The 106,848-nt window shown below is 68.4% G+C and carries 104 protein-coding genes and 1 tRNA gene; 83 read left to right on the top strand and 22 right to left on the bottom strand.

All coding sequences use genetic code 11. The annotated features are described in order from the left end of the window. Both CIB93_RS13715 and CIB93_RS13720 read left to right on the top strand, forming a co-directional pair. The coding region (locus tag CIB93_RS13715) for a hypothetical protein (RefSeq protein ID WP_257002172.1) at positions 1-413 on the top strand (413 nt) is incomplete at its 5' end. A gap of 113 nt (positions 414-526) precedes the next feature. Then, the gene (locus CIB93_RS13720) at positions 527-1,042 is read left to right on the top strand and encodes an MscL family protein (protein ID WP_096627083.1); all 516 of its coding nucleotides are present in this window, start codon (positions 527-529) and stop codon (positions 1,040-1,042) included. A 16-nt stretch (positions 1,043-1,058) separates the two neighbouring features. Here CIB93_RS13720 and CIB93_RS13725 read toward each other — a convergent pair whose 3' ends face one another. Further along, positions 1,059-1,283 carry a hypothetical protein gene (locus CIB93_RS13725; RefSeq protein ID WP_096627084.1) on the bottom strand — a complete coding sequence of 75 codons (225 nt, stop codon included), beginning with the start codon at positions 1,281-1,283 and terminating at the stop codon, positions 1,059-1,061. Positions 1,284-1,575: 292 nt separating this feature from the next. On the opposite strand from CIB93_RS13725, the gene CIB93_RS13730 reads away from it, so the two are divergent. Further along, the gene (locus CIB93_RS13730) at positions 1,576-2,754 is read left to right on the top strand and encodes a P1 family peptidase (RefSeq protein ID WP_257002173.1); all 1,179 of its coding nucleotides are present in this window, start codon (positions 1,576-1,578) and stop codon (positions 2,752-2,754) included. 192 nt (positions 2,755-2,946) lie between these two features. Further along, complete coding sequence (locus tag CIB93_RS13735) at positions 2,947-3,693, top strand: DUF6227 family protein (RefSeq protein WP_096627085.1); 747 nt, start codon at positions 2,947-2,949, stop codon at positions 3,691-3,693. Between the two features lie 182 nt (positions 3,694-3,875). On the opposite strand, the gene CIB93_RS13740 is transcribed toward CIB93_RS13735, so the two are convergent. Then, positions 3,876-5,426 (bottom strand): MFS transporter, encoded by a 1,551-nt coding sequence (locus CIB93_RS13740; RefSeq protein ID WP_373558744.1) that lies wholly within the window; start codon positions 5,424-5,426, stop codon positions 3,876-3,878. Positions 5,427-5,487: 61 nt separating this feature from the next. Here CIB93_RS13740 and CIB93_RS13745 point away from each other — a divergent pair, with 61 nt between their 5' ends. Next, entirely contained in the window at positions 5,488-6,588 is a 1,101-nt protein-coding gene (locus tag CIB93_RS13745) for a YafY family protein (protein WP_257002174.1), read from the top strand. Between the two features lie 132 nt (positions 6,589-6,720). On the opposite strand, the gene CIB93_RS13750 is transcribed toward CIB93_RS13745, so the two are convergent. Further along, on the bottom strand, positions 6,721-7,722 hold the full coding sequence (locus tag CIB93_RS13750; protein WP_096627088.1) for an RNA polymerase sigma factor RpoD/SigA: 1,002 nt from the start codon (positions 7,720-7,722) through the stop codon (positions 6,721-6,723). A gap of 360 nt (positions 7,723-8,082) precedes the next feature. On the opposite strand from CIB93_RS13750, the gene CIB93_RS39610 reads away from it, so the two are divergent. Both CIB93_RS39610 and CIB93_RS13760 read left to right on the top strand, forming a co-directional pair. Next, complete coding sequence (locus CIB93_RS39610) at positions 8,083-8,241, top strand: hypothetical protein (protein WP_373558745.1); 159 nt, start codon at positions 8,083-8,085, stop codon at positions 8,239-8,241. 189 nt (positions 8,242-8,430) lie between these two features. Further along, complete coding sequence (locus CIB93_RS13760) at positions 8,431-9,474, top strand: questin oxidase family protein (protein WP_096627089.1); 1,044 nt, start codon at positions 8,431-8,433, stop codon at positions 9,472-9,474. 96 nt (positions 9,475-9,570) lie between these two features. On the opposite strand, the gene CIB93_RS13765 is transcribed toward CIB93_RS13760, so the two are convergent. Then, positions 9,571-10,353: a dioxygenase gene (locus CIB93_RS13765; protein ID WP_096627090.1), complete on the bottom strand. Its 783-nt coding sequence runs from the start codon at positions 10,351-10,353 to the stop codon at positions 9,571-9,573. A gap of 229 nt (positions 10,354-10,582) precedes the next feature. Here CIB93_RS13765 and CIB93_RS13770 point away from each other — a divergent pair, with 229 nt between their 5' ends. Then, on the top strand, positions 10,583-11,095 hold the full coding sequence (locus CIB93_RS13770) for a MarR family winged helix-turn-helix transcriptional regulator (RefSeq protein ID WP_179500093.1): 513 nt from the start codon (positions 10,583-10,585) through the stop codon (positions 11,093-11,095). A 47-nt stretch (positions 11,096-11,142) separates the two neighbouring features. Here the strand turns inward: CIB93_RS13770 and CIB93_RS13775 are convergent, their stop codons facing one another. Together CIB93_RS13775 and CIB93_RS13780 are read right to left on the bottom strand one after the other, a co-directional pair. Next, complete coding sequence (locus CIB93_RS13775; protein ID WP_096627091.1) at positions 11,143-12,711, bottom strand: MFS transporter; 1,569 nt, start codon at positions 12,709-12,711, stop codon at positions 11,143-11,145. A gap of 213 nt (positions 12,712-12,924) precedes the next feature. Continuing rightward, positions 12,925-13,623, bottom strand: a complete 699-nt coding sequence (locus CIB93_RS13780) for a TetR/AcrR family transcriptional regulator (RefSeq protein WP_257002175.1) — start codon at positions 13,621-13,623, stop codon at positions 12,925-12,927. A 291-nt stretch (positions 13,624-13,914) separates the two neighbouring features. Between CIB93_RS13780 and CIB93_RS13785 the strand changes: the two genes are divergently transcribed. Then, entirely contained in the window at positions 13,915-15,192 is a 1,278-nt protein-coding gene (locus CIB93_RS13785; protein WP_096627092.1) for a M6 family metalloprotease domain-containing protein, read from the top strand. Here CIB93_RS13785 and CIB93_RS13790 read toward each other — a convergent pair. Further along, positions 15,179-17,116, bottom strand: coding sequence for a class I adenylate-forming enzyme family protein (locus CIB93_RS13790; protein WP_096627093.1), 1,938 nt, complete (start codon positions 17,114-17,116; stop codon positions 15,179-15,181). The two genes, CIB93_RS13785 and CIB93_RS13790, sit on opposite strands and share 14 nt — an antisense overlap. A gap of 568 nt (positions 17,117-17,684) precedes the next feature. On the opposite strand from CIB93_RS13790, the gene CIB93_RS13795 reads away from it, so the two are divergent. Then, a complete protein-coding gene (locus CIB93_RS13795; protein WP_096627094.1) occupies positions 17,685-19,133 on the top strand; it encodes a sodium:alanine symporter family protein in 1,449 nt (482 codons plus the stop codon). A 535-nt stretch (positions 19,134-19,668) separates the two neighbouring features. On the opposite strand, the gene CIB93_RS13800 is transcribed toward CIB93_RS13795, so the two are convergent. Further along, positions 19,669-21,342 carry a tyrosine-type recombinase/integrase gene (locus tag CIB93_RS13800; RefSeq protein ID WP_096627095.1) on the bottom strand — a complete coding sequence of 558 codons (1,674 nt, stop codon included), beginning with the start codon at positions 21,340-21,342 and terminating at the stop codon, positions 19,669-19,671. A gap of 163 nt (positions 21,343-21,505) precedes the next feature. Between CIB93_RS13800 and CIB93_RS13805 the strand changes: the two genes are divergently transcribed. The 3 genes from CIB93_RS13805 (at position 21,506) to CIB93_RS13815 (ending at position 24,000) form a co-directional block, all read left to right on the top strand. Further along, on the top strand, positions 21,506-21,700 hold the full coding sequence (locus tag CIB93_RS13805; RefSeq protein ID WP_096627096.1) for a DNA-binding protein: 195 nt from the start codon (positions 21,506-21,508) through the stop codon (positions 21,698-21,700). Positions 21,701-22,020: 320 nt separating this feature from the next. Beyond that, a complete protein-coding gene (locus tag CIB93_RS13810) occupies positions 22,021-22,962 on the top strand; it encodes a recombinase zinc beta ribbon domain-containing protein (protein WP_096627097.1) in 942 nt (313 codons plus the stop codon). 156 nt (positions 22,963-23,118) lie between these two features. Then, a complete protein-coding gene (locus tag CIB93_RS13815; protein WP_179500094.1) occupies positions 23,119-24,000 on the top strand; it encodes an MBL fold metallo-hydrolase in 882 nt (293 codons plus the stop codon). Here CIB93_RS13815 and CIB93_RS13820 read toward each other — a convergent pair. After that, positions 23,982-24,779, bottom strand: coding sequence for a helix-turn-helix domain-containing protein (locus tag CIB93_RS13820; RefSeq protein ID WP_096627099.1), 798 nt, complete (start codon positions 24,777-24,779; stop codon positions 23,982-23,984). The genes CIB93_RS13815 and CIB93_RS13820 overlap by 19 nt on opposite strands. A 331-nt stretch (positions 24,780-25,110) precedes the next feature. Here CIB93_RS13820 and fabG point away from each other — a divergent pair, with 331 nt between their 5' ends. From fabG to CIB93_RS13850, 6 genes are all read left to right on the top strand, one after another. Next, complete coding sequence (gene fabG / locus CIB93_RS13825; RefSeq protein WP_096627100.1) at positions 25,111-25,815, top strand: 3-oxoacyl-ACP reductase FabG; 705 nt, start codon at positions 25,111-25,113, stop codon at positions 25,813-25,815. A 90-nt stretch (positions 25,816-25,905) separates the two neighbouring features. Further along, the gene (locus CIB93_RS13830) at positions 25,906-26,226 is read left to right on the top strand and encodes a hypothetical protein (protein ID WP_096627101.1); all 321 of its coding nucleotides are present in this window, start codon (positions 25,906-25,908) and stop codon (positions 26,224-26,226) included. A gap of 295 nt (positions 26,227-26,521) precedes the next feature. Continuing rightward, positions 26,522-26,836, top strand: a complete 315-nt coding sequence (locus CIB93_RS13835; RefSeq protein ID WP_143660034.1) for a hypothetical protein — start codon at positions 26,522-26,524, stop codon at positions 26,834-26,836. A 440-nt stretch (positions 26,837-27,276) separates the two neighbouring features. Beyond that, positions 27,277-28,215 (top strand): ParB/RepB/Spo0J family partition protein, encoded by a 939-nt coding sequence (locus CIB93_RS13840; RefSeq protein ID WP_096627103.1) that lies wholly within the window; start codon positions 27,277-27,279, stop codon positions 28,213-28,215. Positions 28,216-28,293: 78 nt separating this feature from the next. Continuing rightward, a complete protein-coding gene (locus CIB93_RS13845) occupies positions 28,294-28,518 on the top strand; it encodes a hypothetical protein (RefSeq protein WP_257002176.1) in 225 nt (74 codons plus the stop codon). A 107-nt stretch (positions 28,519-28,625) separates the two neighbouring features. Beyond that, the gene (locus CIB93_RS13850; protein ID WP_096627104.1) at positions 28,626-29,507 is read left to right on the top strand and encodes an alpha/beta fold hydrolase; all 882 of its coding nucleotides are present in this window, start codon (positions 28,626-28,628) and stop codon (positions 29,505-29,507) included. 138 nt (positions 29,508-29,645) lie between these two features. On the opposite strand, the gene CIB93_RS13855 is transcribed toward CIB93_RS13850, so the two are convergent. The 4 genes from CIB93_RS13855 to CIB93_RS37890 form a co-directional block, all read right to left on the bottom strand. Then, positions 29,646-30,752, bottom strand: a complete 1,107-nt coding sequence (locus CIB93_RS13855) for a hypothetical protein (RefSeq protein WP_306454813.1) — start codon at positions 30,750-30,752, stop codon at positions 29,646-29,648. Continuing rightward, entirely contained in the window at positions 30,749-31,666 is a 918-nt protein-coding gene (locus CIB93_RS13860) for a lactate dehydrogenase (protein WP_096627105.1), read from the bottom strand. The genes CIB93_RS13855 and CIB93_RS13860 overlap by 4 nt, the downstream gene beginning before the upstream one ends. After that, positions 31,663-32,814 (bottom strand): phosphotransferase, encoded by a 1,152-nt coding sequence (locus tag CIB93_RS13865; RefSeq protein ID WP_096627106.1) that lies wholly within the window; start codon positions 32,812-32,814, stop codon positions 31,663-31,665. The genes CIB93_RS13860 and CIB93_RS13865 overlap by 4 nt, the downstream gene beginning before the upstream one ends. 142 nt (positions 32,815-32,956) lie before the next feature. Continuing rightward, entirely contained in the window at positions 32,957-33,100 is a 144-nt protein-coding gene (locus CIB93_RS37890; RefSeq protein ID WP_179500095.1) for a hypothetical protein, read from the bottom strand. A 436-nt stretch (positions 33,101-33,536) separates the two neighbouring features. On the opposite strand from CIB93_RS37890, the gene CIB93_RS13870 reads away from it, so the two are divergent. From CIB93_RS13870 to CIB93_RS13930, 14 genes are all read left to right on the top strand, one after another. Then, positions 33,537-34,802 carry a helix-turn-helix transcriptional regulator gene (locus CIB93_RS13870; protein ID WP_257002177.1) on the top strand — a complete coding sequence of 422 codons (1,266 nt, stop codon included), beginning with the start codon at positions 33,537-33,539 and terminating at the stop codon, positions 34,800-34,802. A 415-nt stretch (positions 34,803-35,217) separates the two neighbouring features. After that, entirely contained in the window at positions 35,218-35,688 is a 471-nt protein-coding gene (locus CIB93_RS13875) for a hypothetical protein (protein ID WP_096627107.1), read from the top strand. Positions 35,689-35,882: 194 nt separating this feature from the next. Next, positions 35,883-36,137 (top strand): hypothetical protein, encoded by a 255-nt coding sequence (locus tag CIB93_RS37460; protein ID WP_143660035.1) that lies wholly within the window; start codon positions 35,883-35,885, stop codon positions 36,135-36,137. Next, positions 36,134-36,454 (top strand): VRR-NUC domain-containing protein, encoded by a 321-nt coding sequence (locus CIB93_RS13885; RefSeq protein WP_096627109.1) that lies wholly within the window; start codon positions 36,134-36,136, stop codon positions 36,452-36,454. Before CIB93_RS37460 ends, CIB93_RS13885 begins: the two co-directional genes overlap by 4 nt. A 139-nt stretch (positions 36,455-36,593) precedes the next feature. Then, on the top strand, positions 36,594-36,800 hold the full coding sequence (locus CIB93_RS13890) for a hypothetical protein (RefSeq protein ID WP_096627110.1): 207 nt from the start codon (positions 36,594-36,596) through the stop codon (positions 36,798-36,800). Continuing rightward, positions 36,797-37,096 carry a hypothetical protein gene (locus CIB93_RS13895; protein ID WP_096627111.1) on the top strand — a complete coding sequence of 100 codons (300 nt, stop codon included), beginning with the start codon at positions 36,797-36,799 and terminating at the stop codon, positions 37,094-37,096. Before CIB93_RS13890 ends, CIB93_RS13895 begins: the two co-directional genes overlap by 4 nt. A 51-nt stretch (positions 37,097-37,147) precedes the next feature. After that, entirely contained in the window at positions 37,148-37,984 is an 837-nt protein-coding gene (locus CIB93_RS13900) for a hypothetical protein (RefSeq protein WP_143660036.1), read from the top strand. A gap of 30 nt (positions 37,985-38,014) precedes the next feature. Next, the gene (locus CIB93_RS13905) at positions 38,015-38,683 is read left to right on the top strand and encodes a ParB/RepB/Spo0J family partition protein (RefSeq protein WP_096627113.1); all 669 of its coding nucleotides are present in this window, start codon (positions 38,015-38,017) and stop codon (positions 38,681-38,683) included. Continuing rightward, positions 38,680-40,158 (top strand): ParB N-terminal domain-containing protein, encoded by a 1,479-nt coding sequence (locus CIB93_RS13910; protein ID WP_179500096.1) that lies wholly within the window; start codon positions 38,680-38,682, stop codon positions 40,156-40,158. Before CIB93_RS13905 ends, CIB93_RS13910 begins: the two co-directional genes overlap by 4 nt. 28 nt (positions 40,159-40,186) lie before the next feature. Continuing rightward, positions 40,187-40,645 (top strand): hypothetical protein, encoded by a 459-nt coding sequence (locus CIB93_RS13915; RefSeq protein WP_096627115.1) that lies wholly within the window; start codon positions 40,187-40,189, stop codon positions 40,643-40,645. Positions 40,646-40,790: 145 nt separating this feature from the next. Then, positions 40,791-41,342, top strand: a complete 552-nt coding sequence (locus CIB93_RS13920) for a hypothetical protein (RefSeq protein WP_143660037.1) — start codon at positions 40,791-40,793, stop codon at positions 41,340-41,342. Continuing rightward, a complete protein-coding gene (locus CIB93_RS13925; RefSeq protein WP_096627117.1) occupies positions 41,329-42,864 on the top strand; it encodes a terminase large subunit domain-containing protein in 1,536 nt (511 codons plus the stop codon). Before CIB93_RS13920 ends, CIB93_RS13925 begins: the two co-directional genes overlap by 14 nt. A 93-nt stretch (positions 42,865-42,957) precedes the next feature. Next, positions 42,958-43,104 (top strand): hypothetical protein, encoded by a 147-nt coding sequence (locus CIB93_RS37895; protein WP_179500097.1) that lies wholly within the window; start codon positions 42,958-42,960, stop codon positions 43,102-43,104. A 176-nt stretch (positions 43,105-43,280) separates the two neighbouring features. Then, positions 43,281-44,933, top strand: coding sequence for a hypothetical protein (locus CIB93_RS13930; protein ID WP_143660038.1), 1,653 nt, complete (start codon positions 43,281-43,283; stop codon positions 44,931-44,933). 3 nt (positions 44,934-44,936) lie between these two features. Here the strand turns inward: CIB93_RS13930 and CIB93_RS13935 are convergent, their stop codons facing one another. Next, on the bottom strand, positions 44,937-45,455 hold the full coding sequence (locus CIB93_RS13935; protein WP_143660039.1) for a hypothetical protein: 519 nt from the start codon (positions 45,453-45,455) through the stop codon (positions 44,937-44,939). A 100-nt stretch (positions 45,456-45,555) separates the two neighbouring features. Between CIB93_RS13935 and CIB93_RS13940 the strand changes: the two genes are divergently transcribed. The 3 genes from CIB93_RS13940 to CIB93_RS13950 all read left to right on the top strand — a co-directional run bounded on the left by CIB93_RS13940 (position 45,556) and on the right by CIB93_RS13950 (position 47,811). Continuing rightward, the gene (locus tag CIB93_RS13940; protein ID WP_096627120.1) at positions 45,556-46,227 is read left to right on the top strand and encodes a hypothetical protein; all 672 of its coding nucleotides are present in this window, start codon (positions 45,556-45,558) and stop codon (positions 46,225-46,227) included. Positions 46,228-46,336: 109 nt separating this feature from the next. Then, positions 46,337-46,765 carry a head decoration protein gene (locus CIB93_RS13945; protein ID WP_257002178.1) on the top strand — a complete coding sequence of 143 codons (429 nt, stop codon included), beginning with the start codon at positions 46,337-46,339 and terminating at the stop codon, positions 46,763-46,765. Beyond that, positions 46,762-47,811: a major capsid protein gene (locus CIB93_RS13950; protein ID WP_096627121.1), complete on the top strand. Its 1,050-nt coding sequence runs from the start codon at positions 46,762-46,764 to the stop codon at positions 47,809-47,811. The genes CIB93_RS13945 and CIB93_RS13950 overlap by 4 nt, the downstream gene beginning before the upstream one ends. A gap of 235 nt (positions 47,812-48,046) precedes the next feature. Here the strand turns inward: CIB93_RS13950 and CIB93_RS13955 are convergent, their stop codons facing one another. Then, on the bottom strand, positions 48,047-48,292 hold the full coding sequence (locus tag CIB93_RS13955; protein WP_096627122.1) for a hypothetical protein: 246 nt from the start codon (positions 48,290-48,292) through the stop codon (positions 48,047-48,049). Between the two features lie 126 nt (positions 48,293-48,418). On the opposite strand from CIB93_RS13955, the gene CIB93_RS13960 reads away from it, so the two are divergent. From CIB93_RS13960 to CIB93_RS13985, 6 genes are all read left to right on the top strand, one after another. Beyond that, positions 48,419-48,739: a hypothetical protein gene (locus CIB93_RS13960; RefSeq protein ID WP_096627123.1), complete on the top strand. Its 321-nt coding sequence runs from the start codon at positions 48,419-48,421 to the stop codon at positions 48,737-48,739. A 138-nt stretch (positions 48,740-48,877) separates the two neighbouring features. Beyond that, entirely contained in the window at positions 48,878-49,246 is a 369-nt protein-coding gene (locus CIB93_RS13965) for a hypothetical protein (RefSeq protein WP_096627124.1), read from the top strand. After that, complete coding sequence (locus CIB93_RS13970; RefSeq protein WP_096627125.1) at positions 49,239-49,655, top strand: DUF6093 family protein; 417 nt, start codon at positions 49,239-49,241, stop codon at positions 49,653-49,655. The genes CIB93_RS13965 and CIB93_RS13970 overlap by 8 nt, the downstream gene beginning before the upstream one ends. Before the next feature lie 29 nt (positions 49,656-49,684). Beyond that, a complete protein-coding gene (locus CIB93_RS13975; RefSeq protein WP_179500098.1) occupies positions 49,685-50,053 on the top strand; it encodes an HK97 gp10 family phage protein in 369 nt (122 codons plus the stop codon). Then, positions 50,050-50,283 (top strand): hypothetical protein, encoded by a 234-nt coding sequence (locus tag CIB93_RS13980; RefSeq protein WP_096627127.1) that lies wholly within the window; start codon positions 50,050-50,052, stop codon positions 50,281-50,283. Before CIB93_RS13975 ends, CIB93_RS13980 begins: the two co-directional genes overlap by 4 nt. Beyond that, positions 50,280-50,759 (top strand): hypothetical protein, encoded by a 480-nt coding sequence (locus CIB93_RS13985; RefSeq protein ID WP_096627128.1) that lies wholly within the window; start codon positions 50,280-50,282, stop codon positions 50,757-50,759. The genes CIB93_RS13980 and CIB93_RS13985 overlap by 4 nt, the downstream gene beginning before the upstream one ends. 1,066 nt (positions 50,760-51,825) lie before the next feature. On the opposite strand, the gene CIB93_RS13990 is transcribed toward CIB93_RS13985, so the two are convergent. Then, a complete protein-coding gene (locus CIB93_RS13990) occupies positions 51,826-58,116 on the bottom strand; it encodes a DNRLRE domain-containing protein (RefSeq protein WP_096627129.1) in 6,291 nt (2,096 codons plus the stop codon). A gap of 575 nt (positions 58,117-58,691) precedes the next feature. On the opposite strand from CIB93_RS13990, the gene CIB93_RS13995 reads away from it, so the two are divergent. The 11 genes from CIB93_RS13995 (at position 58,692) to CIB93_RS14045 (ending at position 72,571) form a co-directional block, all read left to right on the top strand. Next, positions 58,692-59,189: a hypothetical protein gene (locus tag CIB93_RS13995; RefSeq protein WP_143660040.1), complete on the top strand. Its 498-nt coding sequence runs from the start codon at positions 58,692-58,694 to the stop codon at positions 59,187-59,189. Between the two features lie 108 nt (positions 59,190-59,297). Then, entirely contained in the window at positions 59,298-59,879 is a 582-nt protein-coding gene (locus tag CIB93_RS14000; RefSeq protein WP_096627131.1) for a hypothetical protein, read from the top strand. 143 nt (positions 59,880-60,022) lie between these two features. Then, on the top strand, positions 60,023-60,229 hold the full coding sequence (locus tag CIB93_RS38840) for a hypothetical protein (protein WP_257002179.1): 207 nt from the start codon (positions 60,023-60,025) through the stop codon (positions 60,227-60,229). Between the two features lie 32 nt (positions 60,230-60,261). Further along, complete coding sequence (locus CIB93_RS14010) at positions 60,262-65,205, top strand: phage tail tape measure protein (protein WP_096627133.1); 4,944 nt, start codon at positions 60,262-60,264, stop codon at positions 65,203-65,205. After that, positions 65,205-66,098 carry a hypothetical protein gene (locus tag CIB93_RS14015; RefSeq protein WP_143660041.1) on the top strand — a complete coding sequence of 298 codons (894 nt, stop codon included), beginning with the start codon at positions 65,205-65,207 and terminating at the stop codon, positions 66,096-66,098. The genes CIB93_RS14010 and CIB93_RS14015 overlap by 1 nt, the downstream gene beginning before the upstream one ends. An 18-nt stretch (positions 66,099-66,116) precedes the next feature. Beyond that, entirely contained in the window at positions 66,117-67,046 is a 930-nt protein-coding gene (locus CIB93_RS14020; RefSeq protein WP_096627135.1) for a hypothetical protein, read from the top strand. Continuing rightward, positions 67,046-68,134, top strand: coding sequence for a hypothetical protein (locus tag CIB93_RS14025; protein WP_096627136.1), 1,089 nt, complete (start codon positions 67,046-67,048; stop codon positions 68,132-68,134). Before CIB93_RS14020 ends, CIB93_RS14025 begins: the two co-directional genes overlap by 1 nt. Positions 68,135-68,145: 11 nt before the next feature. Beyond that, a complete protein-coding gene (locus CIB93_RS14030) occupies positions 68,146-71,076 on the top strand; it encodes a hypothetical protein (protein WP_096627137.1) in 2,931 nt (976 codons plus the stop codon). A 65-nt stretch (positions 71,077-71,141) separates the two neighbouring features. Further along, positions 71,142-71,504: a hypothetical protein gene (locus CIB93_RS14035; protein ID WP_096627138.1), complete on the top strand. Its 363-nt coding sequence runs from the start codon at positions 71,142-71,144 to the stop codon at positions 71,502-71,504. A gap of 57 nt (positions 71,505-71,561) precedes the next feature. Continuing rightward, positions 71,562-72,305 carry an N-acetylmuramoyl-L-alanine amidase gene (locus tag CIB93_RS14040; protein WP_096627139.1) on the top strand — a complete coding sequence of 248 codons (744 nt, stop codon included), beginning with the start codon at positions 71,562-71,564 and terminating at the stop codon, positions 72,303-72,305. A gap of 8 nt (positions 72,306-72,313) precedes the next feature. Further along, positions 72,314-72,571, top strand: coding sequence for a hypothetical protein (locus tag CIB93_RS14045; protein WP_096627183.1), 258 nt, complete (start codon positions 72,314-72,316; stop codon positions 72,569-72,571). Between the two features lie 62 nt (positions 72,572-72,633). On the opposite strand, the gene CIB93_RS14050 is transcribed toward CIB93_RS14045, so the two are convergent. Then, complete coding sequence (locus CIB93_RS14050; RefSeq protein WP_096627140.1) at positions 72,634-73,482, bottom strand: DUF1932 domain-containing protein; 849 nt, start codon at positions 73,480-73,482, stop codon at positions 72,634-72,636. After that, positions 73,479-74,837: a hypothetical protein gene (locus CIB93_RS14055; protein WP_096627141.1), complete on the bottom strand. Its 1,359-nt coding sequence runs from the start codon at positions 74,835-74,837 to the stop codon at positions 73,479-73,481. Before CIB93_RS14055 ends, CIB93_RS14050 begins: the two co-directional genes overlap by 4 nt. A gap of 259 nt (positions 74,838-75,096) precedes the next feature. Here CIB93_RS14055 and CIB93_RS37900 point away from each other — a divergent pair, with 259 nt between their 5' ends. The 4 genes from CIB93_RS37900 to CIB93_RS14075 all read left to right on the top strand — a co-directional run bounded on the left by CIB93_RS37900 (position 75,097) and on the right by CIB93_RS14075 (position 77,908). Continuing rightward, positions 75,097-75,582 (top strand): ATP-binding protein, encoded by a 486-nt coding sequence (locus tag CIB93_RS37900; protein WP_179500099.1) that lies wholly within the window; start codon positions 75,097-75,099, stop codon positions 75,580-75,582. After that, positions 75,579-76,010 carry a DUF6415 family natural product biosynthesis protein gene (locus tag CIB93_RS38845; RefSeq protein ID WP_096627143.1) on the top strand — a complete coding sequence of 144 codons (432 nt, stop codon included), beginning with the start codon at positions 75,579-75,581 and terminating at the stop codon, positions 76,008-76,010. The genes CIB93_RS37900 and CIB93_RS38845 overlap by 4 nt, the downstream gene beginning before the upstream one ends. A gap of 207 nt (positions 76,011-76,217) precedes the next feature. Next, positions 76,218-76,796: a bifunctional 2-polyprenyl-6-hydroxyphenol methylase/3-demethylubiquinol 3-O-methyltransferase UbiG gene (locus CIB93_RS14070; RefSeq protein ID WP_179500100.1), complete on the top strand. Its 579-nt coding sequence runs from the start codon at positions 76,218-76,220 to the stop codon at positions 76,794-76,796. Between the two features lie 212 nt (positions 76,797-77,008). Continuing rightward, complete coding sequence (locus CIB93_RS14075; RefSeq protein ID WP_257002180.1) at positions 77,009-77,908, top strand: TauD/TfdA family dioxygenase; 900 nt, start codon at positions 77,009-77,011, stop codon at positions 77,906-77,908. A gap of 128 nt (positions 77,909-78,036) precedes the next feature. Here CIB93_RS14075 and CIB93_RS14080 read toward each other — a convergent pair whose 3' ends face one another. Beyond that, positions 78,037-78,810, bottom strand: coding sequence for a glycosyltransferase family A protein (locus CIB93_RS14080; RefSeq protein ID WP_096627146.1), 774 nt, complete (start codon positions 78,808-78,810; stop codon positions 78,037-78,039). Positions 78,811-78,876: 66 nt separating this feature from the next. Here CIB93_RS14080 and CIB93_RS14085 point away from each other — a divergent pair, with 66 nt between their 5' ends. The 25 genes from CIB93_RS14085 (at position 78,877) to CIB93_RS14210 (ending at position 101,934) form a co-directional block, all read left to right on the top strand. After that, positions 78,877-80,133, top strand: a complete 1,257-nt coding sequence (locus CIB93_RS14085; protein WP_096627147.1) for a nucleotide sugar dehydrogenase — start codon at positions 78,877-78,879, stop codon at positions 80,131-80,133. Between the two features lie 53 nt (positions 80,134-80,186). Continuing rightward, on the top strand, positions 80,187-81,575 hold the full coding sequence (locus CIB93_RS14090; RefSeq protein ID WP_096627148.1) for a hypothetical protein: 1,389 nt from the start codon (positions 80,187-80,189) through the stop codon (positions 81,573-81,575). Then, positions 81,572-84,055 (top strand): methyltransferase, FxLD system, encoded by a 2,484-nt coding sequence (gene fxlM, locus CIB93_RS38850; RefSeq protein ID WP_257002181.1) that lies wholly within the window; start codon positions 81,572-81,574, stop codon positions 84,053-84,055. Before CIB93_RS14090 ends, fxlM begins: the two co-directional genes overlap by 4 nt. Position 84,056: 1 nt before the next feature. Continuing rightward, positions 84,057-85,157: a hypothetical protein gene (locus CIB93_RS14100; protein ID WP_096627149.1), complete on the top strand. Its 1,101-nt coding sequence runs from the start codon at positions 84,057-84,059 to the stop codon at positions 85,155-85,157. A gap of 237 nt (positions 85,158-85,394) precedes the next feature. Beyond that, the gene (locus CIB93_RS14105) at positions 85,395-85,964 is read left to right on the top strand and encodes a hypothetical protein (RefSeq protein ID WP_096627150.1); all 570 of its coding nucleotides are present in this window, start codon (positions 85,395-85,397) and stop codon (positions 85,962-85,964) included. Positions 85,965-86,101: 137 nt separating this feature from the next. Then, positions 86,102-86,443: a hypothetical protein gene (locus CIB93_RS14110; RefSeq protein ID WP_096627151.1), complete on the top strand. Its 342-nt coding sequence runs from the start codon at positions 86,102-86,104 to the stop codon at positions 86,441-86,443. A gap of 47 nt (positions 86,444-86,490) precedes the next feature. Continuing rightward, positions 86,491-87,591, top strand: a complete 1,101-nt coding sequence (locus CIB93_RS14115) for an AAA family ATPase (protein WP_179500101.1) — start codon at positions 86,491-86,493, stop codon at positions 87,589-87,591. A 75-nt stretch (positions 87,592-87,666) separates the two neighbouring features. Continuing rightward, a complete protein-coding gene (locus tag CIB93_RS14120) occupies positions 87,667-88,812 on the top strand; it encodes a hypothetical protein (RefSeq protein ID WP_096627153.1) in 1,146 nt (381 codons plus the stop codon). Between the two features lie 1,044 nt (positions 88,813-89,856). Further along, entirely contained in the window at positions 89,857-90,222 is a 366-nt protein-coding gene (locus CIB93_RS14130) for a hypothetical protein (RefSeq protein ID WP_096627155.1), read from the top strand. Positions 90,223-90,256: 34 nt separating this feature from the next. Continuing rightward, on the top strand, positions 90,257-91,186 hold the full coding sequence (locus CIB93_RS14135; RefSeq protein WP_143660043.1) for a hypothetical protein: 930 nt from the start codon (positions 90,257-90,259) through the stop codon (positions 91,184-91,186). Positions 91,187-91,220: 34 nt separating this feature from the next. Next, positions 91,221-91,676 carry a hypothetical protein gene (locus tag CIB93_RS14140; RefSeq protein ID WP_096627157.1) on the top strand — a complete coding sequence of 152 codons (456 nt, stop codon included), beginning with the start codon at positions 91,221-91,223 and terminating at the stop codon, positions 91,674-91,676. Next, entirely contained in the window at positions 91,673-91,822 is a 150-nt protein-coding gene (locus CIB93_RS37910; protein ID WP_179500102.1) for a hypothetical protein, read from the top strand. Before CIB93_RS14140 ends, CIB93_RS37910 begins: the two co-directional genes overlap by 4 nt. 112 nt (positions 91,823-91,934) lie before the next feature. Next, positions 91,935-92,270, top strand: a complete 336-nt coding sequence (locus tag CIB93_RS14145; protein WP_096627158.1) for a hypothetical protein — start codon at positions 91,935-91,937, stop codon at positions 92,268-92,270. 80 nt (positions 92,271-92,350) lie between these two features. Further along, entirely contained in the window at positions 92,351-92,659 is a 309-nt protein-coding gene (locus CIB93_RS14150; protein ID WP_096627159.1) for a hypothetical protein, read from the top strand. Positions 92,660-92,734: 75 nt separating this feature from the next. Then, a complete protein-coding gene (locus tag CIB93_RS14155; RefSeq protein WP_096627160.1) occupies positions 92,735-93,073 on the top strand; it encodes a hypothetical protein in 339 nt (112 codons plus the stop codon). Positions 93,074-93,114: 41 nt separating this feature from the next. Beyond that, positions 93,115-93,291 (top strand): hypothetical protein, encoded by a 177-nt coding sequence (locus CIB93_RS37915; RefSeq protein WP_179500103.1) that lies wholly within the window; start codon positions 93,115-93,117, stop codon positions 93,289-93,291. Beyond that, positions 93,288-94,697 carry a DUF3560 domain-containing protein gene (locus CIB93_RS14165; RefSeq protein WP_096627162.1) on the top strand — a complete coding sequence of 470 codons (1,410 nt, stop codon included), beginning with the start codon at positions 93,288-93,290 and terminating at the stop codon, positions 94,695-94,697. The genes CIB93_RS37915 and CIB93_RS14165 overlap by 4 nt, the downstream gene beginning before the upstream one ends. Positions 94,698-94,805: 108 nt before the next feature. Then, positions 94,806-95,300: a hypothetical protein gene (locus CIB93_RS14170; protein WP_096627163.1), complete on the top strand. Its 495-nt coding sequence runs from the start codon at positions 94,806-94,808 to the stop codon at positions 95,298-95,300. A 22-nt stretch (positions 95,301-95,322) separates the two neighbouring features. Further along, positions 95,323-95,859 (top strand): hypothetical protein, encoded by a 537-nt coding sequence (locus CIB93_RS14175; RefSeq protein ID WP_096627164.1) that lies wholly within the window; start codon positions 95,323-95,325, stop codon positions 95,857-95,859. Positions 95,860-95,995: 136 nt separating this feature from the next. After that, on the top strand, positions 95,996-97,063 hold the full coding sequence (locus tag CIB93_RS14180; protein ID WP_096627165.1) for an N-6 DNA methylase: 1,068 nt from the start codon (positions 95,996-95,998) through the stop codon (positions 97,061-97,063). Between the two features lie 424 nt (positions 97,064-97,487). Next, positions 97,488-98,126, top strand: a complete 639-nt coding sequence (locus CIB93_RS14190; protein WP_096627167.1) for a hypothetical protein — start codon at positions 97,488-97,490, stop codon at positions 98,124-98,126. A gap of 65 nt (positions 98,127-98,191) precedes the next feature. After that, on the top strand, positions 98,192-99,787 hold the full coding sequence (locus CIB93_RS14195; protein ID WP_096627168.1) for a ParB N-terminal domain-containing protein: 1,596 nt from the start codon (positions 98,192-98,194) through the stop codon (positions 99,785-99,787). 66 nt (positions 99,788-99,853) lie between these two features. Beyond that, entirely contained in the window at positions 99,854-100,375 is a 522-nt protein-coding gene (locus tag CIB93_RS14200; protein WP_096627169.1) for a hypothetical protein, read from the top strand. An 81-nt stretch (positions 100,376-100,456) separates the two neighbouring features. Continuing rightward, complete coding sequence (locus CIB93_RS14205) at positions 100,457-101,449, top strand: YgjP-like metallopeptidase domain-containing protein (protein WP_179500104.1); 993 nt, start codon at positions 100,457-100,459, stop codon at positions 101,447-101,449. Between the two features lie 412 nt (positions 101,450-101,861). Beyond that, positions 101,862-101,934 (top strand) — tRNA-Arg (locus CIB93_RS14210). Between the two features lie 332 nt (positions 101,935-102,266). Here the strand turns inward: CIB93_RS14210 and CIB93_RS14215 are convergent. After that, positions 102,267-103,685 (bottom strand): ATP-binding protein, encoded by a 1,419-nt coding sequence (locus tag CIB93_RS14215; RefSeq protein WP_096627171.1) that lies wholly within the window; start codon positions 103,683-103,685, stop codon positions 102,267-102,269. A 550-nt stretch (positions 103,686-104,235) separates the two neighbouring features. Beyond that, on the bottom strand, positions 104,236-105,123 hold the full coding sequence (locus CIB93_RS14220; RefSeq protein ID WP_096627172.1) for an aminoglycoside phosphotransferase family protein: 888 nt from the start codon (positions 105,121-105,123) through the stop codon (positions 104,236-104,238). 127 nt (positions 105,124-105,250) lie between these two features. Between CIB93_RS14220 and CIB93_RS14225 the strand changes: the two genes are divergently transcribed. Beyond that, entirely contained in the window at positions 105,251-106,090 is an 840-nt protein-coding gene (locus CIB93_RS14225; RefSeq protein ID WP_096627173.1) for an ATP-grasp domain-containing protein, read from the top strand. Between the two features lie 60 nt (positions 106,091-106,150). Here the strand turns inward: CIB93_RS14225 and CIB93_RS14230 are convergent. Further along, on the bottom strand, positions 106,151-106,848 hold a 698-nt coding region (locus CIB93_RS14230; protein WP_096627174.1), incomplete at its 5' end, for an adhesin.

Here is a 106,848-nt window from a genome sequence, read left to right on the forward strand (position 1 = left end):
AGCGACGGGCGGCGGCCGCGGGGCTCGCCCTGGCGGGTGCCGCGCTGGCCACCAGCGGCCTGGGCGGCGGGGCCGACGGGAAGGCAGCGGCGTCGGATGCCCCGGCGGGCGCCGGGCGGCCGTCGGTGCGGCTGGTCTCCGCGCCGGTGCGGATCGCGGACGCGGAGACGGTGCACCTGCTGCGGCCGGGAGACCGGGTCGATGTGATCGCGGTCGGTGACACGGGCGACGACGCACACGTTGTGGCACGAGGTGCGCGCGTGGCGAAGGTGCCGGACGACAGTGCGCGCGGGCCGGCGGCGGGGGCCCCAGGGGCCTTGGTGGTGCTGTCCGTGGAGCGGTCGACGGCCACGGCGCTGCTGGGCGCGGGCGCGTCGGGCCGACTGGCCGTGGCGGTTTCCGATGCGAACTGACACGCCATCAAGTCACCCGTGCGAATTAGCGGATTGGACAGTGCCTCCTTCTGCCGCCTTAGGTGACGGAGCAGTTTGCTCCCGTCACCGCACATGCGAAAGAAGGCTCACCTGTGAGCGAGAAGAAGGTCAGTCTGCTGGAGGGCTTCAAGGCCTTCCTGACACGCGGCAATGTGGTCGACCTCGCGGTGGCTGTCGTCATCGGTGCGGCGTTCACCAACATCGTGAACGCGTTCGTCAAGGGCATCATCAATCCGCTCGTCGGTGCGTTCGGCACGCAGGACCTGGACAGCTACAGCTCCTGCCTCCAGGGCCCCTGCACCACGAACCCGCAGACCGGGGAGATGGAGGGGATCAGAATGCTGTGGGGCTCGGTGCTCAGCGCCACCCTCAGCTTCCTGATCACCGCCGCCGTCGTGTACTTCCTGGTGGTGCTGCCGATGGCCAAGTATCTGGCCAGGCGGGCGGCGATGCAGGCCGCCAAGGACGGGGTGCAGGAGACGCTGGAGGTCAGCGAGCTGGAGGTGCTGAAGGAGATCCGCGACGCCCTGCTCGCACAGCGCACCGGCGGTGCGCCGGACGGCTCCGGTGGGGCGGGGCCCGGCGGCCTCCCGGGCGGGGACCGGTAGCCCGCCGCGCACCGGCTCAGATGTGGTGGGGTGGCTTCTCGTCCAGAAAGCGGGCGAGGTCGGCGGCGCTGCCACCGGCGAGAGGCCGCTCACCCCACCCCTGGTCCGTATCGTCCGCGGACTGCCGGTCCAGCGGATCGTCGAAGACCAGAACCGGCTTGGGCTTCGGTTCCTCAGGCAGCTGCCCCGATGGCTGCTGCTGCTTCGCATCGCGCGGGCGGGGGGCGGGGGCGGCGCTCATGCTTCCAGGGTACGGCGGCTCACGGGGAGACGTGAGCCGCCGGGGGGGCCGGGAGGCGGCCGTCAGCGGTCCTTCGGATCGAGCAGGCCCCCGCCCGAGAGCCCAAGGTCCCGCCTGAACCGGACCGTGCGCCTCGCAGCACCGCTGAGCTGTGGTTTCGTGCGGAACCTTGGACCCTTGCGCGGTTGTGAACGCCTTCACGAAATCTGGGACGCGCGGGACCGTACGCATCACGCCCCGCCCGCCGGTACGTTCGACGCACACCCCCCGCGCCGACGTGAGGAGCCGCCCGATGCCCCGCGAGGACCAGACCCCTGAGAACCGGGCTTCCGAAAACCGGGCCCCCGGCAACCCGCCGCTGCTCGACGCGTTGACGGACGTGGCCGGTATCCGCGTCGGGCATGCCGAGGTCGCCGGTGCGGGCGCGTTGAGCGGTACGACCGTCGTCCTGGCGCCCGAAGGGGGCGCGGTGGCCGCCGTGGACGTGCGGGGCGGCGGGCCGGGGACGCGGGAGACGGACGCACTGGACCCGCGCAATCTGGTGCAGCGGGTCGACGCGGTCGTCCTCACGGGCGGCAGTGCGTACGGGCTCGACGCCGCGTCCGGCGTGATGGCCTGGCTGGAGGAGCGGGGCCGGGGTGTCCAGGTCGGCGCGGACCCCGCCCAGGTGGTGCCGGTCGTTCCGGCCGCCGCCCTCTTCGACCTCGGCCGGGGCGGTGACTGGCGGACCCGGCCCGACGCGTCGACCGGGCGCGCGGCGGTGGAGGCGGCGGCCGCGACGGGCCCCGGGGAGCCGGTCGCCGAGGGCGGTGTGGGGGCGGGTACGGGGGCGGTGGCCGGGCAGCTCAAGGGCGGGATCGGCACGGCGAGCGTACGTCTGGCGTCGGGCGTGACGGTGGCGGCCCTGGTCGCGGTGAACGCGGCGGGTTCGGTGGTCGACCCCCGGACCGGGGTGCTGTTCGGGGAGTACGGGGCCGGGTCGGAGTCGCCCGCGCATCCCCGGCCGGCGGAGCCGCCCGCGTACCCCCCGGCCGAGGTCCACGCGGAGGCGCTGCGGCGGCTGGCGCGGGAGCGGGAGGCGACGGAGGCGGCCGGGGGCGGGGCGCCGCCGTTCAACACGACGATCGCGGTGGTCGCCACGGACGCGGATCTGGTCAGGGCTCAGGCCCAGAAGCTGGCGGGCACCGCCCACGACGGGCTGGCCCGAGCGGTGCGCCCGGTCCATATGCTGACCGACGGGGACACGGTGTTCACGCTCGCCACGGGGCGGGTGCCGGTGCCCTCGCAGGACCCGGTCGCGGTCAACGAGATCCTGGCGGCGGGCGCGGATGTGCTGGCCCGCGCCATCGTGAAGGCGGTGCGAGCGGCCCGTACGGTCACGGGGCCGGGCGGGACGTTCCTCTCGTACACGGAGCTGTACGGCGACCAGCACGCCCCTGCCGGATGCGAGGGGGGCGTGCGGCGCGGGTGAGGGGCGCGCGGGGCGGCCGACTTGGCGCCTGTACAAGGGAGTTCATCCCAACCGCCCGAAATACGCCGGGAACACCGGGGGAACTTTCTGCGTGCGCCCTACGTTTTCACGAACCCCGGTCACGATGTCAGACTCAGGGACTACGTTGAGCACGCATCAAGTAACACGCGGCGACGGCCTGGAGACAGCACCTTGAGCGATCCGTACGAGACAACCGAGCAACACCTCGACCGACTCCTGCGACGCGCCCTCAACTCTTTCGACCTTCCCGACAGCACGGTCGACCGCCTCGGTTCGGCGCTGGCGCACAGCAGTTCGCTGCATTCGTCGCACCACAGCTCCGTACTGCACCGCGAGACCTACCGCCACACGTATCTCCTCGCCGACGGCTCCGCCCTGACCCTCTGGGAGCTGGTGCACAGCGGCGGCCGGGACGTCCGGGCCCCGCGTCGGCACGAGTTGTACGACGTGGAGGGCGACGCCCGCATCGCCGCGTCCCGCCTCGCCGGGAGCTGCTCCGACACCCCGGTCTTCGGCGAGGAGGGCGGTCAGGGGGAGATGGAGATGCTGTCGGTTTTGATGTCCGCCCCGCCGGCCCCGCTCCCCCGGACGTATGCCCCCGACAATTCCGCGGACCACGCCCGCCGGGTGCTGCGCCGCGCGGAGAACGCCGACCGGCCGGGCGAGCGGAAGGCCTCGCTGCTCCGGGCCGCGTTCGCCCACCACATCACCCAGATCTTCGGGCGGCAGTGCCGGGTCGACGGCCAGGAGGCCGGATTCACGCTGTACGAGCACGCGTTCCTGCTGCTCGACGGCAGTGAGACGAGCCTGTGGGAGGTCGAGCACACGGCGACGCCCGACGGCCGCCATATGTGCGAGGTGTACGAGGACGAGGACGCCGCCCGTTCGGCGATGGAGAGCCGCACGCAGATCTGCTGATCTCAACGACGACTCGTCGGACCCGGTCAGCAGATCCAGCCCTGGCTACGGCCCTGCCCCAGCTACGGACCCGGCTACCGTCCCGGCCCCGGCCCCGGCGAGTCGTCGCCGGGACCGGGGCAGCCGTCCGCGCGGGGCGGTTCGCCTCGGCCTTCACCGGGCAGTCAGCGTCCGCCCCGCCGTCAGTTCGCGTCCGCCTCCGCATGGGCGCGCGGTCGGGCGGGCAGCGCGAACATCACCAGGAAGATCACCGCGAGTACTCCGGCGACCCACCGCAGCGACTGCTGGAAGGCGTCGACGAAGGCCGGGCCGATCGCCTCTGGGGCCAGGCGGTCTCCGATCGCGCCGAAGAACACGACGGACACGAGGCCGAGGCCGAGTGCCGTCCCCATCTGCTGCACGGTGTTGATCAGCCCGGATGCCGAACCGGCGTGTTCCTTGGGCACTTCGGAGAGGATCGCGTCGGTCAGCGGCGCCACGATCAGGCCCATCCCGATGCCCATGACGACCAGCGGCACCGCCATCTGCCAGGGGGTGATGGCCATGCCGTAGTGCTCGGCCTCCCAGAGGTAGATCAGCAGCCCGGCGATCATGAGGAGCGCGCCGGCCTGGAGGACCTTGCGGCCGAAGCGGGGTACGAGCTTCTGTACGGAGATCCCGGCGGCCACCGAGACGGCGATGGAGAACGGGATGCCCGTCGTGCCCGCGCGCAGCACGCTCCAGCCGAGGCCCATCTGCATGTAGAGGGTCCAGACCAGGAAGAAGATGCCGAGGCCGATGCCGAAGGTGAGCTGCACGGCGATCCCCGCGGCGAAGCTCTTGACCCGGAACAGGGACAGCTCGACCAGCGGCGAGCCGTCGGTCAGCGCCTTCTGCCGCTGGTGCACGACGAGGGCCCCGAAGACGAACAGGCTGCCCACCATCGACACATGGCCCCACACCGGCCAGTCCAGCTCGTGGCCCCGGGTGAGCGGGTAGATGAGCATCAGCATGGCCAGCGTGACCAGGACGACGCCCACCAGGTCCAGGCGGACCGCCTTGGGGGCCTTGGACTCGGTGATGAACTTCGCGCCGAGGACCAGTCCGGCGATGCCGACGGGCAGGTTGATCAGGAAGATCGGCCGCCAGCCGAGCCCGAAGAGGTCCCACTCGGTGAGCAGTGCGCCCAGCAGCGGCCCGGAGACCGCCCCGAGCCCGACGACCGCGCCGAAGAGGCCGAACACCTTGCCGCGTTCGTGCGCCGGGAAGGTGGCGTGCACGATCGACAGCACCTGCGGCACCATCAGCGCGGCCGTGCCGCCCTGAAGGATGCGGGCGGCGACGAGTATCTCCGGACTGCCCGCGAAACCGCACAGGGCCGAGGCCACGGTGAATCCGCCGATGCCGATGAGGAAGAGCCGCTTGCGCCCGTAGATGTCGCCGAGCCGGCCGCCCGTGATCAGCCCGGCCGCGAACGCGAGGGCGTATCCGGCGGTGATCCACTGGATCGCGGAGACGGAGGCCCCGGTGTCGCGCGTGATGCTGGGGATCGCGATGTTGACGATCGTGACGTCGACCAGGTCCATGAAGGCCGCGGTCATCACGATGGCGAGCGCGAACCAGCGCCGCCGGTCGACGGGGGCGGGCGCGGGTGCGACCGCTGTTCGCACCGGTGCGGGGGGTGCGGGCGGTGCGGGGGCGGTGGATGCCGCGAGGGGCGACGCCGCGGACGGCGGGGGTGCGGAAGAAGGCATGGGGAGAACATAAGTGCCCATTAGGTCAGGTCATGACCTGATGATCCGGCACCCTGGGGTCATGTCCGATACCCCGGCACGCCTGCTGAAGTTGCTGTCGCTCCTCCAGACCCCGCGCGAGTGGCCGGGCGGGGAGCTGGCCGACCGCCTCGACGTCAGTCCGCGCACGATCCGCCGCGATATCGACCGGCTGCGGGACCTGGGCTACCCGGTCGAGGCCTCGCGCGGTTCGGTGGGCGGCTATCGCCTGGTCGCGGGCGCCGCCATGCCGCCTCTGCTGCTGGACGACGAGGAGGCGGTGGCCATCGCGGTGGGACTGCGGGCCGGGGCGGGGCACGCCATCGAGGGCGTCGACGAGGCCTCCGTACGGGCACTGGCGAAGCTGGAGCAGGTGCTGCCCTCGCGGCTGCGGCACCGGGTCTCCGCGCTCCAGACCGCCACGGTGCCGCTGACCAGGGGCGACGGTTCCACCATCGACCCGCGGACCCTGACGACGCTGGCCTCGGCGGCGACCGGGCGGGAGCGGCTGAGGTTCGCGTACCGCAGCGGGGACGGCACCCGGACGAAGCGGCAGGTCGAGCCGTACCGGCTGGTGAGCACCGGGCAGCGCTGGTATCTGGTGGCGTACGACCTGGGCAGGGAGGACTGGCGGACGTTCCGGGTGGACCGGGTCGGCGAGCCGTTCGCGACGGGTGCCAGGTTCGCCCCGCGGCCGCTGCCGGTGGAGGGCGGCCCGGACGGTGGCGGCAGTGGCGGCGGTGGCCGGGCGGACGGCGGCCATGGCAAGGAGCCGAACGGCGAGGGGGACGCGGCGAGGTTCCTGGCCCGGTCGATGCGGCGGATGCAGCCGGAGCTGCGCCTGGACGTGCGGTTCGGCGCTCCGGCGGAGTTCGTGGCGGCGCGGCTGCCCGCGACGCTCGGTACGCCGGAGCCGGACGGGGAGGGCGGATGCCGGCTGCGGGCCTCGTGCACCGATTCGCTGGAGTGGGTGGCGCTGCGGCTGGCGCTGGTGGACTGCGAGTTCTCCGTGGCGGGGCCGCCGCAGCTGGTGGCGTATCTGGAGAACCTGGGCACCCGGCTGACCCGCGCCGCCAGGCACCCGCCCGCACACCCGATGCGGAGCGACGCCCCAGAACGGGGAGACGCCCCGGAACAGGGATGAGCCCCGGCGCCGGGGGGGGGGTGGGCGCCGGGGCTCAGCTCAGGGACCGGGGAAAACCGGTCGGGTGACCGGAAAGACCCGGTCGGTCGGCCGGTGCGAACCGGCTTGATGGGGAGATTACGGGTTATTGGCTCACGCCGCAGCGTCAAAGCCCGTGTCGTGAGCCATTCGCTTCAATTCGAGGAGTGCGTGCTTCTCGATCTGGCGGATCCGCTCCCGTGTGAGGCCATGCTGCTTGCCCACTTCGGTCAGGGTCCGCTCACGGCCGTCCTCGATGCCGTACCTCATCTTGATGATCGAGGCCGTCCTGTTGTCGAGCTTGCCGATCAGGTCCTCCAGCTCCTCGCTGCGGAGCAGGGTCATCACGGACTGCTCGGGCGAGACGGCGGAGGTGTCCTCCAGCAGGTCGCCGAACTGGGTGTCGCCGTCGTCGTCCACGGACATGTTGAGGCTGACCGGGTCGCGGGCCCAGTCCAGGACGTTGCCGACGCGCTCGGCGTTGGAGTCGAGCTCGGCGGCTATCTCCGCGTGCTCCGGGTCGCGCCCGTGCTCGCGGTTGAACTCGCGCTGGACCCGGCGGATCCGGCCGAGCTCCTCCACCAGGTGGACGGGGAGCCGGATCGTGCGGGACTGGTCGGCGATGGACCGGGTGATGGCCTGCCGGATCCACCAGGTGGCATACGTGGAGAACTTGAAGCCCTTGGCGTAGTCGAACTTCTCGACCGCGCGGACCAGGCCGGCGTTGCCCTCCTGGATCAGGTCGAGCAGGGGGAGCCCCGCGCGCGGGTAGCGGCGGGCCACGGCGACGACGAGTCGGAGGTTGGAGCGGATGAATATGTCCTTGGCGCGCTCGCCCTCGGCGACCAGCGCCTCCAGCTCTTCGCGCTTCGCCCCGCCCGCGTCGCTCTCCACCTCGCCGTCGAGGATCTTCTGGGCGTACACGCCCGCCTCTATGGTCTGGGAGAGGTCGACCTCCTTGGCGGCGTCGAGCAGCGGTGTGCGGGCGATCTCGTCCAGGTACATGCCGACCAGGTCGCGATCGGCGATTTCCCCGCCCACGGCGCGAACACTGCTTGCCCGGTCGGTCCCACCGGAAGTGGCGGACGTACGACGGGCGACGGCACGGGTTGCCATGCGTGCTCCCTTGCTGAGTAGGTCGCGACACCCTCTCGGGTGCCCTGCATCCGATGGAAACAACGACTGGAATCCGGACAGAATTCCCATGCCACGCATTCATTTTCGCGATCATGCAGTACCCTGTTCGACCCCACCAGGAGGCGGCACGCCGGAGATGCGCATGGACGTGCAGGTCAGAACCGGTACCGAAGCAGATCCGGTGCCCTGGACCGAGATCTGCAACCGCGACGTCCATGAGACCGCGCTCACATTCGACACGGCCCCCTTCACTCCTCGGCCCCCTCACTCCGGAGCGGCGGCTCCCGTGGCTGCGCTCCCACCCGGAAGACGGACCGCACCGCCTTCTGGTTGCCCGGGATGCCCACGGCCACCGCGTCCCGGGGTACGCCACCAGCAGCCCCCTACGGCGCCTCCATCGAGCCGAGCGTCCACTGCGGCCCCGACACGGTGGGCCGGAAGTTCGGCCGGCACGGGGACGCGCCCTGGTACGAGCATGAGCTCGGCCCGAAGTCCTAGGGCCCCGGCCCGTTCCGTCGGGTCCTGCGCCGCCCTAGCGTGACCGCCACGAAGTAACAGGCACGGCGTAACAGGCACGGCGTGACGGGCACGGCGTGACGGGCACGGAGTGACGGGCAGGAAGTGCCCCGCACGGAGTGACTCGCACGCAGCGGCCCGCACGGACGACACCACGGGAGCGTGATCGGCATGGACGACGACACCACGGGCACCCTCGACGAAGCTCTGGAGCGCCTCCACGCCTCGGGGCCGGAGCGCGACGGCTGGCTGAGCAATCACGCGCCGATGGCCGTGGAGGCCCTGGTGCGGCGCGGTCAGGCACCGGTGGTGCAGCGATGGCTGGACCGCTACGGCCCCAAGCTGGAGGAGATGCCGGGCAGCGCAGCCCCGGTGACCGTGCGGAACTGGCGCGAGGCGCTGGGCGATCCCCGTCGCGTCGCCGACTGGACCGGGTACTTCGAACGGGAGACGGCCGACCGCCCCTGGCGTGATGTCCTGGCTGAGTGGTGGCCCCGGCTGCTGCCCGGTATCGCGGCGGGTGCCACGCATCCGGTGATCCGGGTGGGCCACTCCGTACGGACCCTGCTGGCGGGCGAGGAGACCGCGCCGCGCGTGCGGGAGCTGGCCCACGGGCTCGGCTACTGGGCCGCCCGCCACCAGCCGCTGCCGGCCCTGGAACTCCTCGGCCCGGCCCCGAGCGCGGCGGCTGCCCTGGACCGGGTTCCGCTGGTGCCCGATCCGAGCGGCGGCATCCTGGCCCGGTTCGCGCAGCTGACCGGCCTCCCCCACTGGCCGGGGCAGGAGCCGGCCGAGCCGGAGGAGGCCCGCTCCGCACTCCGTGAGCTGGTCCGGGCCGCCACCCACCGGTACGCCACCCACGGGCACGGTGAGCCGGTGATGCTGGTCCACGCGGCGACCGCGCCCAACGCGGTGCTCCGGACCCTGCCCGCGCTTCCCCGGGCCCTGTGGGGGCCGAGCCTGGGGGCGGCCTGGGCGGCGAGCGCGGCGGTTACCGCCGCCTACGCGCCCCCTCTCCGCGAAAGTTCCCTCGATGCCCCCGCTCGGACTCCCGGGGCCGAGGGCGCTACGGACGCGGAGGAGCTGTTCGCCCGGGCGGCGGCGCACGGGGACGACCACACCATCAAGTTCGTCGACACGGCGCTGGACGTCGGCGACAGGACCGCGTTCGCCGCCGCCCTGCGCTCGATCGAGCTGAACACACCGGTCTTCTGAGACCCTCAAGCTCCCCCGGCCCCTCAGCCGAACCGCACAGCACCGCCCCGCACCGCACCGCACCGCACCGCACCGGGGCAGCCGGACTGCGCCGGATCAGCCGAACTGCACCGAGCGCTTCGCCAGTCCCATCCAGAAGCCGTCGATGACGCTCCGCCCCCTGTCCAGCTCGTCCTCGGCCGCGCCGAGCGTCACGAACAGCGGGGCGAAGTGCTCGGTGCGGGGGTGAGCCAGCTTCCCGGCGGGTGACGTGTGCTCGAAGTCGAGCAGCGCGTCGATGTCCTGCGCCCGCAGTGCGCGGTCGCCCCAGTCGTCGAACTCCGCCGACCAGCCGGGGACGCCGCCGCCGGTGTGCCGCAGGGCGGCCAGGTTGTGGGTGAAGAAGCCGCTGCCCACGATGAGCACGCCCTCGTCGCGCAGCGGGGCGAGCTTGCGCCCGACGTCCATCAGCTTCTGCGGGTCGAGCGTCGGCAGGGAGATCTGGAGTACGGGGATGTCGGCGTCCGGGAACATCTCCACCAGCGGTACGTAGGCCCCGTGGTCGAGTCCCCGGTCCGGAATGTCCTGGACCGGCGTACCGGCGCCGCGCAGGAGCCCCCGGACGCTGTCGGCGAGCTGCGGGGCGCCGGGGGCTCCGTACCGCACCCGGTAGTAGTGCTCGGGGAAGCCCCAGAAGTCGTACACGAGCGGCACGGTCTCGGTGGCCCCGAGTGCGAGCGGCGCCTCCTCCCAGTGCGCGGAGACGATGAGGATCGCGCGCGGGCGGGGCAGGGCGGCGGACCAGGCGGCGAGCTGGCCGGGCCAGACGGGGTCGTCGGCCAGCGGCGGGGCGCCGTGCGAGAGATAGAGGGCGGGCATGCGCTCCGCGGTGGCTGTCATGGCACTCACTCCCATCCACAGAACTCGGGACGAGTTCGTACGAGCGTGGTTTCCCTAGGTCATCCGGGGGATCGTTGTCCAGGGGCCCTGCGGAACTCCACCGGAGTCCCGCGGGATTCCTTCTCCGACAGGAATCCCTCAGGCATCCCGCAGGGATCTTGAAACTTCAAGTTCCCACCTCCGGAGACCTTAGCCCTATCTAGTTAAACTTTCAAGAAAAGGTCGTACAGTGGAGTCCATGACCACGGCATCCACCAGCGCGACGCGCTGGCTCACCGACGAGGAGCAGCGCGTCTGGCGCGCCTATCTGCATGCCACCACGCTGCTGGAGGATCACCTCGATCGCCAGCTCCAGCGCGACGCCGGCATGCCGCACATCTACTACGGACTGCTCGTCCAGCTCTCCCAGGCGCCCAGGCGCCGGATGCGGATGACGGAACTCGCCCGGAACGCCAAGATCACCCGCTCCCGGCTCTCGCACGCCATCGCCCGGCTGGAGAAGAACGGCTGGGTGCGCCGCGAGGACTGCCCCTCCGACAAGCGGGGTCAGAACGCGGTCCTCACGGACGACGGGTACGCGATGCTCCGACGCTCGGCGCCGGGCCATGTCGACGCCGTACGTCAGGCGATGTTCGACCGGCTCACGCCCGAGCAGGTGCGCAGCCTCGGGGAGATCATGCGGGTGCTCGCCACCGGCCTGGAACCGGAGGGCCCGGACGCGGATCTGCCCTGGCTCCGCTGAGCGGCGGAACCAGGGCAGAGGGGCGACGCTCCAGGTGCCGTACGGCGTCAGTGGGCGACGACCGGGATCCGGAACTCGTCCTCGGCACCGTCGGCACCCTCGGCGTTGCCGCCGGACGCACCGCCCGGACCCGCCCCCGGGCGGCCGGTGTTGATCAGGACGGCCGCGATCGCGGAGGCGGCGACCAGGATGCCGACCGCCCACCAGATCGCGGCGGAGAAGCCGCTGACCATGGCCTGGAGCTCCAGGAGCTCCGGGTCCGTGGCGCGGGCCGCGTGGTCGGCGACGTACGCGGTGGTGGCGCTGGCGGCGATGGTGTTCAGCAGAGCGGTGCCGATGGCGCCGCCGACCTGCTGCGAGGTGTTGACCATCGCGGAGGCCACCCCCGCGTCACGCGGCTCGATGCCGTGCGTGGCCAGGGACATGGCGGGCATGAACGCCGTACCCATACCGAGGCCGAGCAGCAGCTGGCCGGGCAGGATGACCGCCGCGTAGCTGGTGTTCAGGTCCAGCTGGGTCAGCAGCAGCATGCCTGTCGCGGCGACCAGGAAGCCGGGGCCCATCAGCAGGCGCGGCGGAACCCGGGTCATCAGCCGGGTACCGATCTGGGTGGAGCCGATGATCATGCCCGCGATCATCGGGAGGAACGCGAACCCGGTCGTGACCGGGGAGTAGCCCTTCACGACCTGGAGGTAGTAGGTCAGGAAGAGGAACAGCCCGAACATCGCGATGATCGCGAGACCCAGCGAGAGGTAGACCCCGCCCCGGTTGCGCTCGGTGAGCACGCGCAGCGGCAGCAGCGGGGACTTCACCAACGCCTCCGTCACGACGAAGGCGATCAGGAGGACGGCGGAGGCGATGAACATGGTGACGGTCAGCCCGTCCGACCAGCCGGCCGACTCGGCGCGGGTGAAGCCGTAGACCAGGGCGACCAGGCCGAGAGTGGAGAGGACGACGCCGGGGATGTCGAGCGACGCGCGGTTGCGGGTGCCGGACGGCTCGCGGATGACGAAGTACGCGCCCGCGGCGGCGACGACGGCGAACGGGATGTTGACGAAGAACGTCCAGCGCCAGTTCAGGTACTCGGTGAGGAAGCCGCCGAGGATCAGCCCGACCGCGCCACCGCCACCGGCGATGGCCCCGTAGATACCGAAGGCCTTGGCGCGCTCCTTGGCGTCGGTGAACATCACGGCGAGCAGGGAGAGGGCGGCCGGGGCGAGCAGGGCGCCGAAGACACCCTGGAGGGCCCGGGAGCCGAACATCATCGCCTCGTTCTGGGCCGCCCCGCCGAGCGCGGAGGCCAGCGCGAAGCCGATCAGTCCGACGACGAAGGTGCGCCTACGGCCCCAGAGGTCGGCGATCCGGCCGCCGAAGAGGAGGAGCCCGCCGAAGGCGAGTGCGTAGGCCGTGATGACCCACTGCTTGTTGCCGTCGGAGATGCCCAGGTCGGCCTGGGCGGAGGGCAGTGCGATGTTCACGATGGTGGCGTCGAGGACGACCATCAGCTGGGCGAGCGCGATGAAGGCCAGCGCCTTCCAGCGGCCGGGATCGGGAAGTCGGCCGGTATCGGGAAGTCGGCTGGGATCGGGCAGTGCGGTGTCGGCCGTTTTCGACATGGGTGTAGCCACCTAAGGACGTATGAAGGCGCCGAGGGCGTCATGAGGCGAGCGTCGTCGGTACGGGCTGTGCCGTACGCGCGACGGTTACGTGGGCTGCCGGTACGTGACGTGGACGTGGACGTGGATGGTGACGCGGACGTAGACGTGGACGTACGAGGCCGTGTTCAGGCGAGGAGAAGCGGGACCGGAAGGTTCAGTTCGGGGCGGGCGTCAGGGGCGGCGCCGCAGATCCTCCAAAGTGGCCGCCGATCCGGGCAGTTCGGAGCGGGCCGGGGCTTCCAGTCCGTCCAGGAAAAGCTGCAGATGGCGGTGGGTGAACCGGTCGATGCCCTGGCAGGCGATGCCGGGGAGCGGCCGGGTGAGCTGGGAGAGGACGACGAATACGTCACCGACGCCGATGTCGGCACGCAGCCGCCCCGCGGACATGGCGCGCCTCACGAGCCCCCCGACGGCCTCTTCGAGGCGTCGGCGCTCGGCGAGCAGGTCGGGGTGGTCCTGGTCGAAGACGCCGGAGAGCATCGGGCACAGGGCGCCGATCCGTTCGTCGGCGGCCGCGTGCACGAAACGGCTGAGCGCGGCGAACGGGTCGGCCTCGGCGGCGACGGCCTCTTCGGCCCGGCTGGTGGTACGGGAGGTGACCGCGAGGACGACCTCGTGGATGAGGGCGGACCGGTCGGGGAAGTTGCGGTAGAGCGTGGCGTTGCCGACGCCGGCCCGCCGGGCGACGTCGTCGAGCGGCACCTCGGGCCCGAACTCGACGAAGAGCTCGCGCGCGGCGCTCACGATCCGCTCACGGTTGCGCAGCGCGTCGGCCCGCGGGCGGGACGAACGGCACTGTGCCGCCGGTGCGGTGTTCTCGGCGGCGCCCTCAGTGACGGTCCCAGCGACGTTCTCGGCCACGCAGTTCACGACGACAGCCCTCCCTCTGCTTCCCGTTACCAGCGACTCCGCTGCCTCTGCGCAGCCGGTCGGCCCCCTCACGTAACCGGGGACCGATTCCCCGGTTAGTGGGGACACGTATGCAAACGGGGAGCGACTCCCCACTTATTTCCCTCATCGCATGTGACCTGAATCACATCGCCTGACGAGGAAAAACCTCCGATCGGCGCACCCAGCGAGCGCCCCCGGACCGCCCGGCACAGGCTGATCGCCAGAGCGCAGTCAGGTCGGCCGACTGCCGCGGACCCCGAAGGCGCCTCTATGCAGCAGCCTCGCCACCGCATACGCAGACACCACCGCCCGGTCGCCCTGGCCGGGGCGACCGCCCTGGTCATAGCGGCCATGGCATCGGCGAGCACCACCCTCCCGACGGGCGGTCGCGCCTCGGCGGGTCCGGCGGCCACGTCCCCGGACTCCGCGCTCGCGCCCTGCCGGATCTCCACGGTCATGGGTGTGCAGATGTCCGAGGGCATGCCGACCCCGCCCGGTTACGCCCGGTCGACCGGCGACGTCAGGGCGCTCAACCTGATGATCGACTTCCCGGACGCGGAGGGCGCCGAACCGGCGATGGACCGGTTCGCGGAGTTCTTCCCACAGACCTCCGACTGGTTCGCGACCAGCTCCTACGGCCGCCTCGTCTACCGCCCCGAGGCCCCCCTCAAGGACTGGCTGCGGATGCCGCTGCCGTTCACGGAGTACGGGATAGAGCGCGGCTCACCGTTCGAGCCGGGCTACCGCCAGCTGGTCAAGGACATCGTCGCGGCCGCCGACCCGGAGGTCGACTTCTCCGCGTACGACCTGGTCAACATCCTGGTCACCCCGAACGCCGGGCCCTCCGCTCTGGACACCGTGCTCTCGGTGACCTTCTCCGGCAACGACGACGCCCCGACCGCCGACGGCGTCCCGCTCTCCAACACGTCCTTCGTCTACAGCCGCCAGGACGACGGATCGGGTTCGTACGCCGAGACCGGCTACCGCGTCCTGCCGCACGAGAACGGCCATGTCTTCGGGCTGCCCGACCTCTACACGATGGAGGGCGGGGGCTCGGTCGGACACTGGGACATCATGTCCGAGGACTGGGGCGCCAACAACGACTTCCTGGCCTGGCACAAGTGGAAGCTGGGCTGGCTCGACAACGAGCAGATCAGCTGCGCCTCGCAGCCCGGCGTCAGCGAGCACACGCTCGGCCCGCTGGCCACCGAGGGCGGCACCAAGCTCGCCTTCGTCCCGCTGAGCACCCAGTCCGGCTATGCCGTGGAGGTACGCACGGCAGGCGGCAACGACGACGCGGTCTGCCGTCCCGGGGTGCTGATCTACAAGGTGAGCTCCGATGTGGACACGGGCCAGGGGCCGGTCTCCGTCGCCGACGCCACCGAGGACAGCGGCGGCTGCACCCGGCGGCCGAACGTCCACGCCGAACTGTCGGACGCACCGTTCCGCCCCGGCCAGACGTTCACCGACCGGGCCAACGGTGTGCGGATATCCGTGCTCGACGAGGACGACCGCGGCAACTACCGGGTGCGGGTCACACGTCCGTGAGCGGCGCGGGGGACTGATCGGAGGCGGAGGCGGAGTCGGGGGCAGGGGCAGGGGCAGGGGCAGGGGCAGGGGCAGGGGCAGGATCGGGGCCGGAGCCGGTACCTGGCCCCGCGAACCGTTCCCCTGAGCCGGACCCCGCGAACGGTCCCCCGGAGCCAGGCGCCGCGAATCGGCCCCGGAGCTCGTGCTTGAGGAGCTTGCCGGTGGCGTTGCGCGGGAGCGGCTCGTCGGTGAGCAGCACCCGCGTAGGCACCTTGAACGCGGCGAGCGAGCGCCCGACGTGCGCCCGCAGGGCCTCGCCGGTGACCCGGGACCCCGTGCGCGGGCGGACGACGGCGGCCACCTCCTCCCCCAGCACCGGGTGCGGGATACCGAGGACGGCCGCGTCGCACACGTCGGGATGGTCGTGCAGGACGCCCTCGACCTCGGCGCCGTACACGTTCTCGCCGCCGCGGATCACCACGTCCTTGATCCGGTCGACGACGCTGACCCGCCCCTCGTTCCGTACGGCGAGATCCCCCGTACGGAACCAGCCGCCGTCGGCGAAGGCCTCCTCGGTCGCCGCCGCGTCGCGCCAGTAGCCGCGGAACAGCGACTGGCCGCGCAGCCACAACTCGCCCGGCTCCCCGTCGGGCAGCTCCTCGCCCGAAGGGCCGGCGACCCGCGTCTCGGTGACCGGGGTCGGGCGGCCCGCGCCACCGGGCTCGGCGCGGTAGCCGGCCCCGTTGTGCGCGAGGACCCCGCCACTGGTCTCGGTCAGTCCGTAACCGGTACGGGGCTCGACGCGCTCGCCGTACCGGGCGGTGAGCCGGGCGACCAGGGCGGGCGGGGCGGCGGCGCCTCCGGTGCTGAACAGGGTGAGGCTCTCCAGCTCGTCGCCCGCCCCCGTCCGGTCGGCGGCCTCCAGCAGTCGGAGCCCGGTGGTGGGGACACCGGAGAAGTGCGTGACGCGGTGCGTACGGATCAGGCGCAGCGCCTCGTCCGCGTCCCACCGGTGCATCAGGACGAGGGTGCCGCCCGCGGCCATCACCCCGTAGAACCCGGTGAACGCGGCGACGTGGAAGAAGGGGAACGTCATCAGGGAGACCGGGGCGGCCCCCTGCCCGGGGATGACTCCCCGCGCCAGGGCGGAGGCCGCCGCCTGGTAGCGGGAGTTGAGCGCGGCCCCGGCCTGGGCGAGCTGGGTGGCCACAGCGCCCTTGGGGCGGCCGGTGGTGCCCGAGGTGTAGAGGACCGTGGCGTCGTCCTCGGGCCGGGGCACCACGTCGGGCGGCGCGGCCAGCGGATCGGGGGCGGGGAAGTCCTCGTACCGCTCGACGCGCAGCCCCTCGGCCCCACTCCCCTCCGTACTCCCCTCCGCGTGGGAGCCGTGGAAGAGAACGACACGCGTCCCGGTCCGCCGCGCCCAGCCCGCGACCCGCCCGAGCCGCTCCCCGTCCACGAGGAGCACCCCGGGGCCGCAGTCGTCGAGGGCGTGGGTGAACTCGCCCTCGGTCCACCAGGCGTTGAGCGGTACGGCGACGAGACCGGCCAGCTGGGCGGCCCAGAAGGCGATCTGCCACTCGGGGTGGTTCCGCATCGCGACGACGGCCCGGTCACCGGGTCGCAGCCCGTACCGCTCGTGGAGCCGGACGGCCAGGGCCGAGGCGGCGGCGAAGAACTCCCCGTACGTGTACGTCCGCTCCCCCGCGATCAGGAACGGCGCGTCCCCGAAGGCCCAGGTGGCCTCCACGAACTCCCGGAGCGTGCGGGGCCCGTCGGCGTACTCCAGCACCCCCCGCTCACCCCGCACCACGGCGAAGGGGGCGCCGGGCGCGGTGAGTGCGGCAGCGACGCGCGCGGCTCGGGCAGCGCGCTCGGCGCGTTCCGCGCGGGCTGCGGCGCCTTCGGAGCCTGGTTCCGGGGACGGGCGGGTGTGCGGCACGGGCGGCCTCTCTCGCACTGGCGCTTGCTGGCTGGTACCCGTGACGCTATGCGTACGGCGCCGGAGCGCCAAGGCCGAGGTGGAGCCGCAGCGGCCGCTGCCGTCCCCGACGGACTCGACGGCGCCCGTCCACGGCCTGCGGTTGCCCTCGCGGAGGAGCCTGCCGGGTCCGCGGCGAGCGCGTCGGGGAAGTCAGTGACGCGACCGCGACCATATCCGGCCGCGTGGGCGACCTCACCTCAGCCGCCCCGAAGTGCGCGGAAGCGCGCGGAAGACATGGAGGCCCTGACCCACCCTCCACACCATGCCCGTACCCGCGGAACGGGTGTCGGCGACCAGCTCCGACGACGGCCGCGATCAGGGGTTTTCCCTCACATATCGGGCTTATATGAGATAGGCCACTTTCGGGGGCCATAGGCAGGGGTGGTCACACCGGCCTAGAGTCCTGTCGTTTGCGGAGTATTCGGCTCCGCGCCGTCCGGCCCACCCCTCCGCCCCGTACACGACCTGTACGCGCAGGCAGAGACCGGGCCGATTCCCCGACTCACAAGGAACCGGGAACATCCGCATGGGCACGTTGGAAACCTGGGTCGTCGAGTTCAACGACGTCTTCTGGACATACCTGCTGATTCCACTGGTCGCCGTCGCCGGCGTCTGGTTCACGCTGCGCTCCAAGGGCGTGCAGATCCGCCTGATCCCGGAAATGTTCCGGGTCTTCAGGGACAAGCCGCAGTCCGGCGTCAGCCCCTTCGGCGCCTTCACCATCTCCGCCGCCGCGCGGATCGGCACCGGCAACATCGCCGGTGTGGCCACCGCGATCACCATGGGCGGCCCCGGAGCCGTCTTCTGGATGTGGATGATGGCCCTGGTCGGCGGTGCCTCGGCGTTCGTCGAGTCGGTCCTGGCCCAGCTTTACAAGGTGCGCGACGCCGAGCCCGGTACGTACCGAGGCGGCCCGGCCTACTACATGCAGAAGGCGCTCGGAATGCGCTGGCTCGGCGTGGTCTTCGCCGTCCTGATCACGCTGACGTTCGGGTTCGTGCTGACCGCGGTGCAGTCCAACACGATCACGGTGGCCACGAAGGGCTCCTTCGGCTCGGACGCCTCCTGGTTCAATCCCGTCCTCGGCGTCGTGCTCGCCGGGCTGCTCGCGCTCGCGGTGTTCTTCGGCGTGAAGCGCCTGACGGCCGTCACCAAGGTCATCATCCCGGTGATGGCCGGGATCTACCTGCTGACCGGCCTGGTCATCGTGCTCCTCAACCTCGGCAACGTGCCGGGCATACTCGGCGACATCATCGGCGGCGCCTTCGGCTTCCGCGAGGTCGCGGGCGGCGCCGTGGGTACGGCGATCCTCCAGGGCGTGCGGCGCGGCATGTTCTCCAACGAGGCGGGCATGGGTTCCGCCCCGAACGCCGCCGCGGCCGCGGAGACCACGCACCCGGTCAAGCAGGGCCTGGTCCAGACCCTCGGCGTCTACTTCGACACCCTGGTCATCTGCACCATGACCGCCCTCGTGATCCTCTCCGCCAACCCGACCCTCGGTGAGCGCGGCGGCGCGGACGTCACCCAGGCCGCCTTCACCAGCGAGCTCGGCGACTGGGCCGGTCACCTGCTGACCCTGGTGGTCTTCATGGTCGCCTTCAGCTCCATGATCGGTAACTACTACTACGGCGAGTCCAACATCCAGTTCATCACCCGCAGCAAGAGCGTGATGAGCTCGTACCGTGCGATGGTCATCGCCTGCGCCGTCCTCGGCGCGATCGGCTCCGTCCCGCTGGTCTGGAGCCTCGCGGACGTCACGATGGGCGCGATGGCCCTGGTCAACCTGATCGCGATCATCCCGCTCAGTGCGGTTGCCTTCCGCCTCCTCGACGACTACCTGGCCCAGCGCCGTCAGGGCCTCGACCCGGTCTTCCGCAAGGACCAGGTTCCGGGCCTGCGCGGCGATGTGGAGTGCTGGGGCACGTCGGACCAGGACGCCACACCGCAGGAGCGGATGCCGGTCGGCTCGCTCTGACGCGGACGCGCCCCGCGCGACCGTAGGCGTCGAAGGGCGGCATCCCGGGAGGGGTGCCGCCCTCGGGCGTTCGGCTGCCGGGCCCGAACCCCGGGACCGTGTCGTGCCGCGGCACGACAGGCGTTGCGGCGCACAGTGGCAACGGGGGCGACCTCCGCAATCCCTATCCGCTAGGCTGTCAGCGGTCAGTCGACCTCCAGTGCGCCTGCTCGGGAAAGTGTCCTTCCGGATCCCTACCGCGGCACCGCCACGGGGTCGCATGACCAGGGCGTTTGCCTCACTCCGCCCGGCAGTCCCCCCTGGGGATTCCGGCACGGTTTTCGGCAAGCCCCCGCCTTCGTAGCTCAGGGGATAGAGCACCGCTCTCCTAAAGCCTCGGTCATTCTTTCGACTTCAGAGCCGCAAACCCTCTCTGACCAGGCACGGAGCATCGAACAAGGCCCCTCGGAGTGATCTCCGAGGGGCCCTTTCGCTGGATGGGGGGACAGAGGGGGGACAATCCGCGGCCGGTGCGCTGGGGGAGGACGAGGGCTGATCAGGCGGCTTCCTTGACGTCCGGGGAAGCGGCGGCCACGAGGCGTAGACGAGGGGCCGTCCCGGTGTGTTCGCCCTGCGTGCCTGGGGCCGGTTCGGCGGGCTCGGGGGCCGCGTCTGCGTCGGTCGGGGCGCTCCCCTCGTCGGTGCCTCCGCTCTCGGCGTCGCTCTCTCCCTCCGACGGCTTCTGACGCGGGACGAGGTCCAGTGCGGCGTCCGCCGCGGCCTGCTCGAACTGGGGCATGAGCGACGTGTACGTATCGGCGGTGAGCGAGTAGGAGCTGTGCCCGAGGAGAGCCTGGATGGCCTTCATCGACAGGCCGGCGGCCAGGCTCAGGGAGGCCGCGCAATGGCGCAGGTCGTGAAGGCGGACCGGTGGCAGGTCGAGACGCTTGATGAGCCGAGCGAACGCCTGGGAGACGTTGTTGGGGTTGTGGGGGCGGCCGTCCGGGCGCGTGAAGACATAGCCGGAGTCGACGTAGGGGCCGTACTTCTCGGGGTCTTCTCGGTGCTTTGCTTCCCACTCCTTTCGCTGTTCCTTCTGTACGTCGCGCCAGGCAGCGAGAAGCGCGAAGGTCGCGGAGTCGAGGGTGATGGTGCGCTTCCCGCTGCGGCTCTTGGGGGCGTCTTCCCACATGGTGTAGGAGGAGTCGGTCACCAGCTGCTCGGTGATGTTGGCGCTGCCCTTGGTCATGTCGACCTCGGCCCATCGCAGGCCGCTGGCCTCTCCTCGGCGTGGTGCCCGGAAGATCATCAGGTGCCACATGATGTACATGGGGTGATCGACGGCCGCGTCAAGGAACTGGCCGGTCTGGTCGGGGGTCCACACCATGACGGGTCCGGGGCGCTCGCCGGTCTGGCGCCAGCGGGCGGTACGTTCGGGGGTCCATACGAGCGGGTCTGGCTTGTGGTACTTCGGAATGGTGACGCTGTCGCACCAGTTCTGCGTGATCAGCTTCTCGCCCACGGCGTCCTTGAGGGCCGAAGAGAGCGCGTCGAGGAACTTCTTCTGGCGTCCGGGGCCGGTGTCCTGGCGGGGCTTGGAGCGTGCTTCTTTCAGCTCGGCCTTGGCCTGGTGCCATGCCTGGCGCAGCTCCGGCGGGCGCGGCTTCGCAGCCGCCTTCCACGCTTGATGGGCGGCACGGCATGCCTGCTCGGCGTTCTTGGCGGCCTCGCGGTTGGCTTCCTTGACTTCGTTTTCGGCCCAGATGGCCTCGAACACCGCCTGTATGTGGCGGGCGCGCAGCTCGCGCATGGTGAGGTGGCCCAGGGCGGGGATGAACACGCGCTCTAGGTAGTCGCGGTAGTCGGTGTGGGTGGTGCGTTTGAGGTCTACGCGCTTGGTGTGCCAGCGGCGCAGGTACTGGGCGACTGTTTCCTTGGAGTCGATGTCGATGCCGGACTGGTCTTCGTCCCAGAGGTTCTGGGCTGCCTTCTTGGCCTCCTTGGCCGTGGAGAAGCCGCCCTTGCGGGGCCGACGCCGCTCCCCGAGGGGGCCGTCGGGGAGTTTGAGGTAGTAGTACCAGGAGCCGTGGTCGCGCTTCTTCAGATCCGGGCAGGAGGCGCCGAGTTCCCGCACGACGGTGTTGCCTTTGCTGTCGGTGACGGGCTGGCCGGCGTCATTCAGTTTCGGGGTCCGGCACTTGCATCGGCGGTAGACGCTTCCTTCAAACACGTGGCTCCCCTAGGTGGCTGGGTTGTCCCTTGCGTGTCCTGATCCTTCTGTAGGCAAGGAGATGCCTCCTTGGACGCCGTATCCTTCTCGCCAGGTGGCGCGGGGAAGAGGGATGTGACCACCTTTGTCCTCATCTGTTTCCGTCGTGGATTCGCGTGCTGCGATGACCATGGAGGAGTTGCTGAGTCTGCCGCCGGCGGTGAGTGTGGCCACGGCTGCTCGCGCTCTGGGGATCGGCGCGGATAAGGCGTATGAGTTGATCAAGGGCGGGGAGTTCCCGGCGCGGACGATCCCCTTGGGGCGGACGCAGAAGGTGGCGACGGCGTCGCTGTGGGAGGCGCTGGGGGTGCGCCGGTGAGGTGATCCTTAGGGAGGCTGTCCGCCGGGCCGGTGTTGGTCACGGCGGACCCTCCTCGCCGAGATTCCGTGTTCACGACAGCAGAGTGCTACGACCTATTCGACACGGTTCACAGCGCGAGAGTTGCTGTGCCGTGTGTCACACTCCAACTTCAACTTGACGTGCTTTGTCCACCCTGGCCTGCGGAGATCCGCGCGATCTTACGTGTTGGGTCTGACAGTCGGCCCGTCTTACACATGATGGACAAGTACTGTGACCTATTACGGGGCTAAGCGGCGGCTAAGTGGGAGGTTGCCGGAGCCCTCGACGGATGGAGTTTCATGGCACGCCTCACTGGCTATGCGAGCCCGGGGGTGCTGAACCCCGTGGAGGCCAGAGGGCTGCGCCAAGCCACGTCCAGGATGCTGAGCGGCAAGGCCACCAAGCCGGAGGCGTGTCGCTGGCTGAACAGCGGTGGGTACCGCACTGCGCGTGGCGGCGAGTTCCGGCCGGAGACGTTGGGACGCATCCTCAGCAACCCGCGCATGGCGGGCCTGGACGCGGACCTGAACCCGATCGAAGACTTCGGTGACACAGTCCTGACCGTGGACGAGTTCAACCGGCTGATGGCGCTGTGGGCCGAGCAGAGCGCGGAGCAGCCGGAGGCCCGCGAGGCATACGAATACCTGCTCACTGAAGGCATCGCGGGCTGCGGCAGGTGCCAGCACTCGATGACCGGTGCGCGGGTGACCGGGGAGGCAGCCCCGTCTTACCGGTGCCCGCCGCCGATTCCCGGACGTAACTCGTGCGGCGGGGTGCGTATCAACGCCGACCGGCTTGAAGACCCCGTTGCGGAGCAGGTGCTGGCCGATCTGCTGCGCCCTGGCTCGCATGAGCGTGTCGTGCAGTTGCAGGCCGACGTCATGGCGGAGGTCGTTCGGCTTCGGGACTACGTGGCCAACGCCGACGAGCGTTTCAAGGACCTGGGCGAGATGCACGGCCGGGGCCTGCTGGTGAAGTCGGCGTTCCTCGCCGCCCAGGAGGCGACCAAGAAGGACCTCAAGGACGCGAGGACCCGCCTGCGGTTCCTGGAACAGATCGCGGAGGTCCCGATCGCTGGAGTGACCGACTTCGTGAAGTGGTGGAAGTCGGCTCCACGCGCCTCGCAGCGCGCCCTGATCGCCCTGGAAGTGAAGCGGGTGCACGTCATGCCGTCAGGTGGGGGCCGCCACAAGGACCCCCACGCCCGCATCTCCATCGACTGGCGGACCCCCTCCCGCTGACCCCTGAAGGCTGTGCGCCCCCGCCCGGGTGGGGGCGCACAGCCATGCCTTTGTTCACTGCACACCCGCCACGACCGGCGGCGCGAAACACCAGAAACAGGACCCTGCGTGACCAGCACTTCCCTGCGCCCTCTTTCAGCAACTACCTGGGCATGGGTGCATGACAGCACAGCCTGGGGCTACAGCAACTGCGGCCTCATAGCCTCCGACGGGCAAGCCCTGCTGGTGGACACCCAGTTCACCTTGGACGCGACCCGCACGCTGCTCTCCGCGGTGGCGGAGACGGTTCCCGGCACGGAGATCACCACCGTCGTCAACTCCCATGGCAACGGCGACCACACCTGGGGCAATCAGCTCCTGCCTGATGCGGAGATCGTCACCTCTGCCTCGTCGGCCGCGCACCTGTGCCACGAGATGGGGCCGGAGGAGCTGGCCCGGCTGTGCGCGCAGGGAGACGCCTCGCCGGTGGCCGCCTACGCGGCCAAGCACTTCGGCGCGTTCGACTTCTCAGGGGTGGAGGTGACGGGTCCGACGCGCACGTTCGACGGCCGCCTGGAGATCAAAGTCGGGACGACGCTTGTCGAGCTGATCGACCTCGGCCCCGGCCACAGCGCCGGAGATGTTGCCGTACATGTGCCCGAGGACGGGATCGTGTTCACTGGCGACGCGCTGTTCAACGGGGCCCACATGGTGACCTGGTCATCCAGCTTCAGCGGGTGTGTGGCGGCCTGCGACATGCTGTTGGCCACAGGGGCGGAGACGTTCGTGCCGGGACACGGCTGCATTACCTACCGGCCTGGGGTGCGGGAGATCCGTGATCGCCTGGAGTGCATAGGCCAGGCCGCTGCCGCGCACGCGGCAGCTGGTATCCCGCTGGAGGCTGCGGCACGGCTGGTTTGCTCGGAGTACGCCGGAGACTGGGCGCACCCCGAGCGGCTGTTCACGGCGGTGGCTGCCGCCTACCAGGAGGCGGGGGTGCCGGGCGCGGAGGACATGTTCAGCAGGGTCGCGGGCATGGCTCAGCTGGCGAACGCCTGATCGGCGGGGACGACGATCATCAGTCGCTGGGTGCGCTCGCCCAGCGGGGCGTAGGCGCGGAAGACGACCTCGAACTCCTCGCCCCCGTGGCCGGGCAAGTACACCCAGCGGCGGTCTCCGTCGGGGTGGGTGACCGAGGTCAGGTCCTCGTTGAGGATGCGCGCGGCGACGCGGTCACGGCGCCTGATCTCCGCGATGACCTCCTGAAGGCGCTCGTTGTCGGGGTCTTCCTGCGCTCGCAGCCGCAACTGGGAGGCCATGGGCTTGGCCCAGTCCTCTTCCCAGTTGATGAGCTGAAGACGCGCTTCGGGGTACGTGAGGGCCCAGATCATGACGTTGACGCCGTGGCGCATCCACGGCCAGTCGCGATCGCAGGCCTCGTTGTACATCAGGACGTCCCAGGCCCAGTCCGAGATGTACGCCGGCCAGGGCTGAACGCGGATGAGAGCGGCCGTACTGGGGTCCACCCGGTTGCTGGGGCAGATTCGGGGAGGCGGTTCGTGCCCGAGCGCGTAGACGTACAGGGTGTGCCGCTCGGCGTCGTTGAGGTCGAGCACGCGGACGACGGCTTCGAGCCATTCCGTGGACGGGGCTCGCTGACCCACTTCCAGCTTGCGGTACCAGCCTTCCGTGACTCCTGTGAGCTGCGCCATCTCGGCCTGCGTGAGCCCCTGTTTACGACTGCTGCCGAACCGGGCGGTGAATCCGGCGACCTGGTTGGCGTCGCGGCGGCTGCGCCATTCACGGAGCAGTGCAGTCAGTCGCCTATCGGTATGCATAGGGCTTGGCCACTCATTTCTCAGTAAAGCTATAGGAAAGACTTCCGGAACCTTAGCTACCGGTGGGTAGCGAGCACCCGCATCGAGCGATCCACTCAGGCGGACTTATCGGCATAGGTGTGGACCAATCAGTACTCCTAGGTGATGTATCCGACACCTCGGCGACCGGTACTCGCGGTGCCGGTAGCAGGGCTGCCGCCTAAATCGGCCATCTGGCCGGTTCGGTTGGTGTGAGGCTTGAGGGGTTGCCGGGCGCGTCTCGGCAGCCGCCCTTCTCGGCGAGACCCGCCGCGAACGGCGTGCGGAACGATCGACTGAGAGGGCACCACCCATGAGCCGCAGCGTCTTCGTCACTGGTGGCAACCGAGGCATCGGGCTCGCAATAGCCCGGACCATGGCTGCCCAGGGAGACAAGGTCGCGGTCACCTACCGGTCCGGGGAACCGCCGGCGGGAGTCTTGGGTGTGCGATGCGATATCACCGACCCTGATCAGGTCGATGCGGCGTTCCAGCAGATCGAGGCGGAACATGGGCCCGTTGAGGTCCTGGTCGCCAACGCGGGTGTCACCCGGGACACCCTGCTGATGCGCATGTCGGAGGACGACTTCGCCGATGTGCTCAACACGAACCTGACGGCTTCCTACCGCGTGGCGAAGCGCGCCACGCGCGGCATGCTGCGCGCCCGGCGAGGGCGGATGATCTTCGTCTCCTCGGCCGTGGCGTTCCTCGGGGAGGCCGGGCAGTCGAACTACGCGGCCTCGAAGGCCGGGTTGATCGGCTTCGCCCGGTCCCTGGCTCGCGAGCTCGGCTCGCGCGGCATCACCTCGAACGTCGTAGCACCCGGCCTGACGGCCACCGACATGGCCGCCCAGCTCCCCGAGGACCGGATGAAGGAGCTACTGGCGAAGATCCCCCTGGGTACGACCGCCCGCCCCGAGGACATTGCCGCCGCGGTGCGGTTCCTCGCGAGCGAGGAGGCGTCGTACATCACGGGCGCCGTACTGCCCGTTGACGGCGGCGTCGGCATGGGTCACTAGCTATGGCTCCCGTCCGCCGCCCGAGCTGGACACGGCGCGCCGACGGAACAGGGCCGCAGCGGCAGGGCCCTGGCCAGACGAGGGGGAGATGTGATTGATGAGCAGCGCATCTTGAAGCTGGCCGCCCGCCCCCGCGAGGGGCGCGCAGGCGAGGACGAGTTCAGCGCCGCCGCACGGATTCGCACGGTGAGCTTTCTGGATCGCGAGAGCGATCCGCTGGCCATGCCGATCCGATGGAGCGCCGCCCTGTGCGGCAGCACGCGAGAGGCCACCACTGCGGTCGATGCCGAGGAGCTGTGCGCCGTCTGCCCGATCTCGGCGGAGTGCTCCACCGCGCTGATGGCGGGAGCACCCGCCCACGTGAGCCGGTGGCGTGATCGCTTGAACAGGGGACAGGCGATCGCCTCCTGACCGAAGAGAGCCTGCGAGGTGCCGGGAAGCCGGCCTTCGCAGGCTCTCGCCGTTGGGTGAAGCTTCTTAAAAGGATGCCCTGAGCTGGGAGAACTCCGAACGGGCCACTGCGGACATCGGCAGCCACGGGTGCCGGCACGGCTCCCGATAGCCTGTTCGCTCGGTCGCCCAGACCGACCGTCGGCCAGGAGGGCAAGAATCCCTGATCGGCGAGACTTAGTACTACGAAACAGGGGATGACGTGCACAGGTGGGGACGAATCGCAGCGGCATTGACCTTCGCCGTGGGTGGGGTGATGACCACGGGGACGGCGGCCTCTGCAAGCACGGCGGGGCAGGCCGACCACGGATGCGAGAGCGGGTGGGTGTGCATTTACCAGGGGTGGGAGGAGTGGGCGGCCAGCACCCCGGAGCACAAGTACTACCGCTACGGCACGTACAAGTTCTACAACGAGTTCGATATCCACATGGCGTTCAACAACCAGACTGGTGGCGCCAAGGCGTACCTGTGCCGTAACTCCAACGGCACCAACTGCGACAAGCTGTTGGTCGCCGATGGCGTCTACTCCGTGAACCTGACCCCGTACAACTCGATCAAGCTCACTCCGTAGTCCGGGCCTGAGGGCCGGGCCTTCACGGCTTCCCGCCCCCCATCGGGTGGGACTGAAGCAGCCGGAGGGCCAACCGGCGCATCGCTAGCCTGCGGATCAATGCCGCCTGGCGGTGCGCCCCGGGGCGGCGACTTGGCGCCTATGACAGGACTGGAAGATCGGCGCCCGTCAGGCGCGAACTACCGCCCGAGGGTGACTGGACGCACTTTCCCAGGCCCTGGCCGCGGTGACCGCCTGCAAGTAGGCACACGCCCTGACTGGCGCTTCCCCTCGGAAGGAACCGCACCCTTCGCCGCTCCAGGGGAACGCCCCATGCCGGAGCGTGGTCGAGGTCACGTCGGGGGTGGATGCCGGGGCTGGACACCCCCCATATCCATAGTAGAATTTAGGTACAAGGTGAGGGCAGGAACTCACCAACTACCCACCTCTTGGAGCCCCCGATGCAGCGCACCGTCAAGATGAGCCAGGTCCACCGCAACCCCCGCCAGCCCCGCGAGTACTTCGACGAGGAGGCCCTGAAGGAGCTGGCTACCTCCATCGACACCTACGGGCTCATGCAGGCCATCGAGGTACGCCCCGACAACGACCAGGGCGGTTACGAGATCGTCTCCGGCGAGCGCCGCTGGCGCGCCCACCAGATCCTTGGCCGCACCAAGATCCGCGTCACGGTCGTCTCCGAGCAGAACGAACTCAAGCGGTTCAAGCGATCGGTGTCGGAGAACGTCAACCGCGAGGACATGACGCCCTTCGAGGAGGCCCGCGCCTTCCAGCGCATCCTGGACGAGGAAGAGGGCGCCACCCCGGAATCCGTCGCCGCTGACTTCGGCAAGACCACCACGTACGTCAAGCTGCGCCTCGCCCTGCTCGACCTGCGCGAGGAGATCGCCAAGCACGTCCAGGACGGCCAGATCGGCACCCAGGCAGCCGTACAGATCGCCGCCCTCTCCCACACCAACCAGGGCTCCGTCCTGTCCAAGTTCGCACGCGGCGAGTTCGCCTCGGACAACGAGATCGTTCACTTCGCCTTCGCGATGAAGCAGCAGCAGGACCAGGCCGTGCTGATGATCGTCGAGGAGATGACGGAGGAGCAGCGCACCGAGCGCGCCGCTACCCAGAAGAAGACCCGCAGCACGCTCGACAAGATCGAGCAGATCCGGGGAATGCTCGATGAGATCGCCAAGACCGACCCGTTCAAGCTGGCCGAGGCCCTGGAAGGCGGAGTCGGCGCCCGCCTGGAGCAGCTTGACCGTGTCGCGGAGTCGCTGACCAAGGCCCGCTTCCAGCTCAAGCAGGCCAAGGCGCACGCCGAGGCGAAGGAACTGGTCGTGGTCAACCCCGACGCCGAGACCGAAGCGAACGAGGCCACCGCAGCAGCCTGACCGGCGCCCGCAGGGGCGGGGCTCCGGCCCCGCCCCGCCGCCGCCCAGACCCCCACCCACGCCAGAAAGCAGCGTCTCGTGCCGGAACACAACCAGCAGCCCGACTGGTCCACCATGACCGAAGCCGAGTTCGACCACACCGCCCCCAACACGCTGCCCGTCACCGGCGGCCCGGCCCGCATCGTCGCGCAGCCAGGCGCCTGCGGAACCGAAGCCCTCTTCGGAGAGGAGCCCCCGCCTGCGCCCGTGAAGCGCCCCGCACCGAAGCCGGGCGGCCCCGACGGGCAGGAAGAGCTGTTCTGATATGCCGATCTACCGGTCCGAACCGGCCGCCGACAGCCTTACTGTGAAGCGCAGTTCACGAGCAAAACCTAGATGCGCTCCATGATCAGCCGTGACAGGCTCCGCAGATGCCGATCGTTGACGTATCTCCCGAGGTGTCCATCGCGTACGAAAGCTTCGGCGACACCGGGGACCCTCCGGTCCTGCTCGTGATGGGCTTCGGCGCGCAGATGCTCGCCTGGCACGAGGACTTCTGCGGAGCTCTGGCCGACCGAGGCCGCCGCGTGATCCGATACGACAACCGCGACTGCGGGCTGTCCACCAAGTTCGACGAACACCCCGTCGACATGAACGAGTTCATCGCCGCCGTCAGCTCGGGTGACTTCCCGGCCGCCCTTGCGATGGTCCCCTACCGGCTCACCGACATGGCCAGCGACGGCCTCGGGCTGCTCACCGCACTCGGTATCGAGCGCGCCCACGTGGTCGGCGCCTCGATGGGCGGAATGATCGCCCAAACGATGGCTCTGTCCGCCCCCCAGCGGATACTGACCCTAACGTCAATGATGTCCTCGACCGGAGAGCCTGAACTCGGTCAACCCAGCCCAGAAGCCCAAGCGGTGCTGTTCAGCCCGAAGCCCGCAGACCGAAACGGATACATCGAGGCGGCGGCAAAGGAACTGGTCTGGGGCTCCAAGCGGTACGGCGACCCCGCGATGCTGCGTGAGCTGGCCGCCGAAAGTTACGACCGCGCCTACTACCCCGCGGGAATCGGACGGCAGCTCGGTGCGATGATCCTCAGCGGTTCGCGCGCGGATGCGCTCCGTGAACTACGAGTGCCCACGCTGGTGATCCACGGCCTGGACGATACGCTCATCGACCCTGACGGTGGGAAGCGTACTGCAGAGCTGGTGCCCGGCGCCGAACTCCTCCTGGTTCCCGACATGGGCCACGACCGCCCGCGCGAACTCTGGCCACAGCTCATCGACGCCATCGTGGCTCACACCGGTTGAACAGCTACGTCGTCCCGACGAGCGTCCCTGCTGCTCGTCGGGACGACGCTGCCAGTGCCCGGGAACCGCTCCACGTGTGCACGAAAACAAGCTCAACTCGCGACGGGAGCCCAGCTCTCCAAGCGCGACAGCTGGCCGTCAACTGGTGAGTTGACGCAAGAGCTTGGCGCTGGCGTCTCTGTCATGGTTCAGAGCGACGCTGACACTCGGCAGAGCCGTCAGCCGGTCAGCCAGCACACGACGCACCTCGTCATCGGCGGCCTTGGGTGCGAGCCCGAACACATCGGGGTACCGGTCCTCCGTACCCGCGGTGAAGAAGTCGCTATCCACCAGCTCCCGGCCGCGCCCCTCGACCGCCGGAGCAGCCGCGGGGGCGATACGCGGGAAGACGATCCGGCCAGCCTTCCCGGAGACAGCGAGGGGAAGACCCAGCCACGTTGTGAGCTGGTCCGGGAAGAACTGCGGCTTCAGCTCCTTGCCGCTACTCGCGAAGATCGGATCACGCTTGCCGTCGGTGAGTGCCTGGCTGACTCGCTCGTGCTGGGTGGGGTGCAGCCGCTCACCCGCGAGATGCCGTGCCCGCACCTCGTCGTAGACGCCGAGCGCATCGAGGGAGCCGAGGCCGATGGCGGCGGCCGACGGCCAGGGAAGAACGTCCACTCCCCCATCGCCGTCGGGGCGGACGAACACCCGGTCGTTGGCCAGGAGCTGCCAGCCGGATTGGGCCAGCAGCAGCGCCGTGGTGGTCTTGCCTGCGCCCTTCTCTCCCAGGGTCAGCACGGTAGATCCGTCCCGGACGGCGGCGGAGGCGTGCAGGATGTGCCATCCGTCAGCGAGGAGCTGCGAGCGCAGCAGCTCACGGGCGAGGCGAGCGGCGGCGAGCGCCACGGGCACGGGCTCGGTGCCGGCGATGCGCAGGACATCAGGCTGGTACTGGTAGGACAGGCTGCTGTCGGGCTGGTGGGCGTACACGCAACCGTCGTCGTCCCGCGTGTGAAGCAGAGGCGCGTTGGCGTAGGTCACCACGTCGTGCGGGTAGTCGGTCACGAGCTGGGCCAGTTGCGCGGCCTCCGTCTCGTCCACGCCTGCGGCGACAAGCGGACCCGCGTCGGCGCCTGCTTCGCTGCTGGTGGCCTGCCACCAGGGGCCGAAGTAGCGGCGCGACCAGTCGGTGATGCTCGGTGTGCTGCTGGCAACGGTGACGTGGTGGCTGGCCGCGGTGATGCGTACGGCGGTGTGGGTCACGATGCGTCGGCTCCTTCGGCGTGATGGGCGATGAGTTGGTAGGCGGTTCGGGTCTTCTGGTCCGCGGCAGCGAGAAGCGCCTGTTCGCGCCCGCTCAGATCGGGCATGGCCACGGTGGGCACTCCGGCGGTGAACTGCAACGGAGTTCCGAGGCAGGAGCCCGACGGGTTGACGGCCGACAGTTCCAGCGTCCCGTCGACCAGTCCAAGGGTGTGCGTCAGCGCGGCGAGCACAGCCCCCGCGGGGCCGCAGCGCGTCCGCCCGAGTCCGGCGTTGATGCGTCGCGGCCGGGCTGACAGCTCCTCGTGGACAGCGGCCAGCGGAACAGTGGTTGGGCGGCTGGCGACCCGGGTGGTGGACGCGCACACCACTGCGGCGTCACCGTGCTCACCGACCACGCGGCCCGCGACACGTTCCACGGGAACAGCGAGGAGCCGGGCGAGAGTGAGGCGGTAGCGAGCCGAGTCCGTAGCCGAGCCGACGCCGTACACGCGCCGTACACGGGAGGTCTCGGTGAACAGCCGAGTCATCACGTCGACGGGGTTGGTCACCACAATGACCGTTCCTTCGTAGCTGGTCAGCTGCCGCCCGAGTGCGGCGATGACGGGGGCGTTCGCCACCAGCCCGGCCATGCGGATCTCCGTGGTGGAGGTGTTGGTGAACGGGGCGCGCGGGCAGATCACGATGGCATCGCACAGGGTCATGGCCGAAGGTTTGACGGCCTCCACTCGCAGGGGTGAACCGAGAACCTGGGCCATGTCCTCCACGTCGGTGACCAGAGCACGGGCGGACGCTCTACTTCCGGAAGCCACCAGGAGGCGGCTACACCAGGGCAGGACGGTGAGCACGGTCGCGAGGGTGTGTCCCACGGCGCCGGCCCCGACGATTCCGATCGTCTTACCGGGGTCGGTCATCCGCGTACCGCCGTGGCCACGTTGTTCAGCGCGCGGAGCCACAGGTCCGGCCCGTTCACTCTGTGCTCGTTCAGGTCCGCGGTAGTGCGGTCGAGCATGGTGCACACGGCGGTCGCATGGTCGATCACGGCCTGGGCCGCATCGGGCAAGGGCAGACCGGTGGGTGCGGTGAGGTAGGTGGTGAGGATGCTCGTGGCGTCCATCATCCACATGGCCACCAGGGCGCGTAGCCAGGCGGCGCGTTCGGCTCGGGGCATGACATCGGTGAGCATTCCCGCGAAGGAGTGCACGCCGTCAAGGATCAGGCGGGTGCGGGGACTGCCGGGAGGGTCCGCGATCAGCGCCAGCGTGAGACGGGAGATGACCTTGCCGTAGTCGGCGCACGGGTGGCTCAGCGACATGCCGGGGTCGAGGAAGGCCGGGCGCGGCTCGGCGGTGGGCCAGATGACGTGCTCTGGCTTGAGATCCCCGAAGACGACGGTGTTTCCAGGCGGTGTGGCCAGCCGATCACGCAGCAGTCGGCCGACGACCGCCGCCAGGGTCGGCGCAGCCTGACCGGTCAGGGCGAGGTAGCGGCGCGAGCTGAGGCCGTTGAACTTCCGGTGGAACGTGGCGGGGACGGACCTCTCCGGGATGGCGGCTGCGGCGACGAGGGCGGCGGCCTGGTCCTGCCGGAGGTGGGCCAGTTCCTCAGTCATCTGGGCCAGCAGGTCAGCGGTACGGGCGGGCTCCTTGACGACCAGGTCGGTGAGGGTTGAGCCGGTGATCGGTTCGGTGAACAGAACGCCGGCGGTGTACCCGGTGATCTTCGGGGCACGCAGGCGCGCGGTGTGCAGGATGCCGTACTGGATCGTTTCCCGTTCCAGCATGCCGCCGGTTGCTGCGATGTAGGCGTCCTGCCGGGCTCGCGCCTCCGGCCAGGGCCCGCATGCTCCGCGCAGCAGGGAAGCGAGGGAGACGCCGAGGAAGGAGAGCTTCGCGAACAGGGGGCGCCCGTCCACCTCGATGTGGCGGACGTATGCGGTCACCGACGGCACGTGAGGGCCGAGGCGCACAGCGGAGTCGGGCCACAAGGAGTTGGCGGCTTGCTGGATGCGGTCCGCTGCGTAGTCGAAGACCTGCTCCGGGGCGGGTAACGGCGCGTTCATGATGAGGCTCCCAGAGGGTGAGGTGTCTGGTGAGGCGTGGAGGCTCCGGGCATCCGGCGACCCGCTGTCAGCCGAATGCCCGGAGCGGCTTTCGCCGGGCTGCCGTGTTCGGTGTCGCGCGGCAGCCGGATGAACGGGCGGCCTATGTGGCCGCGGCGTTGTTGGCGGCAGCGCGGGAGTGGATGGCTCTGTCGAGCTGCCGGGACATCGCGACCATCTGCGCGGGTGAGATGACCAGCTGGGCGGGCATGGCCTGACCGCCCTGGAGGAGTACAGCGACCGGCATGAATGCCTGGTCGGTGACGTGGTCGTAGCAGGTTTCTCGCCGCAGGGGCAGAACGCATTCGACGCCTGCGGGTTTCACTGCTGGCGTCGGAGCAGCATCGTGCGCAGTGGTGGGCCCGAGGCCCGTCGTGCCGTGCATCGCGTATTCACCATCTCTCGCGCTTCGAGGGACATGCGGCGGCCGGTGTGAGACCGTCACAGAGACTGAGGCCGCTGCGCGGCGTGCCCGTCAACCCGCTACTGGACGGCCGGATTTCGTGCACTTGGGCGGCAGCAGACGCCACAGTTAAGGCCGCTGAAGAGGTTCGCGGTAACCCCGAGAGGAGGCCCCCCTCGTGGGTACACACCATGGGGGTGCCGCAGCAGAGGGGAGTTGAGGTATGCAGGTTCCGGTGTCACCCGCGGCTTTGCCTGGTCGCCTTCTCTGCGACCCGCGCATGAGGCAGGCACTGGCGCGCCGCGACATCGGAGCTGTCTTCCACCTCGCTCACAGTGAGGCGGGTATCAGCTTCAACAAGCTCGCTGAGGCGACTGGTATCCGCGCCGAACGCGTCAGTCAGCTCACCAAGGGCGACGGGGCGGTCACGTCCTTACCGGTGCTGGAACGCATCGCGGACGGGCTGCGGATTCCCGGGGCCGACCTGGGTCTGGCGGTCAGGCCCTGGGAGGCACCCGAACCTCCTGCTCGCCAAGAACAAGATGGAGACGATCCGATGAAGCGCCGCGACGTACTGCGTGGCGCGCTCGCTGCCGGATTGGCAGGTCCCGGGCTCGCTGCGCTGACCACCACACGCCACGACATTGACACAGCTCTCGCCGCCGGCCACGGCGATGTGGAGTTCTGGGAGTCGACTGCCGAGAGGTACGGCTACGGCTACAACGGCAGGCCTCCCGCCACGGTCCTCACCGACATCGTGGAGGACTTCACGGAGCTCAACACGCTTCTGTCGCAGCCGCAGACGGTCAAGGGCCGTTCGGCGCTTTGCTACGTGACCGGGCAGATGGCGGGGATGGCTGCCATCGTGTTGCACGACCTGGGCCAGCATCGGGAAGCGCACCGTTGGTTCGGCACTGCGGCCCGGGCGGCTGAGCAGTCGGGGGATGCCCTGCTGCATGCCTGGGTGCTGGGCCGGGAGGCCATGGTGCCGCTGAACTACGGCGCGCCAGAGGCGGCGGCGCAGCTCGCGGAGCGAGCCCGTCATATCGCTGGGGATCGTCCTTCCGCTCCAGCCGTTCTGGCTACCGCGGTGGCCGCACGCGCCAACGCTGTGGCCGGCCACCGGGCCAAGGCTCTCGACGCTGTAGCGGCGGCGGAGACGCTTGTGGGACGGCTCGGCGCCCTTCAGCAAGCGGACACCTGGTTCGGGTACCCGATGCAGAAGCATCACGTCCACATGAGCCAGGCGCTCACCTGGCTCGGGGAAACCGATCGTGCATACGCCACCCAGCAGGAGGCTTTGAAGCTGACGCGCACACCGTCTCTGATGACACGGGCGCTGATCGCCATCGACACAGCGTCTTGCCGTGCCCGCGACGGGGAGCACGCCGAGGCGGTGAGAGTTGCACTGGAGGCGTATTCGGACCTGCCGACGTCGTACCGGACGGGGCTGACACGGTCCCGAGCCGAGGCGTTGTGTCAGGCGCTGCCTGCAACGGCCCCAGGACTGGATGCCCTCTCGGACGTGCTCGCTCAGGCGACCTGACGGGTGCGGCGGCCGGCGCGACGCCGGGGCTGGCAGGCCTCCGGAGGCATCGTGCTGACTGGACACCCCCCTCACGCATAGTAGAATAGAGACAAGAAAGGGAGGCTGAAAGGCATCCAACCGAAGGGGAGTTGACTCGATGAACACCATCGTGAGTCCGGTGCACTGCCGAGACGCACTCGGATTCGAGGCACCCGAGTGCATCGAATGCGAAGGCACGGGCACCGTCACCTACCTACGCGGGCCACATCCGGAGCAGCGAGAGTGCGACGACTGCCTGAGTACGGGCCGACGCCTGGCCTGCCCGGACTGCATCGACGGGACCACGGCGTCAGGCGAAGAGTCCTGCCCCACCTGCGACGGATACGCCGCCCTCTACTAGCCAGAAATAGGCCGCACCAGAAGGAGTCGAAGAGTGTTTGAGATTGGCGACAGCATCACCCGCGAGGCGCTCGCAACAGGGAGGCGTAGCAAGGTCACCGCCTCCGGCGACACGATCACGATCGCCATTACCCTCCCAGACGGCGACGTTCAGCACTTCGAGAGGCCCGCAGCGGGGTCGGCCGCCGATTGGAGGGTCACGACCCTCACGAGCTCGTACGGCGGCGCCGCGTTCGATGAACCCGCGGGCCAGGCAGGTGAAGGGCTCGAAGTCCTCGCCCGATCGAAGTCCCCCGAACCGTGCAGCGCGTCGCACGGCTTTCCGCGCGGCGCGGACGTGACCCTCGCGGCGCCGCCCCGCGAGCCAGGCTCGTTGCGACTGTTCGGCACCGTCCTGGGCGGCGCAACGGACCCGTTCACCGGCGATCGGCTGGTGATGGTCCTATGGGACGGCGTCGGCCAGCCTCGCGCCCACAAGCACGCGGAGTTGGTGATCGTGGACTAGTAATAGGCCGCTACATAAAACCGTGCTAGGTTGTGATCGTGATCGAGCCCAGGCACGGCCCGACCACCCATCCGCCTCCGGTCGGGCAGCGACCCCCGCGCCCCGCCCTTCCGGAACGGCTCGCCCGATGCGAGCCCCCCTCCGGCCGGGACCCGCACCCCCACGCGGGTCCCGGCCCACATATGGAGACCCAGATGCCTACCAGCACCAGCAGCACCGACGACCTGTACGCGGCACTCATAGCCGAACGCTACGGGCGACCGCTGCACGAAATCCTCCAGGAGGAGGCGAAGCTCCCACTGCCTGAACTCCTCCTCGAACAACACCGGCGCCCCACTCCCACCACGCCCCCACGCAAGCGCCAGCCCGGCCCGCCAGACCCCGAGGGGCCCGCGCGCCTCCGCGCTCTGGACTGGGCCAGCCAGCCGCGCCGCCGGAGGGCACGGTGACCGAGGAACAGTTCCGCAGGCGAGTACGCCAGCTCGCCGCCCTGCGCGGCTGGACACTCGCCTACCACACCCACAACTCCCGCCGCAGCGACGCCGGATGGCCAGACGAGGTATACGGGCACCCCGACGCCGGCCGGACCCTCTTCGTGGAGCTGAAGACCAACACGGGCCGCATACGGCCAGCCCAACGCGACTGGCTCAAGCACCTCGCGCAGTGCGGACTCGAAGCCACCCTCTGGCGCCCCCGAGACCTCGGACTCATCGTTGCGACGCTCGCCCCCAAGGGGCCGCGCGCTCAACTCCCAGACGACCTGTGAACAGGAGAAATACTTTCGTGGAGAACACGCCCAAGGACACCCCGCCCACCCCCGGTTCGGTGTGGTGCTCCAGCTGCGACAGCTGGTTCAACATCATCACCAACACCTGCCGGTGCAACAACCGTTGAAGGACGCGACCATGGCCAGCACCCACCAGGACCCAGAAACGTCCCCGGCCGTCGGCAGCATGCCAGCCGCGCCGCGAAGCCTCACCGAGGTCCTGGCCGAGATCGCTCACCTCGCCAACCGGCTGTGCGGCGACCTCGCAGACGATCAGTGGGACACCGCCGACCGCATCCGCCACCTCGCAGAGACCGCCACGACTCCGCCAGGAGCCTCCTCATGAACGTCCGCTTCGCGCCCCTTCCACCCCGCCGCAGCAGCCAGAAGCCTCACGCGGCCGCGCAGGCACTCCGGGACAGGCCCGGCGAGTGGGCGCACATTCACACCCACAGCAGCGGCACCCGGGACGAGAACAGCAACCGTGCCAACAACCAGAGCCACCGCATCCGCACCGGCACTCTCGTCGCGTTCCGCCCCGCTGGCGCCTTCGAGGCCACCACACGCAGCAACGAAGATGGCACCACCGAGGTGTGGGCCCGGTACGTCGCCACGAGCGGCCGACCGGATTGCTCCGCGTAAAAGACAGCGAAACGCAGATGCGGCCAGAAGCGCGCTGGCAGGCTTGCCCGCATGGAGCTGGAGAACGTGAGCGCAGCCGCAGCTGCTGCAACCGCCTTGGCGGCACTCGCCTCCGTGGCTGTTGCCCGAAGCCAGGTGAGGACGGCTCGGAAAACCACGCTCGAAGCGATCCAAGTCCAGCATCACGGGGAACAGGCTCGCCGCATCGAAGATCACGGAGTTGCCCTGCTTCATGCGGCTAATGCCCTGGTGGCCACGGCAAAGGGCCTGCCCAGCGTCCGGTATGAGGAGTGCGCCGCTCTCATGCAGTCAAGGATGGAAGCGTTAGAGGCCGCACACGCTCACGTGATCACCCTGGGGCCGGACACCTTGGTTCAGCGCGCAGAGGCCCTGACCGCTCAGTGCCGCAGCATCGCGAACTATGCCCTTCCCCGGAGCGTGGTACAGAAGGCCATCCGCGCTCTTGAACAGGGTTGGTGCCACGGTGACATAGAGCGGTGCACGGATGCCGCGCACGGGGACGCGTGGGTCGCCTCAGACCTCCTGGAACGGTGGGAGGAGGTCGAGGACGCGGACCGCCCAGATCAGCTGGGCTTCTTGGAGTACCTGCTGACAGAGAGCGCCATCGGCATGTCCGGAATCGACGGGCTGACTGAGGACGATGTACGCCGTCTCCTCGCTCTTGCTCGCCATCCGGTCGCGTGGAGCCGCCTGGTTGCCGAGTGGCGTTGGCGCAGAGCTCCTGCGGGTTTTCTGCAAGCGCGCGAGGAGTACATCGTCGAGATCCGCGCAAGCCTCTGGCCGTACGCCGTCGTAGCGCAGGGCCGTTGGCCCCACCGGCTTCGTGCTCTGCTCAGGCGCCGGGACTCCCCTTCCCCGGTCACCTAGGCTCGGCTTCGGGCGTGGGGCTGGAGAGCTATGTCCCCCGTCGTTGCCCACATCCCTGAGTCGCTGGCCGCTCTCGCCGTTCCGGTAGCGGATCTGGCCCCGTATCACCGCAACCCGCGAACCGGTGACCTCGACGCAATCGCGGAGTCCCTGTCCACCCACGGCCAGTACCGTGCGATCGTCGTCAACCGGGGCAGTCTCACCGGACGTCCGAACGAAGTCCTCGCCGGCAACCACACGTTGAAGGCCGCGAGGAAGCTCGGCTGGGACAAGATTGCCGTCACATGGCTCGACGTGGACGACGAGGCCGCAGCGAAGATCGTCGTCGTCGACAACCGCACCTCCGACCTTGCCGGATACGACACGGCACTCCTGGCGGACATCCTGACCGATCTGCCCGACCTCCAAGGCACGGGCTACGACCAGGAGCAGCTGGACCAGCTGCTGGACGACACCGCGCTGCCCGCGCCCATCGAGTTGCCGAGCGACGGGGCCGGGACCGGCGCCGCCGCCACGGTGGACTACCTCCAGTGGGGCTACATGCAGTGGTCCTCCACCCGTGTGCGGATCACGCAGGCCGAGGTGGAACTCCTCGACGCGCTGTACAAGCGGTTCGTGGATGACCATGACTCCGACATGGGGTTCGGGTGGCACGTCCTCAACGAGGAGCACGAGGCCCGCGAGGGGGAGCCCGCGTGAGCCTCGATGTGCGGTTCGACCCGTCCTACCCGCTGGCGAAGCTCCGCCCGGCCGACTACAACCCGCGCCGTCTGTCCGCGGAGTCGTTCGACCGGCTTCAGGGTTCACTGCGCCGACACGGGGTCGTGAAGCCGGTGATCCTCAACGCTGACGGCACGCTCGTCGCAGGCCACCAGAGGACGAAGGGGCTGAAGGCGATCGGCCAGGAGACGACACCAGCGATGATCCTGCCCCAGAAGGTGCGGCTGCAGGACGAGATCAAGTTCAACCTGCTCCACAACCGGGTCGAGACCGAGGCGTCCGTGGTGTACGCGGAGCCGGGACCGATCGGGCAATGGTGCTGGATTCCGTGGCAGACGATCGAGGTGGAGGAGTCGAAGAACCTGCCGTTCCAGCAGGCGATCGGCTTCATGACCGCGGCGCACGGCCCGTGGGGGTCGGTGGTGATCGATGACCAGGGCCGCATCGTCCTCAACGCGGAATATGCGGCGGTCGCGAAGTCGCAACGCTTCGATGTTCTCGCCTGGACCGTCGCCTCCTTCGACGCCGGCCAGCTGGTGGAGGACCTGACGGGCGAGTACGGCGTGTACGACTGGTCCGGGCTCGAAGAGCAGGCCCCGGTGTGGAACCAGCACATCGTGCAGCCGAACCGGCTGCGGGAGCACTCGTCGAAGGCGAAGGCGGGCCAGGTCCGCTACAAGTCGGAGGTCTGGGAGCAACTGGTGCGGCCGTGGCTGACGACGTCGCACCGTGTGGTGGACTTCGGGGCGGGTCACGGTGACTACGCCCGCCATCTGCGGGCCAAGGGCTACCAGGTCCACGACTACGAGCCGTACCGCACGCTCAAGGGCAAGTACGCGATCGACATCCGGTCGGTGGTCGGTCAGATCCGGCGTATCGAGCGGGAGCTCCGCGACCGGGGGCTGTACGAGGTCGTGGTTCTGGACTCGGTCATCAACGCCACGACGAGTCTGGAGTATCAGCACTGGGTGCTGCTGACCGTGAATGCGTTGTGCGCCGCTGATGGCCAGGTGTGTATCGGGACGCGGAATCTCGTCAGGGAGATGGCCTACGAGAACTCGGAGCATGCCATCAGCCGTGACTCGACCCGGCTGAACTTCCTCGACTCGAACCAGGTGGACATGCGATTCGTGAGGGGGAAGTGGCAGCGCATCCGCTATCACACGCCCGAGTCGCTGCGGGGCCTGCTGTCGCGGTACTTCGAGGATGTGCAGCTCAGCGATGCGACGCGAGCGACGGTGAAGGCGGTTTGCCGCAAGCCTCGCCGCTTCCCCATCGAAGAGTACGAGGAGGCATTGAATAACGAATTCAACATGCCCTACCCGAACGATTTCCGGCATAATAAGCACGGCGGAATTGTGGAAATTCTGATAGAATTGATCAAGGAAAGGAATGGCTCCACGGAGGGGAAACAGGATGAATTCGGGGGCGAATCCCGAGAGGGTTCGCATTGATATAGAGGCACGGGACAGCTACCACATCATGTGGCTGGCCGGCGTCAGGCAGCTCGATCTCACCCAGCACTGCATGAAGGTCTTCGCGGACAGCGACCGGCACCGCGTGGACCCCAAGCGCCGAGTCCAGACACTGCACCTGCCTGTCGACCGGCCACCGGTCGCCTGGTATCTGTGTGCGCTGCCCTTCCCCTGGGACTGGTCCCGCAACGCGCACCTGGCGTTCGAGCACGCTCCGGGCGAGAGGTGGGAAGGGGACGCGATGGTCCGCGGGCTCGGCGTGAGACTCACCAACGCCCGGCCGATCACAGGTTGGGGTGAACACTCCATCCCCCGTGATGCCCCGAGGCGCACCGGACGCCTGTACCGGACGTGCAGGAACTGGCAGTTCGCGTGGTGGCTACGCGCCCATCGCACGATTCCCGATGCACCGCCCTGGGCTCCCCGCCGGACCGAGGGGGACGCGGAGCAGCTGCCGCTGCTGTGACACAGGCGGGCTCCGGGGCAGACAGACGCCCCGCCCCGGAGCCCGCACCATCCCGGTCCTTGTACCGCGGATCAGCCGGGGCATGGGTGTTCACGCTCCGCTACGGGATCATGGATGGCGGGCGCGGGGTCTGGGAGTTGTGTTCATGGGCCGCCCCAACCGCGCCACGCGGGCCGCCATCACCCAGCGCCGCACCGACGCCATCGATCTGAAGCTGGCCGGTGTGGACTGGCTGACCATCGGCCGCAAGCTCGCGGCCGATCCATCGGTCAACAGCGACGGCATCGCCTATCCGCAGGGCTACGGCATCGACAAGTACCGTCGCGGCCTTGAGCCTCCCACCGACAAGCGGCTGATCGAGCTGGCGTGCAAGGACGTGTCGAAGGCTCTCAGCGAGCGCGCCGCGGCCCTGGACGAGAACACCGACGAGCTGCGGCACCTCATGGCCGAACGGCTGGAGCGGCTGTTCTTCGGCGTGTACCGGGCCGCGATCCGCAACGGCGACTACCAGGCCGTAGACCGGGCAGTCCGCATCATCGAGCGCAGCAGCCGTCTCCTCGGCCTGGACAAGCCGACTCGCACTGAGGTGTCCGGCCCCGACGGGGCGGCCATGCAGGTCGAGACCACGGGCATGGACGAGCTGGAGCGGCTGATCGCCCTCGCCGGCGGCGGCACCGCTGAGGATGGGCAGGGCTGACGAAGCGGCGGTCCTCCGGCTGTACCGCTCGCTGCCCCCGCAGCGGCGCCGGGAGATCGCCGCTGCCTCCACATCACAGCTCCGCACACGGCTGGCCCGCATCGAGCGGGAGATGGCCATGGACCGATCCCCCGGAGCCATGGCCGCCGTCCTCACCGACGGCCGCGAGATGCAAGCCCCCCACCTCGGGCTCATCGACCGCGCCTTCGAGCGGGTAGCAGCCGGAACCCCGACCCGGCTGCTGCTGACCATGCCGCCCCGGCACGGCAAGTCACGGCGGGCCGCACGGTGGGCGCCCCTGTGGTACCTGCGCAGGCGCCCCGAGCACCGGGTGATGATCGCCTCCTACTCCTCCGACCTCGCAGACGACCACGGCCGGTGGATCAGGGACGCGATCCTGTCCTACGAGCAGCAGATCGGCATCAGCCTGCGCCCCGGCTCCTCCGCAGCAAACCGCTTCGACCTGGTGGGCACCGAAGGCGGAGCCGTGATGGCCGGTGTCGGCGGCGGCCTCACCGGCAAAGGCGCGCACCTGGCCGTGGTGGACGACCCGATCAAGGACGCCGCCGAAGCCTCCTCCCCCACCATGCGCAAGCGGCTGTGGGAGTGGTGGCAGGCCGTACTGCTGACCCGCATCGAGCCGGGCGGCTCGGTCATCCTCATCCAGACCCGCTGGGACGAAGACGACCTCGCCGGTCGAGTCCTGGCCGAGGAAGCCGACCGGTGGACGGTCATCGACCTCCCCGCCCTCGCCCTGTCGGACAGCGATGCGCTCGGCCGCCCGATCGGCGGCGCGCTGTGGCCAGAACGGTACGACGAAGCCGCCCTCGCGGAGATCCGCCGCTCGGTGGGCGAGCGGGTGTGGTGGAGCCTGTACATGCAACAGCCCCGCCCGCAGGACGGCGGCGTGTGGCAGTGGCCGTGGATCACCGACAACCGCACCAGCGCCGCACAGTTCCGCGGCATCGACCTGACCCGCATCGTCGTCGCCGTCGACCCGGCGGGCGGGGAATCAGCGGTCGGTGACGAGACCGGCATCGTGGCCGCAGCCAGCGACCGCGACGGACACCTGTACGTCCTCGAAGACCGCTCCGGGAACCGCGGAGCTGACGCCTGGGGCCGGGAGACCTGCCTCCTCGCGATCGAACTGCGCGCCGACGCGATCGTGGTCGAGTCCAACTACGGCGGCGACATGACCCGCCAGGTCATCCACCAGGCATGGCAGGAACTCCAGCGCGAACAGCGCACCGAGAACATGCTGATGCCCGCCGTCCTCCCGGTCACGGCCAAGCACGGCAAGCGGCTGCGCGCGGAGCCCATCGCGCAGCTCTACGAGCAGGGCCGCGTTCACCACGTCGGCGAGTGGCCGACGCTGGAACAGCAGATGGTCACCTGGGTTGCCGGCATGGACTCACCGGACCGCATGGACGCCGCCGTACACGCCCTGACGGAGCTAGCGAACCCGCTCGCTCCAACAGTCAGCACGTCGTACCGAGATAGCCGTCTTGCGAAGCGTCGGTAACCGGAGACGGCGGGATCGCCGGACCCAAATTCGGTGGCCAACATGCGATCGAGAGAGGTGAGCGTTACCGTGCCCGTAGGGAGAGTGATAGCCATGAGTGACGAGACCAAGGAAATGAAAATTTCCCTGACTGTCGAGCAGTGGGAAAAGCTTAAAGCTGCCGCTCAGAGCCAGGACATGACCTTGGAGGAGTTCATCACGGGACTGCTTACTAACTTCGTCTCCACTTACACGAAATAGACAGGAAGAGCGTTCGACATAGCGCACCAAGTCCCAACCGCGTCACAGACGGACAGGAAGCCATCCTCGGTGGCGTACGCTGAATTGCGGCGCGGGGCTGACGATGGGATCTCTCCCCCGTGGGCCTGCGCTCCTTCCTTACCGACGCCTGGTCGTGGTTGAACTACAAGCCGATCATGTCGGGCACCGCTGACGGTCGTCCTCACCCTGCCCTCGCCCCCGAGCTCCAGGCGACCTGGCTCCCGGATGAGGCCGTGCGGAGGCTGGCCGCGTACAAGCTGCTGGCCGCATACGACTCGAACCAGGTCGGAGAGCTCTCCGCGCTCACCGGCAACGAAGCAGCCGAGGAGCGGAGGGAGTTCGGAGAGCCATCGGCTTTCGTGGATACGGCCTTGGCTCATCTGCTGGGCCGCTCGCAGCAGATCGTCGTGCCAGGGGCAGAGCACGTCAGCCATGAGGACGCGGGACCAGAGGCTACTGAAGCAGCCGATCTACAGGCGCGGCTGCGGCAGTGGGCGGAGGCGGAGCTGCTGCCGCTGCGGATGCAGGCCGCGGAGCGGAAGGCCGTGTTGCTCGGTGACGGGCTGTACCTGCTGGCGTGGGATGCGGAAAAGCAGCGTGTTCGTCTCAAGACGTACGACCCGGGCTTCTACTTCCCTGTCCTGGAGGACGATGCCGATCCGGGCGACTTTCCCCGCCGTGTGCACCTTGCGTGGGAGCTGCCGGAGGACCCCAAGCGCGGGGTGAAGGCGCGGGTGCGGCGGATCACGTACGAGCTGGGGCCGATTCAGCCGACGACCCGCAGCAACGTGGACGGCGCGGACGGGCGGGAACCCGTCGTGGACGAGTCCGGTGGCTGGCTGCTCGCACCAGGCGACTACGTTGCGGAGCCCGGGCACATCGAGCGCATCTACCCGTGGGAACGGGGCAAGGCGTCACGGCTGACGTGCTACCTGACCGATGCGGAATGGTTCCTCGATGACATCCGGCACGGGCAGAGTCTCGATGACCTCCCCATGGACCGTGCCCGGTTCCGGACCCGCGCGGACGGTGAAGTGCTGCACCGTCTCGACCTCCGGCTGGACTTCATCCCGCTCGTGCACATCACCAACACGGTTGCCGGCGAGGAGCACTTCGGGCAGTCAGTGCTGAGCCGGGTCATGCAGGCGCTCGATGAACTGGCGGAGAGCGACACCGACTCTGCTCGCGCGTCCGCGACGACGGGAGCGCCGATCATCGCGCTGGCGGGGGCACGGGCGGAGGTGGATCGAGTGACCAGCCGCCCCAAGCCTCTGAACGTCTCGCCGGGCACGGTCCTCCAGCTCGCGGACGGTGGCCGTATGGATGTGCTGGACACCTCAGGACAGTTGTCCGAGCTGCGGGCTCGCGCTGAGGAGATCCGCGACCGGGCCGCCGTGAACGCCCGGCTGCCGGCAGTCAGCCTGGGCACAGTGGACCCGTCCGACGTGCCCAGCGGCTATGCACTCCAGCTGTCGCTCCAGCCCCTCGACTCGATGGTCGATTCGATGCGTCTGGCCAGGGCGCACAAGTACACGCTGCTGCTGAAGATGGTGCAGCGTATCCACCAGGCGGGGCAGGCCGAGGGATGGTCTGCGGGGCCTACCGTGCCTGCTCGCCTGGTGTTCGGGCCGCACACACCCTCGGACCGCACGAGCGTCCTCGAAGAGGTCGTGAAGGGCGTCACCGCAGGTGTGCTCTCCGTGGAGACCGGCATCCGCATGCTGCAAGACGCCGGATACCCGATCGGGGACGCTCAGGAGGAAGTGGCCCGCATTGCAGCGCGGCGGAAGGCTCCAGAGAAGGTGTGACGGTCAGCGCGCCTCGTGGAAGTCGGACTTCTTCGCTGCCTTGAATCTCTCGCGCTGCGCCGCAGCGGACTCACGCAGGTCTTCCTCACCAATCTCGCTCCGGGAGCCACCGCCCCAATCCGTGACGTAGGTTCCCTCGCCTCCCGGAATGCCGTCGATGCGGGTGACGAAGAGGCAAGCACCGGCGAAGTCCCCGAACTCGGGGCCGAGCCGCTCGCCTTCGACTGGTGCCCGGCCCGCGGCGAGCCTCGTTCCGTCCTTGCTGTAGATGACGGTCTCTTCTCCCGAGGCAGCGGTGCGCTCGCACGTGCCGGGCTGCGACCCGGGCTTCGTGTGCTCCTCCACCTGCACGCCCACGCGATAGGCCGTGAACGGGGTGCGGTCCTTCCACGGCTCCCACGCCCAGAGGGCCGCACCGACGGCCGCGAGCGCGACAGCGCCCGCAGCTGTCCACGCCCGTAGCCGCCGGTACCGCTTCTTCGTCAGTGGCACGTCGAGCACTTTGTGTTCCCCCTCAAGCATGGTGTCGATCATGCCAGGCGCCACGGCTGGCCCTCGGGCAGGTGTTCCGTCTTGGCTTCCGTAGACTCGACCGTGGCGCGGGGCCATCGGGAGCTTTTTGATGACCCGCCCTCTGCCCGATCCGCGTACCGCGCTGGGCTACCGCCGCGACGGCCGCCCCATCTACCCGATCCTCGGCGCGTCTTCTGCTGATCCGTCGAACGACGACGCCACGCTCACCCTCAGCCAGAAGCAGCTGAACACGCTCCTGGCCCGCGAGAAGGACCAAGGCGGCAGGGCCGCAGTGCGGGCCCTGGTGGAGAAGCTGGGATTCTCCACCAATACCGACCTCACGGACTTCGTCACCCGCCAACGTCAGACCGAACAGGATCAGCTGACCGAGACGCAGCGTCGCGAGCAGGATCTGACCACGCGGGAGAACGCTATCGCCGCCCGCGAGGCGCAAGCTGCGGCACGGGAACGTGAAGCGTCTCGCCGTGCAGTCCTGGCCCGGGAGGGCTCCACAGGTGAGGACCTGGACGACGCCCTGACGCTGCTGCGTATCCCGGACGACGCCGACGACGCCACGGTGAGTACCGCGGTGCACGAGCTGAAGACCCGCCGCCCCGAGCTGTTCACCGCATCGGCTCCCGGTGGCGGGCAGCCGCCTGCCGCTCCCGGAGGCGCCCCGGCATCGGTCCCGCCGCCCCGGCCGGGCAGCACCGACCGCAAGCCGGGCTCGGCTGGTATCGAGATGGCCCGCCGCCGGGGCCTGATCCCTCCCGCCCAATAGCGGGGCCGGACCTGCTTCTGGGGACCACGCCCCTCTTCTGCTTCGTGGACCGCGCCACACCGGTGAGCGCGTGACCGCTTGCTCAACGCTCAACAGGAGGACACACGGCGTGATCCAGCCGTACACCACCACGGTCACGGCGACCGCAGATCGGGACTGGCTTGCGTCCCGGCACGGCACCGATGCCACCGACACCATCACCCTCGACCTGGCCCAGTTCACCAAGGACACCCACTACGTGGAGCCCACCGGCTCCCGGCCGCACGGCTATGTGCGCTCCGGTGTGCCCGTCGGGCAGATCACTGCATCCGGCCTCTACGGGCCTTACGACCCCGCCGCGACCGACGGCCGTGAGGTCCTGGCCGGCCTCGTGTATGCCGAGGTGCCGTTCACACCCGGCACCAGTAAGGTTCCGGCCGCTCTGTTCTGGCACGGCACTGCCTACGCCGACAAGGTTCCCGGCGGCATCGACCCGGCCAAAATCAGCCCCAGCACGGCCGGAGCGCAGATCCGCTTCCTCGGGGCGGTGAGCGCATGAGCATCGCCGACCTGTTGAAGAACGTCAGCGTCGCGGACCTGACGGCCTACGCCCGCGCCATCCCCAGCCCGCAGGACTTCCTGCTCACCCAGTCGGTGTTCGTCGAGACCCAGGTGAGCGACGTCAAGTGGCGTATCCGGCAGACCAAGCGGCGCGTGAACGCCGCCTCCTACCGCGCCTACGACGCCAGCGTGCCGTTCGCCAAGCGGCAGGCGGAGACCACGCAGACCGAAGGCACCCTTCCCGCTCTGGGGCAGAAGCTCCTCGTCGGTGAAATGGAGCAGCTGCTTCTCGACGCTTCCCGCGGCGCGGACGAGGACCGGCTGATCGAGCTGCTGTACGACGACGTGGAACGTCATGTGGAGGCGATCCGCTCCCGGCTGGAGCTGGCCGCCGGGGATGTCCTCACCGACGGCAAGTTCTCCCTGAAGGGCGAGAACGGCCTCACCGTCGAGGTGGACTACGGGGTGCCGGCGGCGAACATGCCGACCGCGCCGAAGCCGTGGTCGGACCCTGATGCGGACCCCATCGCGGACGAGCTGCGGTGGATCGACTACCTCGACTCCATCGGCGCTCCGGCCCCCGAGTCGGCGCTGACCAGCCGCAAGGCGTGGTCGCATCTGGCGTCCAACGGCGCCTACCGGGCCGCCTACTACGGCACTGCGATCGGTGCGCAGACACCGACCGCCACACTCAACCCGGAGCAGGTCAACTCGGTGCGCGGCACCTACGGCCTGCCTCCGGTCACCTTCTACAAAGCTCAGGTGTGGCAGGACGACGTGTCCAAGCGGGTACTGCCCGAGGACCGGTGGGTGCTGCTGCCGCCCGAGCGGGCGAAGTGGGGCCAGACCCAGTACGGCACCACGGCGGAGTCCCTGGCCCTGTCCCGTGGCACCACGCCGCAGATTGACCGGGAGGAGGCACCCGGCATCGTGATCACCCGTGACGTCGAGGACGACCCGGTGCAGATCTGGACCAAGGGCGCCGCTATGGCCATGCCGGTGCTGTACGCGCCGGACTGCCACATCACCGCGACGGTCCTCTAATGAGCGCCGCCGTCCACGCCCTGGGCGTACTCAGCACCGCTGTACACGTCATCGACCCGGAAACCCGAACCGCGTTCGTTCTCGGTCCGGGCGAGGAGGTGACGAACCCGGCTATCGCTCAGCAGATCACCAACCCGCGCTGCTGGAAGGACAGCGCACCAGTCAGGCCCGCTGGAGGTCGGGGAGGTAGGAAGGCCAAGGCCACAGACGACTGATTGACCGTTCCCCGAACGGATCACGCTTCCTCGTACATCTCTCCGCTCAGGATGTCTTGCGCCATCTGCGTGATGACGTCACGCCTGGTCGTCTCCCCGGTCGTCGGCTCGGGATACCCGGTGGGTAGATCGCGCTCCACTGCGTCCACGATGTCCTTGATCTCGAACGTGATGTTCGTGTCTACCGCGAGACCGGCAACGGTTTCGACGGCCCGCTCCGTCCGCGTGATCAGGTCCAAGGTCAGCGACTCATAGTCAACATCCATGCGACAAAGGGTAGTCGAGGGCGGATGCCCGAAGACTCGGGGTCAAGAACAGGCATCTATCCGCAACAACACCAGATGGGAGGGGCCACCACGGTCCCTCCCATCCCTGCCTCTCAGGAGCAACCCGTGAACAGCAATGTGCTGCGCTGGCTTCTTGCCCAGCTCGGGCCCGACACGGACCCCGCCGATCTGACCCAGCGGTACGAACGCCTTGGCTCCGCCCGCGACGTGGCCCTCGAAGTACTCAACGAACGCATCGCCTCCCTCGTGGCCGAACCCCTGAAGGTCACCGTCAACGGTGTAGCGACCATCGACCACACGGCGAACGTCGCCGCACTCGAACGTCGGTACACCCAGGTGGCGTCGGCGACCGCTCCCGATGCGAATCCGCAGGAGGACGGTGGCGGAGTCGTCGCTTGGGAACTCCTTGCCCGCCCCCGCCGGTAGGCACCGGCAGCGTACGCGAAGGTGTGGTCAATGGGCACAGGAGGAAACTCACAAGCTCATCGCTCGTCTTCTGCAGCGGCCGCGAGCGCCCGGCTGGACCATCTGAGCCGTCTGCTTGACGCTCCTAGGCTGCGGATCATGAGCACTGATGATCACGTTCGACGTATTCGGATTACCGCGAGCGACCAGGGCGGGGCGGTGATCGAGGTCGATGGTCGCGATGTTGCTGGGGCGGTCGAGGCGTACCGGCTGACGCAGACCGTGGAGGAGGGTCCTGAGCTCACCTTGTACATGCGGCCGGGTTGGCAGGGTCTTGCCTACGAGGGCGTGGGTGAGGTGCTGACGGAGCCGGCGGACCTACGGCATGTGGTGATCGACTTTCTGGACGCGGTGGACTGGGAACGGCTCGATGACGCGGTGCTGGCTCGTGAGGATCTCGACGGGAAGCCGGGTGAGCTGACGCGGGGCATGTTGTCGCAGCTGCGGGAGTGGGCGGCTCGTGCTTGATCAGTTGGGTATCGAGCGGTTCGCGGAGAAGCATCTGATGCCGGATCGTGTGGAGATCACCCGCGACGGTGGTGAGCAGGTTCTGGACCCTGAGACTGGGCGGCTGGAGCCTGCCCCGCGCCGGGATGTGTACGAGGGTCCGGCGGGTTTCTACCCGAGGCAGGAACGTATCCGCAGCCGTTCCGGGCGTACTGGGGCGTGGGTGGACGAGGTGCGGCCTGCGTACCGGCTGCTGTTGCCGTTGCGGGCGGGCGAGGTGTGGGAGTCCGATTCTGTTCTGGTCACGCAGGCTCGTGACGAGCAGGCGGTAGGCCGTACGTACTCGGTGGCGGCTTTGGGTGAGGTGTCGTCGCTTCCGATCGTGCGCACGGTGTGGTTGGAGGAGCACAACCGGGCGGTGGCTTCGTGAGCGGGTCTGCGTCGTCGAACGCTGCCGCGGTGGCGCGTGCGTTGGATCGTGCGGCCGGGCGGACTCTCCCGGCGGTGGAGACAGCGATGCGGCACAGCGCGAAGGCGCTGACGTACAGGGTGCAGCGCAATGCGTCGGGGCGGCCGGGCCCCCGTGTGATCACCGGGAGGTATCGGGCGTCGTGGCGCAGTGAGGTGTTCCGCGACGGTCGGACGGTCGTGGGCGTGGTGGGCACGGGGGCGCCGCAGGCTCGGCGGCTGGAGTTCGGGTTCGTCGGTGTGGACAGTCTGGGCCGCAGGTACAACCAGCCCCCGTTCCCCCATGTGGGTCCTGCGGTGGAGGCCATCGGCCCGGTGCTGGTGCGGGAGTTCGGTGACGCGCTGAGGCGGTCGCTGTGAGTGCGTTGACGGAGGACCTGGAGGTGGCGCTGGCGGAGGTGATGGCGGAGAACGAGCGGGGTCTTCTGGCTCGTGCGGTTGTCGTGGTGGAGGTCTTGGACGACGACGGCGAGCGCGCCTTGTCGGTTCTGACGACTCCTGGGCTGCCGGACTGGGATGCGCTGGGGATGTGCAGGTTCGGTGTGCTGTCCATCGAGAATCCGGCTGGCTTCAATGGGGAGGGCGAGTGATCGACCGGGAGCGGTTCTCGGCGTCGTTGCGGCTCATGCTGATTGAGGCGACGGGGCGGCCGTGTGGTCTGGGTTCTCTGCCGCTGGTGGACGGGGCTCCTGCGCCGGTGCCGTACACCGTGCTGTACCCGCAGGGTGGGAGGGTGCATGGTGCGCCGTTGGCTGACCGGTCGGAGGATGCCAACTTGGTGTATCAGGTGACCTCGGTGGGGGCTCGTACCGATCAGGCGGAGTGGATGGCGGGCCGGGTGGAGCGTGCCGTTCTGGAGCGGACGGCTGCGGGCGGGTGGCGGTATCCGCTGGTCGTTCCGGGGGCTGATGTGTGGGCGCGCGAGCAGGATGCCGATGACGGCACCGATGATTCCGGTGCGGATGACGGCGTGGTGACCAGCGCGCAGCGGTACCGGTTCAGAGTTTCCGGCTTCTCTAACGGCATCGCTCGATCGGAGCACGCACGCGCATCAGGGAGCCAATGAATCACCCCAATTACAGTCCCGATGGACCCTCACTCATTTTTCTGATTCGACACAGGAGAGCTGGACAAGACAGGAGTTCCCTGATGCATGCACCACACGGATAGCAGGGACCCGAACACTGCGGGAGTGAACCAGAGAAGCGCGTCCCGACCCGAGGCGATGAAACTCGCTAGCGCCAGTCCGTGAACCAATATCGCGAGGGAGTAAATCCCGACGAACTCGAACCGTCTGGCGCCTCGACTCTTCATTGCGTGACACTCCTGAATCTTTCGCTATTTCCGCACATAGTCATAATGGGGGGTGAATCGGACACTTGCGTCACTCGCTCCGAGTGCGCCAATGCGGGCGAATTCGTGACAGCCTCCTGAGGATGGATAGATCAAGGCTGATTATCATTTATCGGCTACGCTCGGAATTTCAGTGATCACGGCGTGAGGGGTGGCCGTGTGAGACCGAAAATGGCGAGCTCTGGCAGTCAAATATCATGTGGCTGGTGTAAAAATGAACCACTTTACGTATTCGGGTGCTGAGGGGGTAGGGGGTGGTAGTCCCCCATCTTTTCCGTTCCCAGGCATCCGGAGTGCAGAGATGGGGCGTTCCGGGGGGTGTGTCTCACCGAACAGCCAGATAAGCAGCCGCGTGTTGCTCAAGGCATGGGCGTTCGACTGTTCCGCCGTCTGGCACTTCCCAGACCTCGGGCCGGTCCGCCGCCGAAAGATCTGAATGCTCTGGCGTGCAGGTCCAATTGGACCTGCACGCCAGAGCATTCACCCAGGCATCAGCTTCACGCACTCGAGGGCTTGCTGGTGCGCGTTACATACCATGCCCCGGAAATCCAGGCCACACATAGGAAAAAAACCGAGAGTCGCAAAAAATACGGATCGCTCCCATCTGTGAAGTAGAGAATTGCCATTAGTGTACCCATGGCAAACTGAAGTACAGAGAGATCCCTCAGTCTGCGGCTTAGGCTTCTCTTCATTCCCTCATCCGTTCACTCACACTCGGGTTGGGCCGTGCTGCCCCCGCGAGGGCGCGGGGGCAGCACGGCCCAACTGCTTCACGGGATCTAGCAGCGCACCACCGACGGGTAACTGTAGGCTTGCCAGTGGTACCACTTGAATTTAACCGTGGCCTTTACCCTGAGGCATTTTCCCTTGGAGTTTGCCTCGCGCGCTTTCTGGTGAACCCAGCTCATATATACGACGAGCAGTGAGTTGACCACTTTGACGTGCGTGCTGCCGAAGTTTGAAGCAGCGACGCCGGCGATCGGGAAGAAGATACCTGGAGTGCGGGAGACCTTCCTAGTGTACTTGCGGTTCAGGTACACGTAGACCGATACCCCGACGTGCCACCCACTCTTCCAGCGCCAGAACGACCACGTGTGTCCCTTTGCCTTGCCCCAGTAGTGGTACCGGGTCCTCCACTTATGCCACCGTCCATCGAGATCGTATCGATTCACGGGGTCCGCGCTGGAGTACTCGTAGGCATTCCGGTTACCGCCGTAGACTGGGTCCACCGACAGGAATCGCCCCGTAGCCGAGTTGTAGAGGCGGACGCCCATCAGGATGGTGCCGCTCGGCGTCTCCGCAGAGCGCCGGAAGCCTCCTAGCCAGCCGTAGCGCGCGGCCGTGCTTCTCTCTCTGGGGTTTCCGTACTCATCGGCACTCAGAGCGGTCGGGGCCACGGACTGATCGAGAGGCAACATCAGGCTGACGTCGCCGTGCAGATTCACCAGTTGAAGGACAACCGTGCCGGACGCCGTTGTGGTCGCGGACATATTGTCGGCAAGGTCACTGACCATGCGGGTCACGGAGCCCGTGGTGTTGTCCGTGATCCATCGCGGGGAGTCCGACGAATCACTGTAGTGATTCGTCTGCGCCCCGCTCTGCGTCCACTCGCCCGATGCCTTGGACTCCGTCGTCCAGCTACGGAGTCGTCCAGCCGCGTCCAGCGCCCACGTCTGACGCTGGTCACCCGCCGTCTGCTGTCGGACCAGATCATTGGTGTGGTAAGCGATAACGGTACCGTCGGGCATACGCGTGGTACGTCCGAAGGCGTCGTAGTCGTACCCCGAGTCGGTGATGCGGTTCGCACTGTCATAGGTGTGCTTGACCGTCGTACCGTCTGCGGTCGTGCACGCTGCACCGGCCGGTGCAGCCGCCGTGGTGAGCGCGGTCCGGTTGGTGCGCTCGTCGAAGGCGTACGAACGTGTGGTGCACGCGTTCGCGTACATGTCCTCGACCTTCTTGAGGCGCCCGATCGAGTCATACGCGTACGACTGGGACTCCGTCAGACCGGCCCCGCCGGTACGCCTGGTCCATTCGCCGCGAATCGATTCCGCGGCGGTGTCAGTCAGCAGGATCGTGCCGTCTGAGTCGCGGGTATACGACCGCTGCTCAGGCACGCCGACCTTACCCGCAGTCTGCGTCATCGTGTACCCACCCGGCAGGCTCTGCCTGACGACCGCGCCGCCGATGTCATAGGCAGCTGTGAAGGTGCCCGCGACCGAGTCGTTCATCGATGTGGGCAGGCCGCGAGGCTCCTTGTTGTGGTCGTAGCTGTACGTCACCGTCGACGGTACTGAATCGGAGACCTTCACTGGACGGTCGAAGCTGTCATAGGCAGTCGTGGTGACCGCGTCATCGGCGTCCGTGTAGGAGATGAGGCGCCCCAGCGCATCGAACTCCTGATAGATCACGCCGCCGTCCTCGGACATGGTGACGGAGACCTGCCCGTTGGCTTCGTTGTACGCGAAGGAAGTGCCGGACACCTTCGTCCCCAGTCCACCATCGACCTGGGTGCTCTTGATGCGGCCCGCGCTGTCGTACGTGAGCGTCGTGATACGTGCGTACTCGCCCGAGGTCTCGGCTGTCTCCGTTACCTGCCCGTAGAAACCGTACTCAGTGGTGGTGTCCACCACCTGGCTAGGCTGAGAACCTCCACCCGTGATGTCACCGGCGGGCCCGGTCCAGCACTCCAACCCCGCCCACTCCGGACGGCCTTCGCACCAGCCCGTGCCGGTCGCCGACCAGTACGCGGTGATACGAGACGTGGCGTCGTTACCGGTACCGCCAGGCGGTACGTGTGAGGTGACTCGGCCCTGTGGGTCGTACCCGGTGGTGGTGACCTGGGTGAGGCCGCCCGGGTCCTCGATGCCGTGGATCGGAAGCCCCTTGACCCAGTCGTACTGGGTCTGCTGGAGTCGCTTTTCCGTCATCAGCGAGTAGTAACCGCGGACTCGTGCCCCGGATATCGCTAGGGTTACCTGGTCACTCATCACGGCACTGCCGTCAGTGGGCCGCCCCTCGTCGTATTCGTTGACGGTCCATGGCTGGGCCACTACAGAGGTACCTGCGGAGGCGATGATGGTGCTGCCGTCTTTGAAGTCCTCGGTCAGGTCGATGCGCTGCAGCGGTTCGAACTGCTCCAGGAGTCTGACGCCGCTCTTGTCATAGCGTGAGGTTGAGGAGAGGAGTGTGGCTCGCTCGGCGACGCTGAGGGCACCGATACCGAGGTCGGCCAGGCGAGCCTTGTCCTCGTCGCTCGTTCCCAGCGCGAGGGAGTGGTGACTCGCGGACAGCTCGCGCACCGGGTTGCCGTGCCTGTCCCCCTCTTCGGTGGTGACGCCTCCGGCTTCGTCGATCGTATTCACCTCGCTCCCGGAGGCGTTGAGGTAGTGGATCACGGCGCGCTTGTATCCTGTACGGCTGAGCGCACTTCCCTTGTGGGACGTAGGCACAGAGTCGGCAGGGAAGATTGCCGTCGCGTCAGTGGGCGCATCGAGCTGCCCCCACTTTTTCACCGCAGCAGCGTTCATCGCATACGGAGCATTGTCGCCGGACAGTGGGACGTCATAGACGATTGACGTGATCGCCTCGCCGTCGGTCACGTCAGCTGAGCCCTCTTTGAGGGTGGCACGCGTCACCTTGGTGAGCATGCCGCCGTCCGGCTCGCCGGCGGCGGTGTAGGTGAAACTCCACGGCAGCTCGCCGGGCGGGGTGAGCTTGCTGATTCGGCCGGCGCTGTCGTACGTGTAGCTGGTCTTCAGCGCAGGGGCTATCTGAGGGTTCCATGCCTCGCGCAGGCGACCGGACGTGTCATAGGCGTATGCCTGAACCGGCCGCGCCGTTGCCTTGCTTGCGTCCTTCTCCGTGGACCAGAGCACGAGTCGCTTCACCCGGCCCGTGTAGTTGCCAAAGACCGAGGATGTGGCTGTGGTGCTGTCCGCGTACTCGAAGTCGAGCACTCGGCAGCCTTTGGTGTCTGGAGTCTTGGCACAGATGTCATTGGAGATGGCACCGCCCGCGGCGACGAGCCGCTTGGGCCGAGCTAGCACCTTGCCGTCGATGGTGACGGCCTCCGAGATCACGTGGGTCGTCGAGTTCCCGACGCCGTTCAGCCCTGATGAGGTGAGCTGCCAGGTCTCGGCATCGGCCGTAACCTTCGCGAAGATCGACTCTCCGCCGTCGATATCGGTTAGGGTGAACCCCTTTTCGAAACTTCCGGAGAGAGTAAGAGCGTTCATGCCCGGCTCAGGAGCCCAGCCGTCGGCGGTAGCGGTGAAGTGAACGCTACCGCCGCCCGCCAGCACCACAGCGAGTGAAGTCCCGGAGGTCTTGCGGATGTGCGTGTATCCCGCCTGCGTCACTGCGGCGACCGTGCCTGAGACCCATTCGTCGCCGAAGACCGCGACCTGACCCTCCTGCCGCCCGCCTGCGCCAGGCTGGCGTGAGCTGGTTGTACGTGCGGCAGCGAGACCGAAGTAGCTGCTTTCCGTGCCGTCAAGCCTGAAGTCGCCCGTCAGGAGGCTGAGGCTACCGGGACCCACTGTGGTTGACGCTGCCGCTTCAGCATTGCGGTCGACAACAGTCGAAATCGGGTCTGTGACCACGGAGGCACTCTCGGCGCCAGTGAACTTTGCCCTGACCTGGATTGCCCCGTCCGGATTGACTGTGTCGGTAGCCGTCCAAGTCGCCGCCGGATTTCTGCCGTTCGTCAGAGGCACCGGCCATGCCGCGAGCTCGTCACCACCCACAGTCACATCGCCGACCGGGATCTCGGACCACGGGTCTTCGTCAGACCTGCGCCATGAGAACGTCACCGCGTCGTACTTCGCCGCATCCGTCTCTGCGACCAGGGACAGCCTACGCGCCGTATGTTGGCCATCAAGCGGGGTGACGAAGCCACCTGACCCGGCGTGGAAGACGTACTCCAGGGCCTCGGACTTGTTGTCCGCCTTGTCGACGGCCCGTACCTGGAGGGTGTGGGTCCCGTCCTTAGGCGGCGTCACATCGAAGCTGACCGTGCTCGATCCGTTCGCGTTCTCCTTGGTCCACTCCACACCATCCACTGACCACTCAAACCACTGGTGATCGGAGCCAGAAGGCGGGGTCACGGTGAACGTGCCTTCTTGGCCCTCACCCTTGACCCACTGGCCGGTCGGGTAGTCCGTGGAGGTGATCTTGGTAGGCGCGGAGGGGGCCTTGGTGTCGACCGTGAAGGTCTTCCAGGCCGACCAGCCGGTGTTGTAGTGCGTGCCGTCGTAGGGAGAGGTGCGGAACTTGTACGTCTTCCCCTCGGCCAGCACCCCGGACGGCACGGTCACCGAGGCGGGCTGCCCGGAGGGCACGAACTTCGACACGATCGGGCTGCCGACCTGCTTGTCGGTGGCGCTGTCGAAGATCTGGAAGGTGCCGTTGACCTTGTCCCCGTCCGCGTCGACGAAGGTGTCACGCAGGGTCGGCGTCAGGGTGTTGACCATGTAGGCGTCGTCATCGGAGAAGTACGGCGGCCCCGCCTCCTGCTTGGTGCCCGTACGCGGCCGGAAGTTGTACGTCACCGACAGCTTCGGCGGGTTCTTCGCGGCGTTGGCGGAGTTCACCCGCTTCCACTGGGCGACCGTGGTCTCGCTCTTGGCCCGGATGCCCAGGTGCCCGCGGGTGGCCTTGGCTCCGGCCCACTCCTGGGCCAGCGTGGTCACGTCCGCGTTGATCCAGCCGTCCGGCTGGGTCGTGCAGGTGGGATTGCCCCGCGTCTCGGTGGACTCCGCCTTCAGCGCGGTCATCGTCGGCCGGTTGGTCCAGCGGCTGGCCGTCGTCGCGGCGGGCGAGGACCAGACCTGCCACGGCTGGGCGGCGCAGGTGGTGTTCGCCGAGTGGAAGTTCCACAGGCTCAGTTTCGCGCTGGAGACCAGGGCGTCCGCGATGGGCGCGGTGTTCCAGGTGATGAAGGACTGCGCGGTACGGGGGGTGCCGTTCGCGTTCGTCGTACCGGGGTTGCCGAAATCCAGCTCCACGTCGGTGGACCAGTCGCGGGTCTCGCCCTGCTGGACGTACGTGTCGAAGACGTTGCCCAGGGAAGAGGTCGAGGGGTCGACCGTCACTGGGTACTTGGTGTCCTTGTCAGCGAGGTACTTCGCGTCCGGGGTGACCACCAGGTTGATGGTCGAGCCCTTCTTCTTCACCTTCATCGCCACCGGCACCCGGCGGGTGTGCTCGCCGGAGACCTTGTCGACGGTCGCGTCCCACATCACCGGGGCGGGCATCACGGCCCGCTTCTTGTTCTTCTTGTCGGTGAAGAGGACGCTGCCGTCCTTCTGCTGCTTGGCCTTGAGGCCCTTAGCTTTGAGCGGCAGGATGTAGGAGTAGCCCTCGGCGGGCTTCTCCTTGATCTCTACGTACTGCTCGAAGCCGGTGCGGGTCGATTCGATGATCACGTCCGCGCCGGGGAGCGCGTTCGGGTAGGTGGCCCGGGTGCCATCCAGCTTCGGGGCAGGCAGGCCGCCCTTCCACTGGAGGGTGATCTGTTCGTTGCCCTCCCCTAGGGTCACCAAGTCCCGGGCGCTCGCCTTGTTTGCGGCGGCGAGGGACTTCGGCACCGTGCCGCTCTTGCCTGCCAGGCGCAGTCCGTTGGGGTGGGCCTTGGCTTCGACGTCGCCGTCTGTTTCCTGGAGTTCTACGTCGATATCCGTCCAGGTGCCGCCCTGCTTGAAGCGGACCGGGCCCGCGGACAGTTCGGTGGTGAGGGAGCCGCTCTTGTTCACCCAGGTTGTCGAGGTCTCGGTGCGCTCGGACAGGGCCTCGATGCGCTTGCCATACAGCTTGGCCGCCACCTTCGCCGAGGCGATGTCGGCCGCCTCGGACGGGGCCTTGGCTCTTGCGTCGGGCTCCTTGTCCGAGGCATGTTGGGCTGGGCGGTTCAGGGCTGCCGCCTGGCCAGTAGTGGCCACAACCAGGGCAGTGTCGGCAGCTAGCACTACTGCCGCACCCAACGCGATCTGGGGCAGGATGCGTCTGTGGCGTCGCAAGGCGAGCGCCGACCCCTGCCACTCATCGGCAGGGGATATTCGCTCTGACATCAGTCAGCAACTTTCCATGAGAGAAGCTTGGATCAGGCATGACCTAAGCAACAGACAGGAACGGAATGTAACCCTCTGCTTGAGATCCACCTACTCAACAAATGGTTGAAATCGGGCCAAGGGGCCGCCGTGTTGTATGAGGTGCGTCACGATTGCAAGGGCTGCACAGTGTTTGACACCGATCTGATCACTGTGTGATCACGAAACACGCCGAGCAGGGACACGGTGACTCGTAGCCAAGTCCGCTCAGGGGCGGGGACCGTGACCCTACAGGCTGTTGCAGTGTGCGAGTGATCGCAAGCCGTCGAAGCGGCACGGTACTGATGAGCAGCCTCTCCACGCCTACAACGTGTTGGCTCTCCTCCCGGGGCATCTCCTTGGGCGTCGTATCGTGAGCGACGTGCAGGCCTGACTCTCGTTGGCACGTTCATGCAGCACCCTCACCGCGGAGGCCCCGCGCGGACGCCCACCCGGGATCGGGATGGGCCGGTTCCCCGACACGACGTCGAGGGACGGGGCCGCCCCGTGGATTCGAGTTCGGCTGCCGTCCCGGAATCGGACAGCAGACCTTGCAGGTGAAGAAGTATTCCCGTCGCGGGGTGACCCGCGTTCTGTGGCTGGAGAAGGTAGCCGATGCCAGTCACATCCCGACTCGGCCGGAGCTGACGGCCGGCACTGACCTGACGAATGCGATCGCGTCGATCGATGGTTGGGCACTGGCGAACCAGAGCATCGAGACCCCGGATCTGGGTTCGACGTTCGACTCCAGCATCCCGGGTTCGGACAAGGCGGATGACTCGTCTCTCGGGTTCTACGAGGACAAGGTGTCCGACGAGATCGAGCAGTTGCTGACGAAGGACGCCACCGGCTGGGTGGTGTTCCTCCGCAAGGGCGACGTGCCTGGCTCCAAGTCGATGGACGTGTTCCCGACGCGTGTCGGGTCTCGGTCTCCGAACTACTCGACCGATAACGAGGCAGCGAAGTTCACGGTGTCGTTCTCGATCACGGAGAAGCCGACGCAGGACGCCGAGATCCCGCAGGCCGCAGTAGCTCCGGCATCCCTGAGCAAGTAGCCCGGCCCTCGTTCCTCTTGTCCTTGGCCGGGCTGGTCGCCGCTGTGGCGATGGCTCATCTGGTGTCGGCCCGGCCTGGCCCGTTCTCGAATCTGTGGAGTTCCCTGTATGAGCAGCAAGACCCGACCTGAGCCGCCGGCGCAGGCGGTGGCCCGTGACGCGCACTGGGCGGCGAAGATGGCGCGGCTGCGTGCCCGGCAGCTACCGGAGCACACGCTTCAGCTGTGCGACGATCCGGCGGTCAAGAAGCGTCTGGACCAGGCGAAGCTGGAGCTGGCGCGGCTGCGGATGGCCGATGCGGAGGCAGGCCGGGAGCCGGGCGAGGAGACTCGTACGGCGGAGGCCACGCTGGAGGAAGCGCAGGTCGCGTTCGATGCGGTGACGGTGTCTTTGACGTTCAAGGCTTTGCCGCGTCCGGTGCTGGATGGGCTGATTCGGGAGCATCCACCGACGGAGGAGCAGGGCGAGGACGGGGACGCCTGGAACCCGGAGACGTTCCCGGCGTCGCTGGTCGCCGCCTCGCATATCGAGCGTGACGAGGCTGGCCGGGCGGTGGAGGGCATGTGCCGTGAAGAGGCGCAGGATCTGCTGGACTCGTGGTCGGCGGCCGAGTCGAACGCTCTGTTCTCGGCGGCGTGGCAGGCGCAGCAGCTCAGCCGGGCGTCCACGGTGGATGTGGGAAAAGGCTGATCTCCGATCCGCAGTTCCGGGCCGAGCTGGAGCTGTGTGACCGCTACCGGATTCCCCACAGCCAGTTTCTCGGGGCTTCGGATGGGCGGTGGTCGGAGGCGGACCGGGCGAAGGCGTTGGCGTTCGATGCGTACCGGCGCAGTGTGTGTGACAGCTGCGGCACCAGGTCCGCGGAGTGGGACGAGGGCCTGGGCGGTGATCGGTACGCGTACGTCACCACGACGGTGCGGTGTGTGGGCTGTGAGCTGATCGCCGCCGAGCAGGACCAGGTGCCGGAAGGCCCGGACGGCTACGGCGTGCGGATCGGCCTGGTTCCGCGAACGGTGTGGGAGCAGCAGCAGGGGGCCTGACAAGGGGGCGCGGGGAGTAAGGGCACCGGCAGGTGTCGCAGTACACGCTGAGCGTCAGCATGCGCGCCGACGCGACGCGGCTCGTGTCGGAGCTACGGCAGTCTTCGCGGGCGGTGCGCGGGTTCGGGCGGGATGTGGCCGCGCTGAACCGGCAGCTCGGGCGGCTTCCGGGCAGTGCCCGCGGGGCTGTGGGCGGGCTGCGGGACCTTGACCGGCAGGCGGCCCGGACCCGTTCCGGTCTTCGCCGGATGGGTGGTGACGGCCGCACGTCGATGCGGCACATCACCGACGGCACGCGGCAGGCGCGGCGGGAGATGCACCACCTGCAGCGGCTGGTCGTCGGCGGCGGCATCGTCGGCGGTCTGGCCGAGATCGCCAAGGAAGGCAACGAGTACCAGCGGGCCATCCAGAAGTGGGGCGCGGTCACCGAGGCGTCCGGTGTGGAGATGGTGCAGGCCGCGGCGAAGGCGCGTGAGCTCGGCGCGGACCTGGAGATTCCCGGCACGTCGGCGGCGAAGGCTGCGGACGCGATGGTGGAGCTGGCCAAGGCCGGGCAGACCTCGACATCGTCCATTGCGAACGCTCGGGCAGCGATGCAGCTCGCCGCGGCCGACAACCTGAGCGCGGCAGATGCCGCGAAGTTCTTGGGCGACATCATGGACCAGTTCGGTCTGTCGTCGAACAACGCCGGCCGGGCTGCTGACGTGCTCGCCGCGTCCGCGAATGCCGCCTCCGGTGGGCTGATGGACATCTACTACGCGATGTCCTACACGGGCCCGGTCGCCGCCCAGCTGGGCATCGACATCGAGGACACCTCGGCGGCTGTGGCGATGCTCGCCCGCTCGGGCATCCTCGGCTCGAAGGCAGGAACGTCCCTGCGGGGCATGCTCACGAACTTGGCCAGGCCGACGAGGCGGATGCAGCAGGGCCTGAAGGACCTCGGGATCGAGGCGTGGGACGCGCAAGGCAACTTCAAGGGCCTGCGCAACGTGATCGAGGGCTTCGAGGAAGCCCAGCACCGCATGTCTCAGAAGGACTTCCTCGGCGCGCTCGCCAACGTGGTGGGCAAGCCCGCACTGGCCGGTGCGGCCGCTCTCGCTCACCAGGGCACCGAGGCGTACGACCAGATGCACACGGCGATCGCGCGTACTGGTGCGGCTGGGGAGATCGCGGCCTCGCAGACGAAGGGCCTGGCGGGTGCGGTCACTCAGCTGAAGTCGCAGGCGAAGACGACGGGACAGGTGCTGTACACGTCGGCGGCGCCTGGCCTGGAGTGGTTTACGCGGCTGCTGACTTCGGGACTTGCTGGCGCTACTCCGGTGTTGTCGGGCACCTTGGACTACCTCCATGACCTGTACACGTTGGCGGGTCCGTCACTGTCGGCTGCTGCCCGCGGCGGTGTGGAGGAGCTGGTCGGCGCCTTCGGTGATCTGGGTGGCGAGCTGGGCGATATCGCTTTCGATGTGGCTGCTGCCGCCCTGAACGTGCTGGCCAACGCAGGCGATGCGCTAGTGGACGTTCTCCGCAACGCCTACCGGGCGGTGTCGCCGGTCACGGATGCGCTGGCGGGCCTCAACGAAGAGGCGGACGCCGGCGGCACGGCTCTCGACATCATCGTCACCGGCCTGAACCTGGCCTCCCAAGCAGCGAGCACGGTGTCCGGTGCGCTGGTGCCGGTCGGTGAGGCTGTGGCGTGGCTGGTGCGCGGCTTCTCAGAGCTTCCGGGGCCGGTACAGACCGCGATCGTCGCGATGCTGTTGGCCCGGCGCGTGGCTCCGGTCTTCGACCGGCTTGGGCGCACGGTGTCGGGTCCGGTCGTACACGCCTACCGGTCGCTGGGCGACCAGATGCGGGTGCAACAGCAGCTTGCCGCGGCACAAGGCCAGTCCATCGGCCGGGTCAGTGCCGCGATGGCTGTCCTTCAGACCCGTGTGCCGGTCATCGGGCAGATGACAGCCGCGTTCCGTAACGCCAACGGGCCCGTCACGGGTTTGACCCGCTCCATCGGTGTCGGTCTGGGCGGTGCAGCGCGCGGCCTGATGGGTGTGCTCGGCGGCCCGTGGGGTGTGGTCCTCGCAGGCGCCGGGCTGGGCCTGTCGATGCTCGCCGACCGCCAGCAGAAGGCAGCCCAGGCGGCGAAAGAGCACGAGGCACGGGTCAGCAATCTCACGCAGGCGCTGCGCGAGTCGAACGGAACGATCGATGACTCAGTACGAGCTGCTGCCGCGCAGCAGCTGATGGACACGAAGGTCTTCGACGGCAAGGAACGCCTTGTCGACGTGATGCGCAAGGCGGGCGTCTCTGTCCGGGAGGTCACCGACGCCTACGTGGGGCAGGACAGCAGCCTCAACGCCCTGCAGAAGCAGCTGGAGGCCACGGCCGAGGCGAACATGGAGTGGGACGGCAACCAGGGCGGCGCGTACAAGTACTACACCGACACCGGTCTCGCCGCCGCGCGGGCAGCGAAGGCTCTCGGCTCGGTCAAGGGCGAGATGTCGCAGGCGGTGCGGGATGCCAAGGATCTCGCTGATGCGACGGGTACGAGCGGCCAGGCCGCGCAGTCGGCTACGGGGCCGTTCGGGCAGTTCTCGGACGCGATGCGGCGCTTGTCGGATGAGACCGCTGACGCGGACAGCCGCGCCCGCGCTTTGCACGACGCGCTGAACGTTCTGGCAGGCGGCTCTATCGACCTGTCTGCCGCAGAAGCCCGGCTGAACCGGTCGGTGTCCAACGTCTCCGACACGTTGGAGAACGGCGTCGACAAGGCGAACGGGTACGGCAAGACGCTGCTGAACATGGACGGCTCGCTGTCCACGGTCACCCGCAACGGGCAGAAGCTGTACGACCTGTTTCAAGGGCTGTCCACGAACGCCGCTGATGCCGCGCTGGCCGCCTACCAGTACGCCGAGGCGAACGGTAAGTCCGTGCCGGAGGCACTGGCGGCTGCACAGGCGCAGATGAAGACGGCGCGAGATTCCGCGATCGAGGCTGCGGATGGCTTCGGTATCGGCGCGGAGGCTGCGGCGAAACTCGCGGACGAAGCGGGCCTGGTGCCCGAGCAGGTGTCGATCCTTCTTCAGACGGTCGGCATGGACGAGTCCGTGGCAGAGCTGATCGCCGTTCAGCAGGCGCTGGAGGCCACACCGGACAAGCGGACCGTCACGATCGCGACGTTGAGCAACGAAGCCCGGGAGGACCTGGAAAAGCTCGGTTTCAAGATCAAAGACCTCAAGGACCGGCGGGTGAAGGTGTCCGCCCCCACCGATCTGCCGCGTCAGGACCTTGATGCGCTGATCCAGAAGATCGCGCTGACGCCCGGCTCGAAGCATGTGAAGGTCACGGCGGCCACGCAGGCGACGGTGAACAGCCTTCAGGCGGTTAAGGAGAAGATCGCCGACGTCCCTGGCGGGAAGACGGTGAAGGTCAAGGCGCCGACAGCGGATGCCCGGCAGCAGCTCGAAAACCTCGGGTTCAAGATCGCCGAGGTTCCGGGGTCGAAGAACGTCTCGGTCACTGTCCCCACCGGGACCGCGAGGACGAACGTGCAGCGCATCCAGGACGTGATCAACGGCATCTACGGGCGCACCGTCGGTATTGGCGTGTCGCTCAGGGCCACTTCGTGGGACCGGGACGGCAACGGCGTGCCTGACGCCATCCAGGCAAGGGCCCGCGGTGCGGTCGTGGACTATTTCGCTGACGGAGGCGTACGGGAAAGCCACGTCGCAGAGATAGCGCCCGCAGGGAGCTGGAGGGTGTGGGCGGAGCCGGAGACCGGGGGCGAAGCATATGTTCCTCTATCGCCTGCTAAGCGGACTCGCAGTAAGGCCATCGTCGGCGAGGTGGTGCGCCGGTTCGGCGGTGACGTCAGCTGGTACGCGGACGGTGGGCTGACGGGCTTCTCCTATTCGCCGGCCTCGTACACCTCTGTTTCCTCTCTGGTCAGCGATGCGCAGGACAAGAAGGGCCGCTTCTCGCTGTCGCTGTTCGAGAAGAAGCTCAAGAGCAGTGCCCGCACGATGTCCCGCTGGCGGCGGGACCTGGTCACGGTCGCATCCCGGACTGGTACCGACGTGGCGCGCGCCCTGGAGGAGATGGGCGAAGACGGCGTCTCCCTCACCCGGAAGATGGCCACCGGCTCCAGCAGGTATGTGCGGCAGATGAGCCGGGAGTTGAAGGCGCTCGCGGATGCCTCCCGCGCTTCACTGACGGACTACACCGGCCAGCTGAAGTCTGCGGTGAAGGACCAGGCGGCGTTCGAGCAGGACCTGGCGAAGCTGGCGGCCTCCGGGTACGGAGACCTGGCATCCCGCCTGGCTGCGCAAGGGGACCAGGACGCGGCCGATCTCGCCTCGCAGGCTGCGCGGGACGACCGCAAGGCGCGGTCCGCGAACAGTGCCGCGAAGGCCGCGGACGCGACACTCACCGCCGGACAGCTTGCCGACCTGGTGAAGATCATCGCGGCAACGAGGTCGGGCGGTACGGGCATTCACGCGGTCGCTGACGCCACCGGCCTGGCCGAGGACGACATCATTACCGTCGCCAGCAAGGCGCGATCGCAGATCCGGCAGGCGCTCGGGGCGCGGGCGAGCCGTCTGCTGTCGGATCTGACGAAGGCGACGAAGGGGCTGGCGTACGCGGACGGCGGGATCTGGGAGCCCGGCGTCTACTCGTCGGCCCGAGGGCTGATCAAGTTCGCTGAGCCGTCCACGCGCGGCGAGTCCTACATTCCGCACGCGGCATCCAAGCGGGGCCGCGCTACCGCGGTTCTCGCGGAGACCGCGGACCGGTTCGGGTACGCCCTGACCGGTATGCGGGAGGCCTCGGCGGGCCGCGTTCAGGTGGTGGTGGTGCGCCAGCCGGCGGCGCTGGTGGGTTCGATGCCGGTCACCGTCACCGGGTCCTCGGCCAGCCCGGAGGAGTTCGGGGCCGCGGTGATGAGGCGGCTTCGGAACGCGCAGCGCGGGGGGCTCCTGTGATGCGTGAGCTGAAGGACTGGCAGATGGAGCTGGCCGGGGTCCTGCTCGGCACCGGCACCGACATCCCCGTGGGCGAAGTGGTGGGCCTTGGGGTTCCCGAGCTTCGTACACAGGATGTGGAAAACCCGGCTGGGGATGGCGCGTTCGCCGGTGTGGACCTGTACGGGCCGCGCACGGTACGGATCGAGGCGGGAATCCGAACCCCTGGTGACCCGGGGCGGGCTCTTGACCTGCTGGCGCAGTTGCAGCGTGCCGCCGACACGCCAGAGGTACGGCAGACACCTGGCGCGGAAACGGTACTGCGGGTGTGCTGGCCCGGCCGACCGACGCGCCGCCTGACCGGTCGACTGCGCCGAGTGGAGGCCACAAGCACCGCGAAGGCCGCCAACGGGTGGATTCCCCTCGACGTGGAGTTCGTGGCGCTCGACCCACGGTTCCACTCGGACGACGCCTCGGGCCTCACTCTCACTCTGTCCTCGGACGGCCTGGGGGGCCTTCAGGCCCCGCTGGTGGCACCGCTGACTACCGGCGTCGCGATCCCTGACGAGCGGCGCGGCTGGCTCCACAACGACGGCGACCTGCCGGCCTGGCCGACGATCCGTATCACCGGGCCGTGCTCCAACCCGCGGCTCCGGCACGTCCAGACGGGCAGGGTGCTGGAACTCGCCGTGACGCTGAAGTCCGGCGAGTACATCGACATCGAGACCCGGCCCGGAACGCGCTGGGCGCTGCGCAACGGCACCGGCAGCGTCGCCGCATCCCTGTCACCAGCCTCCCGCCTGGACCAGTTCGTCATCCCACCCGGCAGCAGCGAGCTGTGGTGGACCGCCCGCAACTACACCAACGCCACACGGCTGGCCCTGTCCTGGCGGACCGCGCACGCCGCCCTGTAACCCTCGGAGGAACCCCCTGTGACCCTGATCCAGCCGCCGCTCCTCACCCACGGCGGCACCCACGAAGCCCGCGCGTTCCGCATGATGATCCGCGACCTGGCGCGCGGCAGCCAGGGCATCACCGAAGCCGACGATCTGAAGGTACTGCCGCTGGCAACACCCGGACCTGGCGTGCGCGTTGCAGACGGCTCCGCCATCGTCCGCGGGGCCGCGTGGGGGCAGGGCTCCTACACGCAGTACAACATCGGGCACGCCACCGTGCCGATCGTGCCGACCGGCGCGACCGAGCGATCTGATCTGCTGGTGCTGCGCATCGAGGACCCGGAGTACGAGGGCACCCTTGACCCGGCCACGGACGACATCGGCACGTTCCAAGTGGTGCCGAACGTCTCACACAATGCGCGCACCGCCCCGGCCGGCATGACGGCGATCCCTCTCGCCAGGATCAACATCCCCGCCAACACAGCCGTGATCACTGCCGCGATGATCACCGATCTGCGCCGGGTCGCCAATCCACGGCGCGAGCGGACACTGCACACGGCGTTCCCGTCCTCGGCAGACCGCCTGCCGCGCAAGCACGACGTGTTCCAGAACTGGCCTACGCAGGCCCGGTGGAAAGTGCCGGTCCCCTCGTGGGCAACCCGCATGAAGGTGATCACCACGATCACCGGCTTCCGGCTCTCCGACGGTGACGTGTACGGGAAGATGCAGAACGCCATCGCCTCTCTCCGAGGTCAGGACACAGCCTTCGATGATGACCAGGGCGGGGCGATTCGCCGCACGACCATGGTCCTCGCGGACAACTTCGCTGTGGCCTCCAGCCTGCGCGGCACCACACAGGACTTCTACGTACAGACGAAGCTAGCGTCCAACGAGCCCGGCAACGTCACTGTAGACGCGGCCAGTTCACTGGTCTGCGACATCGAGTTCACCGAGGGACCGGTGTGATGCCGGTCTACCGCTTCCAGACCTGGCATGCACTCACAGGCCAGCTCCTGGCCTCCCATGTCCCCCTGTCCGACGTGGAGATCTCTGGCGCCCTGAACGCATCCGGCAGCCTGTCGGGGACGCTCGCCCCCGGGTTCGCGCACCTGACAGGCCGAGAGCTCGACCCAGGCAACACCGTGCTCAGCGCGGAACGCGATGGGAAACTGCTGTGGGGCGGGCTGGTCTGGCGGGCCGAACCGGAAGGCGCCACATACCCGGTTGAGGCAGCCGGGTGGGGCTCCTACCTGCATCGCCGCCATGATCTGCACGGCCAGCTCGGCGGCCGCGGCCCCTACGTGAACGCTGACCCGTGCACCGTCATCCGGGATGCCTGGGCCTACGCGCAGGAGCAGCCGGACAGCAACCTCGGCGTTCAGGTGGACTCCACAACCAGCCGTGTCACCGTGGGCACTCCGGCCGACCCCTATCGCACGGACTGGTGGGAAGCCCCAGTCCTCGGGCGGGTCGTCGACGACATGGCGTCCATCGAGGGCGGCCCGCAGTGGGCGGAGAGCACCGGCTGGTCGTCCGGTCGCCCCGCGGGCCGTATCCGGCTCGGCTGGCCGCGACTTGGAAGCCGCCGCAGTGACATCGCCTTCGCCACCGGCGTCAACATCGCCAGCGTCGTCCCAGTGGAGTTCGACGCTGACGCCTACGCCCAAGTCGTCATCGCCCTCGGTGCCGGCGAGGGGCGCTCGCGGCGCCGGGCCATCGATGCCGTGCGCAACGGCAGGTTGCGGCTGGAGCACGTCCTCGAAGCACCCGAGGAGAAGGGCACCGATCGCCTGGCCGACCGTGCGCGCGCAGAACGCCGGGCCCGGCAGGTACTCGGGGAGATCACCCAGATCAACGTCATCGACCATCCAGCCGCACCGGTCGGCTCGTGGCAGATCGGTGACGACGTACGCGTGACCGTCCACGACACCTGGGCCGACTTCGACGGCTGGTGCCGCATCACCGGCTGGGCGCTACGCCCGCCGCACCGCAACCGACCCGAGCAGATCACGCTCACCCTCGCCCGATCCGACCGCTACACCTACGGGAGCTGACCCCACCCCTCATGGGCACCGAACTTGCACGCCTCGCTACACGCATCGCGGACCTGGAGCGCCGCCTCAGCCAGCAGAACCGCACCTCCCGCCTGGCCTACTCGTCCATCGAGGGCGGCGCCATCGAGGTTCACGACGATGCCGGATCTCTGCGGGCGGTCATCGGACAGCAGCCGGACGGCACCACCGGCGTCAACATCACCAACGGGCCACCACCTCCCCAGCCGACACAGCCCACCGTGACCTCGGTGCTCGGCGGGATAGCGGTCACCTGGCACGGCACCCTCGACGGGGTGCAGGCTCCTCCACTGGACTTCGCCCGGATCGAAATCCATGCCACCACCCTGGACGGCTTCGCGCCCACCCCGGCCACTCTGCGCGCCACGATCGAAACACCTGTCGGCTGCACGGTCACCGTGCCCACGGACGTGCCGCTGTACGTCCGGCTCGTGGCCCGCAACACCTCGGGGGCGTCTTCCGAGCCGTCCGTGACGAGCGGGCCGGTCGGCCCGGCCGCCGTGGTGGCGCAAGAGGTCCTGAACGGCATCGTGACCGAGGCGGCACTTGCCGACGAGGCAGTCTCCCAGGCCAAACTGCAAATCGGGGCGGTCGGTCACAGTCAGCTCTCCATCGGCACCGGCAACCTGATACCCGACCCGTCCTTCGAGGGCGCCTACACCGAGCAGCTCATCGCCGGAGCCGCCGAGTGGACGCTCACTGAGGGCAACGGGTCTCCTCGCGGGGTACGCGTAGACGGCACCAGCAGTGAAGCAGCCTCTCGCAGCCTGCGCGTCACCGAGCTGGCCGTCTCTCCTGGGGACCGGTTCTTCCTCGCCATCGACTACCGCGTCTCCGCCGACTGGGCCGGGGACTCGGTCCGCTTCTACCTGTGTTGGCAGGGTGCCACCGGCGCGGTGCTCGGCTACGGCACCGCAATCGCCACCCCCACGCCGGGCGCCGACTGGGCCACCGTCACCGACCAGGTTCAGGCCCCGGCCCAGGCCGTGACCGCCACCGTGTGGTTGCAGAACTTCCAGGGCACCGCCGGCACGGCGGACTTCGACAACGCGCAGATCCGGACCGTCATCGGCGCGGGCATGGTGCTCGCCGAGTCGATCGGGACGTTGGAACTGGCCGCGGAGTCCATCACAGGCGAGAAGGTGGCTGCGAAGACGATCACTGCCCGAGAGGTCCAGGCCCTATCTCTGACCGGCGACGAGATGGCGGCGAACACGCTCACCGGAGGGCACATCCGTGCGGGGACGCTGGACGCCACGCATCTGCGCATCGGAACGACGGGGAACGTCGTCGCGGACGCTTCGTACGAGACGGGGCTGATGGCCAGCACCCTGCCCGAGCACTACGAGGTCGTGGACGGCGGCAACAACTCGGCGAAAGCTCTGCGGATCGAGACAGCACCCGGGACGTACCGGTACGTGCAGCACTGGCCGAACTACGTGCAGCCCGGTGAGCGGTACTGGATCGGCGCCGACTACAAGGGTTCGGAGGACTTCACCGCCGCGGTGGCGATGTATCTCGGCTTCTATGACGCTGATGGCACACGGACCGGCTCTGTCGGCCTCCACCGCAGCGACGTCACCACGACGTGGCAGCGTATGACGGAGATGGTGGAGATCCCTGCGGACACCGTCACCGTGAGGCTGCGGGTCGCCGCCGACGGCCGTGACCGGCCTGACGCTGCTGGGTACGCCTTCTTCGACAACCTGGAATGCCGGGCTGTTCTAACGACACCGGGAGGCGGTCAGCGCGCCGAGCTGTCGCCCGCCGGGCTCCGCCTGTTCGATGAGCAGGGAGGTGAGGCGGTGTCCCTCACCACGGGAACCCCGAACTACCTGACGCTCACGGACGGGTCGGGTACGGCGGTCGCGACGATCGACCAGGACGGCAACACCGGTGTCGGTGACCTGGCCGTGGCCGGGGAGCTGACGGTCGGCGGCCAGCCGCTGGAGTCCTACCTGTCGGCGTTCCCTCGTGGCCTGGTCGCTATCGACTATCAAGCTGGCTCCATGACGGCCAGCACCACCTACTACGGGTTCGTGGAACTATCCTTCGACGCTGACGCCAGCCGCATGTACCGGGTGGTACTGGACTGCTACGCCGACCCGTCAGCCAGCGGCGGCGAACTGACGGTCGTGTTTCGGGATGGTGGAGCCAGCACGCCGACGATCAACTCCACGCAGATCCAGTCGGGCATCTACCCTCTGCCGACGGCCGGTTACCGGCGCGTGCACCTGGAGACGATACGGTCCGGGGCCACTTTCGGCGCTGGACTTCATCGGCTTCTGGTCACGTTCCGCTGCAAGGGCGGCCCGTCGGGGCAGACGGTGAGGCTGTTCGGCGGCTCCAACCACCACGGGCTGTTCTACATCGAGGACATCGGCCCCTACGTCCCAGAGACGGGGAAGTGCAACGATGGAGGTGGCACGGCCGAGCCGCCGACGAAGCAGTACACCAAGACGTACACAGCCTCCTGGTCGGGTACGTACGCGAACCGCTCCTCGTACAACTCCTTCTACGGCAACAAGTGCGTGCAGGGCTACTACAGCAGCAACAACGGCACCCAGGCAGCACTGATCGGGTTCCCGTCCTCACTGGGGAAGGATCTGTCCGGCGCCAAGATTCAGAAGGTCGAGCTGTACCTGTACTACGACCACTGGTACTACAACGGGGGCGGCAAGGCCGTCATCAAGGCGCACAACCACACGTCGCGGCCGTCGAAGTTCAGCAGCGACAGCGAGTCGAAGACCATCTCGTGGGGCCGGAACGTCGGGCGGTGGATCGACATCACGAGCGTGTTCGACTCCACCTCGTGGCGCGGGGTGGCGTTGGACCCGAACAGCAAGGACAAGACGTACTACGGCCGCGCCCAAGGCGTCGGGCAAGCACATCCGCCGCAGCTGCGCGTCACCTACATCAAGTAACCGCGGAGCATCGTGCTTGCTACCCGTAGCATCGAGCGTGGTGCGGGGCCGCTGGGAGTGATTGCGTGTCCGTGCCGCCTGGTGCCGAGCCCACGTTGTGGGAGCTGCACCGTGCCGTGTCACAGCTGCGCGAGGATCTTCGCGGCGACCTCGCTCATCTCGCCGCCCGTTTGGATCAGGTCGTCACTCACGACGTGTATCAGGCAGACCAGCGGGCGACCCTTCAGCGGATTGACCAGCTCGAAACGTCGCTCACCACGTTGCGGAACGAGCACGAGCAGTACACCGAGCGCGTGGACCGGCAGCGCCGCGAGGACGCTGCCCACGCTGCGGCTACGCGGCGGCTGGTGATCTCCGCGTTCATCGCGCCGCTGATCATGCTGCTGCTGCAGCTGTGGCTGGCCTCTCGCGGCACGTCTCCGCCGTGAGTACGAGGCTCTGTTGTAACTGATTTTTGGGGCGCGGGGAGAAGAAGAGCACCGAAGTTGGCTACCCCTCTTTCCGCAGACCGGCTGGTTGCCGCGCTGCGCGCCGAGGGCGTTCGCATCGTTGAGCGCCCCGGCTGGAGAACCCACAACCGTAACCACCGGGGGCCGTGGGGTCCCGTCCACGGGGTGATGATTCACCACACGGTGACGTCCGGAACGTCGAAGACCGTGAAGATCTGCGAAGACGGATACTCGGGCCTTCCGGGGCCGCTGTGTCACGGCGTGATCGCCAAGGACGGCACCGTTTACCTCATCGGCAACGGCCGCGCCAACCACGCAGGCCGCGGGGACGATGACGTGCTCAGGGCGGTCATCGCGGAGAAGCCCCTCCCCCATGACAACGAGGCCAACACCGACGGCAACACCAGGTTCTACGGGTTCGAGTGCGAGAACCTGGGCGACGGCAAGGACCCGTGGCCCAAGAAGCAGCTGGAGGCCATCGAGCGGGTGTCCGCAGCGATCTGCCGCGCGCACGGCTGGCACGCGCCCAGCGTGATCGGTCACCGCGAGTGGCAGCCCGGGAAGATCGATCCCAAGGGCTTCTCCATGAGCGGTATGCGCAAGCGGATCGCGGAACGGCTGAAGCACAAGCCCGGCGGCTACACGGTGCGCAGCGGCGACACGCTGTACCGCATCGGTGAGCGCCTGGGCGTGAACTGGCTTGCGATTGCCCGCTCCAACGACATCAGCAAGCCGTACATCATCAACCCGGGCCAGCGCCTGAAGATCCCCGCGAAGTGAGCACCCTCGTGTCTGACGTCAACCAGAGAACCATCCGTACCGTCTTCCAGACCTTCCTCGGCATCGCTGCCGGTCTGCCGCTCATCATCGATGCGGCTGGCATCCCCGAGTCCGTTGCCGGTGTGGCTGTCGCCCTGGCCGTGGCCGGTGCCGTCACTCGCGTGATGGCGCTGCCGGTCGTTCACAACCTTCTGCCTGACTGGCTGTACAGGAGCGACCCCGCGCCCGACGGCGCGACCCCACCGAAGGAGACCGATCTGCACTGACTCATCTCGTCGCTCCCCCTGCCCTGCGGTAGGGGGAGCGACGCCTTTCCCGCCTGCTGATGTCAGTCCGCGACTTCGTCTTCGGTGTGCAGGTGTGCCAGTGCCTCGTGAAGGGGAAGGTCGGCTCTGTCTTTGTCGCGCTCCCAGAGCTTCATCACTTCGGCGGTCGCACTGGCGATGTCGTCGGGCAGGCTGGCTTCCCGCAGTGTCTCGGCCACCTCGTGCATCTCGGGTGCCCATCGCCAGGCGCGTGCTGCCACGCTGGGCAGGTAGTCGGGGTCCGAGAGGATGTTGGCGGGCATGGTCGCGGCTTCTTCGGTGAGGAGGTCGGCAACACCATGGTGGTGAGCCAGCGCGTGCGCGACGCCGGCGAGTGTCCGTGCCGCCTTCTGGTAGCTGGCGAACGCCATTTTCAACGCCGACGCCGCGCCGACTTCCTCTCCCGCACGTCGCACATGTACGTCGCTGTCGGTGAACAGCTTCTCCAGCGCGCGGGCTGCTTCGCTGGGCCCTGAGAGGTAGAGCCGGGCGTTTCGTCCGTGGGCGGGCGGTGGTCCGACGATGCAGCCGTCGAGCACGGTGCACGCGGCAGGCAGGCGCTCGGAGATACGGCGCACGCGCTGTGGGCTGATGGCGTTGGCGTCCACGTACGTGCCTGCGAAGTGGTGCCGCGACACCATGTTGGCGACGTCTTCAGCGGCGTGAGGCGGGCAGATGGACAGCACGATCTGGCTCTCGGCGAGGGCTTCTTCAAGGCTGTCGCACGCTGTGAGCCCGGCCTGGTGTGCTCGCTGCCGAGTGCTGGTGCTCCGCCCTGGGGCCACCCAAAGCACCCGGTGGCCAGCGGAAACGGCATGGCTGGCCAGCGGGGCGCCCATGGAGCCGGGGTTGAGCAGCGTGATGGTGGTCAATGTGGATCTCCGGGTGAGAGTTCGAGGCTCGTGCGGTCTTCGTGCACGACGAGTGCTTCCCGGAGCCCTATGGCCGTGGCCGTACCGGCTGCGGCGGTCAGCGCCAGGTCACGCCGAAAGTGCCGCAGCCGTTTGCGGACACTCTCGGTTCCTCGCTGCGCGTTGACGTGGAGTACAGCATGTACCTCCTGCGCTGCGCCTTCGAGGTCGCCCCGGTTCAGTCGGGCCGTGGCCAGGTCCATACGGGCCAGGCACATCTCCCCGAGGCGCTTCTTCCCAGACTCGGCGGCATCGAACAGGTTCACCGCTTCTTCTGCTGCTTCCTCAGCGTCGCTGAGCTGCTGTCCGCCGCCCAGCCACAGGTGGGTAGTGCTGGTGTAGAAAAGCTGCTTCTCGCGGGGAAAGGCCATCATTCCGCCGAGCACGTCATCGTCGGCCGTGACTCCTTCCCGTAGCCGATCGGCTTCGGCGAGGGCTGCGACTGCGTCCGTTGTCCGGCCGAGCTGACCGAACGCTCTCGCCTTGATGCTGGCGAGTCTGATCTGCGCTGTGCCTTCCTCGGGGGTGAACCCGGAGCCCGCCTCCGCGAGCCGGACAGCGTCGGCGGCGCGTCCGTCCCAGTAGGCGATGAGTGCCTGCAAGCCCCGCACCCAGGCACGAAGACCGTTGTGGCCGGCGAGTTCACCGCACATGAATGCGGTGCGTGCCTGGGTTTCCGCGGCGTCGTACCGGCCGAGGTCGAAGCTGGCATTGGCGAGCACGCCGCACAGCACTCCGGCGGCCATGTATAGGTCGCGCGTGTAGCGGGGTGGCTGTCGGCCTTCGAGGAGCTCGAAGGAGCGGTTCCGCAGGTTTCGGACTTCGTGGAACACGGGCTGGACTGGGCGGTTGGGGTAGGTGGTCACTATCCGCCTGATGTCGGCCTCAAGCTGTTCCATGGTGTGGGGGCCGACGTTGCTTCCTTCTACCTGTGCGGCAAAGTGGGCTGATTCGTTGGCCGCGGCCATGACGGCGTCCTCCGCCCTTGGGTCGTCCTGCACCCATGCTGAGGAACGGGTCGTGGTGCCGTCCAGGGCAGCCACTCGGGCATCTGGTGCAGTGGAGAAGAGCTGGTCAATCGGGATGGGGCGGAAGAGGTGGGCGAGAATGCGCCGAGCTTCCGCGCGGGGTGTGCCTCTCATCTCGCCGTGCGCCCAGCGGAGGAACTGCCGCTTCTCGATGGAGGCGGTCGCGAGGCTCCGGGGGCCCTCGGCTGCGGCCAGGTATTGGGCAGCCTCCCTGTAGTGGCGCAGGAAGACTTCGTACTGCTGCCATCCACGCTCGTTGATCAGTAACTGGATGAAGGTCGGGTCCATACGTACCTCTTGGGCTCGTCGCGACGCTGTCAGCCACGCTATGTGCTGGTGGCTCTCTCCCGCAGGGCAGATGTCCCAGATCCGGCCTCGTAACCGGAGAGGACGCACTTACGACATAGAGCGTCCCCAGAAGACACAGCGACGGCACTCGCTAGGGCACGTTCACCGGAGCAGACTGCCGCCTCAGCACCAAACAGGATTGGCCTGGTCACCATGCCGATCTTCCGCTGTGTTCCTGCCAGTTGACGAGGGGAATCAGATGGTTGCAGCCGAAACATCGCAGGACGCGGGCTCGCCTGGGCTGGCTGACCGACTGCTGGTGTCCCCGATCGAGCAGACGGTGTATCTCACCTGCACCCCCACGCAACCAGGTGCTCCGCCGGTGCCCGGCGACGCGCTGAAGGTGGGGAACATGCGACGGGTGGGACGTGCCCTGCTGCACCAGTGGGGATGCTCCCGCCTGGGGCCGACGGCCGAGGTCCTGATCAGCGAGCTCATGACCAACGCTCTGGTACACGGCTGCGGCACGCGGGTGAAGTTCACGATGTCCCTGACGGAGAGCACCGTGAGGATCGAGGTGGATGACGGCTCCTCTGCCGGGTCGCCCAGGCTGGTGCATCCCAGACCGCATCAGGAGTCCGGCCGGGGCCTCTTCCTCGTTGAGGCGCTGGCAGCAGAGTGGGGCGTCGTCCCGGAGACGTCAACCACCTGGTGCACGCTGGCCCTGCCGGGGGTGGGTCAATGAACGCCGTTGCCACGAGTCCACGGTGGACACACTCTCAGGTCCCACTGTGGGAACCGCCGCTCGATGCCGACTCCTTAGCGGGAGTCCTGGACAGGCTGAGGTCATGGACGCCGCTCGACGGTGACGCTCTTCTGGACGACGTGGCCACCGCCCTGGACGATGTCCCGCCTGCAGAGGCTGAAGCCGTACGCCTCACTGCCCGGCTTCAAGGCCAACTGGCACAGCTGCTGGACATAGCTGTCGCGGCGGAGTCCGGGCGACGGGACGGCTACGTGGCCACCCTGGTTCAGCGGGCCCGAGAGCTGGCGAGGGAAGCGCCCTGTGGAATGCCCTCGGAGAGGGTGCCCCATTTGAGGCAGGTGGCGTGGGTAGCGGGCGAACTCCTCGATCGTCTCGCCGCTCGACGGGAACTGAAGACCGTGGCGTGACACCGGCCTGAGATGTCGGGGGCTGGCCCGGCCTGTGTAGCGGAGGGGCAGCAGCTGGCCGCGCGGTGGGCTGCCGCTACGCCTCCCCCGTCTCCGCTACGCAGGCTCGGCGAGTCGACTGCCCGCCTGCCCGACCCGCTCTCGGAGAGCCCGCATGAACCCATTGCCGTCCCGCTCGCACAGGGGCCAGAACCGGAGGTCGTTATCGTGACCACAGACAGTGCCCGGCCTGCGGTGACCACTTGGGACGCCTGGGCGGACGCGGGCCAGACGTACCATCCGCTCACCGATGTGGAACTCGCCGCCTTTGCACGGCCCTTCCCGGTTCGGTGCGGTCACGTCGCGGTGGACGCCGGCTGCGGTACCGGGCCGTTCGCCCGACAGCTTCACCGTTTCGGGTACGACGTCACCGGCATCGACTTCTCGGAGTCGGCGCTCACCGCGGCCCGCCGCACTCCGATGGTCGGCGTGCGCTACATGCGGCACGACCTCAACGAGGGTGACCCGGCCGGGCTACCGCTCCACGGCATCGACCTCGTCGTGAGCCGTCTCACCCTGCCCTTCCTTACCAACCCAGGCGCGTGGATGTGCCGCATCCGGGAACGGTGGCTCCGCCCCGGAGGCCGGATGTACGTCGTCATACCGGTAGTCACCGCGCAAGGCAGACAGCCCGGCGGGATGACCGCGCGGGAGATCTCCAATCTCACGCGTGGGTGGGCACAGGCGGTCCGCTACGAACTGCGCGGCTCCCTCGTCTGCCTGGCTCTCCGTACAACGGCGACATAGACCCGGCTCGGGTGCCAGTCGACACGTTCCGGGCAGCCCTGAACGGTTGTGCTCCCTCCACGGTCTGCGTGACGAGTCCGCGGGGGCGTGAGGGGTGCCCGAGAACCGCTCGGCGGACGAAGCCCTGCGGCTACCGTCCGCCGAGCCTCGGCGCCCAGACGACAGCAACGCAGGACGACACCTTGAGAACCCTTAGAGACAGGAAGCTCCGCGTGCTCATCGACATCCCGAGCAAACTCGAAGCCGCTCTGATCGACTGCTCGCTTCCACCCTGGCAACTGGACGGGGCGTTCCTGGCAGATCTCACCGTGGAGGAGTACCGGGCCAAGCTGGCGGCCGCCCCTCAGTTCCAGGAAACCGCCACGGCCCTGCGTCACGCGCTGACCAAGGAGGGTGGCGGATACGCCGTGCTGCGCCTGGGGAATGTCGCCAAGGCGCTGGGGACGGGAACCCGGTTGCGGCGGCTGGTGACCGGCTTCGCGGCCGAGGTGGCGGTCCCCTTCTCTCCCTTCCCACGGTGGCCCCTGTGGAAGGACATCGGGGTCAAGGTCGACAAGGACCCCGGCAAGTCCAGCGGCATCGGGTACAACGCCTTCCACATGGACTTGGTGAACGCGACCCTGCCTCCGGACTTCACCACGCTTCTGTGTGTTCGCCCTGACCCGCTAGGCGGCGGCCTGAGCATCCTCTCTGATCCCCACGCGGCGATTGCACGGCTGTCGGAGCACAGCCGCGCTCTGCTGGCCAAGTCGGCCTACCACTACGGGACCTTCTTCGATCTGTTCGGCGTGGGCAAGGAGTACAAGCCGTTTCCGATCTTGAACAGTTCCGGCTCGGGCGATGGATTTGTGCGGTTCACCGCCAAGATGCTGGAGAGATCCGAGCTGGCCCCGGCTCATGCCGACGCCGCCAAGGAACTCGCCCGGGAGCTCGTCCGGGGGCAGGTCTCCCTCATGCTCCAATCCGGTGACTACCTCGTCGTGAACCAGCGCCGCTTCCTGCACGGTCGGGAGGCGCTTCACAGTGGCCAGGAGACCGTCCCGGACTCCGACCGGCGGCTGCTCCTCCAGCTGTTCCTGCGCGCACCGGCTGGCGACAGCCCGGCCGCCTAACACCGGTGATGTACGGAGTCCCGCACCCAGGTCCAGCCTCGACGCGCGCGACATGGTTACGGAGCGGGGCCCGGTCGGGTGCCTTCAGGGAAGGTTGCACCCTGGGGCCCGCGGGCTGGTGCACGAATTTAGATGCGCGCGTTGCGCAGCGACTGCCACGCGGCACCGGCCAGCGCCCGTGTCGCCCGCGGGACCGACAGGTGTTCGTGCTCGCGGTACAGCGACCAGTTGTACTTGACCAAGGACATCTTGTTGGAGGACAGCGATCCCGCCTGGTGGGCCCGGTACACCGCAAGCGGTTCGGCCAGGCCTCGGGCATCTGCGCCGTCCCGCATGATCGACAGCCACAGGGCGTAGTCCTGGCGCTTGCGCATCTCCGGCATCAGCCTCGTGCCGAGGACACGGCGGTCGTACATGGCGGTGAGAGCACCGATGTGGTCCTGGACCAGCATCGCGCGGTAGTCCACGTGTGCCCGCGCACGGATCACCCGCCCGTTCGGGACCCAGTCGGCGGCCTCCCCGTCGTAGTCGGCGTCCATCTTGAAGTACGAGGTGAACGTCAGCGGCGCATCACCTTCCGCGGCGAAGGCGAGCTGCTTCTCGGTCTTCTCCGGAAGCCACATGTCGTCGCTGTCGAGAAAGGCGATGTAGTCCCCGCGGGCCCGCTCGATCGCGAGGTTGCGGGCCCGGCCGGCACCGCCCTGTTCGGGTGCCGCCTGAGGCAGGACGCGCTCGTCCTGCTCGGCGAACTCGCGGAGCAGGTCCATGGAGCCATCAGTGGACTGGTCGTCGGTGACCAGCAGCTCCAGGTCGGGGTGGGTCTGCGTGAGTACCGATCGGACGGCTGCGCCGAGCGTGGCTGCCGAGTTGTACACGGGCATCACGACAGACACCAGGGGCACAGCACTTCTCCTTGTCAGACCAGGAACGACGGTCCATTCAAGCACCGCAATCGAGTAGGAGCCGCCATGCACGTTGTTGTCGCTGGTCAGGGCTATGTAGGGCTTCCGCTGGCCGTACGCGCCGCAGAGGTGGGTCACCGTGTCGTCGGCTACGACGTGGACACGCACCGCGTCCAGCAGCTCACCGCCGGCCAGTCCTACGTGGAGGACGTGGCCTCCTCGCGGCTCCGTGCGGTGCTGGATTCCGGTGCCTACTCCGCGACCGCCGACTCTGCGGCACTGGCCGGCTTCGACATCGCGGTGATCACCGTGCCGACCCCGCTGCGGGACGGCGTGCCCGACCTGACCTACGTCGAGTCCTGCGCCCGGACGCTGGGCGAGCACCTTCGTCCCGGCGCGGCGGTGGTCCTGGAGTCCACAACCTATCCCGGCACCACCGAGGAGCTGCTGCTGCCCGTCCTGGAGAAGGCGTCGGGTCTCAAGGGCGGGGTGGACCTCCTGGCCGGGTTCAGCCCCGAACGCATCGCTCCGGGGAACAAGAGGTGGTCCTTCGAGGGGACACCCAAGCTTGTGTCCGGAATCGACGCCAAATCCCTCGATGTGATCAAGGGCTTCTATGACGGCATCTTCCAGACCACAGTGCCGGTATCCGGGCCCAAGGTAGCCGAGCTGGCCAAGCTGATCGAGAACACCTTCCGACTGGTCAACATCTCCATGATCAACGAGCTGGCGACGCTGGCCAAGCCGCTCGGCGTAAACATCTGGGAGGCGATCGACGCCGCCGCGACCAAGCCCTTCGGATTCACACGGTTCACCCCAGGGCCGGGCGTCGGCGGGCACTGCCTGCCCGTCGACCCACTGTTCCTCTCCTGGAAGACTCAGCAGGAGCTCGGCGTCCCCTTCCGGTTCGTGGAACTCGCCGCCGAGGTGAACCGCCAGATGCCCGACTACGTCGTCCAGCGTCTCGCCGAAGCCCTCGAAAGGCGCGGCAAGCCCGTCAGCAGATCGCGGGTCCTGCTGCTCGGCCTGACCTACAAGATCAACGCCACCGACCTCCGCGAGTCGCCCTCGGCCCGTGTCGCCGAGCTCCTGACCGGCCTCGGCGCCGAGGTCCGCGGCGCCGACCCCAACATTCCGGACGGCGACGACACGAAGCTGAAGGTGCGCCGGGTGGACGCGACCCCGGAGGAGATCGCGGCCGCCGATGCCGTGGTGCTCCTCATGGACCACGCGCGATTCGACCTCGCAATGATCCAGGAGAACGCGCCCTACGTTCTCGACTGCCGAAACCGCATGTCCGGAGCGAACGTCGAGGTCCTCTAGCCTCTCGCGATTCCCCTCACCGGCCGCCGATCCTCCATCCCCCGGGAGTTGTCTTGCGCGACGAATGGGACCATGCCCACACGAACTACACCATGCCGGTGCAGCGCCGCTCTCCTGCGTCGCTGGCAGAAAGCGAGAGCGACTGGCGCCGCTACCTGGAAGGCTCCGCCCCCAACGGCTGGCTGATCCGGGAGAACACCATGGCCGCCGCGCTCGCCAGCGGACGGCCGATGTACCTGCTGCACGTCACCAGGGACATCGACGCCATCCGCACCAGTCGGCAGTTGCACGTCTCCACCGGTTGCCTGGTCGGGGCGCTGTACTGCTCGCAGCTCACCAGTGAGCGCGAGGGACTGCGCCCCCACAACCTCGGCGCCTACCTGATGCGGACGAAGCCCGCCACCACTCCCATGATCTTCGAGGTCGCCCCGGATGCCCCGATCCGGCCCAAGGGCGTCGACTACCTGCACCTCGGCCCCATCCACCTGCGTACCTACCTGCGCTACGAGAGCTTCCTCACCCCGGCCGAACACGACCAGCTCAACCGCACCGTGCTGGCCGGGCTTCGAGCCGCCGCGCCGTTCCTCGACGTCGCCCTGCACAACGCCGCCGGCCAGGCCACTGCGGCACCCCAGTTCATCGACCAGTTATCCGCCGCCGTGCCCCGCGTACCGTTCCTCGGCTACCTGTACTTCGAGGTGCTGTCCGAGTACCTGATGCTCCACTCCGCCACTCCGGAGACCAAGACCTACGCCCAGGCGGGAGAGCTGAACAACTGGCTCTACAAACGCCTCGCCTTTGCAGCCGTGGACGGCATGGACCAGCTGTTCGACCTGGCCCGATTCACCCCGCCCCATCACCGACTCGTCCAGCTCATCGAAAGCATCGAACCGGCTCTCGCCCCGGGAGCCTCCGAGTACGTCCGTCGACGGCTCTCCCACCTGTTCACCCGGACCGCGCTGCACCCGTCCCAGGACGCCGCATCCTTCACCTTCCAGGGCACTGATCTCAGCACGCTCCGGAAATCCGCGCCCGGACTGATCGGCCAGATGATCTTCCGCGAGATCCGGTACATGCCCCGCTACCCCCAGCTGTACCACTGCTTCGAGAAAGCCAAGGCCCTTGAAGCATGGGACTACTGGAACAACGAAGGAATCCCCACCCCGTTCAACGGAGTCACCCCCAAGGGAGAGATAGGGATCAATCCCGCCTACCCCCGATCGACAGTCCGAGTATGGACAGCACGACGAGACAGCAAGGGCTACCTGCACCCGGACCAGGAGATCGACGCCGCCCTCACCCCGCACCTTGCGTCATGGTGGGCACCTCCTCGCCAGCGCGAGACGCGCAGCTCCACCGACGAGTCACGAGTCGAGCCGGCCCCGGTCGCCCGATCACCGATCCCCACCCAACGGCCACCCATGAGCGGGGTACCTGCATGACCGCCAAGCCCCTGCACATCCTGACCGGCATCAACCGCACCTCCGAGCCCTCGTCCGGGAGCATGATCCTCGCCAGCGACCTCTACCGCGCAATGCCCGAGACCCACACGACCTTCCTCGGCAGAGAACCGGTCGATCCGGCATGGAGTGCCGCGTTCGATCAGCTGATCCCCCTCTCCACGCCCAAACGACCCCAAGGCCCGGACTTCGACCCCTACGTCGAGGAGCTGACCCGTGAGGTCGGGACGCACATCGAGAGGACCCGGCCCCATGCCATCCACGCCCAGTACCTCGGTTTCGCGCTCAGCCTGGCCTTCACCCGAACCGCCGACAGCATCCCGATCATCTCCATCGCCCACGGCCCCGAGGTGATGGCAGCCGAGCGCAACGAGCGGGAACGCGAAACCCTGCACGAAGTCGCCGCCGCAAGCACGGCGATCGTGGCCCCGACCGCCGCCCTCGCCAACCGCATCGACCTTCTCACCGGACGCCGATTCACCGATCGGCTCACCGTCATCCCGTGGGGCATCCGTCTGAGCGATGCCCGCGTACGCGATCAACCGCCTCCCAGAACCGGACCGCTGTCCCTCGTGCACGCCGGTCGTCTGGACGACAACAAATCCACGATCACCGCCATCGAAGCCCTGGCTTGCGCCAACGAGGCCCACCACTTGACCGTGATCGGCGAAGGAACTCTGCGGGACTACCTGGAACAGCGGGCCGTCGAACTCGGGCTCCAGGATCGGGTTCAGTTCGAGCCGTTCCTGCCCCGCGCCGAACTGTGGCGCCGTCTGCCGAACTTCGACGCCTTCATCTTCACAACCAGGGGCCTGGAGGCTTTCGGGCTCGTCCTCATCGAGGCCCAGGCCCATGGCCTTCCAGTTGCCCACTCCGATCTTGCCGGTGTGAGGGAAGTCCTCGGGAACACTGGCGTTCCCTATACCTCGGGCGACCCGCGCTCGCTGGCCGTGGCCCTAGACGAGATGGGCCGTGACTTCCGCTGGCGCAAGGCCCTCACCAAGGCGGCTCTCCACAACGCACGCCGATACGACATCGCCGCCACCGGCCGCCAGCTTCGCGAACTGACGCTCCGAGTCACCTCCCAGACAACGCAGGGACACAGGGACGTCAAGCCAGTACAGGTCAGCTCACTCCGCGGCTTGAACCCCAACGTCGAACTCCGCCACGTCGCAAGACGAACGTGTGCAGCTCCTCCGACCACTACGGTCAGCGACGTGAACAGTGACACCATCGAAGTCAACGACGCCGACCGTCTCCGCGCCCAGCTCGTTGACCGCCTGGTCGAGAGCGGCTCGGTCCGCACCCCCCGCGTGGAGGACGCCATGCGTTCGGTGTCGCGACACGTCTTCGTCCCCGATGCCCCGTTGGAGAAGGCGTACGGGAATGCTCCGGTCAACATCAAGTACGACGAGAGCGGCACGTCCATCAGCTGTGCCTCCCAGCCCGACATCGTCGGCAAGATGCTCGAACAGCTCGACGTCGAGCCGGGACACCGGGTGCTCGAACTCGGGGCTGGCACCGGTTTCAACGCCGGACTTCTCGGCTACCTTGTCGGGGACAAGGGGCATGTGACGACGATCGACGTGGACGACGACCTCGTTGAAGGTGCCCGCGCCGGGCTCGTCGCCGCGAACATCGACAACGTTGAGGTGGTCCTCGGGGATGGTGCGCTCGGCCACGCCGACAACGCGCCCTACGACCGCATCGTTGCCACCGTCGGTGCCCACGGTGTGCCGCACGCCTGGCTCGACCAACTCGCCCCCGGCGGACGACTCCTCACCCCGCTCCGCCTCCGCGGCAGCGTCTCGCGCTCGATCGCTTTCGAGCAGGCTGAGGGTGGAGCCTGGCGGAGCATCGGCTCCGAGATGAACACCTTCATGCCGCTCAGGCAGGGCATCGCGGACGACGCGCGACGCTTCGTGAAGCTGACGGACGACGGCTCGGTGACCCTCGTGACCAACGGCGACCAGGCCGTGGACGCCGAGGCCCTGGCCGGCGCGCTCACGCAGACGCGCACCGAGGTGTGGACCGGCGTGAACTTCCGCGGGCCAGAGTCCGCCGAGTGGATGGAACTGTGGCTGACCTGCGCTATGCCGAACGGGCTCAGCCGGATGCCCGCTACGCGAGAGGCCATCGACCGCGGCGTGGTCACCGCCCCGTACGCCAGCTCGACCGCGACCTTCGAGGGCGGCACGCTCACGTACCTGACCCGCCGCACCGCTACCGAGAAGGCACCCGACGGCGCCACGCTGTACGAGTTCGGTGTCATCGGTCACGGCCCCGACGCCGTATCGCTGGCAGACCGAGTCGCAGAACAGATCCGTGTGTGGGACCGCGACTTCCGGGGGCGCGATGTGGTGTTCGAGATCCAGTCCCTCGACACCACGCCGCCCCCGGCCGCGACCGGCCGCTTCGCCTTCGACAACCCGCTGAACCGCATGATCATCGAGTGGCAGTGAGGTGGACGCCAGCCAGATAGCGCGGCGATTCCCGTTGGTGCCCCGGCCGCGACCTGTCTGCCTGCCGCTGGTCGAGAGGGTGCGGGAGATTCACGATCTCGCTCGGGCAGCGGAGCGAAACGGCGACCTCGGCACCAGTGCTGCGGCACTGAACCGGGCAGCCTTGATCGCAAGCGACTGCGGGTTACCCGACCTGGCCCGTGACCTGTGCTGGCGCCACGCGGACATCTACCTGCGCGCCCGGCCTCTGGGCGCGCAGGCAGCCCGGTACGCCCTGGAACCCCTCGTCAACCTTGCCCGCCTGAACATCCGAAATGGCCATGGGGAAGGCGCCTACCGGCTGCTCGACACCCTGAACCAGGCGGTGAGACAGCAGACGGACGCCGTCATCGACGGCCGTGCAGTTTCGTTCCGAGGCATGATCACGACCGCCGAGGACAGGCGGACGGTCTGTCAGTGGCTTTGGACGGTGCTGCTGGGCGACGGCACACGTGCACTCGTCGCCGCCAACCAGTGGGTGCGCGCGCGGGAACACGTCGTACAGCACAAGGGAATTGGTCGCCGACTCCTCGACGGCCGCCAGGTAGCGATCGTGTCGCTCTGCCTCGGGGGCGACCCAGCGATGGCACAGCGCACTCTGGAAGAGAGCACGCTGGACGAACCGTGGGAGCAGCCCGTTGCCGCGTGCCTCGCACTGCTGTGTCGCACGACGGCCCAAGAGCCATCGGCAAAGGCGGCTCCGAAAGCTGCGGCGGAGTACTTGCGCCTTGAAGCGGACCCCGAGCTGATCGTGTTCCGCACGCGCATCGGGCTCACCGTGCTCGACCTCTGCTCAGGCACCGCTCGCGCCGAGATCGCTCGCCGCCTCGTGCACGACGCAGTGAACTCCGGTGACGGATACGTTGCGCGGGAAGCACTGGCTCACACGATCTGCTCCGAGCGGATGAGCGGGAGAGACCATCGCCTGTTGTCCGAGGCCGTCTCAAGCGCCGGCCTCGGGCATGGCAGCATGCCGTCAGAGCCGAAGCGGAAGCTTCTGGAAGCGGCGGCGACGGCAAGTGCAGTGGCAGAGCGAGTCGCCCGTGTCGTCCACGAAGGATGATCGACCGACGTGCCCAACTTCAACGGCATGGTGCGGTTCACGAACCACGGGCGTTGTACGCCGCCTGGTTGCCGCCCGCGCTGACAGCGAAGGCCCCTGAGCGAAACGTTCAGGGGCCTTGCTACACCTCTTGGAAAGTGCCCACCCAGCGTAACAGTGCCTGTGAGACGCCCCCGGGGGCACACACCACGCCTTACCGGTATTCTGCTACCCCTATTCGGGAGAGGGAGCACTGCCATGGCGAAGCCGCTGCTGTTGGGCCGCAAGGAGATCGCGAGGATCTATATCATCGCGCCGACTGCGGTCAGTGACCGATGGGTTCCGCAGGGGATTCTTTCGTACGAGGACGCGGCGATCGTGTCGGGGAAGCCGTTCTGGCCGGGTGGCTTCGTTGTGGATCTCGCCTTGCCGCCGGGCAGTCGTGGCCGGCAGTTGGACGTGGGCGCCCTGGAGAGGCTGGAGCATGAGCAGGGGGCAGGGGTCCGTCCCATGAAGAAGGGTGAGCTGCCTCCCCTGGTCGGGGCGAAGGAGTACGGGGAGTTGTTCGGCGTGACGGAGGTGGCGGTTGGTCAGGCCGTGCAGCGTGATACCGGCATGCTCCCCGATGCGGACTACGTTCTGTCGGACTCTCGGGTGTGGCTGCTGAGCACGGTGCTGGAGGCAGCCGAGGCGACGATGGCGAAGAGTCGTCGGGCCACGTGGGTGCTGAACCCGGACGTGGTGGAGGCGCTGCGGGAGGGCCGGTACGAGGGGCCGGGGTCGTTCATCGCCAAGCGCGGCAAGTCGGCGTCCCAGCAGCAGTCGTAGGGCACTTCTGGAGCGGTAGGCGAGTTGACACCCCCCTCTAACATAGTAGAATTTAGATACAAGAAAGGGAGTGCGGTTGATGAGGCCGCCTTCGTGCCGCAAAATAGGCCGCAATGTATCGACAGGAGGGGGAGGTAATGGATTCCGTCCAGCTGGAGCTGCCCATCGCACCCTTGCGGCACCCGGGACCGCTCGGCGCCAGGCTGAGCATCCAGGAGCGGTTCGAGGCATTCCACCAGCTCAACCCTTGGATTCTGGATCAGCTGGAGGCCCTGACCGCCGACTGTGTCGATCGCGGCCTCAAGCGGGTCGGGATCGGGATGCTCTTCGAGGTGCTGCGCTGGCAGTACGGGCGGGCAACGCATGGCGAACCCTGGAAGCTGAACAACGACTTCCGGTCTCGCTACGTCCGCACCCTGCTTGAGCTGCACCCTGAGTGGTCACCCCTGTTCGAGACGCGCGGTCTTCGCAGCGCGTGAAATAGGCCGCTGCATATAGCTGCCTTAGATACCTCTTGGAGATGCACATGTCCGCACAAGCCGTGCCGAAGCTGCGCACACGCAAGCCCACCGGCGTCGTGCCCTGGCCGAAGGTCCTCATCGAAGGCGAGGAGAAGGCCGGGAAGTCCTACGTGGCCGCCGAGTTCACCGGCTGCGACCAGACAGGCCAGGCGTACTGGCTGGAGCTCGGGGAGGACACCGCCGACGAGTACGCCGGCGTGCCCGGCGCCGACTACGAAATCGTCGAGCACAACGGCTCCTACCGAGACATCCTCGGGCAACTCGAAGCCGTGCACGCGGAGGCGAAGCGTGCCGCTGCCGCGAAGGAACCCCCCGTGGTGCTGGTCATCGACTCGGTGTCTCTGCTGTGGCGGATGCTCGTGAACTGGACCAACGACCGGGCCCGGCGCTCGAACCAGGGCCAGCGCAAGCTCCGCCAGGACCCGGACGCCGAGATCAAGCCGACGATGAACCTGTGGAACGACGCCACGGAGCGGTGGGACAAGGTCATGTACCTGGTGCGCACCATGCCGGGCATCGTGCTGCTCCTGGCCCGAGGCAAGGAGATCAGCGCCCTGGACGAGAACGGGGACCCGATCCCCAAGACGAAGGACTGGCGGGTGCAGGGGCACAAGAGCCTCGCCTACGACGCCACGGTATGGGTGCGGATGCGGCGCGACGAGCCGACACAGATCGTCGGGGCGCGCTCGCTGAACTTCCAGGTCCCCCGCGAGGGCAAGCCGATGACCGTCCCGGCGGACTTCAGCATCGAGAAGCTGGTGTTCGGGCTGATGGGCTGCTCCATCCACAACCAGCCCAAGGCGACGCCGGAGCTCACCGGGGACCTTGCGCAGGCGTGGCTGCCGAAGGTCGATGACGCGGCGAAGGACGGCGTGGAGGAGCTGAAGAAGCTGTGGCGGACGGTCGAGGGCGACGAGTCACTGTCGCGTGAAGAGGTTCGGGTCGTGCGGGCCGCGATCGAACGGAAGGCGACCGAGCTGAGGAAGCCGGAGCAGCTGTCCGACCCCACCAGCGACGTTGCCCGCCTACGCGCGGCCGTGCAGCAGGACGAGAACGCCGAGCGGCCGGACGAGCCCGCCCAGGGCGACGAGTTCAGCGCCGCCTGATCAGACCTTCCCTTCCCTCCGTGCTGGGGCCTGCGCGACAGGCCGGGCCCCGGCACGCCCTCTTGGAGATGGCACATGACCACAGCACCTGTCCGTGACGCCCGAACAGTCTCGATCTGGGACGCTGCCCACGCAGCGGATGCCCGTAGGCCCCGCTCGCTCCAGACCCGCCTGGGGGCGTCGGACACCATCTGCTCACGCCGGGCCGGGTACACCCTGGCCGGCGCGGAGCGCAGCAACGAAGGAGACAAGCGGGCCGCGATCCTCGGCACCTACATTCACCGCGGGCTGCTGGAGGACGCACGCCGCGAGTACAACTGGCTGGTGGAGCGCACCGTCGCGGACGACCTGATCCGCGGGCACGTCGATGTGGTGCAGCTCGACGCGGCCACGGCCTCCCGGCTGCCGAAGCGGCACCGTCCGGTGGAGCCCGCCGAGGTGGTGACGGTGGAGGACGTGAAGACCAAGAGCGCCCGCGTGTGGGACAGGGTGCTGCGGTACGGGCCGACTGCTGCGGAGATGCGGCAGGTTCTGCTGTACGCGGGCCTGCTGTCCACGGTGGGGTTCTCCGACATGCCCGGTCAGCGGTATCTGCACCGCCTGGGGCCGATCGACGTTCAGCGCATCCGGTTCCGCTTCGTGTGCCGGGACACGGGCGAGGAGCACATCCAGGAGTTCCCGTTCGATGAGTGGTCGTCGTTCGAGGCCCGCTGGTGGGTGGAGCGCGTTGTGGATGCCGAGTCGGTGGAGGAGCTGCGCCGCGACTTCGACGGCCCTGGCCTCTCCCCGGTGTGTGACAACTGCCCGTTCGTGAAGCACTGCTGGCCTGGTGTGGCGCCCGGTAAGCCCGCTCAGACCATCCTCGTGCACGACGACGCGGACCGGGAGAAGGCGCTGGCGGTGTACGTGCGCGCCCACGAGCGGTACCGGGTGAGCAGCCAGGTGAAGAAGAAGGTCCGGGCGATGCTGGACGATTCCCCGGCCGGGGTCTACGGGGAGAACAAGCTGGGCTGGTCGGGCGGCAACGACAAGGAAGAACCCGACGTGCAGGCCATGGTGGACATGTTCGAGAACGCGGACCTGACTGTGCCGATGGTCCCGGACGTGCCGGGGATGGTGAACACCCTGCGCAGGGCGGGGATGGCTGTTCCGCTGCGGAAGGCCGCAGGACAGACCACCGCGCGCTCCATCAGCGTCACTCGCGCACCCAGTCGCCCCTGATTGCCGTTGTGGCGGCCTCGCTTCGTCTCGTGGGGCCGCTTTCCCCTTGCCTGCTTCCTCAACACTCTGAGCGCCCTGGAGGGGCTTCCTCGTGACGATTCTGCGCCGCCACCTCAGCACCGGATTCACCGTGCTGCCCACTGCGACCTTGGAGGATTCCCGGCTGTCGTTCCGCGCCCGGGGCATCCTGGCCTACCTCGTGGCGAAGCCGGACTCGTGGACGGTTCGTACGGAGTCGATCGCGAGGGCGGGCAGGGAAGGGCGGGACGCGGTGCGGGAGGCGGTAAAGGAGCTGAAGGCGCTGGGGTACTACCGGGTGATCACCGAGCGGCACCCGAATGGGCAGTTGACGAAGGTGACGGAGGTGTATGACACGGCGCAGGAGTGGGCGGCGGAGGAGTACGCACAGCAGGAGGCTCGTCGGCTTGCTCGACGGACGGCACCGCAGTCAAAGGAGGCGGACGGCGCCCCCGAAGACGGGTTTTCAGGCGTCGGTTCGCCAGGGGTCGGAGCACCGGGGGCAGGCGGGTCAGGCGATATAGGTAGTAACCAGAGCCAGTATTCACACCAGAACCCCCCTACCCCCACGGCTGGCGCCGCGGGGGAGCCGGGCGTAGCCCCGCAGCAGGCACCCGCACCGCCCGGACAGCCTGGGGGATGCTCGGCGCATCCGGACAGGCCGGGCCGGTCCTGCCGCGCGTGCGGTACGAGTCCGAGGGCGCAGCGGGAGGAGGAGAAACGGGCAGAGAGGGAGCAGTTCAAGGAGCGGGAGCGGCAGCGGAACGAAGCGTTGCTGACGGAGGTGCGTCGCCGGCCGGGTGGTGAGGGGTTGTCGGAGTTGGCGCAGCAGCGGCTTGCTGAGATTCGGGCGGCACGCAGGGACGGCGGTGGTTCTGGTGAGCGTGTAGCACGTCGCAGAAAATAGGCCACACCTGATAAGAATGATCCGCAGTGCTGCGGGGGATTCGGCACCCCCGAATAGACAAGGTAGAATTTAGCTACGAGCGGGAGGGGCCCGCTCGAACACCTCTTGGAGATTCGCCAATGACAGCCAGCCTCATCACAGGAGGCCGGGCCAGCATCCCCCCGGTCACCCTCGCTGCCCTCCTGCACAACATCGACGCCTTCGACGTGCACCTCACACGCCGGACCGCCACGATTCGTGCGCACGTCGACTCCTATACGCTGCGCACGCAGCAGCTTCCGACGGGAGGCTGGGCCCTGACCTCCGTGACGGAGCATCGCGCCGACGGGCCGCCCGCGGTCGGACTAGTACTGACCGAGCTGTCCCCCGCGCTGCGGACCCCCCTCGACGCGATCACTCAGCAACTGCGCACCCAACTGGGCGCCGGATACGAGATGCGGATACGCCTGACACAGGACACCGTGATCTGCACCCAGCCGCAGTAATAGGCCGCATCAAATAAAAGAGACTGGAGTTCTCGTGAATGCCTTTGACCCCGCCGCCGAAGCAGCAGCCCGCCGCGCCGACTACGGCCCCAAGGAACTAGACGCCCTGGCCGTGTACGGCGATGTCGTCGCCGCACTCGAAGCCCTTGGGCTGCATCCCTACATCGAGACCTGGGGCGGCCTGGCGGTGTGCGCGTTCACCTCGGATGGCTCGGTCATCGTCGTCGCCTGCCAGGACGCGCTGCCGCTCCAGCGGGAGATGGTCATGGGCTGGCACATCACGCACGTTTCGGAAGACGATGCGGCCCCGCGGTGGCGCTGCCACATCTACGACAGCACCCCGAGGGACCTGTGCTGCGACCCGCGCGGAGACGTGAGCCTGTCACCGCTCGCGGTCACGATCGACGCGCACCTGCCCCCACTCCACAGCCGGGGCGCGGCAGTGCAGTTGAACGACGATGACCGGCGGATGGCCGTACGCGACTACCTGACCCCCGCCCACCTGCTGGAGTTCATCGACTGCCCAGGGGACCGGCAGCGCACCACCTGGGGTGCGCTGCGGTTCCCCGCGGGCGGCCCGACGGTGACCGTTCGCCGCCTGCCCGGCGAGCCCGAGCCGGGGCGTTCTGCCTGCTTCACCCCCACCGTCGGCGGGTTCCGCTACGAGATCGACGCACACGATGGCGTGCGCTCAGGGTTCCTGTCGTGGGGCAGTGACGTTCACACCGTCATCAGGGACCGGCTGACACCCGTGCGGTACGGGGCACTGCGGCAGGCCGTGGAGGCTCAGGCCGCACACGACGCCGCGTTCATCCCGTGCCCGCTCCCGTACCGGACTCCCGAGCTGTGGCGGGACCTGTTCTACGCCGACTGGTCGCGAGAGCGCGCCGAGCGCGCCCTGCGGGCCGCGTTTGCGCTGGACGCGATCCTGCCGCCGGCGAGACCGCACCTGTCGCTCTTCTGACCCGACCGTTCACTCCACACGCTGAGGAGACTTCGTGATCACCCCGACCGCCAACGCCGGATGGGTCAGCAGCGCACCGTGCGCTGGCGCGGACGGCTACGTTCCATCCGACGGCCAACTCGGTGCGCCCGACCGCCTCATGGAGGCCTCGGCGCCGCTGATGCAGGCATGCGTGGAGTCCTGCCCGTTCATCGTCGCGTGCTACGACCGCGTCCGGCCGGACGTCGGCTTCGATGGCGTGTGCGCCGGGCGGCTATGGATCGACGGAACACCGGTCGCGGTGGCGGAGGGTGCGCCCCGGCTGCGCAAGCTGCCGTCCCGAGCGGGAATCTGCGGCACGAGCAGCGGCGTAGCGGGGCATCGGCGCGTAGGAGAGCCGCTGTGCGGTGACTGCCGGGTCACCGCACAGCGGGCGGACACACGGAAGGCCGGGGCCGCCACGATCCGCACCCGCCGCAGGAGCAAGCCCACTGCGGTGGTGGCGGCGTGACAGATCCGCGCCTCGCGCTGATCGCGGCGCTGCGGGACAACCTCCCGCAGATGCACGCGATCGCCTGCGTGCACCTTGCCGATGCGCTGATCGCGAGCATGGCCGACGACGGCGTGTACCTGACGGCTGACACACCGGAGGAGTAGCCGCCATCGCGGCTTTGACCTGCGAAAACAACATTTGACACCCCCCCTAGACATAGTAGAATTTAGATATCAGGAGGGGGGAACCCCGAACAGCAACCCAAAGGACCGCACGATGACCACGCAGCTCCCCGACCCGCTGGCCGCGCTGACCGTCGCCATCACCCACGGCCTCACCGAAGAGCAGGCCGACACCGCACTGGCACTCGCCGCCCACTACCTCGTGGAGTCATGGGAAGGCCACGCCACCGCCCTCGGCCTCAACCCCTACGACATGGACGCAATGGAGGCATGGGGGCACGGGCTCTCCCCGGCCATCCGCGACGGATTCCTTGAGCACGCCGTCGACGCCGTTCGGCTCGCCGATGAGACCGCAGCCGCTCAGGCTCCGCGGCACCTGCGACCGCGAAGGCCGCGCGTGATGCACACCTGCCGCGTCCGCATCCACTGACACACCGCTCCTCCGGCCCGCTCCGTTGAGGGCGGGCCGGGCAGCTGGTGCACACCCTCACTTCGCAGGAAGGCAATCCCATGGGCGCACTTGTGTTCCACACCGTCGCTGTCGGCGCAGACCTGAACGGGGCGTTCGAGCAAGCACGCGCCGACGCCGCTCACGAGTACGGCACCGGCGGCTACTCGGGCTCCGTGTACGAGAAGGACAGCGTGACGCTGATCGACGAAGCCCCCCGAACCGAGACCAGGGCCGTAGCCCGTGCGAACGAGCTGATCGACCAGGCGGACAGCCGCATCGACGCTCCACGCGGCCCGGCCGGTGCCTTGCCGGTCGTCACCGACGACGGTCAACGCGGCTGGCTGATCTTCGGCTGGGCTGCCCACTGAACTCCCGCCAGCCGGCACCGGACCAGGTGCCCGGCTGGCGGGCCCACCCCGCAAACCTCTTGGAGAGAAACCGCTTTGACCGCGCTGCACAAACGCCTGCCGCTGCTCACGGCAGGCGACATCATCGAGAACCTGGGCCTGAGCGCCCAGCAGATCACCCAGGCCACGGCCACCATGGACCAGATAGTGCGCCGAGCCTGGCGCCTACGCCCGGCAGCCCAGCGAACGCTGACGCTGGAGGAGTTCGAGGACACCATCCCGCCCTGCCACTGGGCGGTGATGTTCGAGGTCTGCGCCCTCAACAACCTGGGGCGTTACACCGAGGCCAAGACGCTCACCAACGCGGCCCGGCTCCTCAACGCGGCAGGGGGCAGCACCTCCACCGCCAGAGCCCGAAAGCAGAAGGCCCGGTGAACCCCGGGGACCGCGTCTGGCTGCGCGGCGAAGACGACTTCGTGTCTGACGCTAACGGCCGCCCCATCGACTTCCAGATCATCCGCCAGCGAAGCCACACCTCGGGCACCTGGCACGAGCTGGCCACCGAACACCGCATCGCCCAGGAGATCTACGGCGGCTGGCACACCGCGCCGCGCCTGTCCTACGCGATGCCCGACGAAAGCGAGACCCGATGACCATCGAGATCATCCACACACGAGCCGAAGGCACGCTGGTGCACGGCACCCGCCGCGGCGACGCCTCGGCGGACCAGCTGAAGAAGCGGGACTACGGAAGCTACGGCCGACTGGCGTTCAAGTGGTCGCGCCACCTGGGCTGCTGGTACCTGCCGCACAGCCGGGACAAGCAGGCAGACCGGTACTCGATAGACCTGCTGGCCAAGCGGCTGCGGGGCGCCGACTTCGAGGTGACCGTCACCGTGAACGAAGAGGTACGCCGGAGCTTCACCGAAGCCGAAGCCGACCGGACCGAACGCGCGGAGGCCCGCGCTGAACGGTTCGAGGGCTACGCCGACAACGCGGCCACCTCCTCGAACACGGCACACGCGGCAGCGAAGCAGATCGCTGACGGCATTCCCTTCGGACAGCCGATACTCGTCGGCCACCACAGCGAGGGCCGTGCCCGCCGCGATGCTGCACGCATCGACACGAACATGCGCCGGTCGATCTCCGACGCCAAGCGCGCCGACTACTGGCAGAACCGCGCCGAAGCCGCCGGACGGTACGAGCAGCACCGCAACGACCCGCAGCGCACGCTGCGGCGCCTGGAGAAGCTGCGTGCCGAGCTGCGGGAGCAGGAGCGATACCACGCCACCGCGGTCGAGAAGGGGTGGGACTCCGCCGAGCGCCACGCGAACAACGTCCTCGACCTGAAGGACGAGATCGCCCACTGGGAGCAGGTCATCGAGGAGGCCAAGGCCCGCGGTGTGAAGCTGTGGGAGCCCGGCGACTTCGTGCGCGGCGACTTCGCTTTCGTCCTCGGCTCCTGGTACGAGGTGGCCAGGGTGAACCCCAAGACGCTGTCGATCGCCTGGAATCTGAGGCTCGCGCCGAAGCAGGTGATGACCATGGAAGACGCGAGTGAGGATGGCCTGGTCGGCACGCACACAGTCGACTACACGAAGGTACAGGGGCGGTGTCCCGGCGAGGCGATGCGCGCCTGGCTCGCCGACAAGCGGGTGCCGGGACTGAAGGCGGCGCGGGAGGCATCCGAAGCGGCCCCGGCCAGTGAGCTCCGCGAGGCGCAGGCGTCCAAGCCCAAGACGCGGCGTCGCAGCGATCCGAAGATCCCCAAGCGGGTGCGTGTGGACTGTCGGTGGGATGCGACCGAGGCGACGCTGACGTGGCTCAACGGGCGCAGCCAGCCCCACAAGGATCACGCGCCGGAGACGATCACCGCTCCGGAGGGGGTGGAGTTCACCGGGTCGGTGTGGTCGCCTCCACTGCTGGCCCTGGTGCGCGAGCTGCTGGACGAGCGCGGCTACACCTTCCGGGGCCGATGGACCGGCTCCCCAGGCAGGGGCATCGTCTGCGCCATCGAGCCCGCCCAGACAGAGGAGCTGCCGGAGGCGGCGGCCTCGTAGGCCAGCGCGGGGCTTCAGTGATCACCCACACCCTTATGCATAGCAGATTTTAGGTAGCGGGTGGGTGGGAGGTTCACCCGCCCACCCGCCACCCCACACAGAGGACTCATGAACAACAACGACACGGCCGGACCGGGCGGCACCTACCTGGACGGACTCCCGCTCAAGCCCCGCAACCTGATCTCGGCCACGCTCGCCCTTGCCCGCATCGATGAACTCGGCTGGGCCCCGGTCACGGGCTACCCGGGCAGTGACGTGCTGTGGACGGTTCGGTGCCTGCTGTGCGGGTGGACCGGGCAGCGGTTCTACAGCCACCTGCGGCGCGCCCGCCCCCTGAAGCGCCACAACAAGTGCGCGCCGATCAGCGAGCATGCCCGCCTTCTGGCGGCGCTGGCCGCCAGCTCCAGCACCTCATGCCGCTGCCGCGTCCAGCACCCCACGACCCCAGCTGACGCCGCGTCCGTGATCGACGCGATCACCAGCTCCCACCTGCGGAACGACACGACCCGCCTCGCTACCGGACTTCACCGCCTCTTGGGCCCCTGCCCCGCCACTGCCGCTCGCGCCCGCGCAGTCTCCGAGCTCGACCCCTCACGGCCCTGAATCCCACATCTAGGAGCAGATCATGATCCCGCTGCACGCCCCGCATGTTCGCCGCAACGCCTGGCAGGTCACTTTCGACTCCCCAGCATCCGGGCAGCGTTGGCGCTACACCATCCCCTCGCACCACCTGAACCAGACCCGCGACGACATCCGGACCTTCGCCCGGCGACTGCACGGCGTCGTCACGTACGGCCGCGGGCGCGACATCGTGACGCCCGAGGTGATCACGGACGCGGTGTTCACCCCGCCCACCGTGTGCCGGCGCCGCGCCGTCGACTGGGCCGCGCTCCGAGAACTGCGGAGCGCCCCGGATGAGGGCTGGGCCAACGACTTCCCTCACTGGCGCCGGACCATCGAAGACAGGACCATCGGGTTCGGGGTGTCACTCTCCGATGTCATGGCAGCTGCCGCGTTGCACGGTGCGGGCTGGGACCTGGCGCCGTACCGCGACCAGTTCGGGCGCGTGAACTGGGAGATGGTGCGAGCCGACATCCGGCACGGCGCGATGAGCACCCTGCATCAGACGCCGCACGGTCTGCTGTGGGTGGACCACGGCTAACTTCCCGTCACGTTCCGCAGTTGACCCCACCCTCATACATAGTACAATTTAGTTAACAGGTTGTTCCTGTTACCGGCCCGCCCCCATCGCCAGGGGCGGGCCGGACCGCTTTCCACACCCCCCGAGAGGGCATCGCATGACCGAGCAACTTGACCTGTTCGACAGCCTCACCGCCGAGACCGCACCACCCAAGCCCGCCGTGCCCGACACCTTCACCGCCGCACCGCGCGCCACCACCCCGGCCCCTCGGGCTCGCCAAGCCGTCGGACCCGGCCCGCAGCCGCAACGGGCCAGCATGCCGCACCCGTCGGAAGGGGTGCACCGTCGCGCCATGACCATCGCGGAGGACGTGGCCGCCGCCTGGTTCAAGCAGCACGGAAGCCACCGCATCGAGAGGCCCATCGGCCTGGTAGCCGCGCTGACACTGGTGCGGCAGAAGGACAGCAACGGCCCCGACCTGGCGCAACAGATCCTGACGCAGCAGCCTCGCCAACTGCTCAGCATGTACCGCGAGATCTGGTCGGTGCAGTGGATACAGCGGCCCGACTTGATCGACCGCGCCCGAATCCTGCACGAGTGGCTGAACGACGACGTGGACGACCAGCACCTGCACCTGATCCGCCGCGTCACCGAGACCGCACTCAAGCGGGGCCTGCTGACCCTGACGGGGCACGCAGACCCCTACCGCCGGTCGGAGACCGACGTCCTGTCCCCGCTGATCATGATGACGCGGTCGCACGGCGCACAGCAGGGCCTGGGCGAATACCACACGCCGGCACCGGTCGCTGACGCCATGGCCGAAGCCGTGGTCCATGGCCTGTCGGCCGAATTGGCCAACACGGTAAAGCCCCCGAAGGCCGGGGAGCACATTCACGACCCGGCAAGCGGCACGGGAGGGCTCATCCGCTCGGCCGCCCAGTCGATCCGTCACCGAGGCCTTGACCCCCACGACTTCCAGTGGTCGATGGTCGACATCGATCCGATCGCAGCCGCCTGCGCGGCCGTCAACGCGATCGTGTGGGACCTGGGGCCCCGCGTCACCGTCGCCTGCGACAACTCCCTGGCGAACCCGAACGCCGTCAAGGACGCCATGCGCGAGGCACGCGCCGTATTCGAGCACCGGGACAGTGTCGTCGGCTGCGCGCGCATCGTCGCCGCCGTCCGGCAGACGCAGCGCCTCTTCGAGGGGGCGACAGCGGCGTGAACGTCGTCAGCTACGGCGGAGGCGTGCAGAGCACATCGCTGCTCGTCCTGGCAGCACGCCGCGAAATCTCCCCGCGCACGTTCCTGTTCGCCAACGCGCGCTGCTCGGCTCAGCCGAAGCGGTCGACTACATCGACCGCCCCGGCACCACCGCCGTCGTCGCCCTCGCCCCCCTCATCCGCAACCACCAGCCGGTCAACTCCCACGCAGCGCACGCAATACACACCATCGCCCAGACCCTCCCCCACACCTTCCACGGCCCCGTGCTGCTCATCGGATACACCGACGACGGCCACATGGTCAGCCTGCCCGACGACATCGCGGCACAGCTCCGCAACCTCGTCACCTGCCCGCACGCCAGCCCCACCCGCTGACACCGCCACACACACCACCCCGGCTACCTGCCACACCTCTTGGAGCACACCATGACCACCACCGCCACGGCTGCCGCCCCCAACACCGACCAGGACGAGGCGATCACCGAGACCACGCCGCGCCTGTCGCTGATCGACCTGTACCTGCTGGCCGACCCGATAGCTGCCGCACTCGGAGACGGCTGGGCCAAGGACGACGACACCCCCACCGACGAGCGCACCATCCGACTCACCCACACCGACGGCCGCGCCATCGGAATCCGCCTGCTGTGGGACGGCATCGCGGCCCAGACCTACGCCGAGCACCCCAAGCAGCAGACGTACAACGCCGGAGCCCACTTCGTGAACGCCGAGGACCCGCTGGACACGCTCCTCAACACCGTGAACCTGCGCCTCATGCCCGCCTTCCACGACCACCGCCCCAAGCTCAACCGGGCTGGCGCCCCGATCCCCCCGCCGGCCCCCGACACCGACGACACCCACCCGGCCACGCCCGCCCCGCAGCCCGCCACGTCGCCCGACGACGGCAAGCCCGCAAGCGACGCCCCGGCACCGACGGAACAGAAGCCCGCACGCCGCAAGGCCACAAAGACGCCGTCAAAGAAGACGGCAACCACCCCGCGCAAGCGGGCGGCCGCCAGCACCAAGCGCAAGCCCGCGACCAAACGCACCGCCACCGCGTCGGCCTGAACACCCAACCCCCGTGGGCGGGCAGCACACCCAGCTGCCCGCCCACCCTCGAAGGAGACACCCCCATGCCCACCACCATCACCGCCGAGGCCGACCAGGCCATGTCCGAGGCCATCGCCCACGCCCAGCCCGCGTTCACCGGGCGCTTCGCCTGGGTGGACCCCTACGACCTCGTCATCGACCCGTACAACCACCGCCGCCACCACGAGAAGGGACAGGACGACGGCACCGAGCCGGACGCCGACCTCATCGCCTCCGTGGAAGAGGTCGGCGTACAGAGCCTCCTCCTCCTGCGCCCCCAGACCGGCGACAACGAAGGCCGACTCGGCATCATCTTCGGCCAGCGCCGCAACAAGGCGGCCATCATCGCCGCAGACAAGGCCAAGGCCGAGGGCCGCCCCTACACACTCGTTCCCGCCCTGATCCGCGACGACCTGCGCGGCGTCGATGACGAAGCCCTCGCCCTGTCAGTCATAGAGAACAAGCACCGCACCGACCCCCACCACCGCGACTACATCGAAGCCGCGCGACAGCTCTCCCTCATGGAACTCCCCACAGCCACGAAGGACAGGCACGCCCGCGCACTCGGTCTGAGCCGCGAAGAACTGACAGCCGCCGAACGAGCCGCACAGCTCGACGACACCGCCCTGCGTGAAGCCGTAGCAGCCGACTTCGACCTGATCGAACTGGCCGACTACCAAGAGGTGCAGCACCTCAACAACGCCCGCTGGACACTGGAACGCGCCAAGAGCCGCGACCTGCGCGAGAACAACGACAAGCGCGGCCACTGGGCCCACGCCATGAACGACCTTCGCCAGAAGAAGGAGGACCAGGCCAAGCGCCTCGCGCTGAAAGCCGACATCACCGCAGCCGGAATCACGCTGATCGAACACAGCTGGCGCGACACCCCCGCCCGGCCGCTCACGGACCTGCTCACTGAACTGGGCAAGCCCATGACGCCCGACACCCACACCCGCTGCCCCGGCCACGCCGCCGCCCTGCACCCCAGCGAACCCGAAATCATCTGGCTGTGCGCGGACTGGAAGAAGAACCGCCACGAGCTGAACGCCGCCAGCAGCACAGTCTCACCGTCGGGCATGTCCGAGGCCGAGAAGGAAGCCCGCCGCCGCACCATCCGCTACAACAAGGCGTGGCGCGCTGCCCGGACTGTACGGCAGGAGTTCATCGCCGACATGTGCGAAACCACCGGAGACGCATCACCGGCCACCTGGGCACTGATCCTCAACACGATCACCGGCACCTCCACCATGTACGCACGCTACGTATCCCGGCACAGCACGGATCTCGTCTCCGCCTTCCTCAAGATCGATGACCCGAACGAAGATGCGCCTGACCGCTGGAACCGCGTCCAGAACCCGTTCGCCCCGCTGATCGCCAGGACAGGAAAGACCCGCCGCTGGCGGCTGCTCCTCGCCCAAGTCGCCGCCACCTACGAGTCAGAAGCCATGCATGACGGCATGTGGCAGCACCCCGACTCCAGCACCGTCGCGTGGCTGACCTTCCTCAAGGTGCAGGGGTACGCGCTCAGCGACATCGAGGACGAGGTCCTGGCCCTCGGACACGAGCGGACCGGGAAGCCCCTGGAGGGCTCGCGGGACGAAGAGGCGCAGAAGGAACAGGACGAGCAGGCTGCCGCCTGATCCTCCACCACTGCGGGGGCGGTCAGCCGGGAGCCGACCGCCCCCGCCCCACCTGCGGGAGACAACATGAACGACCAGCACAGCAGCCACGAGACCACCAGCAATGAGGCAGTGACCTGGCTTCGGCCCGAGTTCCAGGGCCGCGAGGACGAACTGATCAACCTCGCCGCCGGCGCCGCCCTCGTCGGGGTGACACGCTCCGCCGTCAGCAACTGGGCGGCCAGACACCGCAACTTCCCGAAGCTCGCACTGCTGACCGGGCTCGGCGCGAGGCGAGTCAAGTGGGTTCCTCGCGAGGAGTTCCTGGACTTCGCGCGACTCCAGCTCGCCAAGGACCGAGGCAGCTGGCAGCGCGCCAGGAAGGACGGCCAGCAGCGCCAGCGCCGCCCCTCGACACAGATCCATGCCGAGCGAGCGGCCCACTACGAGCGCCAGGTACTTCGCCTGAAGGATCTGGAGGAGCGGCAAGCCGACCGGCTGAGGAGCACACAGGACGCGCTGCGGGACGCACGCGCCAAGCTGCGGGAGGCCCGGCGCAAACTCGCCGCAGAGCTGGAGGCCGGACGGCGAGCGAGCGGCACGACGTAGCCCGAGTTCGCCCCGGACGAACCCCACACTCTCATGCATAGCAGAATTTACTCAACGGTCGACAAAAGGGGGCTGAATCCAGTGACCTATAACAGCCGCACCATCCCCATCGGCACCACCACCCTCCGAACCAGCAGCCGCAGCACACTCGACCTCGACGTCACAGCCGCCGGAGACATCACCGTCCGCGGCCCCCACGACACCACCGACACCCAGGCCATCGAGCTCGTCCACCGACGCCGCTCGTGGATCTACAGGCAGCTCACCCAGCACGCCGAAGCCGCCCCGACCAACCCGATCAAGCACCTCAGCGAAGGCACACCCTTCACCGTCCTGGGCCACAACAAGCCCCTCCACCTGTGCGCCGACCAGTGCCCCGACACCAGCCCCGTCCACGCAACCGGCAGCACACTCCACCTACGCCGCACACTCCGCACAGACCTCCACAAAACCGGACGCATGCTCGCCCGCTTCTACCGCGCCACCGTAGAAACCTGGCTCGAAAAGAACGCACGACACATCACGCACAACACAACTATTCGACCCATACCCGTCACCGCCTCGACACGGCTCCGAACCAACTGGATCACCCGACACCCCACACGCGGACTCACCCTCCACTGGGCAACCGGCCAGCTCCCCACCCCCCTCCTACTCGAACTCCTCCACCGAACCCTCAACCTCCACTCCGTCGCCAACCCCCACCACCTCGACCGCGCACTCAAACAACTGTGGCTCGGCAGCCTCACCCACCCGCCAGCCACCCTCACCAGCACCTGCCCCACATGCTCAGCCCACCCCGGCCAACTCCACGCCGACCACTGCACCCTCGCCCGCTGCGCCCTCACCGGCCGCCAACGCACCCGCTGCCACGCCACCTGCCACACGGTGTGGACAGGCAAGCACCCCGGACAAGAGGAGTGCGAGGAATACGGCTGGTACTGCCGCCCCACCCCCAACGGCCACCACGAACCGTGCAACGCCGACGACCCCGAAGCCATGCACGACTACATCCGGCTCTACCGCACATGCCGGTGGGACATCGCCACACAGCGGATGGTCCTGCCCTCCTAAACCCTCACGGAAGCGGCCGTGATCCCGTACACCGGGCACGCCGCCGGCCTCCCCAGCCTGGCTCCTCCCACCATGGATCGCGAAGGTTTTGCGGCGGTCACCGGATCACGTTGGGGCTCCTCACCAGCGCATTTGGCGCCCCTCCGGACCTTGGTAGCCACGGCACTACTCCCCTTGGGCGCGGGGGTACGTGGGGGGACAGTGGGGGGACAGTGGGGGGACAGAATGCCAAGGAAGACCGGGGAAAGGCGAGGAAGGATCGGGGTGGATAGAGCCCGGCAGGGCTGGCCCACACGACCCCCACCACCCTGCGGGAGCACGGAAGCACCCGCCCTGACCTGCGACAACACATCTCCTACCAGCGGCGATGCAATATCCGCTAGGCTGTCCTGCGGACGCACAGCGTCTCCCCGCCTTCGTAGCTCAGGGGATAGAGCACCGCTCTCCTAAAGCGGGTGTCGCAGGTTCGAATCCTGCCGGGGGCACAACGCATTACGCTCTGACCTGGGGTTTCTCCCCAGGGAGGCGTTCTATTCGGCCTCGGACTCCCCGTCCGGGGCCGTTTGCGTGAGCGGAAGGACGCCCTCGGCGAGGTTGTCGGCACGGTGCCGAGGTCGCGGTGGACCTGGTCGAGGCGGCTCGGCCCGCGCAGGCGACCGACACCCTGGTGCACCTCTGCTTCTCTGTTGCGTCCAGTCCCCTGTTGCGTCCAGGCGGACTTACCAAGGCAAGATCGCGTATCGGGGCGAGAGGCTCGGCCGACCCGAGTTCGGCCGACAGGCCGTACGCCCCGACACCAACATGCATCCCGGCGCGCTCAGGAGGACCACGCCGCGAGGAGTTCCGCCGGGCCGTACGCAGCGTCGAGCCCCGCGCAGTCGGTCCCGCTGCGCGAGACAGCGATCACAGGCACGGGAGCAGGCGTGAGCGCGGCGCGGTGTCGGTGCAGCGCCGCGAGATCGTGCCGGTCGAATGGGGAGTTCTCCAGCCACTTCACCGAGCCGACGAAGAACAACTCCTTGGCGATTGGCGCGCGGTCCGCTCCCACGACGTCGATCTCCACATCGTTGGTACGGGTCCAGTAACCGCCGATGGCGGGGGCGGCGGGGAGGTTCGCGTCGGGCAGCAGCCGTGCCAGCGCCTCACGCACCAAAGGCTCAACGGCCCTGCCACGCCAGCTGGTCCAGTTTTCGCGGATGCGCCGCAGCGTCAGGTCACCCCGGCCCCGCTCGATCTCCTCCATCGCCGGACCCAGGAGCTTCAGCCAGAAGCGGAGGTAGGGATCCGCGACCCGGTAGCGACGATCCTTCGAAGGCCGCGTGGACACGGGAAGCTCCGCCGCGATCACCCGCTTGTCCGCGAGGATTCCCAGCGACCGCTGTAGCGGGGTCGCCCCGATCCCGCCGGCGGCGCGGGCGATATTGGAGAACGTTCGTTCACCGCTGCCGATCGCCGAGAGGACAGTGCGGGCTTGCACCTGCTGGGGGAACTCTGCAGCGAGCGAGCGCTCCGCCGAGACCAGCAAGGCCGAGACCGGATCACTGAGTGCCGCGTGCAGGAACTCCCACATCCCGGCGCCGTGCGTCCACTCTGCGCAGATCAGAGGCAGTCCACCGGTGATCAAGGCCGCGTCGAAGGCCGAGGCAGGATCGAGGCCGAGCATCTCGCCCACCTCCGCCGGGTTGAGCGGACCCAGCACCATCTCCCGTCCGCGCTGGTGGAACGGGCGTCCATAGCTGTTCAGCGCCTCCATCATCGACAGGTCGGAGCCGATGAGAACCAGCAGAACCGGCTTCGTCTCCAGCACTCGGTCCCAGGCCCGCTGAAGCATGCCTTCGAAGGCGCCCTCCGCATCCATCAAATAGGGCACCTCGTCCATGACCACCACGCTCGCCCGGTCGTGCGGCAGCGCCGCCGCCAGTACATCGAAGGCGGCATCCCAACTCGCCGGGCGGGCCGCGGACAGCAGATTCGCCAGCGGAAGGCTGGATGACTGCGCATCCTGGCTGAGCCGCTCCAGGTCCGCCCCCGGCGACGCCCCTGTGGCGGCATAGAAGAGGAACGGCGCACCGGACCTCTCGGCGAACCGCTCCACCAACCGCGACTTACCCACCCGGCGGCGTCCTCGAAGCATCACGCACCGCCCGGGCCGCTCCCCACCGACCCCGGCCGTCACCTTGCCCAGCTCGCGATCCAGCGTCTCGAGCTCGTGCCGCCTGCCCACGAAATCCGCCATGTCTCCGCCTTCCAAGGTGTCACCTAGCCCCCTCGTGAACACTAACACCACAGTTAGTAACATTGATGTTAGTGACATGGGCTGGCTTGGGAGGATGGCTACTCACCCCGGTACACCCACGGGAGAAGTCAGTCTTCGGCGCCACAGCATGTCCGCCGCTGGGCGTCCCACGGCCGCCCAATGCGTGAGCGGCGCGTGAGCGGACGGCGTAGCAGGAGCCGTCTTGAGCCGGATGGCCGGTCATGCCGCGCGGCGCTGACCAGGCAGAAGAGCACCACGCGGCACAGCCAAGCACCACCCGTCAGAGATTCGATCCCACTCCTAAAGCGGGTGCCGCAGGTTCGAATCCTGCCGGGGGCACACTCTCCACCAGCACGAACACCAAGAAGGGCCAGGTCAGGGCACATGCCCCGCCTGGCCCTTCTCCGTTGACCGCCGTCCTGCTCACGCTCTCGGACGTGCTGTCACGCACTGAGCACGTGACCTCGTGCCCCGAACAACGCCATGCGGATCACGGAAGCGGGTGAGCAGTGCCTCCGGTCACTGTGACTCACCCCCGGCGGTTCCCGCGCCCCGCGGCAAGCACCTCGTCGATCACGTGCGCCGCGATCCCCGCCATCACCGGGTTCGTCCTCCGGTAATGCGCGAGCTCCATCAGCGCGATGGACAGGGCCCAGCCGCGACCCCGCGCCCAGGTCGCCTCGTCGGCGCCCACCGCCGTACGGAACGTCTCCCTGGCACCCGCGGTCAGCAGGTACCAGGCCGCGATCAGGTCGACGGCCGGGTCGGCCAGGCCCAGGCAGTCGAAGTCGATGACCGCGGTGAGGCGGCCGTCCGCGACCAGGACGTTGCCGGGCTGGAGGTCCCCGTGCACCCAGACGGGCCGGTCCGTGAAAGCGGGGGCGGCCAGCGCCTCTTCCCAGGCCGCGGCGACGGCCTTCGCGTCCAGGACACCGTCCAGGGCCGCGAGCGCCTCGCGGGTCTCAGCGTCACGGGAGGCCAGGGCTTCGCTGCGGTAAGCGGGCGGGGCGTCGGCGGGGTCGATCCGGCGCAGGGCGCGCACGAACTCCGCCAGGTCCGCCGCGAGCAGCTCCGAGGTCGAAGAGCCGTCCCCGGGGCGCGGGTTGGCGCCCTCCAGCCAGCTGCACACCGACCACGCCCGGGGGAAACCCTCGCCCGGGGCCCCCTGGGCCAGCGGGACCGGAACGGGGAAGGGCAGGTGCGGGGCCAGCCGGGGCAGCCAACGGTGCTCCGTCGCCACGTCGGCCGCGCCGCCTTCGGTACGGGGCAGCCGCACGGACTTGTCGGCGCCCAGGCGGTAGATCGCGTTCGCGGTCCCGCTCGCGTCGACGGCCTCCACGGGCAGGTCCGCCCACTGCGGGAACTGGGCGGCGATCAGGCCTCGTACGAGCGACGGTGCGGTGGTGATGTGACTCATCGGTCGATGAAACCAGCCGCTCCGGGCGCGCACAACACGATTCGGTCCGCGCCCGGGGAACCCGAGAACCCGGTCCGCCGGAAACCCGGTGGGCCACTCCCCCGTCCGTACGGGAGGATCGGCGACCGTGAACGACCTACCGCGCACCTTCGTCCTTCCACCCCGGCTCACCGCCTCCGCGCGGGCATTGCGCGACACGGCGCTCCGGCGCGGGCTGCGGGTCCTGGAGTGCCCCCGGTTCGCGGTCCCCGAGGAGCTGGCGGGGCAACCGGAGACGGAACAGGGGACGGGAGGGGAAACAGGGCAGGGAACAGGACAGGGGACAGAGCGTGCCGTCCATCTGCACGCCGGGCCCTCCTTCGCCGACACCGTGGCCCCCGCGCTCGGGATCGCCCTCCTGGAAGCCCCCGCTGACTGGCTCGCCCGGCTCCCCCGTGCGCTGACCCTGCGCGAGATCCGGGCGGTACCCATCCGCGAGGCGTACCGGCTGCGGCGCCCCGCGTTCGTCAAGTCGCCCAACGACAAGAGCATTTCCGCGCTCGTTTACGCGGACGGGAGTCGGCTGCCCGGACCCGATGCCGTGGACCCGGCGACCGTGGTGCTGGTGAGCGACGTGCTGGCGTTCGCCGCCGAGTACCGGCTCCATCTGCTCGACGGGGCCGTCCACACGGCCGGTCGGTACGCCGAGGGCGGCAGGCTGCGGCTCGGCCCCGCCGACGCCGACGCGCTCGCCTTCGGGCGGGACGTCCTCGCGGCCGCCGGGGGTTCCCTGCCCTCCGCCGTCGTCGTCGACGTCGGCCGGGACGACGAGGGCCGGTGGGCCGTGGTCGAGGCCAACGCGGCCTGGGCGAGCGGATGTTACGACGCCGACCGCGACCGGGCCCTGGACACCGTACTGCGGGCGGCCGGACCCGCCGCAGCCCTCTCGCCGCACGACCGCGCCTTCGTACGAGCCGAAACGCGATAGGGCACGCTCAGCGGCACAGCTCAGCACAGCCGAGCCCATCCCAGCACAGCTCAGCCCGGCTCAGCGGCAGGCCGCCCTCATCTGCCCCGACCCGTGGTGCGCCCCGACCCGGTCCGCGTCGCCCCAGTCCCGGCCCCGGTCGATGAGCTGTACGGCGAAGACGTCCCCCTTGACCGGGTAGTCGCCCACCGGGACCGCGATTCCCCGGTGCTCGGTCTGGAGCACCGTGAAACCGGTGTACGCGGAGTCCGGGTCGTCCGGGTCGGAGAGCACGCGGTAGACGGTCGGGGCCCCGGCGGCGTCCCGGGCGCGGCCGCTGTCGGGGACGAAGACGGTCAGCGCGCAGGTCCGGAAACCCTCGCCCGGCCGCCAGGACCAGGTCGCCGTGGAGCCCGCGTCCTCGGTCGGGGCGCCCGACATGGGCACGGCGCTGAACCGGCCGTCGCACCCGTCACCGGTGAAACCGCCCGCCTCGACCGTGTACCAGCCCGCGTCGCCCTTCTCGAAGCGGCCGTGCTCCCGGTAGGTACCGGTCGTACAGCCGGGCCCCGCCCACTGCGAGAAGCGGTGGCCGTCCGCCGGGTCGGGTGCGGGGACCGCTCCCGCGTCATCCGCTCCCGCGCCGATCCGGGTCGGGGCCGCGCCGCCGACCCGGTCGGGCAGCGCGCCCGCCCGGCCCGCCGCGTCCGTACGGCTGTCGCTGTCGCCGCCACCGCCCCGCGCGGCCCAGGGCGCCAGCAGGGTAGCGCCGGCGACCA

It is taken from the genome of Streptomyces sp. WZ.A104 (genome assembly GCF_002382885.1).
In the GTDB taxonomy this organism is placed as follows: domain Bacteria; phylum Actinomycetota; class Actinomycetes; order Streptomycetales; family Streptomycetaceae; genus Streptomyces.

What these genes read in the sequence shown, in the direction of transcription:
- CIB93_RS13725 (WP_096627084.1), bottom strand. Translation starts at nt 1,283, where the DNA reads ATGAGCGCCGCCCCCGCCCCCCGCCCGCGCGATGCGAAGCAGCAGCAG.
- CIB93_RS13730 (WP_257002173.1), top strand. Translation starts at nt 1,576, where the DNA reads ATGCCCCGCGAGGACCAGACCCCTGAGAACCGGGCTTCCGAAAACCGG.
- CIB93_RS13740 (WP_373558744.1), bottom strand. Translation starts at nt 5,426, where the DNA reads ATGCCTTCTTCCGCACCCCCGCCGTCCGCGGCGTCGCCCCTCGCGGCA.
- CIB93_RS13745 (WP_257002174.1), top strand. Translation starts at nt 5,488, where the DNA reads ATGTCCGATACCCCGGCACGCCTGCTGAAGTTGCTGTCGCTCCTCCAG.
- CIB93_RS13750 (WP_096627088.1), bottom strand. Translation starts at nt 7,722, where the DNA reads ATGGCAACCCGTGCCGTCGCCCGTCGTACGTCCGCCACTTCCGGTGGG.
- CIB93_RS39610 (WP_373558745.1), top strand. Translation starts at nt 8,083, where the DNA reads ATGCCCACGGCCACCGCGTCCCGGGGTACGCCACCAGCAGCCCCCTAC.
- CIB93_RS13760 (WP_096627089.1), top strand. Translation starts at nt 8,431, where the DNA reads ATGGACGACGACACCACGGGCACCCTCGACGAAGCTCTGGAGCGCCTC.
- CIB93_RS13765 (WP_096627090.1), bottom strand. Translation starts at nt 10,353, where the DNA reads ATGACAGCCACCGCGGAGCGCATGCCCGCCCTCTATCTCTCGCACGGC.
- CIB93_RS13775 (WP_096627091.1), bottom strand. Translation starts at nt 12,711, where the DNA reads ATGTCGAAAACGGCCGACACCGCACTGCCCGATCCCAGCCGACTTCCC.
- CIB93_RS13785 (WP_096627092.1), top strand. Translation starts at nt 13,915, where the DNA reads ATGCAGCAGCCTCGCCACCGCATACGCAGACACCACCGCCCGGTCGCC.
- CIB93_RS13795 (WP_096627094.1), top strand. Translation starts at nt 17,685, where the DNA reads ATGGGCACGTTGGAAACCTGGGTCGTCGAGTTCAACGACGTCTTCTGG.
- CIB93_RS13805 (WP_096627096.1), top strand. Translation starts at nt 21,506, where the DNA reads ATGACCATGGAGGAGTTGCTGAGTCTGCCGCCGGCGGTGAGTGTGGCC.
- CIB93_RS13810 (WP_096627097.1), top strand. Translation starts at nt 22,021, where the DNA reads ATGGCACGCCTCACTGGCTATGCGAGCCCGGGGGTGCTGAACCCCGTG.
- CIB93_RS13820 (WP_096627099.1), bottom strand. Translation starts at nt 24,779, where the DNA reads ATGCATACCGATAGGCGACTGACTGCACTGCTCCGTGAATGGCGCAGC.
- fabG (WP_096627100.1), top strand. Translation starts at nt 25,111, where the DNA reads ATGAGCCGCAGCGTCTTCGTCACTGGTGGCAACCGAGGCATCGGGCTC.
- CIB93_RS13835 (WP_143660034.1), top strand. Translation starts at nt 26,522, where the DNA reads ATGACCACGGGGACGGCGGCCTCTGCAAGCACGGCGGGGCAGGCCGAC.
- CIB93_RS13840 (WP_096627103.1), top strand. Translation starts at nt 27,277, where the DNA reads ATGCAGCGCACCGTCAAGATGAGCCAGGTCCACCGCAACCCCCGCCAG.
- CIB93_RS13850 (WP_096627104.1), top strand. Translation starts at nt 28,626, where the DNA reads ATGCCGATCGTTGACGTATCTCCCGAGGTGTCCATCGCGTACGAAAGC.
- CIB93_RS13860 (WP_096627105.1), bottom strand. Translation starts at nt 31,666, where the DNA reads ATGACCGACCCCGGTAAGACGATCGGAATCGTCGGGGCCGGCGCCGTG.
- CIB93_RS13865 (WP_096627106.1), bottom strand. Translation starts at nt 32,814, where the DNA reads ATGAACGCGCCGTTACCCGCCCCGGAGCAGGTCTTCGACTACGCAGCG.
- CIB93_RS37890 (WP_179500095.1), bottom strand. Translation starts at nt 33,100, where the DNA reads ATGCCGGTCGCTGTACTCCTCCAGGGCGGTCAGGCCATGCCCGCCCAG.
- CIB93_RS13870 (WP_257002177.1), top strand. Translation starts at nt 33,537, where the DNA reads ATGAGGCAGGCACTGGCGCGCCGCGACATCGGAGCTGTCTTCCACCTC.
- CIB93_RS37460 (WP_143660035.1), top strand. Translation starts at nt 35,883, where the DNA reads ATGCCTACCAGCACCAGCAGCACCGACGACCTGTACGCGGCACTCATA.
- CIB93_RS13890 (WP_096627110.1), top strand. Translation starts at nt 36,594, where the DNA reads ATGGCCAGCACCCACCAGGACCCAGAAACGTCCCCGGCCGTCGGCAGC.
- CIB93_RS13895 (WP_096627111.1), top strand. Translation starts at nt 36,797, where the DNA reads ATGAACGTCCGCTTCGCGCCCCTTCCACCCCGCCGCAGCAGCCAGAAG.
- CIB93_RS13900 (WP_143660036.1), top strand. Translation starts at nt 37,148, where the DNA reads ATGGAGCTGGAGAACGTGAGCGCAGCCGCAGCTGCTGCAACCGCCTTG.
- CIB93_RS13905 (WP_096627113.1), top strand. Translation starts at nt 38,015, where the DNA reads ATGTCCCCCGTCGTTGCCCACATCCCTGAGTCGCTGGCCGCTCTCGCC.
- CIB93_RS13915 (WP_096627115.1), top strand. Translation starts at nt 40,187, where the DNA reads ATGTGGCTGGCCGGCGTCAGGCAGCTCGATCTCACCCAGCACTGCATG.
- CIB93_RS13920 (WP_143660037.1), top strand. Translation starts at nt 40,791, where the DNA reads ATGGGCCGCCCCAACCGCGCCACGCGGGCCGCCATCACCCAGCGCCGC.
- CIB93_RS13925 (WP_096627117.1), top strand. Translation starts at nt 41,329, where the DNA reads ATGGGCAGGGCTGACGAAGCGGCGGTCCTCCGGCTGTACCGCTCGCTG.
- CIB93_RS37895 (WP_179500097.1), top strand. Translation starts at nt 42,958, where the DNA reads ATGAGTGACGAGACCAAGGAAATGAAAATTTCCCTGACTGTCGAGCAG.
- CIB93_RS13930 (WP_143660038.1), top strand. Translation starts at nt 43,281, where the DNA reads ATGTCGGGCACCGCTGACGGTCGTCCTCACCCTGCCCTCGCCCCCGAG.
- CIB93_RS13935 (WP_143660039.1), bottom strand. Translation starts at nt 45,455, where the DNA reads ATGCTTGAGGGGGAACACAAAGTGCTCGACGTGCCACTGACGAAGAAG.
- CIB93_RS13940 (WP_096627120.1), top strand. Translation starts at nt 45,556, where the DNA reads ATGACCCGCCCTCTGCCCGATCCGCGTACCGCGCTGGGCTACCGCCGC.
- CIB93_RS13950 (WP_096627121.1), top strand. Translation starts at nt 46,762, where the DNA reads ATGAGCATCGCCGACCTGTTGAAGAACGTCAGCGTCGCGGACCTGACG.
- CIB93_RS13955 (WP_096627122.1), bottom strand. Translation starts at nt 48,292, where the DNA reads ATGGATGTTGACTATGAGTCGCTGACCTTGGACCTGATCACGCGGACG.
- CIB93_RS13965 (WP_096627124.1), top strand. Translation starts at nt 48,878, where the DNA reads ATGAGCACTGATGATCACGTTCGACGTATTCGGATTACCGCGAGCGAC.
- CIB93_RS13990 (WP_096627129.1), bottom strand. Translation starts at nt 58,116, where the DNA reads ATGTCAGAGCGAATATCCCCTGCCGATGAGTGGCAGGGGTCGGCGCTC.
- CIB93_RS14000 (WP_096627131.1), top strand. Translation starts at nt 59,298, where the DNA reads ATGAGCAGCAAGACCCGACCTGAGCCGCCGGCGCAGGCGGTGGCCCGT.
- CIB93_RS14015 (WP_143660041.1), top strand. Translation starts at nt 65,205, where the DNA reads ATGCGTGAGCTGAAGGACTGGCAGATGGAGCTGGCCGGGGTCCTGCTC.
- CIB93_RS14025 (WP_096627136.1), top strand. Translation starts at nt 67,046, where the DNA reads ATGCCGGTCTACCGCTTCCAGACCTGGCATGCACTCACAGGCCAGCTC.
- CIB93_RS14030 (WP_096627137.1), top strand. Translation starts at nt 68,146, where the DNA reads ATGGGCACCGAACTTGCACGCCTCGCTACACGCATCGCGGACCTGGAG.
- CIB93_RS14055 (WP_096627141.1), bottom strand. Translation starts at nt 74,837, where the DNA reads ATGGACCCGACCTTCATCCAGTTACTGATCAACGAGCGTGGATGGCAG.
- CIB93_RS37900 (WP_179500099.1), top strand. Translation starts at nt 75,097, where the DNA reads ATGGTTGCAGCCGAAACATCGCAGGACGCGGGCTCGCCTGGGCTGGCT.
- CIB93_RS38845 (WP_096627143.1), top strand. Translation starts at nt 75,579, where the DNA reads ATGAACGCCGTTGCCACGAGTCCACGGTGGACACACTCTCAGGTCCCA.
- CIB93_RS14085 (WP_096627147.1), top strand. Translation starts at nt 78,877, where the DNA reads ATGCACGTTGTTGTCGCTGGTCAGGGCTATGTAGGGCTTCCGCTGGCC.
- fxlM (WP_257002181.1), top strand. Translation starts at nt 81,572, where the DNA reads ATGACCGCCAAGCCCCTGCACATCCTGACCGGCATCAACCGCACCTCC.
- CIB93_RS14105 (WP_096627150.1), top strand. Translation starts at nt 85,395, where the DNA reads ATGGCGAAGCCGCTGCTGTTGGGCCGCAAGGAGATCGCGAGGATCTAT.
- CIB93_RS14110 (WP_096627151.1), top strand. Translation starts at nt 86,102, where the DNA reads ATGGATTCCGTCCAGCTGGAGCTGCCCATCGCACCCTTGCGGCACCCG.
- CIB93_RS14115 (WP_179500101.1), top strand. Translation starts at nt 86,491, where the DNA reads ATGTCCGCACAAGCCGTGCCGAAGCTGCGCACACGCAAGCCCACCGGC.
- CIB93_RS14120 (WP_096627153.1), top strand. Translation starts at nt 87,667, where the DNA reads ATGACCACAGCACCTGTCCGTGACGCCCGAACAGTCTCGATCTGGGAC.
- CIB93_RS14130 (WP_096627155.1), top strand. Translation starts at nt 89,857, where the DNA reads ATGACAGCCAGCCTCATCACAGGAGGCCGGGCCAGCATCCCCCCGGTC.
- CIB93_RS14145 (WP_096627158.1), top strand. Translation starts at nt 91,935, where the DNA reads ATGACCACGCAGCTCCCCGACCCGCTGGCCGCGCTGACCGTCGCCATC.
- CIB93_RS14150 (WP_096627159.1), top strand. Translation starts at nt 92,351, where the DNA reads ATGGGCGCACTTGTGTTCCACACCGTCGCTGTCGGCGCAGACCTGAAC.
- CIB93_RS14165 (WP_096627162.1), top strand. Translation starts at nt 93,288, where the DNA reads ATGACCATCGAGATCATCCACACACGAGCCGAAGGCACGCTGGTGCAC.
- CIB93_RS14170 (WP_096627163.1), top strand. Translation starts at nt 94,806, where the DNA reads ATGAACAACAACGACACGGCCGGACCGGGCGGCACCTACCTGGACGGA.
- CIB93_RS14175 (WP_096627164.1), top strand. Translation starts at nt 95,323, where the DNA reads ATGATCCCGCTGCACGCCCCGCATGTTCGCCGCAACGCCTGGCAGGTC.
- CIB93_RS14180 (WP_096627165.1), top strand. Translation starts at nt 95,996, where the DNA reads ATGACCGAGCAACTTGACCTGTTCGACAGCCTCACCGCCGAGACCGCA.
- CIB93_RS14190 (WP_096627167.1), top strand. Translation starts at nt 97,488, where the DNA reads ATGACCACCACCGCCACGGCTGCCGCCCCCAACACCGACCAGGACGAG.
- CIB93_RS14195 (WP_096627168.1), top strand. Translation starts at nt 98,192, where the DNA reads ATGCCCACCACCATCACCGCCGAGGCCGACCAGGCCATGTCCGAGGCC.
- CIB93_RS14200 (WP_096627169.1), top strand. Translation starts at nt 99,854, where the DNA reads ATGAACGACCAGCACAGCAGCCACGAGACCACCAGCAATGAGGCAGTG.
- CIB93_RS14215 (WP_096627171.1), bottom strand. Translation starts at nt 103,685, where the DNA reads ATGGCGGATTTCGTGGGCAGGCGGCACGAGCTCGAGACGCTGGATCGC.
- CIB93_RS14220 (WP_096627172.1), bottom strand. Translation starts at nt 105,123, where the DNA reads ATGAGTCACATCACCACCGCACCGTCGCTCGTACGAGGCCTGATCGCC.